Genomic DNA, 108,008 nt, shown 5'->3' with positions numbered 1-108,008 from the left:
CTACCGCTCGCCGGAAGATTAGCCTTTTGTCCGCGTGTCCGCTACTCGCGCCATGAACGAAAAGGAAGTCCTCTTGGTCGTGCTTGCGGGCATCGCAACGCTGATGGCGGTCATGGCCGTCGTCCTCGTCGCTACCAGTTGAATCGCTGAAAAAATCGAACGGTTCGAGAGGAGTTCGACCGGCTATTCGGCGTCGGTTGCGTCAACGTTCTCGCCACCGTCGGTTCTGGCCGCGTCCTCCTCGCTTCCAGAAGACTTGCTTCGTTCGTCCGGCGAGGATCGCGCGCCCTCGGCACGCTCACCGCCGTCGGCGATGGCCGTCTCCATGCGGCGCTCGTTCCACGCCCATTCGTTGGTGAACTGGTTGGTCTCCTTCAAGTCCCACGGGTCGTTGGTGTCGAGGGTGGGCGCTTCGTACCACGACTGGACGATGTTCCAGATCCAGATTATCTGACCGACCAGCAGGATGAACGCGCCGAGGGTCGCCAGCTGGTGGAAGACCGTTATCATCTCCTGGGGACCGACGCCGAAGGTGTAGGTCGCATACCGTCGCGGCATGCCGAGATAGCCGAGCAGCAACATCGCAAAGAAGGTGAGGTTCGTCCCGATCATCGACAGCCAGAAGTGCCACTTCGCGAGGCGTTGCTGGTACATCTTGCCGGTGAAGATGGGGAACCAGTAGTAGATGCCGGCGAACACCGCGAAGCCGATGAGACCCATGATGATGTAGTGGAAATGACCGACGATGTAGTAGGTGTCGTGCAGCACGAGGTCGATGGGGATGGCCGCGACGAACACGCCCGTGACGCCGCCGAAGATGAAGTTCGAGATAGCACCGATACAGAACAGCATCGGTGCAGTGAGGTTGAGGCTCCCGCCCCAGAGCGTGGTCGTCCAGTTGAACACCTTCACGGCGCTCGGAATGGCGATGGCCAGCGAGACGGCCATGAAGCTCGCGCGGATGCGGGGGTCGATACCCGTCGCGAACATGTGGTGTGCCCAGACGCCAAAGGAGAGGACGCCGATGGCCAGCGTCGAGTAGACGATGAACTTGAAGCCGAACAGCTTTCGTCCGGCGAACTTCGGGATGATCAGGCTCAACAGCCCCATCGGCGGTAACACGAGGATGTAGACCTCGGGGTGGCCGAAGAACCAAAAGAGGTGTTGCCAGAGTATCGGGCCGCCACCCTCCGCGAGGAAGAACGTCGTGCCGAGGTTGCGGTCGAACAGCAGCATGATGAGCGCGCTGCCCAACAGGGGAAAGGCGAAGAGAATCAGCCCCGACTGGGTGAGCATCGTCCAACTGAAGATGTCGAGGTTCGCCCAGTTGACGTCGCTACCGCGCTCGCTGAAGATGGTGGCGATGAAGTTTATCGCGCCCATCGTCGCCGAGATACCCGTGAGATGTAGCCCCAAGAGCATGAAATCGACGCCCAGCCCGGAGACCCCACCCTGCGTACCGGTGCCGACGCCGGCCGACAGTGGCGTGTACATCGTCCACGCGGTCTGTGCGGGCTGAATGTCGGTAAACGGCGTGACGAAGAAGCCGGCCCAGACCAACAGCGCCCCCGGCGGGAGCATCCAAAAGGCGATGGCGTTGATGCGTGGGAAGGCCATGTCGTCGGCGTCGATAAGCAGCGGGATGAAGTAGTTACCGAAGGCCGACAGTATCGGGGTGCCGAACAGGAACAGCATCGTGATACCGTGGCTGGTCATCAACGAATTGTAGAACTGCGCGCCGATGATGTCCTCGGCGGGCGCGAGGAGTTCGGTCCGCATCAGGATGACCATGATGCCACCGACGGCGAACGCGATGGTGGCATAGACGCCATAGAGGAGACCGATGTCCTTGTGGTCGACGGTCGTCAACCAGCGGATGAGGCCGCCGGGTTTCTCTTCGTGTGCGTAGTCGCTCTCCTCGCCAACGGCACCGCCACCGCCGGCAAGCGGCGTGTACGAGCGCCAGTCCTCGATGCGGCTGAGCCAGACGGCCACGCCCGCCAGGAACAGCCCCATCAACACTGTCAGGGCCAACTGGGCTTCTACCATGCATCGTGGTGGAACCCACAGGGTAAAGAATCCTTAGATTCCGGCCGCCCCCGGACGCCAATCGCAGGACGAAACCGGTCTTTGCGATACCGGTAGTGGCGTCAGTTCGTGGCGTTTTCGTCGGCGTCTGCGTCGCTGTTCCCCTCGTCTTCGACGTCGGTTTCGGCGTTAGGTTCCTCCCCGGAGGTCTCCGGATGGTCGTCGCTCGTCAGTTCGTCTTCGACGCCGCTTTCGAGCGTCGCGTCGCTCGCCGAGAGTTCGCCGGCGGCCGCCCCGCTCTCCTCGTCCCGCGCGACCGCCCGTCCGGAGACGAAGGTGACCAACGCGAGGACGACGAACGGGACGACCAACAACCCCATGCTGATGGCGGTCACGAACGGGTCGAACTCCCACGGGGTGACGAACAGGAAGACGAGGACGAAAAAGAGGATGATTCCGAGCGGAACGATGTTGACCGTGAGGTCGAGGAGGGTCTCGCGGTCGAACGTGCGCTCTGACATGAGCGGGAGTTTCGGCGGGCCGGATAAATAGGTTGTCGGTTCGCCACCCGGGTCCGACCGACCGTCAGATGGGTTCGCCCTCGGCGAAACGCCCGCCGGTGCCGATGACGACCGCGATGACGCCCGCGATGAGCAACTCGACGCCACGGGCGACGATGCCGTTCGGCTGGCCGATGACGCCCGCGACCGCGCCGAACGTGATGCTGTCGAGTTGAGTCACGGTGACGAGCATACCGAGCACACAGAGCACGACGCCGAGCCCCGCGAGTAGGGTCCACGGGCGCTCGGCGTAGCCCGATTCGAGGACGATGCCGGTGATGGCTCCCACGAACAGCAGGAGACCGCCGACGGCGACGGCGAACACGTTGAACAGCAGGCCAAGCTCCGAGAACACCAGTCCGAGCACGACGATGAGCGGCCACGGACTCGACCTCCGGTACTGGTCGCTCAACCCTGGCTGGTCGTCCATACCCACCTGTGGGCCGCGAACGTAACAAACCCATCGAAAGTCGACTCCGTCACGCCGGAGCGATTCGGGGGTGTCGGTCGGTGTAAGAGGGTTTTTAATCGTCGGTGTGCAACCGGCGCGTATGGGAACCGCCGACGACACGAGCGAAGGGGAGGGTCACCACCTCCCGGCGACCGAGGACTGGCCGCGCGGGTTCGGCGAGGCGAGCTGGTGGCCGTTCGTTACTGCCGGAGGTGCGGCCGGACTGTATCTCGGCGCGGCGCTCTTTTTCTTGGGGCGGGGCGACATCGAACTCGTGCCGCCGATGGCCGGACCGGCGGTGTTCGTCGCCAGCGCCGGTCTCTTCCTCGTTGGGCTGTTCGGCTGGCTCTATCACGCCTTCGTCGCCGACTTCTGGGCGCGCGGCACCGACGAACACAGCGCCGGCACGCTTCGGTTCGCCATGCTGCTGTTTCTGGGGACCGAAATCGCCACCTTCGGGGCTGGCTTCGTCTACTTCTTCTTCATTCGCGTGGGCACGTGGCCGCCCGGCGAGTTACCCCATCTCCTCAGTTCGTTGGTGCTCATCAACACGGCGCTGCTGGTTGCCAGCAGTTTCACCGTCCACTTCGCCGAAATCGCCCTGCGAAAAGGAAACCGCACGAGCTTTCTCGGACTGCTCGGGGTGACGCTCCTATTGGGTATCGTCTTCATCGGCGGACAGGTCTTCGAATACTACACCTTCATCGTCGAGGAGGGCTTTACGCTCACCGACGGTATCTTCGCCAGCGCCTTCTTCAGTCTCACCGGACTGCACGGCCTGCACGTCACGCTGGGCGCGATACTGTTGAGTATCGTCTTCGTGCGGGCGCTCGCGGGCCAGTACTCCGCCGAGCGCCATACCTCCGTGAGTACGGTCTCGATGTACTGGCACTTCGTCGACGTCGTGTGGCTGTTCCTCGTCGTCGTGCTGTACGTCGGTGGTGCGGCGGCCTGAAAGGAGCGTTCGCGGCGAGAGGGGTTAGATCTCGTTGAGCTTTCTGAGAATCTGCCCGCGGCGCTGCTCGTCCGCTCTGATGCCCTTTCGTTCCAAGACGTTGCGTTCGAGTTTGTCGAGTGCGACCCGGAAGGCGCTTTCGGCGCCGTAGCCCTCGCCGGTGCCGGCGACTTGGCCCTGATTCGTCCGGAGGCGGATCTGACACTGAATCAGCGGCGTCCCGCGGAGTTTCTCCTTGTGCTTGTGGAATCGCACGTGGGCGTGGTGGACCTGCATCTCCTGGTACTTGTCGGCGACCTGCGTGACCGACTCGCGGAGGTCCTCGCGGGTGATGGTATCGAGCAGGTCGATGTTGGTGATCTGGACGTCCATGTGGTCCTCCTCGGTGAAGGTGAGCGCCCGGAGCACGTCGGTCTTGGTGAGCACGCCGGCGATGGTGCGGTCGTCTTCGGGCGGCGTGACGACCAAGCCGTTGTAGTCGTTGTCGAGCATCCGCGCGACGGCCTCGTGGACGGATTCGTCGCGCGCGACGGTCTCCACGGGACTGCTCATCAGGTCGTAGATGGGGATGTCGAGCATCCTGTCGGTATCGCCCGAGCGGTCGCCCTCGGTCTGCTGGTCCATGTTCCGCGTCACGAAATCGACGAGGTCGTGGGTCGTGACCACCCCGGTGATGTAGCCCGCCTCGTTCTCGACGGGGAGCCGGGAGATGCCGTGTTCGCGCAGGAGGTTGATGGCTTGGCCAACCCGGTCGTCCTCGGCAATCGTGATGGCGTCGTCGGTGTATATCTGGGAGACCACCAGCGCGTCGAGGTTGTCGAGGACGGCCTCAAGGATGGCGTCGGCAGTGACGATACCCCAGAGGTCATCGCCCTCGAAGACCGGCGCGACCTTCGTGTTGCCCTCGATGAGCATGCGCGCGACCTCGCGGACGTCGGCGGTGCGTTCGACCTGTGGGGCGGCGGTCATCAGCGCGTTCGCCTTCGTCGAGTCCTCGACGTGTGATTGCATCAGCGAACGCTGGGTGATGACACCGGCGTACGCGCCGTCGTTCGTGACGATGAGTCCACGCGGGTTCTCCTCCTCGAAGGCCGCCCGGACCTTCCCGAGGCGCTGGTCGGCGCTCACTTCGGCGTGGTCAGTGGTTGCGATGTCGACAATGTTCATGCTCTCACCCTCGCCACTTCAACGGCGGGGCTAATCAACACTTTGCCCAACCCATCGCTCGCTCGACTGTTTCGGCAGTGAGACCACGGGTCGTTGCCCGGTAGTATTTGTCCGTCGCGTGCGTACAACGGGAGATGCTGCCGGACATCGGGGTGTTCGGGCCGTACACGTATCTCGTGACCGAGGTCGTCTTCGGGGCGGCCGCGCTCGCGCTGCTCGCCTACACTGGCTCGCTCAAGCGGGCCGCCCGAACGGTCGTCGTACTCTACCCGATTGCGTACGTCTGGGACTGGTACACCCTCCGGGTGGGGGTCTTCGAGATTCGACTCCGCACCGGCGTCGAGCTACTGGGGATTCCCATCGAGGAGCACATCTTCATGGTCGTCGTGCCGGCGCTCGTGGTCGGGATTCACGAACTCGTCAACGGCGTGCCGACAGTTGAGACCTCGGCCGTAAACGATGGAAAGCAATGAACCGACTCCGAGGACGGTAAGCGGACAACATGCCTACTGCCCCCCCCCCCTCCCACTTGAATCGCTCCGAGGCCGTGAACCAAAAACGCTTACCGGGAAAGGATATCGTTCCAATATTACTGACTGCGTAGGGTCCCAACACTATCGATGAGTACGTCAGCAGAGCCGTCAAGATCGAATCGAGGGATACCACCGGTATAGGTGTAGCTATCGGCACCCGTTCCGACTTCCCCTCTCGCTCTGTTACCCGAGATAGTATCGTTGGCGTTGATGTTGGCGCCATAAGCGGTCGTTTTTGTGAGATTCCCGTCGACGGTGAAATCGTAGTGTGCCGGCTCACCCGTGCCGCGAAACGTAATGACGTGATCGGGCCGCTGGCCGACACGAGCGGGTGCACCGTTGAGAAGGACCCGCATCACTCCACGAATATCGAATGCGTGAAGGGAACCGTCGAACGTGTAAGCGTCCGCTGCCGCGCCAACTTCCCCTCGACCGCGCTGGTTTTCGATCTCGTCAGCGGCATTGATGTTAGCGACGGGTCCAGTACTTTTTTCCAGATTGTCTTCGACGGCGAACGAATAGCTCGCACGCTCGCCCGTGCCTTGAATTTCGAGAAAATAGTCCGGACGACGGCCGACATGCGCTGCCTCGCCGTCAAGAAGCACGTTTGCCTCACCGTCGAGCTTGAACGCTAGCAGGTCGCCGTCGAACGTGTAGGCATCCGCCACCCTGCCGACTTCGCCGCTCGCCCCATTTTCCGAAATGGTGTCGTTGCTATTGATGTTCGCGCCACCGCCACTGGTTTTCTCAAGATTTCCATCAACGGCGAACGAATAGCCCGCTCGCTTGCCCGTACCTTGGATTTCAAGGAGGTGTTCGTTGGGGTCGGCACTCACAACACCCCCCATAGTGGTGACCGAGGCCGTAGCGGCGAGACCTGCTGCGCTTGTCCCCGCGAGGAACCGCCGCCGCGTAACGTTGACGGACGGTTGGGAGTCGTGATTTCCACCGAGTGAACGTTGCTGGGAGTCCGTCTCGTGAGCCGTGTTGTTGAAATTCATCAACAATAAGTATATCTACAGAAGGAGTAATAAGCTTTGTGTGTTTTTCACACTCAGACAGTATGTGTTATCTCCCCCCTCAATCACCCATCGATTGTATTTCTCCACTAATGACTCTCGACCGGCGAAGTCTCACCACCGACAGATACGTCGGATGAACTGACGGATTCGACGTTCTCAAAGATGCTCAACAGGTGACCATTGGTTGGAAGAAATAATCATTCCTTCGAGAGAGTCCAGTACTGACGCGTCGACGCTGTTCTCACCGAACTTCTCAACGCGCTCAGGAGGACTTCACCACCCCTTCACCGTTGACAGCGCGCTACTGGGAACCGGACACTGCCGGCTACTCTCAATGTACTACCCCCGAAGTAATCACAAGTTGGCAGACAATGAGAGATGGTAGCACTCAGCGCCCACCTCAGAATGTATCTTCCGGAGACGCGGCTCATCGGTGAAACTGCCAATAAGAGAGTGGGTTCGGGCGGATTTGAACCGCCGGCCTCCTCCATGTCAAGGAGGTGTCATAACCAGCCTAGACCACGAACCCTACCTGTATCTCCGATTCGGCTACGGGTACAATTGAAGGTTTCGGAACGCCCAGCGACCGGTGGATGAAGTCACCAGCGGTAGGTTTAAGTCGATGTACGGACTTGTGCATTACAACGCGAATCAGTACATCCTCACATGCAAGAGTACATCGAACAAGTGGCCGACGGCGAGGACCTCTCGCTATCGGCCGCGCGCACGGCGGCCACGGAAATCTTCGAGGGAGCGACCGAGGCACAAATGGGCGCGCTGCTCGCGGCGCTGCGGACGAAAGGCGAGACCGAGACCGAAATCGCCGGCTTCGCGCAGGGGATGCGCGCGGCCGCACGCACCATTGAGCCGGACTGCCGGCCGCTGGTCGATACCTGCGGCACAGGGGGAGACGCCCACGATACCATCAACGTCTCGACGGCGAGCGCGGTCGTCGCCGCCGGAGTAGGAATAAACGTCGCCAAGCACGGCAACTACTCGGTCTCCTCGTCTTCCGGTAGCGCGGACGTCCTCCGAGAACTCGGTGTGGACATCGACGCCGAACCCGCCGATGTCGAGCAGGCAATCGAACGGGAGGGAATCGGGTTCATGCTCGCGCCGGTCTTTCATCCCGCGATGAAGGCGGTCATCGGCCCGCGGAAGGAGCTCGGCGCGCGGACGATATTCAACGTTCTCGGACCCCTGACGAACCCGGCGGGTGCGGACGCCCAAGTCGTCGGCGTCTACGACCCCGAGCTCGTTCCTGTTCTCGCCCGTGCGCTCGCCCAGCTCGGCGTCGAGCGCGCGCTCGTGGTTCACGGCTCCGGCATGGACGAAATCTGTATCCACGGTGAGACGCGTGTTGCCGAAGTTCGGGGAAGCGACATCGAGGAGTACACGCTCACCCCCGAGAAGTTGGGTCTCGACGCGGCCCCCGTCGAAGCGGTCGCGGGCGGCACACCCACCGAGAACGCCGCCGACCTTTGGGACATCGTCGCCGGTGACATCACGGGCGCGAAACGCGACATCGTGCTCGCGAACGCCGGCGCGGCGGTGTACGTCGCTGGCGTCGCCGACACGCTGGAGGAAGGCGTCGAGCACGCCCGCGAGGCCATCGATTCCGGCCGTGCCGGCGAGAAGCTCGCCGCGCTGCGCACGGTCGAGGCGGTCGCGGGCGAGCACGCATGACGCGGACGAAACTCTGCGGGCTGACCAGCGAGCGCGACCTCGACGCCGCCATCGACGCCGACACGGACATGGTGGGGTTCGTCTCCGGGGTGCCAATCGAGACGCCGCGCGAACTCGCACCCGACCGCGCCGCCACACTCGTCGAGCGTGTTCCCGAATCGGTCACGAGCGTGCTCGTCACGATGCCCGCAACGCCCGCCGACGGGAAAACACTCGCCGAGCGAGTCGAGCCGGACGCGATACAGGTCCACGGCTGCTCGCCGGCCGACATCGCGGCGCTCGCCGAGCGCATCGCCATCCCGGTGATTGCAGCCGTCGATGCGGCCGATGGTGACCTCGAAGCGTACGCGGCCACAGCGGACGCGCTCGTGCTCGATTCGACCGACGAGCAGGGTGCGGGCGGCACCGGCGAGACACACGACTGGGCGCGCGCACGGGAGGTCGTCGCCGCCCTCGATACCCCTGTGCTGCTCGCCGGCGGTCTCACGCCCGACAACGTCGCGGGCGCGGTCGAGACGGTCGCGCCGTTCGGCGTGGACGTATCGAGCGGAATCGAGACAAGCGCGGGAACGAAAGACCACACGAAGATTCGACGATACGTCGCGCGTGCCCGCGGGGAGCCGGTGGAGGCATGAACGACGCCGCCCTGACGCCGAGTCGCGAGCGTTTCGTCGACCTTGCTGACGACCGGGATGGCCCGGCGGTCGTGCGCGCGGTGGCCCGGCTCGACATCGACAGCGAGCCACTGGCGGCGTACGCGACGCTCGCCGACGACGCCGACCACACCTTCCTCCTCGAAAGCGCCGAGAAGGTCGCCTCCAGCGACCCCGACGGGGCGTTCGCGCCCACCGAGGCGGACGGTCACGCGCGCTACTCCTTTATCGGCTACGGCCCGGCGGCGCTCGTCACAATTGGCCCGGACGAAACGGATATCGAATGTTTCGAAGAGCGGTATCGGGATGTCTTCGACAGCGGTACGGGCGATGTCCTCGACCGACTTCGCGGCGCGCTGCCCGACGTCGACCGCGTGAACTTCCCCGACACCGACCGCCAGCAACTCGATGGCGGTCTCGTTGGCTATCTGGCCTACGATTCGGTCTACGACCTGCATCTCGACGAGGTTGGTCTCGCCCGACCCGAATCGCCGGTGCCCGACGCGCAGTTCGTCCTGAACACGAAGACCGTGGCGTTCGACCACGCCGCCGGCACGGTCTCGCTGGTGTTCACGCCGCTCGTCCGTCCCGACGACGACGACCCCGCCGCCATCTACGACGCGATGGATGCCGAGACCACGCGCGTCCGCGAGTCGCTGTCGAACGCGGCGGTCGATATGGGTGGTTTCGAGCGCCACGAGGAGACGGCTGGCTCGCGCGAGACCTACGAGGAATCCGTACGCCGGGCCAAAGAGCACGTCCTCGATGGCGACAGCTATCAGGTGGTGCTCTCACGCGCCCGCGAACTCGTCGGCGAGGTCGACCCGCGCGGGCTGTACGCCGCGCTGCGGGACATCAATCCCTCGCCGTACATGTACCTGCTCGAATACGGCGAGCGCTCGGTGGTCGGTGCAAGCCCCGAAACGCTCGTTTCGGTTCGAGGGGATGAGGTCGTCTCGAACCCGCTCGCCGGCACCTGCCCCCGGGGAGCGAGTCCGGTCGAGGACCGCCGACTCGCTGGCGAACTGCTCGCCGACGAGAAGGAACGCGCCGAGCACACCATGCTCGTGGATTTGGCGCGCAACGACGTGCGCCGGGTGAGCCGGCCCGGTTCAGTACGAGTAGGAGAGTTCATGACCGTTCTGAAATATTCGCACGTTCAGCACATCGAATCCACGGTCACGGGGCGGTTGGCAGCCGACGACGATGCCTTCGATGCGGTGCGTGCGGCCTTCCCGATGGGGACGCTCTCGGGCGCGCCGAAGATCCGTGCGATGGAGCTAATCGACGACCTCGAAGCCTCCCCGAGAGGTCTGTACGGCGGCGGCGTCGGCTACTTCTCGTGGGACGGCGACGCCGACGTCGCCATCACGATTCGGACGGCGCTGGTCGAGCACGCACGACCCGATGGCGACGACCGCATCACGGTGCGAGCGGGTGCGGGCGTCGTCGCCGATTCCGACCCGGCGAGCGAGTACGACGAGACCGAGCGGAAGATGGACGGCGTGCTCGCCGCGCTCGAACGTATCGAGCGGCCATCGACGGTGCCGGAACCGCCCCAATGACCGCTACGCTGACTGAATCCGACGACCGCCCGCGCGTCCTGTTCGTCGACAACTTCGATTCGTTTACCTACAACCTCGTCGAGTACGTGAGCGAACACGCGACCACCGAAGTCGTCCGCAATACGGTCTCGCTCGACGACGTGCGCGCCGCCGATCCCGACGGCATCGTCATCAGTCCGGGTCCGGGCCATCCCGAAAACGACCGCGACGTGGGCGTCACGCTCGACGTGCTTCGAGAGGTGAGTCCCCACGTGCCGACGCTCGGTGTCTGTCTCGGACTGGAGGCCGCCGTCTCCGCGTATGGGGGAGCGGTCGGGCGCGCGCCGGAACCGGTCCACGGCAAGGCCGTCGCCATCGAGCACGACGGTCGTGGTGTCTTTGCCGGTCTCGACCAAGGGTTTCGGGCCGGGCGCTATCACTCGTTGGTCGCCACCGACGTGCCCGAGTGCTTCACCGTGAGCGCACGCACTGCCGACCTCGTGATGGGGGTTCGCCACCACGAGCACCCAATCGAATGCGTGCAGTTCCACCCCGAGAGCGTCCTTACTGGTGTCGGCCACGACGTGATTCGGAACTTCCTCGACACGCTCGATGGTGAGCGCGTCCCGAGCACGAATCAGTAGGGTTAACCCGACCAGCCACCCAGTCGGAACAACTCATGCGTTCGCGCTCACGTCAGCATCTCGGTATGTGGCTTCTGGTCCTCGCGGTCGTCATCGTCGTCGGGTCGCTCACGGTGAGCGCGGCCACCGCACCGAGCGCCGGCACGGCCGACAACGATTCGTCACGGGGTGCGACCATCGTCGGGATGCAGGCCGAAGGGGCGGTCACGCAGTTCAACGCGACCGGCGACGTCGTCTGGACCGAACGCGGCGAGAACGTCGACTACTTCGACGTGACGAAACTCGACAACGGCACGGTGCTCGCGGGGTTCATCGTCGAGGGTCAGCAGTCCTGTGGGGAGTACGAAGCACCTTGTTCGAGAACGGGCTACCGACTCATCGAACCGCAACCGGAGCCGCGCATCATCAACGAGTGGTCGTTCCCGGTGGCGACGAAATTAAATAGCGAAGTCCACGACGCGAACCTCCTGCCCTCCGGCGAGGTGCTCATGACCGACATGGACGCAGAGCGCGTGTTCACCGTCGCACCGAACGGGACGACCACGTGGCAGTGGAACGGCAGCGCGTTCTACGACGCGCCGCCGAACCCCAGCCAGACCGACTGGCTCCACATCAACGATGTCGATCCGATAGGGCAGGGTCGGTACATGGTCTCGGTCCGGAACGCCAACCAACTGCTGGTCATCGAACGCGGGCAGGGCGTCGTCGACGTCATCAACGAGGACACCAAGCGGGCGAATGATGCGAACTGCAAGGCGAACAACGGGCTTGCCGATTACAGCAACGACAGCGCGGGCGACGTGCGCTGTGGCGACCCATCGGTCATCGACCACCAGCACAACCCCCAGTATCTGGGTCCGGGCGCGATACTCGTCGCCGACAGCGAGAACGACCGCGTGGTCGAACTCCACGAGCGAAACGGGAGTTGGGAGGTCGCGTGGGGCGTCGATTCGGCCAATGGCGTCCGCTTCGACTGGCCGCGTGACGCCGACCGCCTCCCCAACGGCAATACGCTCATCACCGACAGCCGCAACAACCGCGTCGTCGAGGTCACGCCCACAGGCGAAACCGTCTGGAGCGTCGATACCGGCATCTGGCCGTATGACGCCGAGCGACTGCCCTACAACGAACTGCTCGGCGACGACCGGCTCCCGCAACTGAACGGCACCGGCGACGCACCCGGTGTGAGCGAGGACACGCTCCCGCTGCTCGGCCGAGTCCACGCCGGACTCTCCTATGTGGTGTCGCTGCCGGTCTGGTTCCAGCCATGGCACATCGGCACGGTCATCCTCGGCATCGTGTTCGCCCTCATCGGCGGCGTACTGGTCTGGAGCGGACGGCGGTAACGAACCCCCACGGCGAACGAGATACCCCTTCACACTTCGACTGGAGTCGGGCTTCCGTCGGTTGATTTTTCACGGCACTATCACTTCCACTCCGCTCTGGATACGTTTATGACCCTCCGGGAAGTAACTGAGAAAGCAGCCCACAGCCTGTGATAGCCGAGTAGTACCAACAGTATACTCAACCACACTTGCAAAAAATAAACTGAAGGCGGGTAATTTATCTGGGTGGCCATTGAACAGGGAGTTCGTCACCGAATGACCGATTTCACATCACACCGAACGGGGAGTATTGCCGGTCAACGCACGCACGTCGCGGGAGGCGGTCGATGAGCCGCGCGGACCGTGCGGCCGACGAGGTCGTCCTGCCAGTCAAACGCACCGACGGCGACACGCTCGAAGAGCGCCTGACCGCGAACGCCTACGAGAACATCCTGCCGGCGCGCTATCTGCGGAAGGATTCGGATGGGGAACTCGTCGAGACACAGGAGGACCTCTTCGAGCGCGTGGCGAGGAACGTCGCGCTCGCCGAGGCGGTCTTCGAGGCCGAACGCAACGACGTCGAAGTCACCGTCACGCCCGCACAGTTGAAGCCCGACCACCCGCGCCGTGACGACCTCGCGAGCGAGGTGTTCGGCAAGGGGACGACCGCCGACGACGCGGCCGAAACGACGCTCACTCGCTACAACGTCAACAAATTCGCCTACGAGACAGTGGTGCCCGAGCTGCCGGAGGACGTTCGGAACCACGTCGAGGCGACCGCCCAATCCTTTCAGGACTCGATGGGGGACCTCTCGTTCATCCCGAACTCGCCGACACTGATGAACGCGGGCGACGAACTCCAACAGTTGAGTGCGTGTTTCGTCGACTCACCGGCCGACGACATCGACGACATCCACGAAACGGCGAAAGAAGCCGCACAGGTCTTCCAGTCCGGCGGCGGGATGGGCTATGCGTTCTGGAAGCTCCGCCCGTACGGTGACGCCGTGGGTTCGACGGGCGGCATCGCCTCCGGTCCCATCACGTTCATGCGAACCTACGACCAGATGTGCGAGACCATCGCGCAGGGTGGCGCGCGCCGCGGGGCGCAGATGGGCGTGATGCGCATCTCCCACCCCGACGTGATACAGTTCATCCACGCGAAGAACAAGGACGTCTCGCTCGCGCACTCGCTGCGGCTCAACGACCCCGACGACTTCACCCACACCCAGTTCGTCGACGCGCTGGAGGAGGCACGGGAACTCATCGACGAGGAGGGCAAAGTCCCCGAACATCTCCGCAACGCCGTCGAGGGCCATCTCTCGAACTTCAACATCTCGGTCGGCGTCACCGACGACTTCATGGACGCCCTCGAAGACGACGGCGAGTTCACCTTCACCAATCCCCGGACCGAGGAGCCACACATCGCCACCGAGGAGACCAAGGAACTCTACGACTGCTACGGTCTCGGCGAGCACGTCGCAGTCGGCGAGGAGCTCTCGATTCCGGCCGCCGCGCTCTGGGAGCATATCGTCGACGGGGCCTACCAGAACGGCGAACCCGGCGTCATCTACCTCGAACGGGTGAACAAGGAACACTCCTTCGACGTCGAGGAGCACCCCGACCACGAGATTCTGGCGACCAATCCCTGCGGCGAGCAGCCACTCGAAGAGTACGAGGCCTGCAACCTCGGCCACATCAACCTCTCGACGCTTGCGGCGAGCGACGCGCCCGACTGGCGGGTCTGGTCCGACGAGCACGCCGACGAGTACGACAGTCAGGAAGCGGCGATGGACGCTTATCTGGATGAGGCAATCGACTTCGAAGCGTTCGACCGCCGCATCGAACTCGGCACTCGATTCCTCGAAAACGTCGTCACGATGTCGGACTTCCCAGTTGCGAAGATCGAGCAGAAGGTCCGCGAGATGCGCAAGATCGGGCTTGGAATCATGGGACTCGCCCAACTGTACATCCAGTTGGGCGTGCGCTACGGCTCAGAGGAAGGCAACGAGATCGCCCGCCAGCTGATGGAGCACATCAATCACGGCTCGAAGTCGGCCTCCCACGAACTCGCCGAGCAGCGCGGGAGCTTCGAGGACTGGGCGGACTCGAAATACGCCGACCCCACGGAGTACCGCGAGTGGTTCGAGGCCCAAACCGGCGAGTCGGCCGACGACTGGGCCGAGGGCTACCCGATTCGCAATCACAACACCACGACCATCGCCCCCACGGGAACGACCTCGATGGTCGGCAACACCACTGGAGGGTGTGAACCGATCTACAACGTCGCCTACTACAAGAACGTCTCCGACGACGTGCAGGGCGACGAGATGCTCGTTGAGTTCGACGACTACTTCCTCCGGGTGTTGGAGGCCAACGACATCGACGTCGAGGGCGTGAAGCAGGAAGCCCAAGACCAGATGGCGGAAAACGAATTCGATGGTGTCGAGGGGCTTTCAACTGTTCCGGACGCCATCGGCGAGCTGTTCGTCGTGACCTCGGACCTCTCTGGCATCGAACACGCGGGTGTGCAGGTGGCGTGTCAGGCCGGCGTCGATTCGGCCATTTCGAAGACCTGCAACTTCCCGAACAGCGCCACGGAAGAGGACATGGACGAGGTGTATCGCTACATCTACGACAACGGCGGCAAGGGTGTCACGGTCTACCGCGACGGCACGCGCTCGAAGCAGGTCCTCACCACTCGGGCGGACAACGCCGAATTCGCCGACGACGAGGAGGCCGCCGCGGTCATCGCCGAGCAGATCGAGGAGGTCTTCGGCGGGCTTGCCACGTTCCTCGACCACGAGGACGTGCGTGCGGCGCTCGATACCGACCTCGCGGGCGACGACGAGCCGGTCTATGCCGCAAAACAGCCCCGGCCGGACGTGCTGCACGGGATGACCCAGCGCATCGACACGGGGTATGGGAAGCTCTATGTGAATATCAACGAGGACGAACAGGGGAGACCGTTCGAGCTGTTCGCCAACATCGGTCATTCAGGAGGGTTCACGAACTCCTTCACCGAGGCACTCGCCAAAGTCATCTCGACGGCACTCCGCTCGGGCGTCGCCCCCAAGGAGATCGTCGACGAACTCGACGGCACCCGGAGTCCGAAGGTCGCCTGGGACAAGGGCGAGCAGATCCAGTCCATCCCGGACGCCATCGGCACCGCGATGCGGCGGTATCTCGACGGCGAAATCGAAAAAACCTATCCCCAACAGCGCAACCTCGCCGAGATCGCCGACGACGAAGGCACGGAACCGGAAGCCGACGGCGGCGTGGCGACCGAACCCGAGCCGGCCGGCGACGTGCAGGCGCTCATCGATAACGGCGAGAGTCCCGAATGTCCCTCCTGTGGGGCGTTCACGCTGTACTACTCCGAGGGCTGCAAGACGTGTGAGTCGTGCGGTTGGTCCGAGTGCTAGGCCACTAGATCCGGATTTCATCCGTTTATCGTCTTCGACACCCAGCCGGCGGCCCCGTTGGGATACGGACTCTGTTTGTTGTCCTTGGGCTGGAGGTCGCCGGTGCCGTCGACCGCGCGGACGACGACTTGGTGTTTGCCGTTCGGCGGTTCGTAGGTGTACTTCCACTGTTGCCATGCGTTCTGGGCCGACTTCGCCTCCTTTCGTCTGCTGGTGCCGGCCGGCAGAGGTTTCGTGAGCTTTGCCTCGTTCCACGTTTGTCCGCCATCGGTCGAGACCTCGACCCGCCTGATGCCACGCGCCCCGGCGTAGGTGTGACCGGCGACCTGTATTCTGCCGTTGTCGAGGTGGTTCACGGCGTGGAGTTTCGCCACCGTGTTCACGGGTCCGGTACCGTGCCAGCCGCGTTTCTCCCAGAACCCCTTCTGTGGTCCTTCGAGGACTTCGATCTCGTTCAGCCACTTGACGCTGATTTCGCCCCAGTGGCCACCGATGACCGCCCGCACCGGATTGCCGTGCTCCCGCGGGAGGGGACCGCCGTTTTTGCCGTAGGTGAGAAAGCCGTCCCGGAGGGTGGTGACCTCCATCTCCTCGTAGTAGTTGTCTACCGACCGGAGCATGACGAACTTTCCCTGCGGGTTGGCCTGTTCGAGCAGCCGTTGCATCGGCACACCCGTCCAGAGGTCGTTGTCCATCTTCTTCCCGTTGAGCGGGTCGCTGACACACCGAAGCGTGGCGAACCGGAACTCGCGTTGCATCGAGGTGATGTCGTCGTAACTCAACTCGATTTCGTTCTCGACGGCCCCCGTAATCGAGAGCGACCAGTCGGCGGCGTTGACCTGCGGGTTGATGTTCTGGATATCGACCTCGTAGAAGTCCTCGCCACTGACCAGCCCTTCGAGACCGTCGATGTCGAACGACCGCCGTTCGGCCTCGTTCAGGTACTGTTTGACGGTCGCAACGTTCGCGCCGTCGCCGGCGGTCGGGCCACTGTTGCCCCCGGGAACGTTGCCCGTGGCGTCGCCGGCAGCGCTCGTGTTGCCGCTCGTATCGGCCGATGCCGCGGATTGGGTCGAGGAGCTCCGCGTTCCGAGCAGATAGCCGATGACGCCGACGCCAACCGCACTGGCGAGGCTGCCGAGGACCTCCCGCCGTCCGCTCGATACCGATGTGTCCGTGTCCGTGGTATCGCCCGCTGCCACGGCGAGCACCGCGACGGCGACGACGAATGCGCTTGCGACTCCGGCCCCGAGTGCGGTCACCGGCGCACCCGTCAACAGGGCGGTGGCGAGCCAGACGAGCCCGCCAGCGAGACCGATAGGGGCGAACCTCCTGTCGAGCTGTCGGCCGGTGACGAGCGCCGCCAGAACGAGGCTTGCGAACAACACCGTTCCGAGCGTGATTGCGAGCAACAGGTTCGCGCGCTGGCCGAGGTGGTCGATACCGAACTGCTGGCCGATGTCGGTGAGCGTGACGATGGCAAACCGGAGGACGGCGTCCGGCATCGCCTGTGTGAGAAAGCCCGCAATCGGCGCGACGACGAACCCCTGCGTGTAGCCGGCGAGGGCGTACGACCCTGCTACGCCCGCAATACCGGCAAGGACGGCCGTCACGAGCGCCGGCGCGAACGAGTCGTTCGTGGAGGCGTGTCTCATGTCAGTAGAAGGGGCGACGAGCGGATGAAGCTTGGCCGGACTTCGACCCAATTTCGCCGTGTGGGCAAAGGTTCACCTGCGTGCCGGCGAAGACGGACTATGGACGAACGGGGACGGCCCTGCCCTCGCTGCGGGGCCGGCATGCAGCGCAGACACTGCAAGTACGTCTGCCCACGCCACGGCGTCGTCTATGACTGCTCGGACACGTTCTGGTGAACACGGCGCTCACGGAGGTACCCGTAGGCCGGGCCGGCGAGTGCGAGCACGGCGAGCGCGCCCGCCGCGAGCGCGAGCTCGACACCCGCACTCCCCAGTCCGGCGACGGTGAGCGTCGAGAGCGAACTGCCGGCGAGCACCGCCGCGACCGTCCACGGAACCTCACCGACGAGCGTCCCGAGGAAGTATTCCCGAACCCCGACTCCGGACAGCCCAGCGCCGACCGAGACCGGGTCCGCCGGCAGCGGCGCGAGCCGAGCGGCGGCCACGCCGCGACTTCCGCCGACGCGGGCGAAGAACCGCTCGCCGGCGTGACCGATACGCCCGAGCGCGCTCGCATCGCCTGCGTATCGACCGAGCGCGTACGGTGGCAGGCAGGTGAGGAGTACGCCGGCGAGCGCGAGCGGCACGCCGGGAAGTCCGTAGCCGTAGCCGACGACCGCAGAGCAGAGACTCATCGGCCACGCGACGAGCGGGCGAGCGAGATACAGCCCCGCGACAACCAGCGCGAACACGAACGGTTGCGAGCGGAGGTCGGCGATGCGGTCGAGCAGCGCGGCCGGCGAAACCGTGAGCGCGGCGAGCGCCACGGCTGTGATGACGACCGCGACCCCGACGAGACGTCGACGAGCGCGTGACACACCCGACCCTGTTGCGTGGGCGAGAAGCCGGTTTCGGTCCCGTTCCGCACGACGTTTAGGCGTCGGCGACCGACCGCTGGCGTGAGCAACGTCGTCGAACTCGGTGTCCAGTTGCTCGCAACCCTCGATGACGACGAACTCGACCTCGCCGACGCAGTGAATCGACTCGAAACCCTCACGAGCGACCCACACACTACGAGAACCATCCTCGATACGGCCGAAAAGCGCGGCATCATCGAGCGCGCCGACGGACGGGTTCGGGTTCGTTCCGGAGGTTTCGTCCGCTTCGAGCGCGACGTCATCGCGCGGGAGGGCGAGTTCACCTGTCGGCGCTGTGGCGCGTCGCTGACCACTGGGCATTTCATTCAGCTCGACGCCGGCGAACACGGCCCGTTCGGCTCCTCGTGTATCAAGAAGGTTATCGGTCGTCGTTGACTCGCCGCGTGCTGGCCTCCTCGACCAGTTGTTCGAGGAGTTCGGTCTGTCGTTCGAGGAGCTGAGTCTGTCGTTCGACGCGCTCGCTCAATGCGTCGACCTCGTCGGCCAGTTGCCTTTCGTCGATGTCCTCGCTCTCGTCGTGAGCGGTTGGTTCGTCCCCTGCGTGGTCGGACTCGGTCGCCTCGGGAATCAACGGGTCGGGCGAGTCGTCGGATGGGGAACGAGGCTGTGCCGGCTGCTCCGTAGATGGGTCGGCAGTACCACCGGCGTCGCGGTCGACGGTTTCGCGCGTCGAGCCATCGCCGATGGGGTCGGTGGCGACGGGTCGGGCCTCCGACTCGGCGGGAGCGGCGTCGGTCGTTCGCTCGGCTGTGCGGTCGGACAGTTGGTCGATGCTGGCGACGCCGTGGTATGCACAGAGCGCGCTTTCGAGGGTCTCATAGGCCTCGCGCCGGCCATCGCCGTCGAGTTCGATGTACCGCGGGCGTCCGTCGACGTCGATGCGGAGGTCCTCGTCGAAGCGGAGGTCGGTGACCCGCTCGAAGTCGTAGCTGTCGTGTTCGCGGTCCCAAACGGCCTCGCCGACGGAGGTGAGCAACTGTCTGTCGGTGACGATGAGCGTTCGCTCGCCGAAGCGGTAGCTCTCCTCGATTCGTTCCCCGTCGTCGATGAGTCCGGTGGTCCGGAGCACACCGGCGAGCACCGGCGGGAGGATGGTTTCGATGCGTTCACGCGGAGCCGAGAACGCCTCGACGCCGTGCTCGTACTCGAAGGCGAACGTCGCCTCGCGGCGGTCGGCCGAGACGTCGAAGCGGCCGACATCGTGGGGAAACTCCTCGATTGATTCGCTGCTGAACAGTCCCGCGGCGCGATAGACGAGCGTCTTCGGTGGCGTGATGTAGACCCGGTCGTCGCCGCCGACGTTCACGCTGGTCATCCGTCGCTCGTCGGCGAGGCGCTCGCGGACGATACCGGGAACGTCCATACGGCGACTGTGCTACCGACCGACAAAAGACTGCCGAAGCGAGATAGGAACGTTAATGGGCGCGAGTCCAGTACCGACTGATAGCCCGGGTGGCTTAGCTGGACATAGCGCCGCACTCATAGGGTTTCGAGAGCGGTTTTCCCCCGAGGCTGTCGCCTCGGACCTGGGATATGCGGAGATCGTGGGTTCGGAGCCCACCCCGGGCATTCTTACCGAGTAGTAGGTGCTCACATAAAAACGGGTAGCGCCAGCGCTGCGCAAGGGGTGGCTGCGTGATGCCCGCCCGCCTGCCGTTCGCCCGCTTCGAGACCCACGAGAGCGGGTACGAGCGCTGGCGTTCCTACGAGGACGGCCGCGAGGTCTACGTCTACGTTCACCGACTCGTCGGCGTCGCCGAACACGGCTTCGAGGCGATGATCGACAAGCACGCCCACCACGATATCTCGATTCCGTGGGCGAACTGGGGTAGCAATATCGAGCCGCGCGACCCGCCCGAGCACGGGAACTACCACCTGCGCGGGCAAGCAATGGAGGCACTCGACTGATGGCCGCCTCACGAGTGCCAGCGCTGGGTGGCTGCCGTGACTGTTTGACCGACCGGACGGTCCCGCTGCGAGACGGCACCGGTCGCGTGCAGTGTCCTGGCTGTGGTCGGACGTTCCGGCCAGGGGGCCAGCGATGAGCGACGGGAGCGAGGAGTCCGAACGGGCAGGTGTCGACTACGGCTTCCGCAAGCCGTGTTCGTGCGGCACGCTCTCGGCGTGCGTCTATCGGTGCGAGGAGTGCGAACAGGACCTCGCGAACAGCGAGCGAACCGTGCGGGTTTCGGTTACTGGAGGGACGGCATGAGTCTCGACGATATTACAGAGATCAACAGCGACAGCAGCGGCGATGGGAGCGACGAGAGTATCGACACCAGTGAGCTCCGCAAGCGGGTCGAGGACCTGGAGGTCGAAGTCTACGGCCACGACCGGACGACGGAGCTATCCGCTGGCGACCACGCCACGATCACCGTTAAGCGTGTGGTTGTCTTTTTGGAGAAACTGCGCTCGCACACGGACCCGGATGACATTCCTGGTGCGGCGACTGGAGAAATCCACGATGTCGCCGAAGCGCTCGGCCTAGACCACACGGTCTCGGAGCAAGCGCTCGAAAAGCTCCGGCGGCGTGGAGAGGTCTACGAAGCGCAGAGTGGGGTGGTGCGTGCCGTATGACGGGTGCTGGTCCAATCAAGTGCGGCGACGTCGAGCGCCGACGGCTCCTGGAGGAACTCGGCCGCGAGGACCGCGTCGAGTTCATCGGCGACGCTGCGGGGGCAGGGCGACAGGCCGAGGAAGGCGACCACCTCGAAGACGGACCGGACGGGAGCGAGAACACCGACCCGTACCGAGAGGCGTTCGCCGATGAGTGATGTGGTAGCCGCCCCGGAGGAGATGACGCGCGACGAGCTCGAAGCGTACGTTCGCGACCTCGAAAGCGACGTCGAGAACCTCAACGAGAGTACGTCAGCCATGCGCAACGAACTGGCGTTCATCAAGCGGACGCTCGTCGTGCTCACCGACGCCGAGATCGGTGGCGAGCACCACCCGCTCGAAGGGCTGCCAGAGGCCGGTGAGCAGACTCGTGGCGACATCGAGGACATCCAGACCGCCGTCGAGAGCCACGGCGAGACGCTCGCGACCATCGCCGACGTCGAGAGCGAGAAGAGCAGCGAGGGCGAGAAGATCGGAGCCATCGTCGCCTACGCCGATCAGGCCCGCGGTGGAATGGCGAAGGCGCTCGTCACGCCGAAGGAGATCGCCGGGGCGACTGGCTGCTCGAAGCGGTACGCCTACGACCTCGTCGACAAGATCGGCGGGGCTGACGAGGACGTGAGTGGCTTCGACGAAGGGCAGTACCCCTGGGCTGCCGTGCGAGAAGCGACGACCGTCCCGACGTCGACCGGTACCGAGCAGAAGCCGAAGGCGCTCAAGATAGACTTCGACCGAGTTCAACGGAACCCGGGCGCTTTGAACTGGTTCAACAACGGGAACGGGGGAGAAGGGGGCGAATGAACCCATCCAGCCGAGGAGGGAAACCACCTCCATTGAATTGAGATAAAGCTCGGTTGCGGTGTGGTGTGTAAGTATGTGTTGTGTAGCTGTGAGTAAAACCACTACTACACCACTACACACCCTCTGCAACCGCTTTCCGGCTGGTTCAATCGGGCCGATCCCGTTGTTGAACCAGTTCAAAACACATCGTCATGACACGAACCCCCGGAATAAAGTCCGAATCGCCGGACGGGGCGGCTTTCCTCGCCCTGTGCTGGGCTCTCGTGTCCGCATCGTCTGCCGAACAACTCCGAACAAACGAACCAGAACGAACCGACATGCCACGACTCAAACTCCGCAGTCCGACCGACAAACGCATCGACTACAACTTCCGATCTAGCGGCCCGATCCAGGACGTCGACGACGCCCACGAGGACGTCTCCGGCAACGAGGTCAAAGGTCATCTCTCGACTGGCGACGACGTCATCGAGTTCGCCGGCGTTCCGCTGGCCTTCCGCACCAACGACGCGGCGGCAGCGTGGGACCTCGACATCTTCCTCGATATGGGTAGCGGCGTCTTCACCGAGTTCATGCCAACGTACCTGAATGCGCCTACCATCACCGTACGCTCGTCGGGCGCGCACTATCTCCTCGGCGTCGCGGGGCCGGGGATGCTCCTCAAGGGAGCCACGGCCGACGACAAGGACGGTGTGCTCGACGGGCCGAACCGCCTCGTCGCGGGCAACGTTCGCAATAACGGCGAGGACTCATACCGGCTCTGGCCACCGCTCAACGTTTCGGGCATTGCTGACGGTCCTGCCAAGTTCAAGAACTCGGCGACCGACGCCGGCTGGCAGGACCTGTCGGTCGTCAAACCCAAGATGGAGTTCTGACGATGGGGGAACTCTCTGGCACCACGATCTCGGGAACCAACCTCGCTGCCGATGCGACGGCGCGCTCGAAGCCGCCGAAACCTGCTCCGAGCGACGGCGATGACATGACGCGCCACGGCGTCGCGTTCGACGAGAAACACAGCGTCGAGGAACAGTCCGACATCAAAGAGCGGACGGGTGTCCTCAATATCATCGAGAGCGACAGTTTGTTCCTCGGCGGCCGGACGCACGTCGAGGGTACGAATCGCTGGGGACTCGTCGGCAGCGGCGACACCACGATCCGCACGCCGAAACGCGGGTTTGCGATGCCGCTCACACTCCGCATCAGCCACGGTCTCGTCCTCGACGACCTCACTTTCGACCTCCGCGACGACCGCGAAACGGGGATGGGCGTGAACGCCGCCGCGGGTGATGCGCTCGAACTTCACAATCTGCGCTTCGTCGGCAAACAGACCGACGAGGAGCGCGCGCCGGGTTTCGAGGGCGGCACCGGCATGGAAAACCTACTCCCGCACGTCACGAGCGACGACGGCACCGGCCACGTCTCGAACCTCGAAATCACAGCCCACGGCGAGGTCCGTGACTATCCGACAGGGTGCATCCCGGTTTATATGGGGCCTTCCCATCGCGGGACACTCCATGTCGACGATCCGCATATCGAGACGAGCGCGATGCACACGTTCTATGCTTCGCGAACGCGCGGCGAGGTCCACGTCGACGGTGGGCTACTGAAAAACAACAGCAACACGAACATGCGCCTCTCCGGACGGTCGACTGTTAAGAACGCGAAGGTCGTTCTCGACGCGCCCCGCGACCGGTTCGTGGTGCCGGGTGAACACACGCGCTCCGGTGAGGATGAAGGCCAGTCAACCGAAGGGATTTGGTGGGAGAGAATGAAGTGGAACGGCTCGTCGGGTGGTCTCATCGAGAACGTCGATCTCGAAGTCACGTCCGAGGTGCCCGGTCAAGGTCTCATCCAGATCGACGGGTCGTGTGGCGAGGTCACGATCCGCGACTGCGATCTCTACAACACGACCGACGACTATCACAACATCATGGTTGACGAGGTCGGATCGAACGTCCGCGACATCGAGCCACCGGGTGCGGACTGGGTGCGTGTCGAAGGCTGCTCGCTGTCGGGCAGTGGCCGCCGGCCACTTGTGAAAGACCATCGTGGTACAGTGGAGGTCAGCTGATGGCGACTACCGAAGCACCCCGCGAACCGCCGACCGAGAGCATGCAGGGCGTCACTGACGAGGACGTCCTCCACCGCTCGCAGTCGGCGCATTATCATGCCCGAGCGCAGGCCATCCGCTTCCCCGGCGACCTCGGCGAGGAGCAACGCACGCGCGTGCAGGAACATTTCGATAGCGGTGGGTTCGAACCGGTGCCAGTCCAGGTGACCGCGCGCAACCGGCAGGGCGAGGCGCTCCGGGTGCGCTCGCAGTGGGACGGTGTCCAGCTGCATCTCGACGTCTGTCCGACGAGTGCTCCGGTACTCCCGTTCCGACCCGCGCTCGCAGCGACGGCCCGGTACTATCGCGAGCAACGCGCAAAGCTCGCTGCACTGCTCGTCGTCGCGCTCGTCGTGATCGGTGCGCTTTCACTCGGGCTCATGGGGGTACTATGAGCTTCGAACACCTCGGCCGCGCGATGGACGAACTCGCCGAACACGCCCTCGCGAGCATCGGCAGGACCATGCGCCAGCTCTCCCGCACGATGCAGCTGGCGTTCGCTCCGCATCCGACCGCCGAGGGCCGCCGTCTTGCCGAGGACCTCCACCGAGAGCGGTATGACCTCGTCGAGCGCAACAGCGTGTGCGTCGAGCGCGTCCCGGCTGAGACACACGACGGCGAGGCCGCGACTGTCCGCTATCATGACGGCAGCGAGTGGTCGGACGTCACGCGCTATGATCTCGCTGCCATCGAGCGCTCGCTGGAGGGGCTGTGATGTTCACCGACGAACAGGCCGCCCGCGAGTTCGCCTTCGACGTCGCCGATGCGCTCGCCGACGATCTCGACCGGTATCTCGTCCGGCCGTCGTTCGACGGTGCAAATCTCTACTTCGATTCCGACGAGGCCCGTGCCCGCGGTGCGCTCGACGGCCGGGGCTACCGCGTGCGAGAGGGAACTATCGACGAGGACGAAGCAGTCGGCGACTTCGAGCAGAAATTGGTGGTGCTACAGGGATGAGCATCCACTACCCCGACAAGGTCCGCGGCGTGCAGATAGCACTCCGCGATAACGGGCGCGCCATCCGAGAGGGCCGGTTCGGCGACGCGAAGCGCCACGCGCTCGCATCGTCATATCTGCTGGCCGACCTTCGCGACGAGCGAGGTCAGCGATGAGCGCCGACGCACGGACGCCGGACGAGTCGTTCGACAAGCTCATCGAGCGCCACGACTCGGCAGGGCCAGTCCTCACCGAGCACGCCGTCGACCAGTGGGTCGCCCGCATCTGCTGTAAGCAAGACGACGTCGCGCCGTGGGATCTGATGGATGCTTTCGAGCGCGCCGTCGAGATCGGTGCGCCGCGCAAGTCCGGCCGCGCTCGCCTGCATCCACCGACGCAGGCGGTGTTCATCTACACCCACGACTACAGTGGTGGCCCGCCGGTCATCATCACCGTGCTGTATGCGTGGCGGATGCGCCTCAACGACGACCACCTCAAACGTTGCGAGCGCTGCGGGCTGCGCTATCGCGACGACGGTGACGACGAGTGCGACTGGTGTGCCGGCGTCGTGATCGGAGGTCGGCCATGAGTCTCGACCCGACGCTCGCGAGAGCCATCGAGCGCGACCAGCAGCGAGAGCGCCCCGACTGGCACGACGGTACTTGTGAGCGCTGCGGCGAGGAACTCCTGGTGCTCGACGTCGACCATGCCGAGTTCGATGAGCTGTGTCTCTCGTGCTGCGATGACTGCGTCGAGGACGGTGATCTGACGGCGCTCGCGACTGGCGTCTGACCACGCACCCCAACCTATATATCTATTAAAGCATTTTCCTTAAAACGTCGTATGGCGCTCGCCACTCCGCGGCCCGGCTGATGCCTTTCTCGGTTGAGCGACGCGCCGCGATCGCCCGGCGGCTACACCATATTGATGGGTGGACATCCGAGCGGATAGCCGATTACTTCCGCGAGCAGGGGATCGCTGACATCAAGCCCCGGACAGTCCGTGGCTACTTCGACGCCGAGTCGGCCGAAGAGACGAAGCAGATTGTCCGCGAGAGCCACGCCGACGAGGACCTTCGGATCGCGCGCTCACTCCAGCGAAAGCATGACCGTTCCCGAATGGATGAGCGTCGCGCAACGAAAGATGAAGAGATCACGGCTTACCGACCGGCGACCACGGTCAACAGTTCTGGGCTGAAAAAGCAAGTGCCGGATTGGGAAGTTGTCAACCACCAAGACCACCGCGCGCCTGAGTGGGCTGAAGAGCGCGACACTGTCATCGAGTTCAAACCTCACCAGCGAATCACGATCCACCCGGGTGAGGAGTATTACGTCGCCGATCCGGCTGGCAACCCAACCTACGAGGAAGCCGTGGTCGGTGTCGATCGCGACGTTCCGGACCTTGCTGAGCGCCGCCGTCTTCGCGAGGACCAGCGGAGGAGTCTTGAGGGCAAGGCCACGCGCCTCGGAATCGACGACAACGAACTCGACGTCAATCTCGGCGGGTCCATCAACTTGGAGCACTCGGTCCCCGACGAGATCGTGACGGCGGTCGTCGGCGCGTCACACAATCGACTGGATAGCAACGCGGACGGACCGAGCAGCGAGGACAAGGATGACTCATGAATTTCATAGCACCGACAGGACAGCGTATGGATGAACCGACAGCAGATGGAGAACTACGTCGGCCTCTTGGCCGGTGTCGCTCTCGTCGGGATGCTCGTCGGGGCATGGTACCTCCAGCGCCCGATCACCGACCGAACGCTGGCGATCTTCGCCCTCTTGCTGTGGGCGACCCTCCAGATCGACATCTCGGCGGTGGTCCCGTTCCAGATCGTCACCAACGAGCGCGACGACGGGGAGGAGTGACATGATCGAGCTCCGCCCGACGGTCAAGGCACTCGGCGTGCTCGCTGGCTTCCTGCTCATCGCGTATGGCTTCGCCATCGCCGGCCTGCCGCGGTACGACACGGTCTCGAACAAGTACGCCAGCGCCATCTCCTCGGTCGGGCTCGTGCTCGTCCTGGTCGCGACGGGCGGCTTTTTCGCCGGCAGTCGGATCTCGCTCGCGCTCGAAGCGAGCGGCTACGCGGTCGGCGGCATCGGTGGGACGCTGGCGTTCCGACGCATCGCGAACAACCAACAGCGGTTCGAACAAGCATGAATCTCGACACAACGCAAAAAGACGACATCGTGGAAGCGGTCACAGGCATCGGCGGCGTATTCATCATCGGCGGCACGCTCCTGTCGGTCTACACCGGCACGCTCGGCGTGCCCGATGCGCTCGAAATCATCCTACCGATCCTCGGCGCGCTCGGGATCTACGAGAGCGGGCGGCGACGGGGGAAGAAATCGCCGCTGGTTAAGATGGCGCTCGAACAGGTCGACGCGCTCGGAGAGCAGCAGGGTATGCAGGACGCGAGCGAGAGCACATCCGCCAGCCAGGCAAGCCAGACCGACCCGCCTTCCGCCGACGAACAGAACTTTGCCAACAGCGTCACGCCGAGCGACAGCCAGACCGGAAGCACCTACGCGCAGGTCCGCGAGGCCATCGAGCGCGCGGATTATGGGACGCTCCGGCAGGTCGCCACGCTCGTCGACGGGGCGCAAGGCGCGGGCGAGGGCAACACCATCGACAAGATGCGCGAGGACCTCCGAGCGGCTGACCCTGCCGAGGTCGCGAGCGCCTTCGAGACAGTAACGAGCAACCGAACAGACGGGAGCGGATGAGCACCGCGCCCGCGCCCACCGACGACCTCGACGGCACGACCAGGACGGCGCTCTACCGCGCCACGTACGAGGATCTGCCGACGTTCGCCGACCTGATCTTCAGCCAGTCGTTCGGGCCCGACGACGAGCCGGGCGATGAGTTCACGCGCGGGTCGTGGGTACGCGAGCGGCTGGAGTTCCTCCAGTCAGGAAACAAGACGTGCGACATCGGCCCGCGGAACCACCTGAAAAGCACTGGCTTCTACATTCATGTGCTCTGGAAAATCTGGCGAGCCCGATTCAATGCGTTGCCAGACGTTGAATGGGCCGACGGGCCTGCCAGATTCGAGATGCACTACTTTTCATACAAGCAAAAGTCTGCTGGCTACCACATCGGCGAAGGCTCCGATAGCATCAAGAACCTCATTGAGCGCAACCCGTACTTCGATGGACTGGAGGACCTGAAACCGACGGCTGAGACCAAGGGGAAGTGGACGTGGGATGGCACCCACGAGATCACGCTCTCGCCACACGGGATGATGAGTCACGTTCGTGGGATTCACGCGGGCTACGTCTACGTCGACGACCCGTTCCAGGATCCCGAGAACGACCTCAATCCGACGAAGATCCTGAAGATCAACAACGTGTTCCGGGCCGGCGTCTCGTCGATCCCGAAAACCGAGCACGGCGAGGAACTCCACGTCACGACCACCCCACAGACCGAGGAGGACTTTACTTTCGACGAGTCGCTGCTGGAGGACTACGAGTACATGGTCCAGCCGGCCATCGAGGACCGTGCCACCGAGGACGTCCTCTGGCCGGAGTGGATGAGCTACGACGCGCTGATGAATCGCAAGCGCGAGATCGGCGAGAAACTGTTCAACCAGGAGTTCATGTGCTCGCCGAAGTCGAGCGAGGTCGCCTTTTTCAGCGACGAGGACCTCGGCCATCTGATCGCGCCGGAACTGCCGGACTGGGGCGCGGACCGCTCGCTCGCGACTGACGCGATGCCCACTGCGCTCCAGGACTGGCTCGCCTCGCCCGCCGTGACGGGTGTCGTCGGCGGCCACGACATCGGCAAGCGAAAGCACCCGGCCCACTGCGCGGTCTTCGCCGTCTGTCGACGCTGGTTTCCCGACGACGATGGCGTGCTCGTCGAGGAACCGGGCGGTCATCTCGTGCAGCTGCATCAGAAGTGGATGGACGGCTGGGCGTACACCCGGCAGGTCAGATACCTCCGCCGCGCCATCGATTTCTTCGGCGTGCGCACGCTCGCCTACGACGACACTCGGGGCGAGTTCGAGAGCCTCGAAGAGCAGGGCAAGCTCCCGCACGAGATGAAACCTGTCAGTCTCTCCGGCAACGCGAAAGACTCGATGGCGGGCGCTCTCGACGTGTTCGCGTCGGACGAGAGAATAGTTTTATTACCTGACGGCCGCCAGAAGAGACAACTGGGCGTCGTGACCAACGACCTCGACGCCGTCGAGACCAACGAGGGCCACGGCGAGCCGTTCACGTCCATCGGACTGGCGGCGTGGCAGGCCCAACGCGAACACTGGGGGTCGCGCGTCGGTTCACTGGAGATGTAACCAATGGATGACACAAACTCCGACGGGACTGCACACGTCCACAAACTCGACTTTGATAAAGACCTCTCCGAGCGCGGTGGCTGCATGCCGAGCTACGAGGGCGTGGACTTCAAATGCCCGAATTGTAACGCATACACCACCCTTTGGACCGCCATCAACTTCGGCGAGTGCATCGAGTGCGACATGGAGATGGCAGTCTACATCGGGTTCGGAGATGAAAACGATGGCAGATAATTCACCCATCAAGCGACTGCGCGACCGCGTGGCGAAGGGTCTCTGGAGCGGCGACGTCGTCGACGATCCGACGCACACCGACAGCGGTGTCGTTGGCTCGACCGGCTCGTCGGTCTATCACCGTAACCAAAACCAGTGGTCGCGGACGGAGGTCGGCATCTCGAAGGCCGATAACGGGATCCGTCGAGGTTCGGTTCCCGAGCATATCGAGAGTCCGATCAAGGGCCGGCCCCGGAGCTACAACCCGCTCTCGCTGCGGAAGCTCGCCAAGTCCGGTGAGGTCCAGATCAACATGAGCGCCATCCTCGGCGACCTCGAAAGCGTCCCCTGGTCGGTGGTCCCTGTCGACGAGGAGACCGACGTGCCGAGTAGCGTCCTCGACGATGCGGAGCGAGCGCTGGAGGATCCGAACCCGAACCCCGAATCGTTCAACGACATCAACTCGATGCTCGCTCGCGATCTCCTGGAGGTGGGCAACTGCGTGTCGGTCGTGAATCTCGAAGTCGACGGGCGGCGTGCCGAACCCATCCCGCTCGACCCGAACACGTTCACGGCGGACTGGGATTCTCACCGCATCCTCCAGCGGTTCTTCCAGTATCCGAGAGCGGAACAGCGCTGGGGCCAGCCCGAAGAGTTAGAGCGCGACGTCGTCATGTGGGGCGTCTTCCAGCCCACGCAGACGCGTGCGGGGATCTACGGCTACAGTCCTGTCGAGATGGTGGCTCGCTTCATCAACATCATGGGCGGGCTCGTCGACAAGGAGATCAACGAACTCGAAGAGGGGATGCCCTCCGGCCTGATCACGCTGATCGGCGACGAGTGGTCCGACCGTGATTATGACAAGTTCGAGACTTACTGGCAGGAAGAGGTCAAAGGCGAGCAGATCAAGCACCCCTACACTCGCGGCGAGGCGGATTTCGTCCCGTTCAACATGACATACAAGGAGCTACAGGTGCTCGACCGCCAGCAGTGGTACTCGAAGCTCGTCGCCGCTGCGTTCCGAACGCCAGTGAGCGAGACGGGGCTGGCTATCGGCGAGGAGATGACGCGGGCAACGGACGTCTCGATGCGCCAGAAGTACAAGCAGCGTGCGCTCGGATCGATCCTCCGGAATCTCGAAACGCTGTGGACGAACCAGTATCTCCAGCGCTGGTGGCACGAGGACATCCGCCTCAAGTTCGACCCTGGCCGAGACCTGATGGAGAAGAAGGAAATCGCCGAGACGAACAAGCTCCGGCTGGAGAACGGGACAGTGACGGTCAACGAGATTCGCGAAGAGCGCGGCGAGGACCCGGTCCCGTGGGGCGACGAGCCAGGCACGCCGGCGACGCGCGGCGGTAGTGGAAGCAGCGGAAACGGTGGTGTGCTCTCGCCGGAGGGCGAGAACCAGAACTCGCAGGGTCCGGGCGGCGAGGGCCTTCAGCAGAATCAGACACCGACACAGGACGGCGATACGGGTTTTAGCGACGGCGGCGACGGTCAGAGCGCCGCCGCATCGAAAGGCTACGACGTGGCCGACGGCTACTGGCTGCCGGGCGACGTCGACGTCGTCTCGATGAAGGCGCTCCGGAGCACCGACGACTATCGCCAATTCAGTTTCCAGCCCGGCGAGATCGAGGCGCTCCAGGAGGACGTCGAGCAGGTCTACGCCAACGCTATCGAGCGCGTCCTGAATCAGATCAAGGGCAACCAGCAGTTGCTCCGCCGACCGGCCAGTGACTCGCAGGGCAAATCGCCCGCGCAGGTGGGCGCACAGAAGAACATCCCGGCGATGATGCAGCTCATCAAAGAGGAGATCGGGATCGGTTTCGCCGAGGACGTCCGCGATGTCCTGGTCGAGCACAAGACCGAGAAGATCACCGAGGGCGAAGAGGACATTCTCACCGAGCTCCGGCAGGCTGGTCTCACCGTCGAGGACGTCGACCTCGATCAGGTGCGCGACCGCGTCGTCGAGCGTATCCAACGACGGGCGCTCCGCATCACGAAACCGATCAGCCAGCGCCTCGAGGACGACCTTCGCGAAGTGATCGAGATGGCGTGGACCGAGGGCCATCGCATCACGCGGGTCGAGGAGAACATCGAGGAACTGTCCAAGGACTGGCAGGGCTACGAGGCCGAGCGCCTCGCCCGCGACCAGCTGGGCAAAGCCGCGAAGGAGGGCCGCACCGAGTACGCCGAGGCGACTGGCGACGAAGTCGGTGGCTGGGCGCGAACGTGGATCGCCACGGGCGGGCGGTCGGGCGACGGGCGGACGCGCGACTCACACAAGCGGATGCACGGCGAGACTGTCGGCCCCGGCGAGTCGTGGCACGTGGACTATCGCCCGGACGGCGGGCCCGCATCGGTGAGCGAGAAGTTCCCTGGTGCGTCGGTGTGGGGCATCCAGTGCCGGTGTGACTTCTCGCTCTCGCCACAGACGACGGTCGCGAAGGTTCGGAAGTGGGCCGACGACCCGACCCGCCGGATGCAAGAGGTCGCCAACGAGCAGGACACGCCCATCGACGAGGTGCTGCTGGCTGCGGAACTCGGCGATGAGAGTCGAACACAGGCCCACAAGCGGCTGGGCGTTTCACGGCCGACGTACTACTCGTGGGTCAAGAAAGCAGGACTCGCGTAGTTAGTTTACTCTGTGGCATACTCTTATATTAGCCCACATACAACCTACTGGTGAGTATGACGGACGCATTCAAATGCGACGCCTGCGAGGAGTTCTTCGAGGGAATGGCAGCCTCCCGGTGGGAAATCCAGCCTCAACAGGCCCCACCGACAATATTGGAGTTCTGTGGCGAATGCAGCGAACAGATGGACGAACGGGTAGATCACGCACTGACTATGGTCGGTAACCAGCGACAATCAGGCTACTAAACTAAGCGAGAAATACGGGCAAATAGCACTCTGGCTAACTGCCGCTGGTCAGGAACATGATGTTCCGTGTGTTCTTGATGATGCTCCCGCTCGCCAGCGTGAAGAACGGGCTCATGAGGAACATGAGCAGGAAGTACGCGCTGCCGAGCATCCAGCCGACAGTCACGAACCACACGAGTCGAACCAGTCCGGTGATGAGTCCCATAGCTAACCCTACGCACGTTTGAGTGATAAAGCTACGTACTAATTCTTGGTAGCAAAGAGGGCGCGGATGGGCATCGGCGGGTCGGAGCGCCCGCAACGCCGTCGCGCCCGGCAGATACCGTCTCTCGGAAACTGTGTCGAACAGACGAACCATCGACGTATCGTCGACGGCACTCGACCGCGCTCTTTGACGCGGGTTTATCGCCTCGCTCTCCCTCTCCGAGCGGGGGAGGTGTGACGGGCCGTGTGGCCCGACTCGTGCTATGTCAGCCCACTCTAATAATGTAGTCTCGCGAGCCAACTACACACGCGCAGTCTTGTGATTTAACAAAATCTGTTAACCTCAGCGCGCTGATTACATTATAGGAACGGTAGGCCATCAGCCGGAGTAATGACAGGCCCGACGGCTGCCATTGGTGCCCCTATCGTCAGCAAGGACGCCGACGAGCAGGTCGTCACCGCGCCTGTCCTCGTGCCGGATCAGCCGGATCGAGAGCGCCACAAGTACCGTGCGGAAAACATCGCGAACGTTGCGCGGTCGTTTCTCCCGGACGGGAAGATCGACGCAATGCACGCCGGCGGCGACGTCGGCCACCCGACCGAGAGCTACGTCGCGCCGGACACGCTGCGCTTCGACGGTGCCGACCGGACCATCCCGGCTGGCACGTGGATGGTTTCGGCGAAGGTCACCGACGAGAGCGTCTGGCGTGACATCAAGGCTGGCGATCTGACGGGTGTCTCGGTGTTCGGGCCCGTGCGCGCGGTCTACGATAGTGACGGCGAGCAGCTGGACATCGAGGAGATCGCCCGCCCCGTCGGGCCCAGCACGGGAGCGGGAGCACAGCCAGAGCTCGCCAATAGTTTTGCGGACGGTGGGCCGTCGATGGAACTCCCGCCCGCGCCCGTCGGCGAGACGTGGACGGTCGAGTTCGCAGAGGCGACCCACGTCAGCATCGTCGACGACCCGGCGGTGCAGGCGGCGAGTTTTGTGGTCGCGAAGTCAGCGAGCGGCAGCGGTACCCAGGAACAACCAGTTATGGACGACGAATTTGAACAGCGGTTCGACACAATCGAAACGGCAGTAGAAAAGAGCGCCGAAGCGGCCGAATCGGCGGCCGAGTCGGCCGAAGAGGCACAGAGCGCGGCCGAAGAGGCTGTCGAGAACGCCGGCAGCGATGGCGGCGACGGTGGCGGCGACGGCGGCGGATCGGACGGTCTCGACGACGACCTCGAAACCCGCCTCGACGAGCTGGAGAGCAAGCTCGAGGACGTCGGCAGCGAAGGCGGCGACGGCGGCGACGGTGGGGAGGGCGGTAGCGACCCCGATTTCGACATCGAGGATTCGGACCTCGACGAGAGCACCATCGAAGCGCTCGCCGACGCGGGCGCTATCGACGAGGACACCGCCGAAGCGCTCGGCGCGCCGACGTCGGGTATCGAGAAGCGACTCGCGGCCATCGAGAAATCCCTCGAACAGCAGAACGGTCGGCAGGGCGCTGCCACGCAGCTCGACGCGCTCGGCGAGGACGGCGAAGAGAGCGACGGCGGTTTCGTCGGTGACGGCGACATGGCGGCTGCAGTCAAGCGTGCCGGAACCGCGGGCGGCGAAGGCGGTGAGGACGAATGAGTGATGCACTCATCGCCACGCCGAAGAGCAACACTGTCAACGCGCGCAAGGAGTTCTCGGCGGCGTTCGGCGACATCCCTGACGGCACCGTCATCTCGGACCCGCTCGGCGCGATCACTGGTGAAGAGGGCTACGACGCCCGGCCGGAGCTGGAGAAAGCGTATCAGAGCGAGTACCGCGCGCTCGATGAACTCATGCAGGACGGTGCGAGCCTCCGCGGGGCGATGGCCCAGGTCGCCGCGGCGAAGGGCCTCAACATCGCCGACTATCAGCTCCCGACCTACCCGCTGAACGACCTGACGTGGCTCGCCGACCGGAACACGCCGGCGTGGGACATGCTGCCGAAACTGGCTCGGAACAGCAACACCGTCGAGCAGGACTCGGTGACGGAGCTCTCCCAGCCATCGATCGGTGGCGAGCGCGACGTCCCGGACGACTCGGACCTCACCACGCAGCCGAAAACGCAGTCGATGACGTACTACCGGGTCACCGGCTCGGTGAGCGGTCCGATGAACCTCGCGTCGGCGGGCTTCCGCAACGCGATGGGCGTCGAGCAGCGGGCGAAGTCGACCGCGATGGCACACTTCGGCGAGAACCTCGTCCTGAACGGCGCACCCACCAACGGCACTACCGACGGCTCGATCAACGACGAGCGCGCCTACAAGGGGATGCGTACGCTCGCGACGGACAACGGGCGCGACCACGAACCCGACGCCGGCGCTGGCTCGACGATCACGCCGGAGATGGTCCGCGAGAACGTCCGCCGGACGGTCGAAGAGGGCGGCAACCTCGGAACGACGGTCTCGTTCGCGGACCTGAAGACCATCACTGACCTCAAGAACGCGCTCGACGACCACGACCCGGTCATGATCGAGGGTGGGCCGACGGGCACCATCAACCTCGGCGCGCAGTCGGTGATGATCGACGGCCATCGGCTGGTCCACTCGGACTACATGCCGAACACGGCGTACGATGCGTCGGCGAACCCCGACGGCCGCCAGCTGCTCACCGTCGACATGCGCTTCCACGCGGTCCACGACCTCGCGTCGACGATGATGGAGACCCTCGCGAAGACCGAGGACGCCGACCGCTTCTTCCTGAAGCGCTACAGCACGATGCTCCAGGACGCGGGCGCCCACGAGTACACGTCGCTGCTCACGGGGCTGGCCTAAGATGACGTTCAGCTACGAACCCGACGAACACGGCAACGGGTTCCTCGTACTCACCGAGAGCCGGACCAACGTCCGCACGAACATCGACGACCACGACATCAACGACCTTCGTCGGATTATCGAGCACTACGAGGAAGATAACGGGGAGGTCGAAGGCTGATGGCCGTCGACGGCGTCAAGGGCTATCTCCCGCCGGAGGGCCCGGCCCACGGCGTTCCGTATCGCTGGATTCCGGGCCAGGAGTCGCACAAGATCGGCAACGCGGTCGTCGACTCGCCGGAGAGTCTGATCCTTACGGCGAACCAGACCGCCCAGCGCAACTGCGAGCGCTCGAACCTCGAAGAGGTCACCGACGAGGCCGTCGAGCAAGCACTCGAAGCCGTCCTCGAAGGCGAGGACAGCGAGGTCGCCGACATCGTCGCCGACTATCGCGCCGGCAACGACGACGTCGCCGCGCCCCAGTCCGAGCGCCCGGACATCCCGAACGACGACGAGCTCGAAGCGATGGAGTACCGCGCCGACGACGACACGGTCGACCTGCAGGACCTCGCGCAGTCCTACGGTATCACCGCGAACCAGTCGGCCGATGAGCTGATCGCCGCGCTCGGCGAGGTCCGCGATCAGGAGGGCGAGTAGCATGGCGGCGGGGGAAGGCGCGGAACTCACGGAACGGCCGGCTCCAGCGGAGACGCGGTGTCCCGAGTGCGGATCCGAGCCGACAGAGGAGTCCAAACGCGACAGGCACCTCTCGAATCTCGGCTACCTCCATCAGGACGTCCGTCTGCGCTGTTCGGCCGACGACTGCGATGGGCTCTGGGTCGCCGGGATGCCCATCGGCGAGTTCGACCGGCCGGAGCTGGCCGCAGACATGCAGTGTGGTGCCTGCGAGAGCGACCTGCCGATGCTCGTCCACCGCGTGCGGATGCGCGGCGTCGGCGGCCACGACATCGGCCTCGACCTGAAGTGTCCGAACCCGGAGTGCTACCGCTTCGAGCAGGTCGGCCGCGACCTCGACAAGGAGGGCGTCGCGCTCGTCGGCTATCCGGAGATCACGGGCCAGACCGAGGGCGCTGATCCCTACGGCTGGCAGGAGGACGGCGACTGATGCCGGAGTTCGATGAGAAGGCGCGCGTGTCCGAGACCTCCGACGAGGACCCGCGCGAGAGCGGGGGGTCGGCGTAGTGCCGACGACCTCGTCGGGCGAGACGGTGTACGCTGACCCCGACGAGCTACAGCAGTACGTCCAAACCAGCCCGGAGAGCCTCGGCCTCTCGACGACGGCCGACGTCAACTCCGACGGCGTCTCGGACTGGCAGAACTTCCTCGAATCGCTCCAGACCAAAGCGAAGGGCCGCATCGACGACTACTGCCGGCGCGACTTCGAGGACCACCCGAACGACACGGTGGTTCTCGATGGCGGCGGCAAGGGCGTGCTCTATCTGCCGGATCCGATCCGCGACGTGTCGGAGGTCCGCATCGACGGCGACCACGTCGACGCCGACGACTACCACGCGAAACTCTCCGGCGCGCTCATCTACACGGCCGGCGCGAGCAGTCCGTCCCGCGGCCACTACGGCAACGAGGACGGCCCGTACACGCGCTCGCGCACGCGACGGGATGGTCGCTGGCCGGACGGCTACGGCAACGTCGCGGTCGACCTCACCCACGGCTACGAGCGCCCGCCCGAAGCGGTCCGCGAGGCCGAGATGAAACTCGTCGACCACACGCTCGTCGGGATGAGTCAGAAACGCGAGGGGATGGTCGTCCAAGCCGACTCCTACGAGATGGCAGTCAACATCCCCGTCGCGTGGAACTCCGAGGTCGCGGGGATGCTCAAGCCGCACCGCTCGGTGGAGGTGGGTAACTGATGCCGGGCGGCTCGGTCCGCGTCGATCTGGAGTTCGCCGACGAACTGCGCGAAGGCGCGGAGGAGTTCCACAACTTGGCCGAGGAGATGCCCGGCCACGCCCGCGCGATCAAGCGCGCCATCGGCGAGGACCTCGTCGGTGGCCTCAAGCGCGAGATCCCCACCAACACCGGCCGGGCGAAGGGAACGATTCGCGTCGTCGAGAGCGGTGGCGGCGGCACGCGCGTGGTCGCCGGCGGTCGGAACGGCGTCGACTACATCCTCCCGCTGCTGGAGGGGTCGGCACCGCACGCGCCCGGCTCGTCGGATCCGAGCGAGAACAAGGCGCTCGCTCGGTGGGCGCGCCGGAACAACTACCCCGGCGGGTTCGACAGCATCTACTGGAGTATCGCCCGCCACGGGACGGAAGCTCACGACTTCGTGAGCGAACCGTTGCGGGAGACTCAGTCCGACTCGGCGGACATCGCCGAGCAAGTGCTTCGCAATCGGGGGGCGTTCGACTGATGGCAAGCGACGTCAACCCGATGGAGCACCCGCCCGGCACCGGTCAGAGCGCGGAGCCGCTCGACTGGTCCGCGTGGTACGCCGAGACGCTCGACGCGCTCGTCGCGCAGATCGGAGCGGCCAGCATCCAGTGGGGCACCGATCCCGACGGCGAGCAGTACATCATCGAGGGTCAGCAGCGCCCGGCCGGCGTCGAGTATCCGCTCGCGATGATCCTGGAGTTCCGCAAGGTCCGCGACGACGCCGCATCGGACCGCGACGAGGAACTCTACGACATCAACGCGAACGTCTCGGTGTTCGACCGCGACGACCCGCGCGACTACGACTCGAACCTCCGGAAGACCGTCGGCCAGATGGGTGCGGTGCAGTCGGCGCTGTACGACGACCGGAGCCTCGGCGGGACGTGCGAGTATCTGTACGTCGAGGAGACGACGGCCTTCGAGTTAGAGACCGAGCGGACCGGCGAGACGGTCGGTAGCATCGATCTGCGCATCAAGAAGGAAGCGAAGCATCCGTACTAACAGGAGATAGACATATCCATGACATCCACAGTAGTCGAAGAAAACCAGCGCATCGTCGGTGACATCATCGTCATCGAGACCACGGACGACGCCACTGCGACCGCCCCGACGTGGACGGCCGTCGGTAGCACAACTGACTCGATAGAGCTCTCGCCGAACGCCGAGATGGGCGACGCTCGCGAACACGGCGAGTTCGTCCTGCAGAAGGATCCGGTGAGCGAGGCGTGGGAGATCGCGCTCTCGGCGAACATGCTCTCGGGGCCCGCACAACTGCAGGCGCTCGGTCTGCTGACCGACGACTTCCACGTGCGCGGGGCCTACGACCCCGGCCGGACGAGCAACGAGGCGTTCCGGATCACGGTGTACGCCGATCAGGCGGCCTACGACGCGGGCAACTTCAAGGCACAGATCGGGGCCAGCAACTACGTCGCCGCGCACGACGGCGGCGAGATCAACGTCGACGACTACTCGACGATCTCGGTCGTCTTCCACCTCCGCCAGCGTCCGGTCCGCATCGGTCTCGGCGGCACGCTCGGTAGCGGCGGAGGCGGTGGTGCCTGATGAGCGCCTCCGCTAACAGCGGCAGCGAGGGGCTACCCGAGCACTCCCAGGACCGCGAGTCGTGGGACGAACTCGGCAACCCCGAACAGCAGGACACGCTCGTCGAGGCGATGCAGGAGCGTGCGCTCGATGGCAGCGGCGATGCGGACGTCCCGGATTGGGACGACTACGACGAGCCGACGAAGTCCGAGACGCTCGCGGCCATCGAGCAGTCGCTCGAAGACACCTGGACCGTCGAGGCCTTCGAAGGGGTCGAGAACAAGCGTACGATCCCGGTCGAGGTCTACGAGCTCACCGGCGACCAGGAGGAAGAGATGAACGAGAAGGCCGAGGTGATCTCTCGGGTCAGCCAGCTCAGCGAGAGCGACGACATCGACGACGTCGACGACCTCCGCGAAGAGATGGGCGAGGACGCCGACGAGCTGTTCGAATCGCTCGAAGACGCCGAAACGTGGCTGTTCGAGTTCCTCGGCGAGATCTCCGAAGACCCCACTCTCAGCGCCGACTGGTGGCGTGATACCAGCAACTACCCGGCCGGGTTGCACAGCGAAGTGTTCTCGGAGATCTTCGTCCGCCACCAGGAACAGCAGCAAGCGGCCCAATCCTTTCGCGAGAAGCGACTTGGGGGCCGCTCTCGGTGAAACCTGCCGTGCGTACGGACGCTTCCCGCACGAACTCGCGGAACTCCCGCCGGCCGAACGACAGTTCGTGCTCGTGGAGTTCGGCGAGCGCCTCGACGAGCGCAGTGAACAGTCCGGTCAGCTACAGTCCAAACTAAACGGAATTTAAATACACAATGGCTGGTGGCGAGGTCCTCGCGAACATCATCCTCAGCGGTGACGAGAGCGCCGCCCGTGGATTCGAGGACGTCGGCGACGAGATGGAAGGCAGCGCCGCCAGCGCTGGTATCTTCTCGGCCGCCTTATCGCGCGTTGCCGACGGACTCTCCGATACGATCACACCGGCCCGGCTGTCGGCGTCGGCTATCGACGAGACGGGCGACGAGGCTCAGGAGGCCGGGATGCAAGCCGCCGGTGCATCCGGCGGTGCCGGCCTACTCTCGACGGCGCTACTCGGAATGGGCACCGCTGGAGCACTCGCCTCGTCGAGTCTGTCGGGCGTCGCCCTCAGCATCGGCGCCGTGACGCTCGCGCTCGCGCCTCTGCTACCGGCGCTCTCGCTCGCGGCAGGGGCGGTCGGGGGTCTCGCGATGGCATTCGGGGCGATCCTCGGCAGTGGCCTGCTCGCGTTCAACGAGCGCACGAAGGGTCTGAAAAAGACACTCGCCGATTTGCAGTCCGAACTGAAGCCGCTGATTGTTTCGTTCGGTTCACAATTCATCCCACTGATACGTGACGCGCTGAACGCAGTGGTCCCGTTCGTCAAATCGCTGCTCGACGCGACCGGCAATTTAACACCGTTCACGAACGCGCTGCGAGCGCTCGGCGGTGCGGCATTCACGATCATCCCGAAGGTGGTCTCGCTGTTCATGTCGGTCGCTCGAAAAGCGCTGCCGGCGATGACGAAACTCGGGAATTTCATCGCGACGAATCTCGTGCCAGCGCTGTCGGCGCTGTTTCAGGCCGGGCGAAACGCTGCCGGCCCGGTCGCACGTCTCGGGATGGCGCTGTTCGATCTGCTGGGGTCGCTCGCGCCAGTGGCCGGCCTGATCGGCCGTGTGGCGCTGCAGGCGTATGATCTCGCCACCGGCTTCGTCAAGGCGGGTGCGTCGCTGACGACCGGTCTCCTCTCAGGGATCGCGACGGCCGTTCGCACGCTCACGCGCTGGGGGCAGACGATCATGTCCGTCGCCGTGCCGGCAATCATGACGCTCTCGAAGGCGTGGCAGGGTCAGGGCGGCCGCATCCTCTCGGTCGCGATCGGCATGTTCCGGGCTATCGGCGAGCGGCTGCTCCCAACGTTCAGCCAGTTGGGCCGAACCGCTGGTGGCGTGATCGCGAAGATTGCGGCATTCTGGAACACGCACGGCTCGTCGATCCTGTCGATGATCCGGCTCGTCTCGCGGAATCTGTCGGAAGGACTTATCCAGGCGATGGCAATGGTTGCCTCGGCCGTCCAGGGGGATCTCCTGCAGGCCAAAACCGCATTTCATGATTTCAAGGCCGCTGTCCTGAACGTCTGGCGGTTGCTGTGGCCGCAGGTCAAACGCCTCGCCGTTGCTGGACTCACGGCAGCGTGGAACTGGGTCAAAGGGCCGGGCCTCTCGATGGCGAAAAGCGCCATCTCGGCACTCGCGTCGGGCGCTCTCGCAGCGCTCCAGTTCACCCGCGAACAGATCGTGCCCCGAATCAGGACCGGGCTCTCGATGGCATGGTCGTGGATCCGCGGCCCCGGCGTCTCACTCGCAAAGCAGGCGTTCGGCTTCTTAGCGACACAGGCGCTCGCAGCGCTCGAATTTGGCCGCGAGCAGATCATCCCCGCAGTCCGCACCGGCCTGTCGATGGCTTGGGACTGGGTGCGTGGTCCCGGTGTCTCGCTGGCGAAACAGGCGCTCGAGTTCCTGGCGACACAAGCACTCGCGGCGCTCGAGTTCACCCGCGAGCAGATCGTGCCGAAGATCAAGACTGGCCTCGGAATGGCGTGGACGTGGATCCGAGGGCCGGGCGTCAATCTCGCGACGTCGGCGCTTTCGTTCCTGGTCACGCAGCTGCTCGGTGCCTGGGAGTTCGTCCGTCAGGACGTCGTCCCGCCGATCAAGACCGGGCTGGGGATGGCATGGACGTGGTTGCGGAGTAACGGCGTCTCGCTCGCGAAGAGCGCCCTCTCCTTTTTGGTCACACAGGCGCTGACCGCGTGGGAGTTCGTCCGTCAAGACGTCGTTCCGCCGATCAAGAGCGGTCTCGGCAAGGCGTGGTCGTGGCTCAAAAACAACGGTGTCTCGCTCGCCAAAACGGCACTCGGTGCAGTTGTCGACGGCGCGCTCACCGTCTGGAAGTTCACCCGCCAGCAGATCGTTCCCCCAGTCAAGACCGCGCTCTCGAAGGCGTGGTCGTGGCTCAAAGGTAGCGGTGTCTCACTGGCAAAAGGAGCGTTCGGGGCGGTTGTCGACGGCGCACTCACAGCGTGGAAGTGGACGCGGCAGAACATCGTCCCGCCGGTCAAGAAGGGACTGGGCCGTGCATGGAAGTGGATCCGGAGCAGCGGTGTCTCGCTCGCGAAGGGTGCACTCTCGTTCCTCGCTACGCAGGCAGCGAACGGGCTGAATCAATTCAAGCAGGACATCCTTCCGAAGATCACGTCCGGCATCGACGGGGTCGTTCGCTGGATCAAAAACAAGGGTCTCTCGCTGTTCAAGGGCGGATTCAGAACCATCGGCCGGAACATCGGTCCGGCAGTGACGTTCATCATCGACACCGCTGTCGATCTCGTCAAGAACGGCATCCCGCGCATCCGGCGCTGGCTCGCAAATAACGGCGTCTCGATCATCAAGAAAGGGTTCAAGGCCATCGGCAGTGGGATCCGTTCACTCATCCTCGGGATGTTCGCCATCGCGGGGATCGTCGGGCAAGCCGTCGTCTCAACCATCAACGGCATCGGCGACTGGCTCTCCTCTGGCGGCGCGACGAAGCTCAAGAACTCCTTTATCGACATCGTGACAGGTATCGCGTCGTACCTGAAAAACGATGCTCTCGGCGACCTCGTCGGAGCAGTGGAGCTCATCATCGAAGGGATCTTCGCCGCCTTCGAGGGACTCTACCAGGGTCTTATTGGCGGCAGTCTCATCCCTGACCTGATCTCCGACATCACGAGTGCGTTCACCAGTTGGGACATCGTCGGCACGATCACGCGGATCCTCGATTCGGCATGGCAGGAGTTCACGAATTTCGCCACTGACTCGCTGAAAGAAGTCACGACGCTGGTCAGCGACATCACGACGGAGTTCAGCGTGTGGGGCATCGCATCCACAGTCTGGAGCACGCTCTCGTCGGCGGTGACGAAGTTCGTCAACTTCGCGGGTGATGCGCTCTCCGAGGCAACCGGCCTGATCTCCGACATCAACTCGAAGTTCAACGCCTGGTCGCTCGCTCAGGTCGCGTGGAACGTGCTCTCTTCGGTCGTGACTGAGTTCGGAAACTTCGCCGGCGACATCATCGGGGGCAGTGGGGCCGTCATCAACGGACTCATCTCCGACATCGACTCTTACATCCGCAACGACGCCAAATCCGACCTCGTCGGGGCCTTCGAAGCGGTCGGTCGTGGAATCGAGACGGCCTTCGGCAACGCTGCCGACTGGGCGATCTCGGCGTTCAACGACACGATGCCCGATAGCATCTCCGTGCCGCAGGTCACCATCGGCGGCGGTGGCGTCAATATCCCGAGTGTGACGGTCGCCGGCAAGACCATCGGCGGCGGGCGGCTCTCGATTCCGAGCGCGACCGTCGGCGGCCAGTCCTTCGACATCCCACAGCTGGCGGCCGGCGGGATCGCGACCGGCCCGACGCTCGCACAGATCGGGGAGGGCCGCGAGGACGAGGCGATCCTCCCACTATCGCGCCTCGAAGGGATGCTCGCGATGGGCTCCGGCGACAGCATCGACGAGCGCAAGCTCGGGCAGGCGATTGCCGAGCACATCGACCTCGCGCCGGAGGTCGCGCTTGAGTTGTTCCTCGACCGCTCGCGGATGACCGACTCGCTGCTCGATGAGATTGACGAACGCCAGACACGGCACTCGGGAGGGCGTAGCTGATGAATGTGCACGCTGACGCATGGCGCATCGGCGGCGTGCCGGTCTCGTGGATCGAGGGCAACCAGCCCGCGCCCGTCCGTGGCGAGAGCGGCACCTATGAACTCCGGCTCGTCGCCGACGGTCGCGGCGATCACGTCGCTCGTTATCAGGCGATCATGGACTGGCAGGTCCACGCCGGCGAGTTCGATATGTACGACACGATCTCAGGCCCACCGATGTTCCGCGAGCAGCACGAGCGCGAGCCGCTGCTCGTGGCGGTCGAACCAGCCAGCGACGACCCGACCGGCCGCGGCCTGTGGGGGCTCGTCGAGAACGTCGATGACTCGACCGAAGTCCCACAGCGCAAGTGTTTCGTCTCGGTGGACGTCCTCCACCTCGCACCGCTTGGCGACTACGCTGACAAACAGGCCGTCCGGCAGGCGCTCGAAGCCGACGGTCCCGCACCATAACCCAAGGAGAAACTAAGAATTTGGCACCAACAGTAACAGATTACGGCTGGGAGTATTTCATGGAACTCGCCGGCCCCGGAACCATCACGAAACCGACCACGCTCGTCGTTGGACTCCACCGCGACAGCGACGATAACATCGGCGACGACTCGGACATCGCGGCCATTCAGAGCGAACCCGACGGCTCGGACTATCAGCGCCAGACCCCCGACGCCACGTCGTGGGCCGTCGCATTCGTCAACGGACGCTTTCAGATGGTTCTCGACGGCATCCCGTTCCAGACTGGCGACGCCACGGTCTCGGCGGCGTCGTATTTCGTCGCTGCCGAGTTTCAGGCCAGCGGCGACTCTTCGGCCACGCTGCACTTGCTGCTGTCCGGGCCGCTCGAAGGGGCGATTGATCTCAGCGTACTCCAGAGTTACACGCTCAACAACGCCGGGCTATTCGACGGTGATGGCTGAATTATGGCGACCGAGACCGTTACTTCCGAGTGGCAGCAAATCACCGATGGGGATACCACGACCGTTGACATCCCCGAGGGACGCGACATCTCCGGCGGGCGCGTGCGCTGGCGTGGCGACACTGATCCTGCACACGACACCGAACGGACATACTCGAACTCGGCCGCCAAGAGCGGCGAGGGGTACGTCGATGTGCAGACGAACTTCCCGGACGTTTCCGGCGAGTTCGTTCGCTGTGTATACGACCTGAGCGCAACAGCAGGTGGCGAACCCGTGACCGTCTACGAGCAGATGGGCACCTCCACGAGTTTTACCGTCCCCGCAGGCGAGACGGAATATTATCGAGAGAGTACCACGACCGATCTTCGCGGTCGGGCGGAGGGGGCGTTTTCCGATTCACCGCCGTACAAATACATCGCTCTCGACCTCCGAACGGTCATCAGCGAGCGCGTCCCAGCGGTCGATACGCAAGACCCCTCTGTCTCGCTCTCGGGACAGGCCACGACCGGGCCGACCAGCATCGACGACGGCGATGTCACGGCGTGGGTGCCGCTCTCGGGGCTGGCAAACGGCTCGAACACGCTCACTCACTCCATCGAGGGGAGCAACGAGGCGGAGTTCCAGCTCGAATACAGCTATACGACGACCGAAGCGTCACCCGTCGCGGCAACGCTCGAACCGACGACCGCGGCGGGGACGGCGACCGCGATGGAAGCCGCCGCGCCGGTCGCTGCATCGCTCCGGCCGACAACCGCAACGGGCGAGCACGATGCCAGCGGCGGGTGGCGCGCAACGCTCGAAACGGCCGATGGCGATGAAACACACCTCGACGCCGACGAGCTCCTCAGTGTCGACATCAGCACCGAGCACACCGCAGCATGGGGCGGCACTATCGAGTGTCCGCCAATTATCGACCCCGATGACTACCGCGGCGGGCGCTTGCTGTTGCGCTACGGGGCGGTGCTCCAGCTTCGCTGCCCGACTATCACGAAACGCGAGCAGGCCGACGACGGCACGGTGACGATCTCCGCGCTCGGCCCCGCATCGTTGCTCAAGGATACGCCCGTCGACACCGAGTTTGCCGATGTGTTCGTTCACCGAGCGATTCGGGCGCTCCTGCTCTCTCACGGGAATGCCGGCCTCGCGAATATAGCAGTTCGCCCACCGCCGGACTCGCGTGTCGAGAGCGAGCGCGTGCAGTTCGCCGACTCGCGGAACGCCTTTGCGGACATCCTCGAACGGCGCTCGCGGTCGGCCAGCGGCCAGTATCAGAGCGAGAGCGGGGGCGAGGCACCGGACTGGCTGCCGACTGACCCGCTGACGTTCACCGAGAGCGGCGGGATCACGACGCTCCAGTCATGCGTGCCCTCGGAGGGCGAGGCGTTCGACCGCGCGGACAGCAGCACCGACACGAGCGACGTGGGAGCCAATGCGACCGCCTCCGGCGGGTCGGTGCTCTCGATCCACGGCAGCGCCACGTTCGTCGAATACGATTTCGGCTTCGACTACGAAATCCCCGAAGGGTCGTTCGCCATCGGGATTCGCGCGCAGTCGGTCGCCACGGACACGAACGCCACGGGCACGACGACGATTCGCGTGAGTGCGGGCGAGACGGAACTCTTCAGCTTCGAGGCGGGCGATCACGGCGACACGATGGGCTGGCAACAGCACATGACCGACTTCCAGCCCGGCACCGACGGCCACTCGCTCCGGCTCGAAGTTGCACAGTCAGGCGAGCGCGAGCTGGCGCTCGACTGTCTCGCGGTGTACGATAATCGGTATTCGTACACCTTCGGCGGCGGTGTGGACAGCGATGGTGCGCTTCCCGGCCCCGAACTCCATCCCGACGCTGCCGAAGTGATGTTTGCCGACGCGCCGGCCGGCATCGCACTCGACGAGGCGAGCGTTGCCGTGACGATGGACCAGCCGGGCGAGGCCGACCGCGCTGGCGTCGTGTTCACGAGCATCGACGAGTCCTCCAGCAGCGCCATCGCCGGCATCGAGGCGACACACACGGCCAGCACGGACGCCACGACCACCAATCTGCGGCCGACGGTCGCCATCTCGCGGTATAGCGACGGCAGGACCGAGACGCCCACGCAGGGCAACCAGCCGCAGGTGCTCGAATCCATCGAGACCACGGTGTCGGGCAACGCCGTGCCGATCATCGAATCCCGCTCGTTCGACGAGACCAGCGTGTTCGACGCCGTGCAGACGTTGTGTAACGACTACGGCTTCAACTGGGTAGTCGAACACGGCCGGCCGGGCGGCATCGACATCACAGTCTTCAAACGCGGCGACCCGGAGATGCGCCGGCCACTCCCCGACGATGCAGTGGTCCTCGACGCGAGCGAGAGCGCGGCGGCACAGGACTACAAAAACGCCGTGACCGTGGTCGGCGCGGAAGTCGACGGCGAGCGCGTCTCGTGGACCGAGGAGAATCGTCTCGAAATAGAGCAGTTCGGGCGCGAACCACTCCGCCTCGAAAACGACGAGTTGACGACGGTCAACGACTGCCGAAGCGTCGCGCGCTCGGAGCTGGCGAGTCGGCTGGATGAAGACGAGCGCGGCGGCAAGCTCTCGATCACCCCGTCGCTTATCCCACCGGGCTATCCCTATCGGATCGAGGCGTGGGAGGACACGGAGGTCGTCGGCTGGGGCGACTTCGCGTGGGGGCAACAGCCGTGGGGGTCGCCCGCGATCTACGCCACGCTCGAAACGTCCGGTCTGAGCGAGTCGGCGGGCAGTGCCGATTCGGAGTTGGACTTCGACGTGCGCTCGGACATCATTGCGGCGTTCGCAGGAGGACTCTAAGATGGGTACACTAATCGCAGGGGTGTACGTCCCTGACGACGGCGAGACGGGGTGGGCACTCGGCGAGAACAAGGTCAACGACTCGCTCGAACTGCTGGCGACCCGAACGCAGAACCTCTCGGCCGACGGCACGGCGCTCGATGGCGATGCGGCGAGCGTCGGGGGCAACGCGCCGTCGGACATCCTGCTCGACACATTCGGGTCGGTTGATCCGAACAACCTCAGTTTCGACCCCGTAACCGACGAGGAACAGACCACGCACACGAACGATACCGACGCCCACCACGAGCCGACGCCGAACACCCAAGCATTTGCGCTCGCCGCGGAGGGCACGACATCGCTCAACGGCAGCGAAGTGGTCGTCGTGGACACGGGCGTCGCGGTGGATGCGGGCTACTACATGCCCGTGCCGGGAGAGCTACCGGACAACATGGACATCGTGCTCTCGCTCGAAAAGGACACGGGCGGGACCGGAACCTTCCAAATCCACATCGAACAGAATACCACTGCGGTCACAACCGGCACCGTCGGCTGGCAGCTCATGGAGAGCACGCTCGGAGGGTCAGCGTGACGCTGCTCTCGGCGGGGATCACCGGAACATCCGCGCCCCCGACAGGGGCGACCCACTACTATCCCGGCAACGAAGCGTCGGGCACGACGGTCGCCGACAACGCAGGGAGCGCCGACTTGACCGTCAACGGCGCGACGTGGGTCCAAGACGGCCGCTTTCGGGGTGGGTATGGCCTATCGTTCGATGGCACCGATGACAACCTCACCGGATCATGGACACACTCCGGCCCGATCACGATGATCGTTCGGTGTGAGACGACGAACACGTCCGAGTTTCGTGATGTTTTGGGAACTGGTGCTGTGTACATCGTTGGCAATGGCGGCAGTGAGTGGCGTTTAACGACGATCAACTGCCGGGTCGATGACCCAAACGCACAAGGGACAGCGCGCACGTTAGTCGGGCGGCAACGCTATCCCAGCGGCGGGAATTACCAACTCGCCTTGGATGTGTACGACCAGAATGGTGCTCTTATCGGAAGCGATACACATAGTGAAAACGCGGATTACGGCAGCCCGGGCGGGGATTTCTATGTCGGATCGGGGGCCGGAGAGAAATGGTTTGCCGGATTGATCGACCCGAACATCACCATCGCCGATTCGTGGCTCTCGGACGCGGAGATCGGCACCATCCTCCAAAATTACTACTGATGTCTATCCACATGATTCGCGCGACGACCGCACGCTCGCCCACGCTCCGGCAGTGGGTCACGACGTGGCTCACGAACATGCAGGCATGGGCCGAGGCGGACAACCAACCACCAACCGACCGCGAGACCGACGACGGGGTACCGTACATGGCTGCCGACTGGCGGTTCGCGTGGGGAAGCAATAGCAAGGCAACGCTGCTGGGCAATCTCATCGGCTACGCGCGGCCGTATGCCGACTGGGGCGTCGTCGGCTGGCACGAGTGTTATCATGACACCCCACCGACGGGCAACCCCGAGGACCGCAACTGCACGTTTGAGTACGGCCTGCCGGACGGCTTCGGCGCATCGATTCAATCGGGCGTGTGGGGCGACCCGCCCGCCAGCATCGACCCTCGGAGTGATTCAGCGTGAGCAACTTTTACCACAGCAAATACGACTACCAGCTCGTACTGGGCGACAAACAGACCATCAGCGAGACGCTCGCGTTCCCCGACGGTTCGTCGCCGGACCTCTCCAACCGGAGCGTCGAGTTCGTGATGCGCCACGTGGCGAGCGGCGCGAAGGTCGTCGCGGCGGGCGCGACCATCGACGACGCGGCCAGCGGGAGCGTCTCGTTCACGCTCTCCAGCGGCCAGACTGGCCGTGCCGGACTCCACCGCGCCGAGTGGATCATCACGGGCGGCGATGACGACCCGACGACGCTGCCGGTCGAGGAGCCGGTATCGATCTACATCCGCGAGGACGTAGAGAACGACGGCGAGGCAGTCGCGCCGCTGCCGGACAGTCTCGACGGCCAGACGATCACGCCCGCGCAGGTCGGGACGGACGCCGAGCGCGCGGATGTCTACGGCGGGGTGGTACAGAGCCAAGAGCTATCTAACATCGCCACCCACGTTTGCCACGACTCGCAGGATTTGGCCGACGCACTCACCGCCGCCAGTAATGGTGAGTACGTCAAAGCCCATTTGGGAGATAAAACCTACACTCCTGCCGACCACATTACCCTCCCTGTAGACGTTTCTGCTGGCGGAATTGAACTACATGGCTACTATCCCGGACGCCCTAACTTCTCACCCGACGCTTACAAGCCACAACGAGGGACAGTCATCGATGCTGGCGGCAGCACACTACTCACGGGATCTGACTTCTCTGGTTTCAAGATGGAGAGTGTAACCGTCCACAATTGCACTCACGCCGTCGAGTTCGGCAGTTCGACGGAATTGGGGGTGGCGAATGCATCCATCAAAGACGTTATCATATCCAGCAATACGGACTATGCTCTCAAATTCTGGAACAGTCAAATAGACCGCCTCGATAACGTTCTCCAGTACAACGGTCCTGCGCTCATCCATAGTATTGGGACAGCCATATCAGCGGGTACTGACACCACCACAAGCGGATTCCAGCCAACTAACGGAACATGGATTGAACTCCATTCATCCTGCGATGGTTCGATGTCCCCTATCAAATTAGAAGCTCAGACGGATTCTACCTTCAACAACTTCGTGACGATGATTCGGCCGCAAGTCATTAGCGGGTCAGTGGCTAATACTGATGCGACTGCTGGAATCGAGCTCATTGGAGGTGGTGCGAACGACGCCGCTACTCAGAATCACACTATCATCGCCGCTGACATTGAAGGAGCATGGCAACACGCCGTTAGGACGAAAAACTACGTTTTTAACTGTGCCATCGGCATTGCAGGAACAACGGGAGAATGTGAGTGGGATGTGTATTTGGAATCAAACACTCGTAACTGTGATGTAACGAGCCAACGGCCCATTTCCGTTTATTCGGTCGCAACATCTAACTCAATCCCCAATCAGACCACGAATTTAGGAGGGAACTATTCGATGGGGCTTACACAGAACGATAGTGACCCCTCCCGCGCAACCCTCTACACGGGCGTCAATGCCTTTGCGTGGGAGTTGTACGATGACCGTGTGCGGTTCGGTGATGGGCAAGTTGTTCAAACAACCGAAGCGTTTCGCCAAAACCCGAAGGATTTGCAGGGGGTGACTGGCGGGAGAGGGCAGTTCCGTATGCACGACGGGAGTGGAACAGCCCCCCTCGGACTCGCCGTATGGGATGATACTAACTCTCAGTGGGTTAGTCAAGTGGATGGCACGACGTTTACATGACTATTTCTGGCACTTCAGGAACGTCTCGTTGGGCGATGTGGCCATCTCCTCGATAGAGAAACCAACATCAGTCAAGATACTGCGAAGCGCATCCTCAGAACCACCAAAGCTCTCCAAAGACTCACGATGGTCGGCAGTTCCATGATGGACTTCACAGTAGAGCAGACGGACGGATTGTAGCATATCCTGAGCGCCTTCAAGCACCAACTGTTCGGACCCTTCAACGTCTATCTTCATGATTGTAGGAGCAGGCACATCCCCCGACTGAACGAGTGTATCAGCTCGCACCGACTCGACTTCCGTAGTGGGGGTGTCGGACCCGACGCCGATGGTGACACTCCCCGACCCAGTGGGGTCAACCTCCGAGGCAGCAAACTCAACGGTTCCATCCCCATCCGAAAGCACAGTCTGATGGGTGTTCACGCCTCCGTTGTTCAACCGAATATTGGCCTCCAACCGCCCGATGTTCGGTGGGAACGGTTCAAAGGCGTGGACCTCGGCACCCCGCTCGGCGGCAAGACATGAGTAAATCCCCATGTTCGCACCCACGTCCCAAAACACGTCGTCGGGGCTGAGATTGGAGAGTAGGTCTGTGACGATTTCTGACTCCTCACGGGCGAAATGGAGGATGGAGTGGGCATCAGAGTCGGATTCGACGTTGAAGGTGGCCTCACAACCGTCGAATGAGAGTGTTTTCCTCCCCCGATGCAACCACAATCGTTTCTTGGCCGCTCTTTTGAGCATACTACACTATCGAATCGAACCGAATTAAAACTACTGCTGCTGACACATCGTGTGTCGGTATCGGTCACTGGCGCCACGATGCGGTAGCGTGAAAGAAAGGTCGCGAAAAACGAATCCGACGCTAACGGTTATGAATGTGCCGCAGCGCGCGGGCAGTATGCTCGCCAGTGAGCCGGACGTATTTCTGCGATGTCCTGATGTCGCTCCACCCCATCAGCGCCTGGAGATTCATCGGCTCAAGGCCCCTGCTCGCATGGTACGTTGCCGCTGTCGAGCGTAGGCAGTGCGGGTAGGTTGTCTCGGGATCGATGCCCTTCGCGTTCTCCGCCGCTTTGTTCACACGGCGGTTCACTGTCTTTCGGCTATACGGAAACTCATCGAAACGCTCGAAAAAGCGCTCGATGACGAGCTCGACGCGCGGCGAGAAGCCGTACGGGATCGGCCTCGAAGCGGCGTCCGTCTTCGGCATCCATCGCTCTTTCATCGCCGTTTCGAGACTGAGGTCGCTCCATTCGACCTTCTGTTTTGCTTGCTCCCTACAGTAGCCACAGTCACAATCGCGATAGTGCGGGATGTTGATCATCTGGCGATCCCAGTCGACCCACTTCTCGTGCATATGGCAGATCTCGCCGGCGCGCATCCCGAGCCGGCCGCCGAGTAGCAAGATGAACCGCGTTTCGAGTCGGTAGCGCTCGTCGAGCAGTGTCGCGCCCTCGAGGAGTAGCTGGAAGTCCCGCTCGCCGAGCGCGTCCTGATAGGTGTGCCGAACGCCCGGCCGGTCAGTCATCGCGACCTTCCTGGACGTCGTCGGTTTCGATAGCGATGCGTGCGCAGTCTGTTGTAGCGTACATGATGGAACGGAGAGCAGCAGTCAGTTAGCGGTCGGTGCGATCCCAGCAGCCGCGCCGGACGCGCCGCCGGACATCGCGCAGCGGACGCCGGTAGCGTTCCGTGCCGAGCGTCGGGTGGGTGCTCTCGATGCGGCAGTCCGCTCCGTGGGCGTGCTCGACGATCTCGACGACCTCCAGGACCGAGCGTCCTTCGCGAAAGCGGTCGCCCTCGCTGATCGGGCACGGCTCGGTCGGCGTGTCCTCAGAGACGGCCGCCATCACTCGGCCCACCCCGAGAGGTCGGTCGGGCGAGGTTCGCCCGCGACGATGATGTCGTCGCAGTCGGATTCGTCGTCGTTGGTCTGGGTTTCGGGCCACTCGCCGTCGGCATCGATGATCGGATCGCACTCGTCGGTCATCGTTCACTCCGCAGGGTGCGCTCTCGGTGCCAGCTAGTTGCCCACACAGCCCCAGCAGCCACGATAGCCATCAGGACCCACATCGTGAGGATGCCCGCAACAAGCATCATGCGCGCACCAGCTCCTCGACGACGGTCGCGCGGACGAGAACGGGATAGTGAGCCTGCTCTCGGACGTCTGAGACGATACCGACGTCGCCCTCGACGAGCTGGTCGGCGTCGTTCTCGGACGGCCGGGGCGCACAGACCGCACACCACAGTTCGCCAATACGCCAGACCTCGCCGTCGTGTTGGTTCGCGGCGACCGTGATCGGCTGGCCTTCGCGAAGCCGTGCGTGACAGTCATCGCAGACGATGGGCTGGTCCATCGGGAGTTCGACGCCTTCGACCGCGCGCTCGATGGCGAGTTTCGAGTCGGTCATTGCCCGCCATCCTCCATCGCGCACAAGATGCCACAATACCCGCTCTCAAACATCCCCCTTCGCCGTCGGTCGCGAGGGTCTTGCTCCTTGCCGCAGTTCGGACAGACGACTGTGTTCGCGAACTCGGTCATCGGCCACCCCGGTTATCCCACCCACACCAGCCACAGCGCTCGATGAGTGCGCCGAGTTCCCTGCCGCAGTCGGGGCAGCGCTGCGCGCGGTTTCTCATCGGCTCCCACCGCCGCGGACGGAGCACGGGATACACACCTCTTCGCCGATGTCGATGCTTCCCTGTAGGAGGCGGTCGCCGCACTCGCGGCAGGTCGCACGGCGCTCGTTGCCTCGGAAGTCCGTCGCGGTCTCGACACCGCCGTCGGTCATGGCGACCGGTGCGTCCGCGGGCGTGTCGCCGTTAACGAGGCGCTGCCAGACTACCCACTCGCCCGCCCCACTCGCATGAACACAGCCGGGACAGGGATACCCGCGCTCTCCCAACTGTGTCGGCCCCGCACACCCAGTCTCGCCGTGGATACAGCCCTGATCGCGAACTGCCGACAGAACGCGCGCAACGAGCTGCGTATTGCTCTCGGCAACGAAGGCGTGACGAACACAGGCTTTGATGACGTGTTTGCACACGTACTCGCCGCCGCGGTACTGGTGGTCCTTACACTGGCACGCGCCGCCCTCGACGTCGACCGTGTAGATCGCGTCGTCGTGGTGGACGTCGTACATCGCGGGTGCGACGACGTCGATGGCCATGTCCTGCGAGAGCGCCTTTTCGAGGCGTCCCGATTCGATACGTCGGTCGGTGCCGTTTTCAACGGCGGGAGTCGTAGTTGACATTGCTTCTGTCCCTTCAGAAGCAGGGTCGGTGTTCCAAGCACCGGCCCGGAATCGTTCTCCGAGCGTTCCTGCTTCCTGTTTAGACCGTAGAACCGGGTGACTATAAACCTATGCATCTATAGAACGATAGAACTATGGGCTGTGGGATGGTATAGGAGTATATGGCACCGGAGCCAAAAGCGGCCACAATGGCCGACCGAACCAGTATCAGCGTGACGAACGAACTCGCAGACGAACTCTACTCTCGAAAGGGACGGGGAGAGAGCTACGAGGATGTCATTTGGCGGCTGATAGAGGAGCAAGAAGATGGCGAGTGATGTCCCGCGAACAGCCACCGCTGAGTGGCATCATCTCCGTCAAACAATCATAACGCGCGACCAAGCACGGTGTGTGGAGTGTGGTGCCACTCCGAACAACAGTGCAGAACTCCACGTTCACCACAAGACACCAGTGAAAAAGGGCGGCAGTGACGACCCTGAAAACCTAACCACGCTCTGTCATGATTGCCACAAGAAAGAACATGTATGGTTGCCAGAGTGGACAGATGAAAACAACCTAACAGAGACAGACCGAGCGGTTCTCGACGTGCTTTCCGAAGGCGCGCGAACGAAGGGGTACATCACCGACGAGACAGGCTTACACCGGAACACCATTGCGAACCGGCTCGACGTACTCCGGGCTGGCGATGCGATTCGCCGCATCCACGAGAGTACCGCGCTGTACGAGCTACAGGAGGACCCCCGCGATGGCGAGTGATAGCTCTCCGGGAGCTACTGTGCAGGGGCCGCATTGTCCACGAGAGCAGCCGACGCTTATGGGATACGGCGGATACAGCGTGTGCTCGAACTGCTATAATGGCACTCTCGAAGCAGGGTTGCCATGCAACCACTGCGGATACCAGATACCAGCATACCGATGACCGACGCAACAGAGTCAGACGAGAACCGTCAGTTCGTTATCGACAGGCACGAGGTGATTCGGCATATCAAGTCGGGAAAGCTGTGGCACGTCACTGCCCGGCTGACTAATGTAGATCGTGATGAGTTGAGATATGAGATTCAGTGCGACACCCACACCGAACGCGACCTCATGTACGAGGAGGACGTTCTGAGCGAGTTCGAGCGCATCGGTGTGGTCGTGAAATCTCGGAAGCCCCGACATCGGCTCGATGGGAGGCTCTACGACGATGAGTGATGGTATAGACCCCGAAGGGATTGAACGGCCACCTGCCGACGAGCGTGTCCGGTGCATCGGGTGTGATTTGGAGCGGCTGTGGATGTATTACTCACCACCGCCAGATGACGTTGATGCGCTCGGGACCTGCCCCGACTGCGGGACCCACATCATCGGATTCGATGATGTGACTGATGACGACCGAGCCGAGTTGGATAGCTTTTTCCGCGAAATCAGTTGGTCGCAGTACCGATGAGGACTGCACAATCTGACGGACGAACCTACCAATGACATGGAACTGTCCCGACTGTGGCGAGGAGAACAGCGACGAGAGTATCTGGTGCGAGGAGTGCGGCACCGAACGCACCTGCCAGTTTTGCGGCGAGCCAGTGCGCGAGGGCGAACGCCAGCTCGCGAACGGCGAGGCGATGGCCGTCATCGAGTGTCCGTACGGCGACACCAAGCACCGGTTCCGGTCGGGCTGACTCCGCGCGCAAGGAGCAACGGCACTTCTCTTTTCGCGCCTTGTGTAACATCTGGCCTTCCAGAAAGGCCGATTGTGTACATAAGGCCCAGCGAGAGCACCCCACCGTTTCCGATGTTCTCAGGGCGACACTCACCCACAGCCGTCGCACCCACACCCACAGCGCCGCGAGGACTGGGCGGCCTCGATGCCGCGCAACGAGGACATCCGCAGCGCTTCCGTCACCGAGAGCGCCGGAAACTCCTCCATCAGCCACTCTTTGTGCTGGTCGGAGATTGAGACATGGCCGCCGTTCCCTTCTTTCGCTTCGGGACTGCTCATGGGATGGAGAGTAGCCGACACAGCGCCACGAACCTGACGGCATGACGAAACGACAGTACGCCAAAAAGACAAAATGGCGAGACGTAAACTCAATTGACTTGTCGCATGAGACGAAACGCTCGCGCGTCACAATGCGCCCCGACATCGACATCTCGCACACGCTCAACGGCCGCGTCAAAGACTACGGCGAAAAGCACGGGCTGACGGCCCAAGAAGCCTACGAGCGCGTCATCGAGGCGGGGCTGGCCGCTCTCGAAGCGAACGGGGGCGAAAATGGATCCGAATAGAGCCGAATCCAGCTAGAACGCGGGCCGTGCTGCCGCTACGGCCATTATCTTTATTGCGGGCCTGTATTCATAAGTCGTGGCACGAAATCACACGCGCGAAAGCGTTGAATCAGGCGAGAACTGGAAAAGTGGAAAGGACACGGCAGCAACTAATACAGCACCAGGAGAAGGCAACAGCATGGACGACGAAGCCGACGACATCGCTATCGAGGTTGATGAACAGACTGCCGAACGCGCTGCCGACCTCGCGTGGTCGTTCGGCGAAGCCTCAAACGAAGTGGTGAGGCAATGTCTCCGATATGGGTTGCGAAACTACGAACAGGCCCTTGGGCTAGACTGTGAGAATTAATTAGCCGTGGCGGATTCGGCGCTCGTATTTCCCTGTACTTCGCCACCCTGGCTCTCGATCCAATCCAGCGCCAGCTCTCGCAGGACTTCGCTGCGCGTCGCATCGCGCGGGAGGTCTCCTTCGACCTTTTTCTCGAAGATGAGGTCGTCGAGTTCGTCGAGATCCTCGTCGTTGATGCTGAATGTTGGCCGGGCCATATGACTAAGTTAGTCACGAGGCACTATAATACTTTGCCAGACGAGACGGGTAGTCGGAGATGGTCATATTCACCACCGCAATGACTAAGTGACTACCGGCCTACGATAGAGTATGCGCCGAATCAGCATCTCTGCCGATGAAGATTACGTCGATAGGGTCGATGATCGGCGGGAGAGTACCACGTCACGGGCGCAGTGGTTCCGCGGCGCTGGTCGGATGCGCCTCGTTACTGAGGAGAAAGCCGACGCCTTTGCCGAGGACCTGCCGGAGTGGTGGTGGGAAGAAGCGCTTGAGGAGTATCTCGACCGGCGGCGCGGCCAATCGCCGGAACCAGCCGAGGCGGATTGATGCCGTTCACAGGATCAAACGCGGGCATCGCCGCTCGCGGCCGGCCAGATCGTGCCGAGAGCGGATCATCGCCCACGGGAGACTGCACTATCAGTCCCATGAACCGATTAGCGACGAATGCCGATAGGCATACCGATTCGAGAGGTATCGTACGATGACGCGGTTCGAAACCCTGCTCGCGCTTGTGACCGGCTTGCTCGCCGGCTACATTACCGGCCAGCAGGTCGCGAACAAGGTCTGGACCGAGCACTGGGAGCAAGCCCGCCGAAAGCAGACGATGGGGCGGTTCCGATGACGGACCTCGGAGCTAACTACTGTCCGCGCTGCGGTGCCGAAGTCACGTCGGCGGCGGAGATTCGCGCGACCGACGGCGAACCACTCCCACCCGAGGCCATCGGCGTGTTCGAAGGGCGCGGCGACGCCGTCGACGCCCACGCCGAAATCGGCCAGCGTGGTGTCCGAGTCTACGTCCACCGGGACGGTGAGAGTGCATGAGCAGTGGCCTCGACGTTCCCGACGAGTTCGACGACTGGCCCTTCGAGGCGAAGGCGTTCGTCCTCGCCGAAGCGAACACGACCGCCGAGCTGCGCAAGGAGATCTGTGGGCTGGCCGGGCTGTCGTTCGACGGCATGGAGAGCGACAAAGCAGGCCAGTTCACCAAAGACGAAATGGCGACACTCGTCATGGCGCTCGGTGGCCCGGACGGTGATTCGCCATGACCGACGGGCTGTACGGTGCCGTCGGCGGTATCTACGAACAGCAGCGCGGCGACAGCATTCGGATTCGGACGCGCTACCACGGACAGACGGTCGTTGGAACGGGCGAGACGCGCTCGATGGCCGTCCACGACCTCGGCGAGCGGATGCAGCAGCTCGACGAGCAGGCGGCGGCGGATACCGACACCACCGATGACGACGCGCACGAGAAGTTGCGGGCAATCGCCAAAAGGGCCCACGGGCAAACAGCGGACGAGAGTGATTCCGTCGGGCGGACTGACGCCCTTGACGGCGCGAAAGAGACCGTTGGCGGGCGCGACGGCAGCCACGGCGAACCGGAGGACAACTTCGGCCGCATCGCTACGATGTGGTCGGCATATCTCGGCGACCGCGACGTGAAACCCCACGAGGTCGCCGACATGATGGTCGCGCTCAAACTCTGTCGCATCGCGTCAGGCCATCCCGACCATGACCACCACGTCGATATTTGCGGGTACGGGACGCTCGGCGCACATCTGGCCGGTCGCGAACAGGACGGTGATGGGCCGTGAGTCCGGCCCGCCGTTCGGTCGCCCCTGCGCCACTGTTCCGCGACCTCGCGCGCGAGGACATGAAAGAATCCCAGCAGTGCAAGGCCGGCACCTGTTCGAAGGGCATCGCCCTCCGCGTGCGCGTCGACGGCGAGATCCGAGCGCTCTGTCCCGAGCACGCCGGCGAGGTGTTCGGCGTCGACGCACGCGCCGCGAAGAACCTCGGCGGCAAGACGTGGGGGTCGGCATGACCGTCCTCGAACTGGTCGCCGTGGCCCTCGCGCTGTGGGTGTTCACACTCGCGGCGCTCGTCGTCGGCTGGCTGGCCATCGAGAGCACCGGCCGCTACGCCGAGGCGTTGATGGCCGGTAGGAAGTGCGGCACCTGCGGCATGGACGTGAGTGCGACCGACCGCGCGGTGTGCAACGACTGTGAGGTGCAGCGATGAGCCAGACCGTCGAGCGCGAGAGTGTCGCCGAGATCGCCGAGGTCGTCGACGAACATCGCGACGTGTTCGAGGCGGTCGCCGAGGGCAATGACGAGAGTGCGCGGATGGCCCAGAACATCCTCGATGCCGCGGAGGATGTGGATGTATAAAGAAAATACCGCTATACCGAACTCGTCAGTCGCCGGCCGCCTCGCGGAGGAACGGGTAGCGGTCGAAGAGGTCACCGAGTTCCGCGAGCGCATCAGCGCGGTCACCGGTCGCGTCGGCGGTGTCGCTTCGAACCGCCGCGTTCTGTTCGCGAACGGTTTCGAGTCCCGACTGGGACAGGGCCTGTCCGCACCACACGCAGGCCGGCTCGTCGCGCGGCGAGTTCCTCCCGCAGCGCGGGCACTCCAACGGCGCAATCGGGTCGGACTCGTCGGCCGAGACATCCAGTCCGTGCGCGCGGGCGATCTCCCGGTCGGACGCCTCACCGAAGACCGCCACGTAGCGCGCCGCGACCTTCGACCCGCGTGTCCACCCGTGATGGGCTTCGAGGTGGGCCTGCGAGACGCCCTCCGAAGCGAGGTGCGAGGCGCTCGATTTGCGGAAGTTCGTCGGCGTCACCGGTTTGTCGATGCCGGCGCGGTCGGCGAGCGCCTTCAACGCGTCGCGTACCCGGTTGTTCGAGATCGAGTCGGTGCTGTTGAGCCGCGTCCACAACGGCGCGTCGGAGCTGTCCGACGGATGGACGTCGAGCCACCGGTTGACGTGCGGGACCGACGGCACGAGGACGGGCGAGCGTCGGCCAGTCTTGCCGTTCAGCGTGACCTGAAGCCCGTAATCGTGGTCGGTGATGTTCCCGCGTTCGAGCGCGAACAGCTCACCGGCCCGCGGACCGAGGTCGAAGGCGATCATCGCGAGCGCTGCATCCCGGAAGTTCTGTGCGGCATCAACCATCGCAGAGACGTCGTCGAAGCGCAGCATCTCGGCGGGGTCCGGCGACGGGTCGTACGTCGACGGGTAGGTGGTCGGGATCCACGAGAGCGAGTCGGGCTTGCCCTCGCCGTCGGTCGCGTGTTCGCCGAACATCCGCAGCGCCATCCGATAGCCACGGTTCGTCTCGGGGTTGTCGTAGGTGCGGTTCACCCACGAAACGAGCTGTTCGGCGGCGTCCCGGTCGGCGAGAGCGTCGGCGAGCGTGTCGCCGTCGGAGACGACTTCGGCGACCTTCACCAGTCGCATGAGGTGGAACTTGTGCCGTTCGTCGGTGTACTTCGAGGGGCCGAGGACGTAGATGCGGTCGGAGAACTGGCGGAGGACATCGGCGTCGGCCTCACCGATGTCGTCGGATTCGTCGAGACGCTCGCGAAGGCGCTCGACGGCGTCGGCGGCATCTTGTGCCATACGCAGGAGTTTATCCGTGAGCACCTAAAGGTCGGGTATAGAACCCACCCCGGGCACTTCTGCGAACTCGTTTCGGTAGCCACAGCTGCTCTTGACGACTAATGTCGCATGAATATAGCAGCAATCGAATGTCGAGCAGCCGAAGATACAAATAATACAACCCACTACTCCACACTAATGAATTTTGAGGAAATACTCGAACGCGAACTCAATGAATCTGATAAAATAGAATACAAAGACAAGAGAGCGGACAACACGAGCATAGTGAAGGATTTGGTAGCGCTGGCGAATGACGATGGTGGGAAACTCTTGTATGGTGTGCAGGAAAGTAGCGGAGCGATTGAAGAAATTCAAAACATCGATAACTACTCACAGTTCGAGGAGAGCATCAGCCAGACAATTAGTTCGCAAGTCGATCCGGTACTTCCGATAGAGGTGAGAAAAGTCGAACACAATGAATCGGTTGTCGTTGGAATGAGTGTTGACCATCAGGGGCTGCTACACACATTCGATACAGGAAACAACAAGCCCTGCATTCCGATGCGAGTAGGCTCCACAACGGATTATCTTGGTGGCGCAACTCTGCGAGAATTCTACCGATCTCGATTCGAATCAGTGGACTCCGGGTTGGCTGGATGGCTGGACGAAATGAGAAAACAGGCACACCGAATCACATACAACTACGAAGAGAACGATTTCGTCGAAATATCAAAACGAGAGATGTTTGCCGATTGTGTGAATGAGGTAGCAAGAGAGCTGGAAACGCGATTAGAGAAACCTCACAGAGACGTTGATGATACCACTGCGCGCCTGATGAATGATTTTGTGAATTCCTGTGAAGAACTGCTAAGTAGTGGAATTACGGCTACAAAGCCGCCAGTACAGTCAAGAAGGGGAGGCATCATAACTGGTGGCGGCCATGTGAGTGATTACTCAGAGAACGAATTCCGAAACAAAGCAAAAGAAGTCGATGAAAAAGCAACTCGTCTCCAGAAACATATAAAAAAGCAATACTAGAATGTCAATTTATTGTGGGATCGAGCAACTGCACCGGATGCCGACTCGGCCGCTCCAACAACGAATCCAGCTGTTCGAGACAGGAGGTGCCGCTCGCGACCACCGTGCGGTCGCGCGCCTCCTTGGCCCGGAACTGGGCTTCGAGTTCGCTGCCGACGTCCATGCTCAACTCGTAGTATTCGCGCTTGTAGCCGAACGAGCCGGCCATCCCGCAGCATTCGGTCTCGGAGGTGAGCACGTCGTAGCCGCGGTCTTCGAGGACGGCCACGGTGTGGGCTTCGAGTCCGAGGGTCCGCTGCTGGCAGTGGCTGTGGTAGGCCACCCGCTCGTCGTCACCTGCCGGCAGTTTCTCGCCATCGGCCCCGTTTTCGAGGCAGCCATAGACGTATTCCATGAGTTCGTAGCTATTGGAATCGAGGCGTTCGGCCGACTGGTCGGGCAGGAACTTCTCGTACTCGCCGGCGAACATCGCGAGGTCCGAGGGTTCGATGACCACCACATCCCGGTCGGCGTCGATGTGCTCGGCGAGGTCGGCGTAGACGTCGTGGGCGTGGCCCTCGGCGGTCGCGAGCATCCCCTGTGAGAGCGGTGCGCGCCCACTCGATGCGACTGCGGGGATGCGCACTGCCACGTCGAGCGCTTCCAGCACGCGGACGGCGGCTTTCCCGCGCTCGACTTGGACGTGATTCGTGTAGGCGTCGGGATAGAGCACCGCCTCACGGTCGGCGTCAGCGGACGACACCCGCGACCCGCCGCGCGATTCGAACCACTTCCGGAGGGTTTCGCGCCGGAACTTCGGCAGGTCGCGCCGGCGGTCGATGCCGACGAAGCGCTCCATGAGTTTGCGCGCGGGTGCGGTCCCCGCAATCCAGTTCGATAGCGGTGCGGTGGCGCTTCCGACCTTCGCCAGGTCGGCGTAGTTGCCAAAGAATCGCTTCTGGAGGTCCATCCCACCCGGTTCCTCGTCGGGCGTCAGCCCCTCGACGAGGAAGTCGAACTCGGTGGCATCGTCGTGATTGATGCGGTCCCTGACGACCTCGTTTATCCACGGGATGTCGATCTTCACCGGACAGTTGTTCACACAGCGCGAACACCCAGTACAGAGGTCGTTGAACTCGGCAGCACTCTCTTGGCCGTGAACGCCAGCCTCCCAGCCGGTGGCGATGCCTCCCGAGTAGGTCTCGCCGCCGAAGGCGTGGCCGCCGACGTGCTGGAAGTTCGCACAGGAGTTCGCACACGCGCCACACCGGATGCAGTACAGCGTCTCCCGGAGTTGGTCGTCCTCGCGCATCGCCGTCCGGCCGTTGTCGAGCAACACGAGATGGAACTCGCGCTCGCCGTCGGATTCCGATAGTGGTGCGTCGGGCTCGTCGAACTCCAGCGTCGGCGTCTCGACGGGAGGAGACAGCATCGTGACGTACTGGGTGATCGGCTGACCGGTGGCCGAGCGCGCGATGAGTTCGACGAACGGCTGGAGGTCCGAGAGGGTAGGAATCAGTTTCTCCACCCCGGCAACGGCGACGTGCGTGTCGGGTGTGACAGCCGATTTGCGGGCGTTACCCTCGTTGGTGACGAGCGTGATGGTCCCGCTGTCGGCGACCACGAAGTTCGCGCCGGTCATTCCGACATCGGCATCCCGAATCCGCTCGCCGAGGTAATCGCGGGCGAACTCGGTGAGTTCCTCGGCGCTCTCCAGCGGCTCCTCTGGGTCGAAGTGCTCGTTGAACAGCTCGGCGATACCCTCGCGGGACTTGTGAATCGACGGGCCGACGATGTGTGAGGGACTCTCGTCTGCGACTTGCAGCACGAACTCGCCGAGGTCGGTCTCGAAGACCTCGACACCCGACCGTTCGAGCGAGTCGTTGACCTCGATCTCCTCGGTGGTCATCGACTTCGACTTCACGAGTGTCTCGGCATCGCCCGCTACCTCCTCGATATACCGGTTTGCGTCGGCCGCGTCGTCGGCGAGATAGACGTTCCCGCCGTTGGCTTCGACGCTCTCTTCGACTGTCTCGATGAGTTCGGGCAATCGCTCGATGGCGTCTTCCTTGATCTCCCGCACCGTCGTCCGGAGCTCCTCGTACTCGTCGAACTCCTCGATTGCCTCGTAGTGCTGTTCGTTGAAGTGGCTCGCGTTCCGATTGACGTTTTTGCCCTCGGTTTCGAGGAGATGGCGGATGTGCTCGGCCTTCTCGCGTCTGGTGTCGGCGCTCATCGTTCGAGCACGATGACGTGGACCTCGGCCGGTCCGTGAACGCCTTCGACCATCTCGCCCATGTCGGCGGTCGCGCTCGCACCGGTAGCGAACACGTAACTGTCCCGTCCGGCGGCGAACTCCTCGGAAAGCCACCCGAACGCCCCGTCCATTCCGGGTTGGAGGTCGCACTCGCGGAGGACGGCCACGTGGCGGTCGGGATAGAGGCTCACCGGCTCCGTGCCCGCCGCATCCGATTCGAGCGCGAGGGTTCCGTAGGAGGCGACACCCATCCCAGCCGGGGTAACGCCCGTCCGCGCCGATTCGAGGTCGCCCGGCGTCGGGTCAAGCATGACTTCCGTATCGTCGAGCGAAACGCCGTCGTATCCGAGTGGGGTTCCGACGGCCGGCTCGCGGAGTGCGTCCGCAAGCGCGTCGTGAAAACCATCGCTGCTCGTTTCCGTCACCCCGACGTCCAGCCCGTCGAGCGACGACTCGAACGCCGTGAGAACTTCACTCATCATCGGCAGTTCGGAAGTGATGCATATCGGTCTTTCGTGGTCGTTGCACTCCGCGGAACTCGATACCATTCTACACGATAATTGTCGTTAGTTATGTTTACTCATCTATACTGGCATTTATGTATCCGGGTTCCGGACTGCGGATGTCACTCATGGACATGCCATCGGGGGTTTTGAGCGGCGACTCGCACAGTATCGGGGGCGAATCGCCCCTCGGTCGGACGGTGGGCTGGGATGGCTAGCCTCGTCGAACTGCTGGTTGCGATTTCACCGCTCGTGGCCATCACCGTCCTGATGGTCGGTCTCTACTGGCCGGCGACGCGCGCGATGCCGGTCGCGTGGCTGGTCGCCATCGGGGCCGGCGTCTACTGGGGAATGAACGTCCAGTGGCTCGCCGCCGCGAGCATCGTCGGGTTCATCACCGCGACGAACATCCTCTGGATCGTCTTCGGAGCCATCCTGTTGCTCTACACCCTGCGCGAGTCCGGTGCGTTCGCAGTCATCAGCCAGGGGTTCGCCGCGGTCAGCGAGGACCGCCGCGTACAGGTCGTCTTGCTCGTGTTCCTCATGGGGTCGTTCATCGAGGGGGCCGCCGGATTCGGCACGCCCGCGGCTATCATCGGCCCACTACTGGTGGGGCTGGGCTTCCCGCCGATGGCCGCCGTGGTCGTCGCTCTGACTGGCAACCTCATGGCCATCACCTTCGGTGCGGTCGGTACGCCGCTCATCATCGGCATGATAGACATCTTCGGAAGCGTGAACCGCATCCAGTCACAGGTCACCGGCGAAGCGGGCTTTGCGAGCATCGCGGCGTGGGTCAACGAAATCGCCATGTGGGCTGCGACCTTCCACGTCATCGTTGGCGTCATGCTCCCGTTCGTCGGCGTGGCGATGATGACGCGCTTTTTCGGCGAGGAGCGCTCGATTCGACCCGCACTCGAAGTCCTCCCGCTCACGCTGTTCGCGTGGGCCGCCTTTTCCGTGCCGTACTGGCTGACCGCGACCTTTCTCGGCCCGGAGTTTCCCGCCCTCCTCGGGGCGATGGTCGGCCTGTTCGTGACTGTGGGCGCGCTCCGCGCTGGCTTTTTCCATCCCGACGAGAAGTGGGAGTTCGCTCCCCGGTCGGCGTGGCCGGACCACTGGGTCGGCGACATCGAACCCGGCGAATCGACCGACGAGAGTCCGACAGTCGCTGCCGACGGGGGAGCGGTTCGGTCGATGTCGCTGTCGCTGGCGTGGACACCCTACGTCGTCCTCGCGGTGTTGTTGGTCCTGACGCGCGCGTGGGACCCGCTGGCGAACGTCCTGACGAGCACGCTCGTTCTCGAATGGACGGACATTCTCGGGACGGGTCTCGGCGAGAGCATTCAGGTGCTCTACCTGCCGGGGGCGGTGTTCGTGTTCATCCACCTGCTGACCATCCCGTTGCACGGAATGAGTAGTCGAGAAGTGAAGGACGCATGGACCGAGACCGCCGAAAAGGTCGCTCCCGCGGTCGTGGCGCTGCTGTTTGCGGTCGCAACCGTCCAAATCATGCTCCAATCGGGCGAGGCAATCAGTGGTAGCAGTATGCTCATCGTGCTCTCGAACACGATGGCGGACGTCACCGGCGCGGCGTATCCGTTCCTCGCACCGCTGGTCGGCGCGCTCGGGGCGTTCCTCGCGGGGTCGAACACGGTGAGCGACATCCTCTTTGGCACCTTCCAGTACGGTGTTGCCAGCGAAATCGGCGCACCACACACCATTCTGTTGGGCGCACAGGCCGTCGGCGGCGCAATCGGCAACCTCATCGCCGTCCACAACGTCGTCGCCGCGCTCGCGGTCGTCGGTCTCGTCGGCGAGGAGGGTCGCGTCATCCGCCTCGAACTCATCCCGCTCGCGTACTACGCGGCCTTCTCGGGGCTGCTCGCCCTGCTGTTCAGCTACGTGCTGTTCCCCGGCGTGTTCTGAGCGGTACGCGTCCGACGGGTGTTTATCCTCCCCGGTCGAACCGTGCGCAACCGTGACATCCGACTTCGCAACGCTGCCGGCCGACGACCCCGCAGCAGGCGACGCGAACTACGACTATCGCGGCGGCGAGGTCACCCGTCCCGACCTCCTCGACGACCTCGAAACGCGCGTCGCCGGCGACGTTCGCTTCGACGAGTATTCGCGCAGTCTCTACGCGACCGACGCGAGCGCCTACGAGATGACGCCCATCGGCGTCGTGTTTCCGGAATCGACCGCCGACGTCGCCGCCGTCGTCGACTACTGTGCCGACGAAGGGATTGCGGTGCTCCCGCGCGGTGGCGGGACGAGCCTCGCCGGACAGGCCGTCAACGAGGCCGTCGTATTGGATTTCACCCGGAACATGGACGAGTTGCTCGACGTGGACCTCGCGGCGCGGACGGCCACCGCCCACCCGGGTATCTACCTCGGCGATATCGACGAGGCGCTCGAACCCCATGGGCTGAAGTTCGCCCCCGACCCGGCGTGGGGCGACAAGAGCGCACTGGGTGGGGCCATCGGCAACAACAGTACCGGAGCACACTCGCTCAAGTATGGAAAGACCGACGCCTACATCGAGTCCTGTGAGGTCGTGCTCGCCGACGGCACCGTGACGGAGTTCGGCGAGCTCACAGTCGAAGAGCTCCGCGAGCGCGCCGATTCGGATGGCGACCTCGAAGCCCGGATTCACGCTGCCGTCGCCCGCCTCATCGACGAGGAAGCTGAAGCAATCGAGGAAGCCTATCCCGATTTGAAGCGCAACGTCTCGGGCTACGACCTCGATATACTCGTCGAAGATTCCCACGAGGGAACGGTGAATCTCGGGCGATTGATGGCGGGAAGCGAGGGCACGCTCGCTATCGTCACCGAGGCGACCGTCTCGCTCGAACCCGTTCCCGAGACGAAGGCCATCGGACTACTGACCTACGACTCGCTGGGTGACGCGATGGAGGACGTCGAACCGATACTCGACCACGACCCCGCTGCTGTCGAGGTGATGGACTCCGTACTATTGGACCTCGCACGGGACACCAGCGAGTTCGCCGACGTGGTGGGGATGCTACCGGAGGAAACCGATTCGGTCCTTCTGGTGGAGTTCTACGCCGACTCGAACGAGGAGGGCAAACAGCGGGTCGCGGACCTCATCGCCGACCGCGTGGGCGGCGACTCAGTTGTCGCGCCGAGTGACGGCGCGCACGAACTGACGGAAAAACGACGGTACGCGAGCGCGGCGATGGAGGCCCACGACGCCGACACCCGCGCACAGTTCTGGAAGATGCGCAAATCCGGGCTACCCATTTTGCTCTCGCGCACCACAGACGAAAAACACATCTCCTTCATCGAGGACTGTGCCATCCCGGCCGCACACCTGCCGGAGTACGTCGCCGACTTTCAGGAGGTCCTCGACGAGCAGGGCACCTTTGCGAGTTTCTACGCCCACGCCGGTCCCGGCGTGCTCCACGTCCGACCGCTCATCAATACCAAAACTATCGAGGGTCGTGAACGAATGGATGCCATCGCCGACGCCGTGACGGATTTGGTGGTCGAATACGGCGGGTCGGTCTCTGGCGAGCACGGCGACGGCCACGCGCGCACAAAATGGAACCGGAAGCTCTACGGCGAGGGTCTCTGGAACGTCTTCCGCGAGTTGAAGAGCGCCTTCGACCCCGACTGGCTCCTCAACCCGGGACAGGTCTGTGGGCTACCCGACGGTGCCGACAGCGACGCGCCAAGCCCCACCGAGGACCTCCGCTTCGACGGTGATTACGAGTTCGATGCGGGCTTCGAGACCGACCTCCGCTGGGACAACGAGAACGGCTTCCAGGGGATGGCCGAACTCTGTCACGGCTGTGGCGGCTGTCGTGGCCATCAATCGACGACTGGCGGGACGATGTGTCCGACCTACCGTGCCGCCGAGGAGGAAATCCTCTCCACTCGTGGTCGGGCGAACCTGCTGCGTGACGCGATGAGCGGCGACCTCGGGGCGGCAACCGCCGCCAACCCGGAGCGGGCCGCACGGCCCCCGGAGGGCGATGCCGGCGACGGCGAAGCGGTCGACGTCGAGTTCATGAACGAGGTGATGGACCTCTGTATCGGCTGCAAGGGCTGTGCGAACGACTGCCCGAGCGAGGTCGACATGGCGAAGATGAAGGCCGAAGTCACGAACGAATATCACGAACGCCACGGCGCGAGCCTCCGGGACCGCCTGTTTGCGAACATCGACGAGCTCTCGGCGCTCGGGAGTCGGCTCGCACCGCTGTCGAACTGGGGGACGGAACTGCCGGGCGCGCGCACCGTGCTCGAACGGGCGGTCGGCATCGCCAAGGACAGGGCGCTGCCGACGTTCCACGCCGAGAGCTTCGAGGAGTGGTTCGAGGCGCGCGGCGGCGCGCAGGTGCCAGCCAGCGATGCCAGCAGAAAGGTCCTGCTCTTTCCGGACACCTACACGAACTACAACCATCCAGAGGCCGGCAAAGCTGCGGTGGCGGTGCTCGAAACCGCCGGCGTCCACGTCCGGCTTCCGCTCGGCGTCACGGACAGCGGCCGGCCGGCCTACTCGAAGGGGTTCCTCGGAACAGCCCGTGCGGCCGCCGAACAGAACGTCGCCGCGCTCGCGCCGCTGGTCCGCCGGAACTGGGACGTGGTCGTGGTCGAACCCTCCGATGCTGTAATGATGCAATCAGATTACCCCGACCTACTGCCGGCCGCCCAACGGGAGCCGACGGGGACCGTCGCCGCCGGTGAAACTGGCGAGCAGCCAGCCACGGACGGTGGGACGAACGATGTCGAGACTGTCGCCGGAAACACCTATGGCGTCTGTGAGTACGTCGACCGCTTCCGCCTCGACGAGGCGATGGCGCTCGATGAACCGGGCGAGTCGCTGACCTATCACGGTCATTGCCACCAGAAAGCCACGAAAAAGGACCACCACGCCGTTGGTGTGCTCCGGCGGGCGGGCTATGCGGTGGACGCGCTCGATTCGGGCTGTTGTGGCATGGCCGGTTCCTTCGGCTACGAAGCGGAGCATCTCTCGATGAGCCGCGCCATCGCCGACGTGCTCTACGAACAGGTCGACGAAAGTGACGGCGAGCGGGTGGTCGCGCCGGGAGCGTCCTGCCGGAGCCAACTCGGCGAACACGAGGGACGGGAGCCACCCCACCCAATCGAGAAGGTCGCCGACGCGCTCGCGGGCTGAGCGCGGTGTCGAGGGACCGATTCATATAGTAAAATACACAGTTTCCGGAACGTTTTTGGGACGTCGAGTTTCCTGTTGACTAGTACCATGCGGCAAATACTGCTACTCCGGTGTGCGAAACGACCGTTCACCAGCGGAGGGACGAATGACTGACGAGGAGGACGAACCGACGGTGGAGCCCGAAACCGATGGCGGCGTCGCCGACGGGGACGTCTACACCTCGGAAGCTGAGGGCAGGGAGTATCGTGATTCGGTCTATGAGCCGCTCGACGACGACTCGTTGAACGAGGCTCCGGCGACGAACGACTATCCCAAATCCGATGGGCAGGGTGGCTTCCGCATCGCCGACCTCCCGAAAGTCCCGAAGGTCTCCCATATCGTCGGCCCGAGCGCCATCATGCTCGGTGCGTCGCTCGGTAGCGGCGAGACGATGTTCTGGCCGACAATCGTCGCCGAGGGGAGCTGGGGGCTGTACTGGGCCTTCTGGGTCGGCGTCATCACCCAGTTCTTCATCAACACCGAACTCCAGCGGTGGGCGATTGCCACGGGCGAAAGCATCTTTCAGGGGTTCAACCGGCTCCATCGCATCTGGCCGCTGTTTTTCCTCGTGTTTGGCTTCTTCCAGATCGGCTGGCCGGGCTGGGCCGCGACCGGTTCGGAGGTGTTCGCGGCGTGGACCGGCATCGTCCCGCGGGCGGACTGGTATCTCATCGGCGTCGTCTCGATGGCCGTCATCTGGCTGTCCTATCAGGCCGGGCCGCTCGTCTACAACGTCATCGAGCGCGCCCAGATCGGGCTGATGCTGCTGGCGGTCGCCATCGCGGTCGTGCTCATGTTCACGCTCAACACGTTCGGCCAGTTCGCCAACCTCCCGGCCGGGGCGGTCAACTTCGGTGCGCTCCCGTCGGATGCGGACTTCGACATCGCCACCTTCCTCGGTGGGCTGGCCTATGCCGGTGCCGGCGGCTACACCAACCTCGCACAGGGCGTGTGGGCACGCGAGAAGGGGTATGGCATGGGGACATATCAAGGGAGAATTAAAAACCCGCTTCGTGGCTCCGGCGAGACGGAGAGCCAGGACGGCAGTTACACCTTCGAGCCCACTGACAAGAACATGAAGCGCTGGCGGGCGTGGTGGAAGGTCACCCAGCGCGAGCACTTCCTCACGTTCGTCGTCGGCGTGATGGTCGTCGCGACAATCGTGATGTCGATTTCGGCCCAGTATGCCGGCGGGGGCGAGTTCGGCGGCAGCGGCGTGACGATGTGGCTCGATACCATCATCCCCGCTCTCGGCGGCGGCATCAGCGCGTGGCTGCTCTATGCCCTGCTGTTCATCGCGCTGTTCAGCACCCAGTACGCCCAAATCGAGGTGTTCGTCCGCAACAGCTCCGATATCGTCTATCAGAAGATCGGTCGCCAGCGCGGCTGGGACATGAGCTACATCTTCCTCGGGCTGCTCACGGTGTTCACGCTTTGGGGGATGGCCATCATCGGCTTTCAGGTCGCCCAGCCGTGGATCATCCTCGTCATCGGCGCGGCGGCCGCGGGCGTGATGATGTGGCCGTACAACGCCTTGACCATCATCCTCAACACGACCCGAATGCCAGAACACACCCAACCCGGGTGGGCGAGAATCCTCGCCATGTGGTGGGCGACGGCCTTCTTCGGCTACTTCAGCATCCTGCTCATCGGTGAAACGCTCGTCACGCGCTTCGGTCTCGATGCCTTCGCCACGACCGTCGCCGTCATGGGCAGCGCCCCCGGTGGCTACGCGCTCTGGGTGTTCGCCCTCGCCGTCCAAATCTACACGATGTATCGCTCCGCGCGGGCGAAACGCGCCGCGAGCGGTACCGTCGAGGACGCAGAGGAGGCATCCGGGTTCCTCGCCTGACCCCGGGATTTTTCCCGCTCGTCGCGTAGGCACTGCATGACCCGAACCGAATCGAGCGGACTGGACCCACTCTTTCGACTGCTCGTCACCCATCGGTTGCTCGTGTACTTCGGCGGACTGTTCGTCATCGGGCTGCCGCTCCTGTTCAGGGCACTCGGTATCGGACTCTCGGGGACGGCGCGCACGGTGTTGGTCGTCGTGACGCTCGCGGTGATGGTGCTCACCTACCTCGGCGAGCGCCGCGTCGGATTCTCCGATTCCCGAACCGAAACGACACAGGACTACCCGTTGAAGATGCGCCTCGTGCTCGCACTCGCCCTTGTCGGAATCGCGGTCGGCATCTACGTCGCCCTCGAAGTCAACACGCTCGCGGGGCTGCTGTTCATCGCCGGCGCGTATTTCTTCGGCTACATGGGCTACCGCGGCGGACTCGACGAGGGCGAGGCATGACCGTCGACGAACTCGACGAGATGGACTTCGAGGGCCTCCCGAGTACCGATATCGAGGTTCACAGTCATGTGCACTTCGGGATGACCGGTTCGTTCCCGCTGCGCCTCGCCGAGCTGTTCTTCGCCGACGATGGGCTGCATATCGCCGAGTACGCCTACATCACGCCGCTGTTCGGTCTCGGAACGAGAAAACATCGCCGCGAGTCCAGCGGCATGCAGGCGATCTACGACCACCACGGTCTCGACGAGGTGCTCCTCCAGGCGGATTCGGTCACGTGGCTCGCCTACGAGACGGTCGAGCGGGTTCGCGTCCACGACGGTGGTCGACTCGGTCGGCCGAAACTCACCGTCTCGACCGACGAACGTTCGTACGCCTACCGCATCCACGGCGAGCAGACTGTGGACGAACTCGCGGCTGACATCGAGACGTGCGCCGACGAACACGGTTTCATCGTCGAGACGGTCGCTGGTGTAGGGTTTTCACCCGTCGAGAACGTCAGACGGTTTTTCTCCTGAGCGCTCTCGATACCGGATGGCGAGGTGGCCGAGCGCGGCACACACGACCCCGACGACGTACAGCACGACCAGCAGTCCGGTGAGAGCGGCCCGCACGGCGGGTGCGGCGTGGGTTCGTCGGCGGGCGAGCGCGCCACACCGACGGACCAGCCAGCGAACCACTTGCGTCGTCGTCGCCTCGGGATGGCGCGAGAGCGTGGCCGCGATTGGCGGGCTCACACTGTCGTAGGTCGCGACGAGCGCTCGGCCCGGCCCGGACCGCGCGAGCGCGTCGTCTCGGAACCCCCGAAGCGCGTCGAGTGCGGGACCGTCGCCGGCGGTCGCAGTAGTAATAAAGCACATCGAGTGGTGTTGGGTCACTTCGACGCGGCTGAGGTCGCCCTTGGCGTAGCGCGTCGTTGCCCCGTCGGGAAAGGACGGCTCCGGGGAAACGAAAAACGCCGCCGAGGAGTGTTTGAGGTAGACGTCGCCGTGGTCGTGGTGGTCGTTCGTCCGCGTACGGACGCTGACATGCTTCTTCCGGTCGTCACCCACCGCGGTCGGTCCCACATCGTCCGGCGAAACCGATTCGTCCGGCGTCGGTTCCGTATGACGTTCCTCGGCGGAGCCATCGACTCGGCAAGAATTCCCGTCGCTCATGGACTGGTTCTCTCGCGGACCGACAAATCGTTTCGGGCGCTGGTCGTCGCGTTCGCGGTGGTTCGGTCGCGGCTCCGCCCGTCGTGGCCGTTCGACGGTGCGGGCGGTCAGGGACGGGGCGGCGAGAACAGCCGTTTCTCGATTGGGCGACCACCCCACCGAACGAGATAGCCGTAGCCGGCCAGCGCGAGCGCGAGACCGGCCGCGAGCGGATAGACGCCGTCGATGGCGAGCTTTCCCGTCAACAGCACTGCCGACCCGAGGATGAGATACAGGAGTATCTCGGCGGAGGACAACATTGCAGACAATCGGGCGTACAGCCGTAAAACTGCGCCGCTTTCGACCGCACGCCGAATAGGGTCCGGCCCGGCCCGTGGCCTAGGTTTATTCCGCTCGCCGACCATCCATCGAGCCATGCCGACCGACTTCGATTTCGACGGCAATGTCATCCTCGTCACCGGTGCGAGCGGCGCGCTCGGCAGCGGTATCTGCGAGGCCTTCGAGGGCGCGGGTGCGACCGTCCACGCGACCGACCTCGTGACGCCCGACGACGAGAACTCGCTGCTCGACTCGTATTCCGCCTTCCACGAGGCCGACCTCACCGACGAAAGTGATGTCGAGCACGTCGTGGGCGAGGTCGTCGAGACTGAGGGTCGCCTCGACGCGCTCTGCAACATCGCGGGCACGTGGCAGGGCGGCCAGCCGATAGACGAGACCGATAGCGACGAGTTCGATATGGTGTTCGACGTCAACTTGAAGACCATGTTCCTCGCCTCGAAACACGCGATTCCCCACCTCCGCGAATCGGATGGGGCGGTCGTCTCGGTATCGGCGAAGTCCTCCTTGGAGGGCGGCGAGGGCGACGGACCCTATCGGGCGTCGAAAGCCGGCGTTCGACTGCTGACCGAGACCATCGCCGAGGAAAATCGGGGCGAGCTGCGTGCGAACGCCGTCATGCCGAAGACCATCGATACGCCCGCGAACCGTGAAATGCTGTCGAGCGACCCCGAGAACTGGCCGACGCCCGAAGAGATCGCCCCGGTTGTGTGCTTTCTCTGTAGCGACGCCGCCGGTGTCACGAGCGGGGCGGCCGTGCCGGTCTACGGCGAGGCCTGAGAGGGGAATCGGTCACAGGCGAGTGTTTCGCAAAGACTTTTACCGGGGGCGAAACCCCGTCAGTCATGGCAGAACGCGAAACGTGGACGACGAGGCTCGGATTCATCCTCGCGGCGGTCGGCAGTGCGGTGGGATTGGGCAACATCTGGCGCTTTCCGTTCGCCACCTCCGCGAACGGCGGGGCGGCGTTCGTCATCGTTACGTTGCTCGCCGTGTTGATCATCGGGATTCCGGCGCTGCTCGCGGAGTTCGTCATCGGGCGGCGGTCGAACACGGATGCCATCGGCGCATTCCGCAAGCTCGGGCGGCCGGGCTGGCGGTTCGTCGGCGCAATCGGCGTGTTCGCCTCCTTTTGGACGCTCTCGTACTACAGTGTCGTCGGCGGCTGGGTGATGCGGTACGTCCTCGGCACCGCCACCGGTAACGCGCTCGCCACACCGGAGACGTACTTCGGGAGCATCTCAGTGGGCGTGCCCTCCGTCGCGTCCCACGCCGTGTTCATGGCCGTCACCATCGTCATCGTCGCCTTCGGCATCGAGCGCGGCATCGAACTCGCAACGAAGTTCATGGTGCCGGCCATCGTCGTGTTGTTGGTCGGTCTCGCCGTCTTCGCGGCGACCCTGCCCGGTGCGGGCGACGGGTATGCCTTCCTACTCAACCCCGATTTCGGGTACATCATTGCAAACGCCGGTAGCGTCCTTCCCGCCGCCTTCGGACAGGCGCTGTTCTCGCTGTCGGTGGGCTTCAGTGTAATGATAACCTACGCCTCGTATCTCGGTGAAGACGACAGCCTGCCTATCGACGGACTCAGCATCGCGGTCACGAACTTCGCAATCGCCTTCATCGCCGGCCTCGTGGTGATTCCGCTGTTGGTCGTTCAGGGTCTCCAGCCCGGCGCGGGCGGCATCAGTGCGACGTTCGTCGCCATCCCGACGGCGCTCGCGGAACTGGGCGGCCTGCTCGGACAGGTCGTCGGTGTCGTCTTCTTCTTCGTCGTGCTCATCGCAGCGCTCTCCTCGGCGATCAGCCTGCTCGAAGCCGTCGTTGCCTACCTCGTGGATAGTTTCGGGTTCTCGCGCGTCCCGACCGCCGTCGGTCTCGGGGTCGTGATCTTCGTCGTCGGGATTCCCTCCGCGTGGAACACCGCATGGCTTGCGTGGTTCGACGGCATCGGGGTCGCGCTGCTGCTGCCGGTCACAGTACTATTCGTCGTGTTGTTCGTCGGCTGGGTGCTCGGCCGCGACGCCATCGACGAGTTCACGAAAGGCTCGGGGGCGGGATGGCTCGCATCGGTGTGGCTCTGGGGACTTCGCACCGTGGTTCTCCTCTTGGTCGTCATCATCGTCGCGCTCAACCTTCAGGACCTGTTCCTCACGCCCAGCGGTTCCTACATCATCCCCGGTCCGTTGCGCTGACGGCCATCCATCGGAAGGTCCTTTTCGGCGGCCCGACGACGACGGGTATGGCACGGTTTCGGGGGCAGGACCATGACTGACGATACCGACCCAATCGAGGACCTCCGCGAGCGAAAGCGCGCGGCCGAACTCGGCGGTGGCGAGGAGCGCATCGAATCCCAACACGAGAAGGGCAAACTGACCGCCCGCGAGCGCATCGACTACTTCCTCGACGACGGTACGTTCCACGAGTTCGACCAGCTCCGAACCCACCGGAGCACGAACTTCGACATGGACGAACGAAAAGTTCCGGGCGACGGCGTCGTCACGGGTTACGGCGACGTCGACGGCCGCACGGTGTTCGTCTTCGCCCACGACTTCACCGTCTTCGGCGGTTCGTTGGGCGAGGTGTTCGCCCAGAAGGTCTGCAAGGTGATGGACGAGGCGATGGAGGTCGGTGCACCCATCGTCGGTCTCAACGACTCCGCCGGTGCGCGCATTCAGGAGGGCATCGACTCGCTCGCGGGCTACGCCGAGGTCTTCCACCGCAACCAGCAGGCCAGCGGCGTCGTCCCGCAGATTTCGGCCATCATGGGTCCCTGTGCGGGTGGGGCGGTCTACTCGCCCGCCATCACCGACTTCATCTTCATGGTCGAGGACACCTCCCACATGTTCATCACCGGCCCGGACGTCATCGAGACCGTCACGGGCGAGGAGGTCTCCTTCGAGGAGTTGGGTGGTGCCTCGGCACACACGAGCGAGAGCGGCGTCGCACACTTCGCCGAGGCAGACGAGAAGGAGGCACTCGACGACATCCGGCGACTGCTCTCGTATCTCCCGCAAAACAACGTCGAGGACCCGCCGCGCGTCGAGCCGTGGGACGACCCCGAGCGCAGGGACGACCAGTTGAAAGAACTCGTGCCCGACGCGCCGCAGAAACCCTACGACATCACCGAGGTAATCGAGCGCATCGTCGACGAGAGTTCCTTCTTCTCGGTCGCGGATTCGTACGCCCGCAATCTCGTGACGGCGTTCGCGCGCCTCGACGGCCGGCCGGTCGGCGTGGTCGCCAACCAACCACGAGTGAACGCCGGCACGCTCGACATCGACGCCTCGCTCAAGGGGTCGCGGTTCGTCCGCTTCTGTGATGCGTTCAACATCCCGATTCTCACCTTCGTCGACGTTCCGGGGTTCATGCCCGGTACCGACCAGGAACAGGGAGGCATCATCAAACACGGCGCGAAGCTCCTGTATGCCTTCTCCGAGGCCACCGTCCCACTCCTCACGGTCATCACCCGCAAGGCCTACGGCGGGGCCTACGACGTGATGGCATCGAAACACATCGAGGCGGACGTGAACTACGCGTGGCCCACGGCCGAGATCGCCGTGATGGGTCCCCAAGGCGCGGTGAACGTCCTCTACGACGACGAGCTCGATGCGGCCGACGATACCGAGGTGCGCCGCGAGGAACTCATCTCCGAGTACCGCGACACCTTCGCCAACCCCTACACGGCTGCCGAGCGCGGGTTCGTCGACGACGTCATCGAACCGCAGGAGACGCGACCGCTGCTCATCGAGGACCTCGAAATGTTAGCGAGCAAGCGAACGGACACGCCCGAGCGCAAACACGGGAACATTCCGCTCTGATGGCGTCGGGCCAGCCCACAGCCGACGACCTCGCGGCGGCGATTCCCGACGACGCCGAAAGCGACGAGGCCGCCGCCATCGCCGCCGCACTGGGGAGCTATCTCGCCGACCGCGAGCACGCGGCCGCAGGCGAAATCGAGGAGCCGTCGTGGGACGGCGAACGCTGGCGCTTCGCCGGCCGGCTCGCGGCGCTCGGCCGGCGGTCCGTCCGCGTGCCGCTCGACGCGCCGACCGACCCATGGAGCGCCGCCGGCAGAACCGACCGGCTGTAACCGGTCCGGCACGCCGTCGAGTCGCATCCGCATAGTTTTATCACGCGAGTCCTCCAACGGTCGATAGGAATGTTCGAGAAGGTCCTCGTCGCCAACCGAGGGGAGATCGCCGTGCGCGTGATGCGCGCCTGTGAGGAACTCGGCGTCGACACCGTGGCCGTCTATTCGGAGGCCGACAAGAACGCCGGCCACGCTCGCTACGCCGACGAGGCATACAACGTCGGGCCGGCACGCGCCGCCGACTCGTATCTTGATGGGGAGGCAATCGTCGAAGCAGGCGAGAAGGCCGGCGCGGACGCCGTGCATCCGGGCTATGGCTTTCTGGCCGAAAACGCCGACTTCGCCGCCCGCGTCGAGGACAGCGAGATGGTCTGGGTCGGGCCATCGAGCGAGTCGATGGAACTGCTCGGCGAGAAGACGAGCGCGCGCAAGGAGATGGCCACCGCCGACGTGCCCACAGTGCCGGGTACCGACGACCCCGTCGAGTCGGCCGACGAGATTCGGGAGTTCGCCGAGGAAGCGGGTTACCCGGTCGCCATCAAGGCCGAAGGCGGCGGTGGCGGGCGCGGGCTGAAGGTCGTCGAGAACGAGGAAGAAATCGAAGACCAGTTCGAGAGTGCCCAGCGCGAGGGCGAGGCGTACTTCGACAACTCCTCGGTGTTCGTCGAGAAATACCTGGAATCCCCCAGACATATCGAAGTCCAGATCATCGCCGACCATCACGGCAACGTCCGGCACATCGGCGAGCGCGACTGTTCGCTCCAGCGCCGCCACCAGAAAGTCATCGAGGAAGGCCCCAGTCCGGCGCTCACGGACGACCTGCGCGCCGAAATCCAGGAGGCCGCCCGGCGCGGGGCCGACGCCGCCGACTACTACAACGCCGGCACCTTCGAGTTCCTCGTCGAGGACGCCGAGCGTAGCGATGACGGACTCCTCGGTGAGGGCAGTGACTTCTACTTCCTCGAAGTCAACACCCGGATTCAGGTCGAACACACAGTATCGGAGGAATTGACGGGCATCGACATCGTGAAACAGCAGATTCGGGTGGCTGCGGACGAGGAGCTGCCCTTCGCTCAGGACGACGTGGTGCTCGACGGCCACGCGATGGAGTTCCGCATCAACGCAGAGAACGCCGCGAACGAGTTTTCGCCCGCGACGGGCGAGTTGGAAACCTACGACCCGCCCGGCGGCATCGGGGTGCGCCTCGACGACGCGCTCCGGCAGGGCGATTCGATTGGTGGCGATTACGACTCGATGATAGCGAAGCTCATCGTCTGGGGGCAAGACCGCGAGGAGTGTCTCGCCCGGAGCCGGCGCGCGCTCGCGGAGTTCGGTATCGAGGGCATCACCACCGTGATTCCGTTCCATCGGCTGATGCTCGGAGACGAGGCGTTCGTCGCCGGCGAGCACACCACGAACTACCTCGACGAGGAACTCGATCCCGAGCGCATCGACGAGGCACAGGAGAAATGGGGACCGGCCGAAACCACGTCCGAAAGCGACGACGAGGAGGTTACCGAGCGCGATTTCGTCGTCGAGGTCAACGGCAAGCGCTTCGAGGTCAACTTAGAAGAGCGCGGCGCACCGCCGATTCCGGCGAGCGGTGGCGGTGGCGGCAACACCCAACAGCTCAATTCCGCCGGCCCGAGCGGTGGGGGCGACGGCGGCGGCAGCAGTGGGAGCACGAGCACCGCCGAGGGCGAGCAGGTCACCGCCGACATGCAGGGCACGATTCTGAACGTCAACGTTGACGAAGGCGACGAGGTCGCGGCGGGCGACGTACTCTGTGTGCTCGAAGCGATGAAGATGGAAAACGACGTGGTCGCCTCCCGCGGCGGCGAGGTCGTCGAGGTCACCGCGACCGAGGGCGAATCGGTCGATATGGGCGACGTGTTGGTCGTTCTCGACTGAACGTTGTTACTTTCGGTGGGTTCGCTCACTCGGTTCACTCGTTCGCTCAACCTCTCACAAAAACGTCCTCAGAAGTCGAAGACTTCTGATGTCGAGGCGAATCGGAGATTCGCCGACCATTGGAGAGCGAAGCTCTCCAAGAGGCTGCGTTAGAGCTCGCTCTAACGCACGTCCATGAAAAACCCCGCTCGCTCACTTCGTTCGCTCGCGTGAACCGCGCTCGCTCCGCTCGCGCGGACACCACCGCGGCGGTCAGTCCTCGACGCCGTTCTCTTGGGCGTCGACGACGGCGACGCCGGCGAGGTTCACGATGTCCTTGACCTCGTCGCCGCGCTGGAGGACATGGACCGGTTTGTCCATGCCCACCAGCATGGGACCGATGGCCGCCGCTCCGCCGAGACGCTGGAGCAGTTTGTAGCCGATGTTCCCCGCTTCGAGGTTCGGGAACACAAGCACGTTCGCCGGTTCCTCAAGCTCCGAAAATCCGTACGTTCCCTCCAGGATGTCCTCGACGACGGCGGTGTCGGCCTGCATCTCGCCGTCGACCGGGAACTCGGCGGTGGGGTCCTCGCGGAGTTTTTCGGCGGCCTCGCGGGGTTTGCGCGTGCCCTCGTTGTCGACGCTACCGAAGTCGGAGTACGACAGCAGGGCGGCGCGTGGCTCGACGTTGAACCGCCGGGCCAACTCGGCCGTGTGGCGGGCGGTCTCGGCGAGCACGTCCGCGTCGGGGTCCTGATTGACGGTCGCGTCCGCACAGAAGATGACGCGGTTTTTGAACGCCAGCAGGTAGACGCCAGCGGCGTAGTCGGCGTCGTCGGCGGTACCGACGATCTGGAGCGGCGGGCGCAGCGCCGAGGGATAGTCGTGCATCAGGCCGGTGAGCATGGCGTCGGCGTCGCCCATCTCGACCATCACGCTGCCGAGGTAGTTCTCCTCGCGGGCGAAGTCCGCGGCCTCCCGGCGCGTGATGCCCTTGCGCTTGCGGAGTTCGTGAATCCGGTCCTCGTACGGCTCCAGATTCGCTTCGTCGGGGTCGACGATCTCGGGGTCGAAATCCAGCCCCAGCGAGTCCATCGTCTCCCAGATGCGTTCGCGGTCGCCGATGAGGATGGGATGGGCAAGCCCCTGCTCGTCGATTTGGTGGGCGGCGCGGATCATCTTCTCGTCGTCGCCCTCGGCGAGCACCAGCCGCTTGGGGTCGGATTTCGCCTTGTTCAACACCACACGCATCATCTCGCGGGACTTGCCCAGCCGGGCTTCGAGTTCCTCGGTGTACTCGTCGATGTCGACCTCCGTGCGGGCGGCACCGCTGTCGACGGCTGCCTCGGCCACCGCGGGCGTCACCTCGAAGAGGACTCTGGGATCGACCGGCTTGGGAATGATGTACTCGGGGCCGTACTGGAGTGGCTGATCGCCGTAGGCTTTGACGACGGCATCGGGGACGTCTTTCCGGGCCAGTTTGGCGAGCGCGCGGGCGGCGGCGACCTTCATCTGTTCGTTGATCTCGCTGGCACGGACGTCGAGCGCGCCACGGAAGATGAACGGGAAGCCCAGCACGTTGTTGACCATGTTCGGGTAGTCCGACCGGCCGGTGGCCATGATCACCGTGTCGTCGCGTGCGTCTTTGGCATCGGGATAGGCGATTTCGGGGTCCGGGTTGGCCATCGCGAAGATGATGGGGTTGTCGGCCATCGAACGCACCATCGCTTCGCTGACGATGCCACCGACCGACAGCCCGACGAAGACGTCCGCGCCGTCCATCGCCTCGGCCAGACTTCCCTCGGGTACGTCGCGGGCGAACTCCGTCTTGAACTCGTTGACGTCGCCGTGCTCTGCGCGCTCGTCGGTGATGATGCCCGACGAGTCACACATCGTGATGTTCTCGCGTTTCGCACCGAGCGAGAGGTAGAACCTGGCGGTGGCGATGGCGCTCGCACCCGCCCCCGAGAAGACGATCTCCAACTCTTCGAGGTCCTTCCCGGCGATGTCGACGGCGTTCAGCAGGGCGGCCCCGCTGATGATGGCCGTGCCGTGCTGGTCGTCGTGAAAGACGGGAATCGACAGCGATTCCCGAAGCGCCCCCTCGATTTCGAAGCACTCGGGCGCTTTGATGTCCTCCAAGTTGATGCCGCCGAAGGTCGGCTCCATCGCCTCGACGGTTCGGATTATCTCTTGGGGGTCCTCCTCGTCGAGTTCGATATCGAAGACGTCGATGTCGGCGAAGCGTTTGAAGAGCACGCCCTTGCCCTCCATGACGGGTTTTGAGGCCTGTGCGCCGATGTCGCCGAGTCCGAGCACGGCCGAGCCGTTGGAGACGACGCCGACCATGTTGCCCTTGGCGGTGTAGGTGTAGGCGTCGTTCGGGTTCTCGTGGATTTCGTTGCAGGGTGCGGCCACTCCCGGAGAGTACGCCAACGAGAGGTCGCGCTGCGTGCTGGTCGGTTTGGTCGTCGAGATTTCGATCTTGCCGGGTGGTTCCTCGCGGTGGTATTCGAGCGAGTCCTCGTCCAGTCCCATGACACCCCTCTCGGCTGATGGGATAAAAAACCAACCGAAACCGATATTCGACGAACGACGAATTCGGGTTACGGACCGACGTCGTGGCGGACGAGCGTCTCGCCATCGACGTCGATCTCCCGGGTCGGCCACCCGCCGGTCGCCGTCAGCGTCTCGAATCCCTCGTCGACCAAGACCGTATCCTCGCTTTTCGCGCCCTGTATCGTCGGGTTCCATGCGTACGCCATCGGCACGTCGAGGGCTGCGGTGCTTCCCGGCGTCGCCTTCCACTCCCGGCCTGCGAAGCCCGTCGCCCCGCCCTGATGGTGGTTTTCCCATTCGCTGGGATAGCCAACTGCTGCGTAGGCGTCCTGTATCTCCCGAAAGACGTCGGCGGCGGTTCCCTCGCCGGCGAGTCGTTTCGTCGCCACGAGCGCGGTCGCCTCGACGTGCATGGCTGCCTCGTGGCGGACTTCGAGCCAGTCGGGCGGGTCGAGGGCGACCGTCCGCGTCGCGCTCGCGTGGAGTCCATCGCGCTGTGCGGTGACCGACACCAACGCATAGCCGCCGATGTCGGCGTCGGTCGGGGGGAAGTGTCGATACGCCGGCGCGCGCTCCTCACCACCGACGAGGAGCACGGGAACATCGATGCCGCGGGCGGACAGCCGCCTTTGAAGGCGTGCGGCGACCGCCCGCTCGGAATCGGATTTTTGAATGGTTCGACAGACGTCTTCGAGTACCGTCGCGGTCTCGCTGCCGAGTTCCCGGTAGCGTTCGATATCGGCATCGGTGAGCGGCGTTCGAAGCTGGGTGGCCGGAACGCGCTCGGTCCCGGGAACGTCGAAATCGGCGGTGAGCGGAGTATCCGAGCGTTCGGCGACGGCCTCGGCCAGCGTCTGCTCGTGCCACGGAAACGACTCGACGGGGACGCCGTCGAGTTCCTCCTCGGCGAACCGCGGAGCCTCGATATTGCTGGTGAGTACTCGCAGGGAGCCGTCGTAGCCGGCCGCCGCCACACCCACCGCCGCCTCGCGGTCGACGACGTTGCTCGCGCCGGTGAGCCACGCGAAGTTCGCCGGGCGGGCGAACCAGACCGCCTCACGGTCCGTTTCGGCGAGATAGCTATCGAGGCGAGCGACCTTTTCGGGGTCGACATCCATAGGCATCCATCGGGCGAGCGGTCCAAAACGGTCCCGACCGCGACGAGTCGAACAGACGTAAGTACCACCGCCTCCAACCGTCGGTGATGGTTCGATTCCGCCACCTCGCCGCCGCCACCACCGGGATGACGTTCGCGCTCATCCTTCTCGGTGTGTACACCGCCGCCGCGGGCGCGGGCCTGTCCTGCGGGGCAAACTGGCCGCTGTGCAACGGCGGCGTCTTCGGGCTGTTTCCGGCGAACTGGCCGAGCTTCATCGAGTGGTTCCACAGGTTAGTGGCGATGATTACGGGCTTCATGATTCTCGGGACGACCTACGCCGCGTGGCGCGGCGGGAGGAGCCGCCGGACGCGTCTCGCCAGTGCCGTGGCGCTGGTCGTCCTCCCAGTGCAGATACTGCTCGGCGGGGCCACCGTCACCCTCTACACGGCGCTCGTCCAGGTCACCCACCACGCCGCCGCGCTCGTCATCTTCGCCGCGCTCGTGGCGACCACCGTCTGGGCCTACGAATCACCCGACGAGGGTCACGCGAGCACCGATACCGCGACCGCGACGACCGCCGACTGACACCCACTTTTTACAGGAGGTCTCCTTGCGCCTACGGGTGTCGTCAGAAATCGAATATTTCTGACTGCCAATCAGAACGCTTCGCGTTCTGATGACGCTCGGTCGAACCCCCTGCAAAACCTGTTCTGCTGAGCGAAGTGAGGTCGTTCGAAACGGCGATAGCGAGGCGGCGGAGCCGCCTCGAACCGTTGGCGCGGCTCCGCCGCGCCAAGAAGCCGTTTCGTGATGACGACAATCTTCGATTTTCGAACCACAGAGCTTGGAAGGCGAGCGAAGCGAGTCTTCCAGTGGACTGAAAACTCCCGCTCACTCGCTCCGCTCGTTCGCGGCGAACCGCGCTCACTGCGTTCGCACGGATGCTGCACTTTCCGCGCGACTACCGCGCCGGTCGCCGAAACCCCGCGCCGCCACGCAAACCGGCCGAGATTGACGAAAGATTGAAATACTCATTCTACACACCGGTCGTATAGCTCCGAACAGTTCGACGACGCGGCGTGGATATCTGAAAGCAACCGGCGCGAGTGTGGTAGGACTGTCGCTCGCCGGTTGTGTTGGCGGCGGTGGCGGCAGCGGAAGTAGTGGCGGTAACGGAAGTGGTGGAAACGGTAGTGGAGGCGGCGGAAGCGGTGGCGGCGATGGCTCGGGCAGTGGTGGCGGCCAGACCATCGTCATCGGTTCGGACATCCCCTACAAACCGTTCGAGTACCGCACGAACGAGGACGAACTCGTCGGGTTCGACGTCGGTATCGCGGATGCGGTCTTCGGCGAGCAGTTGGGCATGACCCCGAATTTCAAGCCGACCGCCTTCGACACCATCATCCCGTCGCTCAACAACGGCAACTTCAGGGTCATCATGAGCGCGATGACCATCAACGACAAGCGTGCACAGCAGGTCGATTTCTCCGACCCGTACTTCACGGCCTATCAGACCGTGGTCGTGCTCGCAAACAGCGACATCTCCTCGAAGCAGGATTTGAAGGGCAAAACCGTCGGCGTCCAGAAGGGAACGACCGGCGAGGCCGCCGCCGAGGAGTTGAAAAAGGAGTTCAATGGGGATTTGACGATTCAGTCGTACGACCAGATTCCCGGCGCGTTCAGCGCGCTCACCAACAATCAGGTCGCGGCGGTGCTCAACGACAACACCGTCAACGCCCAGTTCGTCGGTGAGAACTCCGAGACGGTGCGCTTTCTCGAAGGCAAGGGCGCGGCCGCCGAGCAGGGAAAGCAGGCACCACCGTATCTCACCCTCACCGTCGAGGAGTACGGTATCGCCTTCCGCAAAAACGACGACAAGCTCAAAAAGCGGGTGAACGATGCGCTCGCAACCATCCGTGAGAACGGAACATACGACGAAATCTATAACGAGTACTTCGAGAGTTCGAGCGGGACTACCCAAAGCTAACGTCACTGGTTGTCAACATACACCATGGCCGAATCATACTCGGATTCGACGGCGGGCGAGTCGACAGGCAGCCGGCTGTTCGACGACCGAACGCTGAAGTGGGTCGGCGTCGCCGTCGCGGGGGCGTTCACGCTCGCCATCGCGGCGTTTCTCGCCTACATCGTCGTCGTGCAGGTCGATTTCTCCTTGCTCGTCGAGGTCATCTACCCACAGTTCACCGACGCCTTTCTGACCGTGCTTCGCATCGTGGTCATCAGTAGTGTCCTGTCGGTCGTCGCGGGCGTCGTCGTCGGTCTCGGGCGCGTCTCACAGACACGCTTCACACGTTCGATTGCCCGTGGGTACATCGAGTTCTTCCGTGGTACTCCCCTGTTGTTTCAGCTGATGGTCGTGTTCTTGGGTGTGCCGACGTTCTGGCCGCCCGGCGAGTTCCCGATACAGAACTTCGCGGTTCCGGCGGCCATCATCGGTCTGACGCTGAATCACGCCGCCTATATCGGCGAGGCCATCCGCGGCGGTATCGAGTCCGTTCCGGATGGGCAGATGGAGGCCGCCCGCTCGCTCGGACTTTCCTATATCCAGTCGATGCGCGAGGTCATCCTGCCACAGGCGTGGCGCAACGCACTCGCGGCCATCGGCAACGACCAGGTTATCCTCGTCAAGGACACCTCACTCCTTACTGTAATCGCGGTCCCGGAACTCATCAGCGCCTTCCGCAACGTCAATAGCAACACCTTCGATGCGTGGACACCGATTCTCATCGTCGCGATTGCCTACCTGCTCATCACGATTCCGCTCGGGCGACTCGTCAGCTATCTCGAACGGCGCGCCGACCCGGCGGGAGGGAGTTCGTGAGCGTCGCTCCGATACTCGAATTCGATGGCGTGAACAAGTACTTCGGCGACGCACACGTGCTTCGGGATGTTGACCTCGACGTCGAAAACGGCGAAGTGTGCGTGGTCATCGGTCCGAGCGGCAGCGGGAAATCCACGCTGCTGCGGTGTGCCAACAGGCTAGAGGAGATTCAATCCGGCGAGGTCAGACTGGAAGGCGAGTCCATCTCGGACCCGACGGCGGATATCAACCACCTTCGCCAGCAGATCGGCATGGTCTTCCAGAGCTTCAACCTCTTTCCGCACAAGACGGCTCTCGAAAACATCACACTTGGACCAATGAAAGTGCGTGGACTCTCGAAAGACGAGGCACGCGAGCGCGCCGAAGGCCTCCTCGATAGCGTTGGTCTCTCGACACAGGCGGAGTCCTATCCGAACCAGCTCTCGGGTGGGCAACAACAGCGCGTCGCCATCGCCCGCGCGCTGGCGATGGAACCGGAAGTAATGCTGTTCGACGAGGTGACGAGCGCGCTCGACCCCGAACTGGTGGGGGAGGTTCTCGATGTGATGGGCACGCTCGCCGCGGAGGGCATGACGATGATGGTCGTCACCCACCAGATGGGCTTCGCCCGCGAGGTGGGCGACAGAGTAGTGTTGATGTCAGAGGGAAGAATCGTCGAGACGGCCCAACCGGAGCGGTTCTTCTCGAATCCCGACACTGACCGCGCCCAGCAGTTCCTCTCGAAGATCCTGTGATTTCATTTAGGAGAAGTCGCCGAGTCCGGACTGCGAATCGTCCGCATCCTCGGCACTACCTGCCTCTTCGTCCTCGCCCTCGGCCTCGGATTCGGCCGACTGGCTGCCCGAACCGTCGCCCGCCTCGTCGTCCGGGGTCGTGCGCGTCGCTCCTTCGAATGCGCCGTCGGAGCCTTCGACAGCGGCCTCCTCGCCGAGTCGGGCGGCGTCCTCGACGATTGACTGGACCTTGTTGGTGTCCTCGCCACTCCCAGTAATGAACGCGACGTGTTCGGCGTCGAGGTCGTAGCGAGCGGCCATCGCCACCGTGAGGTCCCGATTCGTGCAGTGGTGGGTCATCGTCGAGAGGAGGGGCATGATTTCTCGGCGCGCGCTCGCCATGCTCGTTCCACTACTCGCGGCGATTTTTCGGGCGATGTAATCGCGCTTGTCGCGGGTGGCCCGCGAGCGCCCGAGTTTCGACCAGTAGCTCGGCGGGCCGTACCGGGTCCACCCCCCTTTGGATTCACGGCGGGAAGCGGCGACGCCGGCGGTCATCGCATCGCCCGCGTACCGCCAGTAGGTGTAGTTCTGGGTCGCCCGCACTCGCCCGAGCCAGCGGTCGGCGTTCGCCAGATTGTCGTAGGCGTCGGCGAGTTCCGCTCCTCGATAGTCTTTGGGCACGTTGTCCTCGATCCAGTTGATGAGGTCGTCGGGCGTCTCGTCGACGTCGTAGGACATCCGGAGTGCACCCTCGGCGTCCTCCTCCTTGATGAGCGCGTCCAGAAAGTCGAAGATTCCGGTGGTGCGGTCGCGGTCGCTCGTCACTACGTCGTCGATGAGTTTCTCGGCATTCTCGGCGAGCGCCTGCAGGTCGTTGACCGCGCCCCGCAAATCGCCGCTGTTGGTCTCGGCAATCGATTCGAGCGCGCTATCCTCGTATTCGACGCCTTCGCGCCGGCAGATGTCGCGGAGCACGGGGAGAATCGAACGCGCGGAGATGTCGCGGAACTCGATGGTCTCGCAGGCGTTTCGGAGGCTGTTCGACATCTCGTAGAACTCGTTGGCGATGAGGACCATCGGCTGGCCGGCCTCCTTCACCAGCCCCGTGATGGCCCGCGAGCCGCCCCGGTCGACGTTGCCGTGGAGGTTGTCGGCCTCGTCCATGACGACGAGCCGCCGGCCCGCGCTGCCGCCGGTGAGCGTGCCCGACTTCGCCGCCTCGCCCGCGACGCGTTCGACGACGGCCTTCGTGCGCTGGTTCGAGGCGTTGAGTTCGATGGTCGGCCAGCCCATGTCAGAAGCGAGCGCGTGGGCCGCCGAGGTCTTGCCGACGCCGGGCGACCCGTGGAGGATGACCGCCTCCCGATGGGACTCCCACGTCTCGGCCCACTCGCGGAGTGCGTCGCGGGCCTTGTTGTTACCACGGACCTCCGAGAGCGTCGATGGACGATACTTCTCGGTCCAATCCATTGGCATCGCTATGGGTGAGTCGCGTTTAGTGATTCCGGAGCACGGACGAACGTTTTTGACGGCTCCACGAGTTTCCTGCGTATGTTCCCCGAGCGCATCGAAACCGACAGGTTAGTTCTCGAACGGCTCTGCCACGAGACGCTCGACGTCTTCGAGTTCTATCGTGTCTGCTCGGACGCCGACGGCGAGGAGGACATGGCCGCGGTCACGCGCTACATGCCGTGGGACCCCCACGAGACGGTCAACGAGTCGAAGGAGTTCATCGACCGCTGCGAAAAACAGTGGGACGAAGGTGAGGCCGCGACCTATGCCATTCGTCCGCGCGATGGCGAGGACGGCGCTGGCACGTTCGCCGGTGCTGGCGGGCTGCATCTCGACTGGGAGCGCCGAACCGCTCGGTTGGGCATGTGGCTCCGCAAGCGCTTCTGGGGTCGTGGCTACTCCGGCGAGCGTGCGGCAGCGTTGATGGAAGTCGCCTTCGAGCGGCTCGACCTCGACGTCGTCGCGGTCACCCATCACGCCGAGAACGACAAGTCCCAGCGCGCCATCGAAAAATACGTCGACACCCACGGTGGGCGCTGTGAGGGCCGGCTCAGAAACTGGGTTCCCTACGGCGAGGGGGTCGCCGACGAGTACCGCTACACCATCACGCACGAGGAGTACCGCGCAGCCACGGCATAAAACGCCGCTCGCATCCGCCGGAAGCTACTTTCACGCTGGCTGCGAGGAGGTGACGATGACGGAAGGGAGGTCTCGGCTGGTCGCACGGCTCCCGTTCAGGGCGGGCGCGCTCGCCGGAGCCGCGGCGTACCTGCTCGGCTATCTCCTCACCTCCCTCCTGACGGTCTCGCGCGTTCGGTCGGAGCTGTCCCGAATGAACGTTGATGCGACGCTCTCGCTGTTTGGAGGGAGCGGTGTCGCCCCGTGGAAAGTAACGGGGTGGTTTTTCTACGGCGCACACTTCGTCGACGTCTCGGTCACGAGCAGCGCGATGGACCTCTCGACGGACGTGCTCGACGTGAGCGCGGGCGACTGGCGCACGCTGCTCTTTTTCGTTCCCCCACTGCTTCTGCTTGCCGCCGGCCTGTTCGCCGCCCACCGTGCCGGCGCGAGGCGGGTTTCGGTCGCCGCCGCGGCCGGTCTCACAGTCATTCCGGGTTATTTCGCGCTCGCGTTCGTCGGGGCCTTTCTCACGCAGATCAGCGTGGTCATCGCGGCGGTCGGCCCGGAACTCACGCGCGCGCTCGCGGCGGGGTTCGCCTACCCGCTCGTCTTCGGCCCGCTCGGTGGCGTGCTCGCCATCGTGGCTCAGAGGTCGCGGGCACGCAACTCGCCCCACGGCTCGAAGCCGTGACGGGCGTAGAGTCCACCGGCGGGACCGTTCTCGGTATCGACGTCGAGCATGAGACGCTCAAGCGGGAGGTCCTGCCCGCGGACACAGTCGTAAGCCGCCTCCATGAGGTCGTCGGCGAGACCGCTCGCCCGCCGTGAGTCACGCACGTAGAGTTCGTTCAGTACGGCAGAGTCCCAAATCATCGCCAGTTCCTCGGGCAACACGAAGACGTAGCCCGCGAGGCCGGTCCCGTCATCGGCGACGGTGACACAGTCGGGGTCGCGCTCGATACACCACGCGACCCAATCGAGATAGCGCTCGCGGTACTGTTCGGTGAGTTTCTCGCCGTAGCTCTCTGACTTCTCTTCGTCGCCCAGCGCCCCGAGCTCGCGCTCGAAACGCTCCTTCAGCCCCCACAGCGCCGCCGCATCCCGCTCGGGGTCGTACGCTCTCGTCTCCATAGCTGGGGTTTGCAGACCGCGTGGTTAGGTGTTCCGTCAGCACCACAACGGCTATGCGGAGCCTGTTCGATGGACGGACATGTCCCGAATAAAACTCTTCTTCAGGTTCGTTCTAGCGCTGGTCGCGTTCGTCGTGCTTTTGATTCCGTTTTCGGCGCTGTTTACCCCGCCGGACCCGTTTACCCAACTCATCTTCCTCGGTGCTGCCACGCTTGTCGCTATCCCGGTTGTAGTCGTCTTCGTTCGACGGTCGTACTCGCTCGAACGCCTCTACGGATACTTGCTCGCGGTGAACGTTCTCATCGTTCCCGTGGGCCTCGTTATCGGTGGTATCGGAATCGTCGTTCGAATACTCGTCGGCCGGGTGGCACCGCTCGATTTGCTTGGGGCATCGCCATCGTCGCCATCGCGTACGCACTCGCCTTCCATCTCGTCTATCGCGGCGGCTACACCCGGCTGAAAGCCCGCTTCGCTTAGCGCTCTTCGTACAGCCGCACCGCGAGGACGAAGACGCTCGTGAAAATCAGGAGCAGTTGCCAGCCCGACTGGGCGACCGGGAAGATTCGCTCGACGCTCTCCGGTTCCGTTCCTCTGGTGGGGTCGATACCGCTGCCGATGCGGTACTGTCCCGTGGTCCCGCGTGCGGTCTCGCTGCCCTCGCCGAGTTCGACGAACGTCTGGACGAGGCCACGAGTGTTCGAGAAGAGGAGTTTCCCCGAGAGTTCGTAGAACTGATTGTAAATCGGGTAGAAGAGGTTCACCCCGCCACCGACGAGATCGAGACCGATGGCCGCGAAGGCGATGGCGGCAATCGAGACCCACGCGACGCGCACACCGCGGGCGTGCCAGCGCTCGCGGACGAACGAGCGTTCGCGGATGCGGGTATCGTAGGAGAGCACGCTGGCGATGGCCAGCGGAAAGAGGAGGGTATGGAGCACCGAACGGTGGCCGCCCGGAATCACGAAGCCGGCGAAGGCGTCGAGGTCCGGGACGATAGTGGCCGCGAGCACGACCGCCACCGCCCGTCCGTCGAAGTGGTCGCCGAGCAGCCCCGCCGCGAGCAGTCCCGCGAGCGCACAGTGGACGACCGTCGATGGCACAGGCCGGCTTCGGCACAGTCGTGAATAGTCCTTGCGCCGATGGGCAAGTTTTTGCCCGGAACGAGCGAGAGAGAGCCATGACCGAGCGCGCGCGGCGGGACCTCGCCGGGAAGATCGCCGGCGACGTGGTGTTGAGCGACGACCCCGGCGCGACCATCCGGAAATGGCGAACCGACTTCGATATCGCCCAGACCAGACTCGCCGACGAACTCGACGTCTCGGCATCGGTGGTGTCGGATTACGAGAGCGGTCGACGGCGGAGTCCGGGCATCGCGGTCGTCAGGCGGGTCATCGAGGCGCTGCTCGACATCGACGAGGCGCGCGGCGGCGACCACCTCCGCCAGTACGCCCGTGTGCTCTCGGCGGGTTTCGAGGGCGACATCGTCCGCGACCTCCGGGAGTATCCGACCGCGCTCGACATCGGAGAGTTCTACGACGCCATCGGCGCGACCGAGGTCGTCGCGGGCACACAGACGAGCGTCGCCGGCCACACCGTCATCAACTCCATCGAGGCCATCACGCGCCTGTCCTCCGAGGAGTTCTATCGCCTCTACGGCCAGAGCACGAATCGTGCGCTCGTCTTCACGGGAGTAACCCACGGCGAGGGCGCGCTGGTCGCGCTGCGGGTGGTGACGCCGACGCCGAGCGCGGTCGTGCTGCACGGACTCGACAGTGATGACCTCTGGGAGCACGCGCCGACGCTCGCCCGCGCCGACGGCTTCTCGCTGGCGGTCGTCAAGGGTGACCTAGAGACGATGCTGGAGACGATGGGCGACCTTCCATAGCAACCGACGCCAGCGGTTCCGACGTTTATTGTCGAGCCGCGACGAGACGATGGTGGATGACCTCCGAGAAAGCGAAGATGCTGAACGGCGAGCCGTACGACCCCAGCGACCCGGAACTCGTGGCCGAGCGAGAGCGTGCGCGAGCGCTCACCCGGCGGTACAATGAGGCGGATGGCGACGAGCGTCGGGACGACCTGCTCCGGGAACTGCTCGGTTCGGCGGGCGAGAAACTCCACATCGAGCCACCGATTCGATGCGATTACGGTTTCAATATCCACGTCGGCGAGAACTTTTATGCGAACTTCGACTGTGTTATCCTCGATGTCTGCCGCGTCGATATCGGCCACGACTGTCTGCTGGGACCCGGCGTTCACATCTATACCGCGACACACCCGCTTGCGGCGACCCGGCGGCGTTCGGGGGTCGAATACGGCAAGCCGGTCGCCATCGGGGATGACGTCTGGCTCGGTGGTCGTGCGGTCATCAATCCCGGCGTCACGGTCGGCGACGGCGCAGTCGTGGCGTCGGGCGCGGTCGTCACCGAGGACGTTCCGGCCGGCGTCGTGGTGCAGGGAAACCCGGCGACGGTCGTGCGAGAACTGGAGTGAATCACGAACCGTTCGAGGGCGCTACTCGACGTACCGGTAGGTCCGCTCGTCCATCGGGCCGGGTCCATCGCGGACGAACTCCTCGCTAGGTGTGGTGAACGCATCGATATCGGCCTCCTTGTCGTGGTTGTGGACGTCGTGGATTTCCTCGTACTCCTCGAACGTGATGTCGCGTCGCTCGGTCAGCTGTTCGTCGATATCGAGTGCGTCGATTTCGTCAGTCCAGTTCTCCTGAACGGTTTCGGCGTGGATTTCGGCCTGTGCGCCGCTTCCATACGAACCGACGAGCAACTGCTTGCCGGCCATATCGATGTCCTCCTCACGGGCGCGCCGGAGCGCACTCGCGCGGGCGACGTGGACCGAACCGGTGTACCAGTTGCCGACGTGGCGGGCGATGTCGAGCGTCGGCTCGATGGCGCGGTCGTACCATTCACCGTATGCGTCGGTTTCCTTCAGCGCGTCCATGTATTCCCGCACCGCGTCGTGGTATTGGGATTCGTCGTCGAACTCCTCGATGCGGGGCTGGCGACCGATGTCCGTGGCGACGGTCTCCTCGATGTCGGTATCCCGAATCATGTGGCGGTAGCCGAACAGCGCGGCCTTCCGCACCATCCCCGGGAACGGCGTGTGGAACGGGATGTACTCGAACTGGTCGGGATGGGTCTGGCCGGCGACGCTCTCGTAGTCGGCCAGCGCTTCACGCATCCGGGCGAGATAGACCTGTACCGAGCGCTTGCCGTCCACGCTCGGGAACTGCTGGTTCGGCTTGAGGAAGTCCGTCTCGTCGGCGCTGCCGAAGCCCTGTTCGAGGCTCATCTCCACGAGGTCAGGGTCCTCGGCGATGAGCATCGCCACCGCGCCCGCACCCTGCGTGGCCTCGCCGGCGTCGCCGCGCGCGTAGAGGGCCGTGTCGGTCGCAATCACGAGCGCCGCCCGCCCCCGGTGGCGACCGGCACGAATCCAGTTGTAGGCGTCGTCCAGACTTTGGGTGCCCGAGATGCACGCGAACTTGCGCTCGCCCTTGTTCGCGTGATGGAAATCGTCCTCGAAGACTTCTTCGAGACAGCCCGCGATGTACGTCGAGACGGGTTTGGCGTTGTCGAAGGCACTCTCGGTGGCGACGTCGATGCGACCGATGTCCTCGGGCGTCAGCCCCTTGCGCTCCATCAGCTTGTGGGCGGCGTTCGCGCCCATCGTCACGATGTCCTCCTCGACATCGGGGAACGAACTCGCGTGCAATCCGAGTCCCTTCGTGTACTTTCCGGGGTCTTCGTCCATCGCGGGCGCGAACGTCTCCGCGAGGTCGAGCCTGAGCTTTCCGGCGTGGACCGCGACCGCATCGATACCGACGCTGTTCATGAACTGCGTATGCGCCGACGAGCTATATGATTCCGTCGACTCTGAAATCGTCGATTGTCGAAATCAGTGGGACGGGTCAGTCGGCGTTCGTCTCGTCGTCGGCTGCCGTGGGCATCGTCAGCCGGCCGATGTGGTTGCCGAAGAGCCACTCTGACCAGCCGAGTTCGAGCATCTGGCAGTCGCGGTCCCGGATGCGCCGGTCGCGGGTGGCTGTAGTTCAGGACCGCGACGAACACGACGCCGCCGACGGTGTTGCCGAGGGTCACCGGCGTGTCGGAATCTCCGGTGCCGGCTACCGTGTCCGACCGGCGCATTCAACGCCCCTCGGTCGATGAGTCCGAGTCATAATATGGCGCAATTGGTCACCAGTGTTCCCAAACAGCGGACTTGCTACCGATTGGGTTGCGGGCAGTGTGGGTCACCCGGATGAACGAACATCAGTGAGCTATCCCCAACCATAAATCGAAATGCGCGATACAAAAATATCCGTGCGCGATAGAGTCGTTTCGTCGATGTATCGGAAGGAATCGAGAAACTGCCCGTTGGTCACCGAAACGAGAGCGTTCATACTTCTGTCGGACGAATCCGACGACTGTTGGCAGAAAACGGTCGAGGGCTGGTCGAGTGAACAGTTCTCCTCAGGCGGACAGTCTCACTCGCGTGCCGGCGTGTACGCCTCGTTGTGTGCTACACAGTCGTGCAGCCCGTTCTGCTCGAAGCGTTTGATGTGCCCGCCAACGACGTAGAGCGTCCCGTCGATGACTCCCGATGTGGCCCCGCCGCGGAGATGGGTCGGCTCCGGGAGGTCGGTCTCGAAACCGTCCTCGACGGGGTCGTAGCGGTGGGCAATCGGTTTGTACCGCTCGACGGTCGACTCGCCCTCCCAGAACATGCCGTGGGTGAGGTAGGCCCGTCCGCCGATGACCGGGTTCGAGTGGGTGGCGTAGGTCCCCGACCGCGGCAGCGACTGTGCACGCTCGAACTCGCCCGCGTCGAGGTCGTATCTGAAGTTCGAGTCGGTCGGTCCGGTCGTGCCCGACAGGCCGCCGATGGCGTGGAGATACTGGGTGTCGTCGACCGAAAACAACGCCACCGTCGGCCAGCGCTTGGCCGCGGGCATCCGTGCGAGGTCCGCGTCGGCCACCTGCTCCGCCGCGGGGTCGAACGTCCAGAGTCGACGCTCGTCGTAGGTTCCCGGAACGTCCCCGTCGGAGCCGTGGTCGGTCGCCGTCGCGGCGTCGTGGTCGCCGGTGCCGCCGCCGAGGCAGTAGATCAGTCCGTCCTTCGGGTTGTAGACTCCACCCATCACCCAGTTCGGGTACGGACAGCGAACGTCGAGTTCGGTCCAGCCCTCGCCGGGTCGATAGCGAAAGACCGCGTCCGACGGCGAATCGCCTTCATAGGGTCCATCGGTCGGTGCGCCGCCGAAGCTATACAGCGCGTCGTCGGTCGCGACGCCACAGGGACCCCACAGTCTCCGGGGGAGGTCGGGCAGGCGCTCCCACGCACCTCTCGTTCCCGCCGTCGGGTCGTACGCGAAGGTCCGCGCGACCGCTGCCAGCCCGACGCCGGTCTCGATGCCGCCGAAGAAATGGAGTCTCCCCTCAAGGACGCCCCCGCCGGCGTCGCTACCGACGACCGGCAGCGGAGTCTGCTCGGTCCAGCCGGTCGCAGTAGCCGCTCCCGTGGCGGTCGTCGGGTCGGGAGTTCGGGTCGTCGACGTGGATTCAGGGGGTCGGGTCGTCGTGCGGGTCGCTCCGAACGTCGGCGTTGCGGTCGGTTCGGGCGTTTTCGTGGCCGCCGCGGGCGCGGTCGTGGGTATCGACTGTTCCTGCGTCGTCGTCCGCGGCGTTCGCTCGCCGTTCGGGGTCGTATCGGACGTCTTCGAATCGGTTGCCGAACCGTCCGTCTCACGACCGAACAGACAGCCGGCAGTTGCGGCGAGCGTGCCGACGCCGAGCGCACGCAGCGCCGCTCGTCGGGAGCGATGGCGCGGTCGGTCGTCCACGCTCAGGCCGCGTCCTCGTCCTCTTCGATGAGTTCGGGGTCGCTCAGGGCGCTTTCGAGGCTTCCGAGACCGTTTATCCACTCGGCGACGGGACCGTAGCCGACGTCCTCGACGAGGGTCGGGTCGAGCGTCGCGCCGTCAACGATACGAGTGCCCGCGCGCGCGCAGTGGTCGAGTGCATCGTCGAAATTCTCGTCGGCTTCGGCGGCGCTCGCGGCGTCGAGATGGTGTTCAATGTCCTCCCCGTCGGGACCTTCGACGACGTACAGTTCGGCCGTATAGAAGACACAGACCAGCGATGTCTGGACGCCGTCGACCAGCAGCAGCGTCTCCTCGTCCTCGATGTCGACGTCGGCGAGCACGATGTCGCGCGCATCCGCGAGTTCCTTGAGCGCCATCTCTTCGTTGAGTTCCTCGTCGTCGTAGGCGGCGATGATCTTCGTGACGGCGATGGCGGCGTCCTCCTGGAGGTTCCAGAGCAGGCGGGCAGCGTCCTCGTCGTCGGGGTCGAGGTCGGTCTCGCGGAGGCGGTCGAGCCAGTTCTGCCAGCGCTCCTCGGTGTAGAACTCGTCGGGGGGTGCGCTCATACCGCTTCGAGCGCTTTGCTGTTGATAGGCCTTTTCGTTACCCGAGCGTCTCGATACCGTACACCTGTCGTGGCGTCTCGACATGGGCGTTTCGCACGGCGTCGTCGAATCCCTCTTCACGCAGCCACCGCACCCGCCGCGGCACCGTCTTCGACCCCAGCACGGCCCCCGGCCGCTCGGGGTCGTCGATGAAATCGGTCTCCATCAGGAAGGAGTCGCCGGCCTCCGCTGCTTTCCGCAACCTCTCCTTTTCGCTCATCACGCTCGGCATCGGCCCGGCGAGTCGCCCGCCCGCGTAGTGCTTGACCACCCGGTGAGCCGGGAGACCGCGCTCGTCGGCCCACTCGGTGATGTCGGTGAGGTCCTCGCTCGCCTCGGTGTGAAGCTGGACGGCGCAGTCGTTGTCGGCCCCGAGCGCGAGCGCGTGGCGCAGGACCCGATTCGATTCCTCCCAGACGGCATCGGAGACCTCGTAATGTGGACGGCCGGATTTCAGCGCGAGCCCATCCGAGGGAACGTACTCGGCGGCGACGTCGAGACCGGCTCGCATCAACTCGCCGGCTGCTGAGGGAGTGAATCCACGTTCGGTGAGCTGGCTGATGAGTCCCGGATGCACACCCAGAACGGGCCACGCCCGGCCATCCAGCACCTCGCTCGCCTCCTCGACGACGTCGATGGTGGTCTCGAAGACCGCCCGAAAGTCCTCAGGCTCGTCGACGTCGATACCGAGCGTCCAGGAGGGCTTGTTGACCACGAGCAGGTGCGTCCCGCCAGCGCGCGCGAAGTCCTTCACGGCCTCGATGCCCTGCCCATGCTCGGGGTCGAGATGGAGATGGTTGTCGAGCACTGGGGTGTCGAAGTCCATATCCACGCTACGGGCGTGCCGACCCAAATCGGTTGCTCATTCGAGCGTCACGGCGTCGTGGGCCGCGTTGCGCAGCGCGTCCGAGCGCCCGTGTGCGCCGGGCGCGATGGCGAACGTCTCGATACCACGGCGAGCGGCGTGTTCGAGCACCGGCTTGAAATCGGTATCGCGCGAGGCGATCACCAGAAGGTCGAAATCGTCGATGGCGGCGGTCGCATCGACCGCGAGTTTCACGTCGACGTCGCCGCTGGTGATGCAGACCTCGAACCCGCGGGCCTCGGCGGCCTGAATCAGCCCCGGCGTGGCGTGCTCGTCGAGATACAATCGGGCGACATCGAGGCGACCACGCTCGGCAGCGAGCGTGCGAACGTCGTCGAGGTCGACGTCGAACTCGTTTCTGAGGACGTTCGGGCCGTCGACGAACAGGCCGACCGTCGGCTCGTCGGCCTTCGACACCGCCTCACGAAGCCGCTCGCGCATGCACCGACGTTTCGGCGGACGGACAAAGCCATGCCGATGTCCGGCCGAGAACCCCAAAAAGATATCGTCGGATGGAGTTTATCATATATTGCATGGTTTATTTAGCAAGATTTAAGATGATAGAAGATGCCGGTGTGGAGGTAGCATGGTTGAGAAACCCACACTCGACCGGCGAACGGTACTGAAAGCACTCGGTGCGGGAACGCTGTTTTCCGGGGTCGCGTCGGCGGCTCCCGGCCGCCAGCCCGGACCGAAGAAGGACGAAATCCTCGTCGGGGTGTCGGCGTCGGTCGACGACATGGAACGGACGGTCAGGCAGGCCGTTCCCGGCAACGCACGCATCGTCCACAGAAACGAGACGCTTAGTTATGTGGCGGTGAAGTTCCCGAGTCAGGCTCCCGACCACGCGAAGGGGAACTTCATCGACGCGATAACGAAAAAGGACGAGGTGAAATACGCCGAGCCGAACGCGACCCATCGGGCACTCGCCACACCGAGCGACCCGCGCTTCGGTGACCAATACGCACCCCAACAGGTCAACGCGCCGGCGGCGTGGGACACCACGCTCGGCGATGCCGGTGTCACGGTCGCCGTCATCGACACCGGGGTGCAGTACGACCACCCCGACTTGGCAGGGAACTTCGGCTCCGCGACGGGCAGGGACTTCGCCGACGGCGACGGCGACCCGTATCCCGACGTGCCCGCAGACGAGTACCACGGGACCCACGTCGCCGGCATCGTCGCCTCGGGCACCGACAACGGAACCGGCGTCGCGGGCATGGGGAACTCCACCCTCCTCTCGGGGCGCGCGCTCGACGAGGGTGGCTCGGGGTCGACCGCCGACATCGCCGATGCCATCGAGTGGGCCACGGACCACGGTGCGGCGGTCATCAACATGTCGCTCGGCGGCGGTGGCTACACGAACACGATGAAAAGCGCCGTCTCGTACGCCCAGTCAAACGGCTCGCTGGTCGTCGCGGCGGCGGGCAACAACGGCTCCGGGACCGTGTCGTATCCGGCGGCGTACAACGAGTGTCTCGCGGTCTCGGCGCTCGATGCGAACGAAGACCTCGCCTCGTACTCGCAGTACGGCAGCGAGATCGAACTCGCCGCGCCCGGTTCGAACGTGCTCTCGACGACGACCGAAACTCGTGGGAGCTACGAGCGACTCTCGGGCACCTCGATGGCGACGCCCGCCGTCTCGGGCGTCGCGGGGCTGACGCTCGCTCGGTGGGACCTCACCAACAGCGAACTCCGGAGCCACCTGAAGAACACGGCGGTCGATGTCGGACTGTCCGCCGACGAGCAGGGGTCGGGCCGGGTCGATGCCGCCAATGCGGTCTCGACCGACCCCGGTAGCGGTGGCGGGGGCGGCGGAGGCGGCGGTGGCGGTGGGGACTCGACGAGCGCGTCGGTCGATGGCTCGCTGTCGAGTTCGTACGACTCGAAGTGCTGGTCGTACGGCTTCGAGTACGATTCACCCTCACAGGTCGTCGTCGAGATCGATGGTCCACGAGACGCTGATTTCGACCTCTATGTGAACGACGGCACCGGCTCGTGTCCGACGACGGGCAGTTACGACTACCGCTCGTGGACGCCCGACAGTCAGGAGTCCATCACCATCGACGAGCCGGAGACATCGAGTGCGCTACACGTGCTCGTGGATTCGTATTCGGGAAGCGGGAGTTACACACTGACGATTACCGAAACCGCGTAATCGTCCAGTACCGTTTCGCGACCCGTCACTGGCAGGGCGGGGACTGAAGTTCCCGAAGAGCGAACGGCCAGTATGAGCGAGGACGACCCCCACGAGCGCGACGTCACGCTCGCAAAGGAAAAGGACGAGGAGAGCCAGGAGACCGACGACGCCGAGCAGGCCCGCGAGGAAGAAGCGGAGCAAGCTCGCGAGGAGGCCGCCGAAGGAGAGGTCGAGAACGAATCCGAAAAGCGCGAGACCGCCGCCCGCGAGGCCGAAAACCCCGACAACCACCGCGACGAGTCCCCACACAGCAGCTGAGTGCGCGCGGAACGATACCACGGGTGAACGATTTTCACATCAAGAGCGCCCGGACGACGAGCAGCGGCGCGAGTCCGAGCAGCGTGAGACCGAGGACGACCGTCAGCCGGTCGGCATCGACGCGGTGGGCGACGCGCCAGCCGCCGACCGCGCCGACGAGATAGCTCCCGCCGACGACGAACACGAGCGGGGCGACGATTGCGCCCTGAACGAAATACGAGGCCATCGTCGCCGCCGAGATGAACACGACGGCGACCTGCGTGGCGGCGAGTGCGGGGACCAGCCCGACACCGACGAGAACGAGTGCGGGCGGGACTAGCGCGGCACCGCCGATGCCGAACAGCCCGCCGGCGACGCCGACGCCGAGACCGATGGCGGCGAAGCCGACGAGACCGCGCGTGGCGTTCGAGTCGAGGTGGACAGTCGGCTCGACGCCGTAGCGCTCGGTGCAGACGATGACGAGTCCCGTGACGGCGAGCAGGACACCGAGCAGTATCCCGAACAGCCGCCGTGAGACGAGCGCGTTGAGCGCGACGCCGATGCGCGTGCCGACGACGCCGCCGATACCGACGGCGACCGCGAGCGACCAATCCATATCGTCCGAGCGGGCATAAATGAGAGCGCCGAGCGCCGACCCACCGACGAAGGTCGCGCTCGCCGTGCCGGCGACCTGTGCAGCCGAAAGCCCCGTTCCGACGTAGAGCGCCGCCAAGACGAAAATCCCACCCGGTCCCACGGCGGTGACGACGACCCCACCGACGAACGAGACGAGCGCGAGCACGACCAAGACGCCGGGGTCCATGGCATCACCGTGAGCGACGGCGGGAAAACCCTCGCCATTCACCGCCAGCGGTGCGGGCGGCTTACTCCGTCGTGGAGACGGCTTCGAGTACCTCCGCGTGGGCCGTGTCGTTCGAGGCCACGAGTTCGGGGCTGTCGTGACGCCACCGCTCGCCGGCGAGGTCCGTCACGCGGCCGCCGGCGCGGCGAATCATGTGCGCGCCCGCGACCGTATCCCACGGACTCATCCGCGTGGTGGCGACCGCAGCGTCGAGCGACCCGCCGGCGACCGCCGCGAGCGTCGCCTGCGCACAGCCAAATCGACGGATGTCGCCGAAGCGCTCGGCGAGCGCGCCCACGGTGGTGCCGTAGTCCCCGCCGAGAAGAATCGGCGCGACCGCGAACGTCTCGGGGTCCTCGCGCGCGCTCACGCGAACCGGGTCGCCGTTGAGCGTCGTCTCCTCGCCCACGAGATACGTGTCGCCGAGTGCGGGCAGGACCGTGGCCGCGGCGACCGGTTCGCCGTCCTCGACGGCGGCGACGCTCGTCCCCCAGATGCGCAGTCCGCGGACGAAGTTGCTCGTCCCGTCGATTGGGTCGATTATCCACGCCGGTCCCGCCTCGGGCACCCGTTTTCGAATATCCGCTCGCGGGTCGCCCTGCTCCCCGCTCGTGCGTCCGGCGGAGTCGTGCTCCGCCTGCTCTTCACCGACGATGGCGTCGTCGGGAAACGCCTCACGGATGCACGCGACCGTGCGGCGTTGGGCGGCGCGGTCGGCGTCGGTGACGAGGTCGGTCTTGCCGGATTTGGTCTCGACCGAGAGGTCGCCACGGAACGATTCGAGCGCGACGCTCGCGCCGATGCCGGCTGCTCGTGCCGCGCGGTCGGCCCGCGTGTCCGTCATGGCAAACACGACGACGCCGGCGAACAAAAGTCGGTCGCCGGAAGCAAACCATTAGACCCCGCGGCGTGAGGTTCCGGTATGGCGCTTCGCACACCACCACTGGGCGCGGCCCACGAGGCCCGCGACGCGAGCATAACCGAGTTCGGCGGCTGGGAGATGCCCGTCGAGTTCGACTCGATTCGCACCGAACACGAGAGCGTCCGCGAGACAGTGGGGAAGTTCGACGTCTCGCACATGGGCGAAATCACCGTCTCGGGACCCGATGCCGAGGGACTGATGAATCGACTGACGACCAACGACGTGAGTGCGCTCGCTCGGGGGAGGGCACAGTACGCGGCCATCACCGATTCCGAAGGGACGATGCTCGACGACACGGTGTTGTACCGGCTTCCCGAGGGCCGTGATGAGGAGTTCCTGTTCGTCCCGAACGCGGGCAACGACACCGCGATGGCCGAGCGCTGGGAGAGCCACCGCGAGGAGTGGGACCTCGATGCCGAAATCGAAAACCGCACCGAGGAGTACGCGATGCTGGCCGTACAGGGACCCGAGGCCGCCGCGCTCGTCGACGGAGTGACCGACGACGACCCCACCGAACTCGGGCGGTTTTCGGCGACCGACGCGACCATCGCCGGGACGGATTGCCTGCTCGCGCGCACGGGCTACACCGGCGAGGACGGCTTCGAGGTCGTCTGTCCGTGGGGGAGTGCAAAAGCGGTCTGGGAGGCCTTCGACTGCCAGCCCTGTGGACTCGGCGCGCGCGATACGCTCCGCATCGAGGCGGGTCTCCTGCTCGCCGGACAGGACTTCCACAGTGAAGAGAACCCTCGCACCCCCTACGAGGCGGGCATCGGCTTCGCGGTCGATATCGATACCGAGTTCGTCGGGCGGGACGCACTCGCCGAAGTCGCCGAATCGGGACCCGACGAACGACTCGCGGGCTTCGAACTCGACGAGCGCGCGGTGGCCCGACACGGCTACGAAATCCGGGATGGCGACGGGGAAGCACTCGGCACGGTGACCAGCGGGACGATGGCTCCCACACTCGGCGTGCCAGTCGGGTTGGGCTACGTGCCCGCCGCGTACGCCGAACCGGGAACCGAGGTCGCGGTCGTCGTCCGCGGCGAGGCGAAAGATGCACATATCAGGGCGCTCCCCTTCTACGAACGATGAGCTTCGACGTTCCCGACGACCGCCGGTACATGGAGAGCCACGAGTGGGCCAGCGCGGATGGCGATACCGCACGAGTGGGGATTTCCGATTTCGCACAGGACGAACTCGGCGACATCGTCTTCGTCGAGTTCCCCGACGAAGGCGAGGAGGTCGCCCATGACGAGCAGTTCGGCGTCGTCGAGTCCATCAAGGCAGTGTCGGACCTCTACTCGCCGGTGTCCGGCACCGTGACCGCGACCAACGACGAACTGCTCGACGCGCCCGAACTGCTCAACGACGACCCCTACGGCGAGGGGTGGCTCGTCGAGGTCGACCTCGCCGACGAGGACGGTCTCGACGAGCTACTGAGCGCAGACGACTACCGCGACCAGATCGAGTAGTCGTTCCCGAGACCGACGGTCTGATATGGGCCGCGTCCGGACCGTCCGATAGCAGATGCCCACACACAGCACGGGAGGACGGCGATGAGCGGAAGCGACCGGGGAAGTCCGTTCGCGCCACATACCGCATCCGAGACGACGGCGATGCTGGAGGCGGTCGGGGTCGACAGCGAAGAAGCGCTGTTCGACATCCCCGAGGAGATTCGCTTCGACGAGGAGTTCGGCATCGAGCCACGGGGCGAGCGCGAAATCAGGCGCGAGGTTCAGCTCCACCTCGACCGCGACGACGACCTCACGGCGTTTCTGGGGCGAGGCCACTACGACCACTACGTGCCCTCGATGGTCGACCACCTCGCCGACCGCTCGGAGTTCCTCTCCTCGTACACCCAGTACCAGCCCGAAGTCGCACAGGGATTCCTCCAAGCACTCTTCGAGTATCAGTCGCTGCTGGTCGAACTCACGGGACTGGAGATAGCGAACTGTTCGATGTACGACGCCGCGAGCGCGCTCGGCGAGGCCGCGACGCTCGCGCTGCGGGCGCGGTCGGTCGATGGAACCCGGATTCTGGTGCCCGAACTGCTCGCCGAGGGCCGGCGCGCGGTGCTCGAAAACTACCTCGCCGGCACCGATGCCGTGGTGGAGAGCTACCCGATGGACGACGGCAACGCCGACCGGGAGGTGCTCGCCGAAACGCTCGACGAGGAGTGTGCGATGGTCTATGCCGAGAATCCCACAGTCAGGGGGACCATCGAGGAGGGGCTGAGTGAGGTCGGCGACCTCGCCGACGAGAACGGCGCGCTGTTCTGTCTCGGCTCGGACCTCGTGGCGCTCTCGCTGCTCGAAGAGCCGGCGAGCATCGGGGCCGACGTGGTGGTCGGCGACGCGGCGCTTGGTCTCGGTGCGAGCGGCGGGTTGGGTCTCGGGCTGTTCGCAACACGGGAGAAGTTCCTCCGGCAGGTGCCGGGGCGGCTGGTCGGTGCGGGCGAGGACAGTAGCGAGCGGCGGGCGTACACGCTCACGCTTCAGACCAGAGAGCAGCACATCCGCCGCGAGCGTGCGACGTCCAATATCTGCACGAATCAGGCATGGGTCGCGCTCAGAGCCGCGATGCACGCCGCGTGGCTCGGTCCCGACGGGTTGGTGAACCTCGCCGGTGACTGTGTGACGAACGCGCGCGACCTCGCCGGACAGTTGGATGCCATCGACGGCATCGACGCGCCGGCCCACGACCGCCACCACTTCCGGGAGTTCGCCGTCCGGACCGACCGAGCGGCAACGGAAGTCAGGGCAGACCTCGAAGACGAGGGGTTCGCGGTCCACGCAATCGACGACCACCTCGTACAGGTCTGTGTCACCGAGACGAACGCCGAACAGGTCGAAGAACTCGCCGAAGCTTTCGAGGTGATTGCATGATTCACGGTCGGACGCGGAGCGTCCTCCCTGTCTTCGAGCGGGCATCACCCGCTCGAACGGTCCGTGGAACTCCACCAGAGTTCCACGCTACTTCACGCTCGCCACGGAGGTGGCTCGCGTGAAATACGACCAAGCCCGGTGGACGCGCGAGGACGGCGACGGAGACACCTACGAACCGCTGCTCACCGAGAAGCGCTCGCGCGAGGTCGCAGTCGACGAGTCGCCGCTGCCCGACAATCTTACGCGTGAGTCTGTCGAGCTGCCGAACCTCTCGGAGTCGGAACTCGCCCGTCACTACACTCGGTTGTCACAGATGAACTACGGCGTGGAGAGCGGGCCGTTCCCGCTCGGGAGCTGTACGATGAAGTACAACCCGAAATTCACCGAGGACGTGGCGGCACTGCCGGGAGCCGCGACCCACCCCGCGCGCTCGGCGGCGAGCACGCAGGGGACGCTCGAACTCCGCCATCACCTCCAGTCGTATCTCGCGCGCATCGGCGGGATGGACAGTGTAACGCTCCAGCCGCCCGCTGGGGCCGCCGGCGAGTTCACCGGAATTTTGGTCGCGAAGGCCTATCACGAAGAGCACGGCAACGACCGAAGCGAAATCATCGTCCCCGAGAGCGCCCACGGTACCAATTTCGCCAGCGCGGCGCTCGCGGGCTACGAGGTCGTCGAACTGCCGAGCGCCGAGGACGGCCGCGTCGATGTCGAGGCGCTCAAGGCGGCGGTGAGCGACGATACGGCGGCGTTGATGCTCACTAATCCCAACACCCTCGGGCTGTTCGAGCGCGACATCGAGGAGATCGCCGACATCGTCCACGACGCTGGTGGATTGCTCTACTACGACGGCGCAAACCTCAACGCGCTCTTGGGCCGTGCGCGGCCGGGCGATATGGGCTTCGACGTGATGCACTACAACGTCCACAAGACGTTTGCAACGCCCCACGGCGGTGGCGGACCGGGTGCCGGACCGGTCGGCGTCGTCGAGGAGCTCGCGCCCTACCTTCCGACGCCACAGGTCAGGGAATCCGATGGCGAGTACGAGCGCGTCGAGCCGGAACGCTCGATTGGGAAAGTACATGAGTTCGACGGCAACTGGCTCGTGCTGCTCAAGACCTACGCCTACATCGCTCGGCTCGGCGATGCTGGACTTTCTGATGCGAGCGCGAAGGCCGTGCTGAACGCGAACTACCTCGCCAGTCGGATCGACTACGAGATTCCGTTTTCCCCGTTTCACCACGAGTTCGTCGCCAGTGCCGAGCGCGATGCGGCCGATGTCGCCAAGCGGATGCTCGATTACGGCGTCCATCCGCCGACGACGAAGTGGCCCGAAATCGTGGATGAAGCACTGATGACCGAGCCCACAGAATCGGAGACCCGCGCGTCGCTCGACCAACTCGCGCGGGCGTTCGACCGGGCGGCCGCCGATAGCGACGAAGCGCTCGAAACCGCGCCCGAGCGGACCGCGGCGGGCCGCATCGACCAGGCGGACGCCGCCCGGAACCCGCGACTGTCGTGGCAGGCGCTCGACAGGGAGTGATTCCCAACACGGGCGCTACTCCCTCGTGTTGCTAAGGTTTAGTAGACTACGGTCGAAGGTTGATACATGACCGTCGTCAGCGTCTCGATGCCCGAGGAGTTACTGAATCGAATCGACGACTTCGCCGACGACCACGGCTACACCGGGCGCAGCGAGGTGATTCGTGACGCCGCGCGCGACCTCCTCGGCGAGTTCGAGGACGCCCGGCTGGAGGACCGCGAACTCATGGGCGTCGTCACGGTGTTGTTCAACTACGAGACCACGAGCGTCGAGGAGCGGCTGATGCACATTCGACACGAACACGAAGAGCTCGTCGCCGCGAACTTCCACAGTCACGTCGGCAATCGCTACTGCATGGAACTGTTCATCCTCGATGGCTCGCTGGAGGCGATTTCGGCGTTCGTCGGCCAGATTCGCGCGACGAAGAACACCCTCAGCGTGGACTATTCGGTGATGCCGGTCGACGACTTCGCCGGTCCGCTCGCCGACAGCGGTTGAACTGCGGCGTGTTCGTGAGAAGTACCGGTTAGTGTCGGTACCGGCTAGATAGTTTTATGTGCTCGTGTCACAGTAGTACACAGTATGCCAGCATGTCCGCTCTGTGACGAGGCCGTCTCCGAGGAACGGCCGCGCCACCGCGTCACCCTCGAAATCGAGGACACGACGCGCTCGACGAAGCAGTTCATGGGCGACGAAGCCGAAGTCAAACGCTACTGCATCGACCGGCAGGTCTGTCCCGACTGTTGGGACGACCTGCGCACGAACCTCTCGTAACGACTCCCTTTTCACCCGGTCGAGAACGATACGCAACTAGCCGCGCGAGCGATGTGAACGGTCCAGCCCGTCCGAAACGAGCAGTCTGTCGGTAGTTGGTAACAACGCAAATACGCCACCCCTTCAAAGCCCTTTCCATGACTGCTAACCCCTATCATACACCGTTCTGAAAAATACAGTTATATTAAAACTCTCCTCACTGAAATAAGTTTTTTATTATTCTTGTAGGATACATTCGAAAATATTCATATCGGGGGCGCACGGAGGTGTAGTTGTCATGTCCGATGACCAACTCCGGACGTACCTGCACCGCCACCCGAAAACGCTGGCCGCGCTGTTCAGCCTGACTGTGCTGCTGTCACAGATGGGGTCTGTGGCGGCCAATAATGTCGGATGGAATGGTCCGTAAGTTATAGCTCATCGATATCGAGCTGATTGCTCCAGCGAAGCTTCGTTTGAAATTTGACTGGTGCATTTTCAAGCGATAAAAATCCCTTGAGTTCGCTCTTAGATATTGTAAACGAATCTATCAGTCCGGGCGATAAGTATCCTTCTTGATTGTCACCTATTTTTGGGATGATTATGGAACCCATACCATTGCCACTCGCGTGGTAAGAGTTATATCTGACATCAAATGAGGTACCTGTATCCTTGATTTCGCATATATTCGGGTGTGAATGGGGAGCCTGCGCAATCGCCAATCCGCCGTCGCCCACCACCAGATATTCATCACCCATGATGCTCTCGTCGCGGGCGATGTCGAGCGCGGCGCGCAGTGGGAACCCGGCGTTGAGCAGGCGCGCGAGTGCCTGACCCATCTTGATACCCTCGCTGTTCAGGATATCGGAGAGGGTGACGATACCGCCGATGGCCCCGGCCTCGATCAGCGCCATCCCCTGCCGATAGGACTGGCAGGCGTTCAGGAGAAAGGCGTCCACTCCCACCGAATCGAGTTGCCGGGCATCGAGGCGACCGTCGGCACACGCGAACCCCTCGCTGTCGACGTGGCCGATGTAGTGCAGGAAATCCGTTCGCTCTCCGAGCACGTCCGCGAACTCCGCGGTCGTGAGGTCACGCTCGACGGTGATGTCAAAGGGCAGGTCCGCCCGCTCGCCATACATCTCCTCGACGGCACGCTCGTCGTCCATCGCCCTGTCGTTACAGACCACCGTAATCTCGATGTCGCCCTCGGCGGGCGCACGCTCCAAGCGATTGTGGTAGGCCGAAAGCGACGCCTTACTCGCACCCAACGGCGTTCCCGCCCCCACCCACGTCTGCTCTAGTGAATCGGCCGGCTCGGGCCGCACGAACGGCTCCTCGATGTCGATATCGCCCGGACCGTCCACGAACCCACCGTTGTCGGCCCTGGCAATCGGGGGTTCCCCGTTCCCATCGGCTATCGAAGTCGCCCCCGAACCGGTCGCCGGATTCACCGACCGAACGACGGCGAGGTCGGCGACGACGAACGGCAGGCTCTCGACGCTCGCCGGCGTGGCCGCGACGTGGGCCGTGAGCTTCCACGTCGGGACCTGCTCGGCTATCGTCGCGTACGGTATCGACAGGTACGCTTCCAGTTGCTCGGCCAACGGCCGCTCGTACAGCGCCGCGAAGTCCAACCCCAGCTCGTCCTCCAGCACCCGCCGCTCGTGTAGCTCGACCGGATACAGCCCCTCGGTCCGAGTAAGACAGTCGAGAAAGAACACCTGCTTCAGCGTGCGGGCGACCGTCTCCTCGAAGCCCTCCGAGCGCTCCAGTTCGTACTCGAACCCGCGCTCGGTCCGAAGAAGTGGTCGCTCACCCGGTTCGACGGTCGCCCCCAGATAGTACGAAAGCGGCGCGACCGCGTAGACCGCGCCGTACTCCCG

128 protein-coding genes, 2 tRNA genes and 1 pseudogene are annotated in these 108,008 nt (G+C 64.1%); 95 read left to right on the top strand and 36 right to left on the bottom strand.

What is annotated here, in order from left to right; all coding sequences use genetic code 11:
* Positions 1-183: 183 nt before the first annotated feature.
* From ACQUQO_RS00655 to ACQUQO_RS00645, 3 genes are all read right to left on the bottom strand, one after another.
* Entirely contained in the window at positions 184-2,016 is a 1,833-nt protein-coding gene (locus ACQUQO_RS00655) for a cbb3-type cytochrome c oxidase subunit I (RefSeq protein ID WP_435076205.1), read from the bottom strand.
* A 134-nt stretch (positions 2,017-2,150) separates the two neighbouring features.
* Positions 2,151-2,549, bottom strand: a complete 399-nt coding sequence (locus ACQUQO_RS00650; RefSeq protein WP_435076004.1) for a DUF6684 family protein — start codon at positions 2,547-2,549, stop codon at positions 2,151-2,153.
* 64 nt (positions 2,550-2,613) lie between these two features.
* The gene (locus ACQUQO_RS00645) at positions 2,614-3,018 is read right to left on the bottom strand and encodes a DUF7541 family protein (protein ID WP_435076003.1); all 405 of its coding nucleotides are present in this window, start codon (positions 3,016-3,018) and stop codon (positions 2,614-2,616) included.
* A 121-nt stretch (positions 3,019-3,139) separates the two neighbouring features.
* On the opposite strand from ACQUQO_RS00645, the gene ACQUQO_RS00640 reads away from it, so the two are divergent.
* The gene (locus ACQUQO_RS00640) at positions 3,140-3,994 is read left to right on the top strand and encodes a cytochrome c oxidase subunit 3 (RefSeq protein ID WP_435076002.1); all 855 of its coding nucleotides are present in this window, start codon (positions 3,140-3,142) and stop codon (positions 3,992-3,994) included.
* A 24-nt stretch (positions 3,995-4,018) separates the two neighbouring features.
* Here ACQUQO_RS00640 and ACQUQO_RS00635 read toward each other — a convergent pair whose 3' ends face one another.
* Positions 4,019-5,161 carry a CBS domain-containing protein gene (locus ACQUQO_RS00635; protein WP_435076001.1) on the bottom strand — a complete coding sequence of 381 codons (1,143 nt, stop codon included), beginning with the start codon at positions 5,159-5,161 and terminating at the stop codon, positions 4,019-4,021.
* Positions 5,162-5,295: 134 nt separating this feature from the next.
* Between ACQUQO_RS00635 and ACQUQO_RS00630 the strand changes: the two genes are divergently transcribed.
* Positions 5,296-5,634 carry a lycopene cyclase domain-containing protein gene (locus ACQUQO_RS00630; RefSeq protein WP_435076000.1) on the top strand — a complete coding sequence of 113 codons (339 nt, stop codon included), beginning with the start codon at positions 5,296-5,298 and terminating at the stop codon, positions 5,632-5,634.
* A 116-nt stretch (positions 5,635-5,750) separates the two neighbouring features.
* On the opposite strand, the gene ACQUQO_RS00625 is transcribed toward ACQUQO_RS00630, so the two are convergent.
* Together ACQUQO_RS00625 and ACQUQO_RS00620 are read right to left on the bottom strand one after the other, a co-directional pair.
* Positions 5,751-6,695, bottom strand: coding sequence for a pre-peptidase (locus ACQUQO_RS00625; protein ID WP_435075999.1), 945 nt, complete (start codon positions 6,693-6,695; stop codon positions 5,751-5,753).
* 475 nt (positions 6,696-7,170) lie between these two features.
* Positions 7,171-7,245: transfer RNA gene (locus tag ACQUQO_RS00620), tRNA-Val, on the bottom strand.
* A 137-nt stretch (positions 7,246-7,382) separates the two neighbouring features.
* Here ACQUQO_RS00620 and trpD point away from each other — a divergent pair.
* The 6 genes from trpD to ACQUQO_RS00590 all read left to right on the top strand — a co-directional run bounded on the left by trpD (position 7,383) and on the right by ACQUQO_RS00590 (position 15,990).
* Positions 7,383-8,402: an anthranilate phosphoribosyltransferase gene (gene trpD / locus ACQUQO_RS00615; RefSeq protein WP_435075998.1), complete on the top strand. Its 1,020-nt coding sequence runs from the start codon at positions 7,383-7,385 to the stop codon at positions 8,400-8,402.
* Positions 8,399-9,037: a phosphoribosylanthranilate isomerase gene (locus ACQUQO_RS00610; protein WP_435075997.1), complete on the top strand. Its 639-nt coding sequence runs from the start codon at positions 8,399-8,401 to the stop codon at positions 9,035-9,037. Before trpD ends, ACQUQO_RS00610 begins: the two co-directional genes overlap by 4 nt.
* On the top strand, positions 9,034-10,620 hold the full coding sequence (gene trpE / locus ACQUQO_RS00605; RefSeq protein WP_435075996.1) for an anthranilate synthase component I: 1,587 nt from the start codon (positions 9,034-9,036) through the stop codon (positions 10,618-10,620). Before ACQUQO_RS00610 ends, trpE begins: the two co-directional genes overlap by 4 nt.
* The gene (gene trpG, locus ACQUQO_RS00600; RefSeq protein ID WP_435075995.1) at positions 10,617-11,243 is read left to right on the top strand and encodes an anthranilate synthase component II; all 627 of its coding nucleotides are present in this window, start codon (positions 10,617-10,619) and stop codon (positions 11,241-11,243) included. Before trpE ends, trpG begins: the two co-directional genes overlap by 4 nt.
* 35 nt (positions 11,244-11,278) lie before the next feature.
* Entirely contained in the window at positions 11,279-12,589 is a 1,311-nt protein-coding gene (locus tag ACQUQO_RS00595; RefSeq protein ID WP_435075994.1) for a hypothetical protein, read from the top strand.
* A gap of 326 nt (positions 12,590-12,915) precedes the next feature.
* On the top strand, positions 12,916-15,990 hold the full coding sequence (locus ACQUQO_RS00590; RefSeq protein ID WP_435075993.1) for an adenosylcobalamin-dependent ribonucleoside-diphosphate reductase: 3,075 nt from the start codon (positions 12,916-12,918) through the stop codon (positions 15,988-15,990).
* A 17-nt stretch (positions 15,991-16,007) separates the two neighbouring features.
* Here the strand turns inward: ACQUQO_RS00590 and ACQUQO_RS00585 are convergent, their stop codons facing one another.
* Positions 16,008-17,645: a molybdopterin-dependent oxidoreductase gene (locus ACQUQO_RS00585; RefSeq protein WP_435075992.1), complete on the bottom strand. Its 1,638-nt coding sequence runs from the start codon at positions 17,643-17,645 to the stop codon at positions 16,008-16,010.
* Positions 17,646-17,744: 99 nt separating this feature from the next.
* Between ACQUQO_RS00585 and ACQUQO_RS00580 the strand changes: the two genes are divergently transcribed.
* A complete protein-coding gene (locus ACQUQO_RS00580) occupies positions 17,745-17,861 on the top strand; it encodes an HVO_2523 family zinc finger protein (protein WP_435075991.1) in 117 nt (38 codons plus the stop codon).
* On the opposite strand, the gene ACQUQO_RS00575 is transcribed toward ACQUQO_RS00580, so the two are convergent.
* On the bottom strand, positions 17,834-18,502 hold the full coding sequence (locus ACQUQO_RS00575) for a TVP38/TMEM64 family protein (protein WP_435075990.1): 669 nt from the start codon (positions 18,500-18,502) through the stop codon (positions 17,834-17,836). The two genes, ACQUQO_RS00580 and ACQUQO_RS00575, sit on opposite strands and share 28 nt — an antisense overlap.
* Before the next feature lie 81 nt (positions 18,503-18,583).
* Between ACQUQO_RS00575 and ACQUQO_RS00570 the strand changes: the two genes are divergently transcribed.
* Positions 18,584-18,937: a DUF5830 family protein gene (locus ACQUQO_RS00570; RefSeq protein ID WP_435075989.1), complete on the top strand. Its 354-nt coding sequence runs from the start codon at positions 18,584-18,586 to the stop codon at positions 18,935-18,937.
* Here ACQUQO_RS00570 and ACQUQO_RS00565 read toward each other — a convergent pair.
* Complete coding sequence (locus ACQUQO_RS00565; RefSeq protein ID WP_435075988.1) at positions 18,921-19,925, bottom strand: DUF7115 domain-containing protein; 1,005 nt, start codon at positions 19,923-19,925, stop codon at positions 18,921-18,923. The two genes, ACQUQO_RS00570 and ACQUQO_RS00565, sit on opposite strands and share 17 nt — an antisense overlap.
* Before the next feature lie 83 nt (positions 19,926-20,008).
* Here ACQUQO_RS00565 and ACQUQO_RS00560 point away from each other — a divergent pair.
* The 22 genes from ACQUQO_RS00560 to ACQUQO_RS00455 all read left to right on the top strand — a co-directional run bounded on the left by ACQUQO_RS00560 (position 20,009) and on the right by ACQUQO_RS00455 (position 32,418).
* Positions 20,009-20,131: transfer RNA gene (locus tag ACQUQO_RS00560), tRNA-Met, on the top strand.
* A gap of 69 nt (positions 20,132-20,200) precedes the next feature.
* Positions 20,201-20,470 (top strand): hypothetical protein, encoded by a 270-nt coding sequence (locus ACQUQO_RS00555; protein ID WP_435075987.1) that lies wholly within the window; start codon positions 20,201-20,203, stop codon positions 20,468-20,470.
* A gap of 133 nt (positions 20,471-20,603) precedes the next feature.
* Positions 20,604-20,774 (top strand): hypothetical protein, encoded by a 171-nt coding sequence (locus ACQUQO_RS00550; RefSeq protein ID WP_435075986.1) that lies wholly within the window; start codon positions 20,604-20,606, stop codon positions 20,772-20,774.
* Positions 20,771-21,139: a hypothetical protein gene (locus ACQUQO_RS00545; protein ID WP_435075985.1), complete on the top strand. Its 369-nt coding sequence runs from the start codon at positions 20,771-20,773 to the stop codon at positions 21,137-21,139. The genes ACQUQO_RS00550 and ACQUQO_RS00545 overlap by 4 nt, the downstream gene beginning before the upstream one ends.
* A complete protein-coding gene (locus ACQUQO_RS00540; RefSeq protein ID WP_435075984.1) occupies positions 21,136-21,336 on the top strand; it encodes a hypothetical protein in 201 nt (66 codons plus the stop codon). Before ACQUQO_RS00545 ends, ACQUQO_RS00540 begins: the two co-directional genes overlap by 4 nt.
* Positions 21,329-21,979 (top strand): hypothetical protein, encoded by a 651-nt coding sequence (locus ACQUQO_RS00535; RefSeq protein ID WP_435075983.1) that lies wholly within the window; start codon positions 21,329-21,331, stop codon positions 21,977-21,979. Before ACQUQO_RS00540 ends, ACQUQO_RS00535 begins: the two co-directional genes overlap by 8 nt.
* A gap of 317 nt (positions 21,980-22,296) precedes the next feature.
* Positions 22,297-22,851 (top strand): hypothetical protein, encoded by a 555-nt coding sequence (locus ACQUQO_RS00530; RefSeq protein WP_435075982.1) that lies wholly within the window; start codon positions 22,297-22,299, stop codon positions 22,849-22,851.
* Between the two features lie 2 nt (positions 22,852-22,853).
* The gene (locus tag ACQUQO_RS00525) at positions 22,854-24,047 is read left to right on the top strand and encodes a hypothetical protein (protein ID WP_435075981.1); all 1,194 of its coding nucleotides are present in this window, start codon (positions 22,854-22,856) and stop codon (positions 24,045-24,047) included.
* On the top strand, positions 24,047-24,481 hold the full coding sequence (locus tag ACQUQO_RS00520; RefSeq protein ID WP_435075980.1) for a hypothetical protein: 435 nt from the start codon (positions 24,047-24,049) through the stop codon (positions 24,479-24,481). Before ACQUQO_RS00525 ends, ACQUQO_RS00520 begins: the two co-directional genes overlap by 1 nt.
* On the top strand, positions 24,478-24,801 hold the full coding sequence (locus tag ACQUQO_RS00515) for a hypothetical protein (RefSeq protein WP_435075979.1): 324 nt from the start codon (positions 24,478-24,480) through the stop codon (positions 24,799-24,801). Before ACQUQO_RS00520 ends, ACQUQO_RS00515 begins: the two co-directional genes overlap by 4 nt.
* Positions 24,801-25,043 (top strand): hypothetical protein, encoded by a 243-nt coding sequence (locus tag ACQUQO_RS00510; protein WP_435075978.1) that lies wholly within the window; start codon positions 24,801-24,803, stop codon positions 25,041-25,043. Before ACQUQO_RS00515 ends, ACQUQO_RS00510 begins: the two co-directional genes overlap by 1 nt.
* The gene (locus tag ACQUQO_RS00505) at positions 25,040-25,198 is read left to right on the top strand and encodes a hypothetical protein (RefSeq protein ID WP_435075977.1); all 159 of its coding nucleotides are present in this window, start codon (positions 25,040-25,042) and stop codon (positions 25,196-25,198) included. The genes ACQUQO_RS00510 and ACQUQO_RS00505 overlap by 4 nt, the downstream gene beginning before the upstream one ends.
* Entirely contained in the window at positions 25,195-25,611 is a 417-nt protein-coding gene (locus tag ACQUQO_RS00500; protein ID WP_435075976.1) for a hypothetical protein, read from the top strand. Before ACQUQO_RS00505 ends, ACQUQO_RS00500 begins: the two co-directional genes overlap by 4 nt.
* Positions 25,608-25,814 carry a hypothetical protein gene (locus tag ACQUQO_RS00495; RefSeq protein WP_435075975.1) on the top strand — a complete coding sequence of 69 codons (207 nt, stop codon included), beginning with the start codon at positions 25,608-25,610 and terminating at the stop codon, positions 25,812-25,814. The genes ACQUQO_RS00500 and ACQUQO_RS00495 overlap by 4 nt, the downstream gene beginning before the upstream one ends.
* An 80-nt stretch (positions 25,815-25,894) precedes the next feature.
* The gene (locus ACQUQO_RS00490; protein ID WP_435075974.1) at positions 25,895-26,647 is read left to right on the top strand and encodes a hypothetical protein; all 753 of its coding nucleotides are present in this window, start codon (positions 25,895-25,897) and stop codon (positions 26,645-26,647) included.
* A 30-nt stretch (positions 26,648-26,677) separates the two neighbouring features.
* Positions 26,678-26,890 (top strand): hypothetical protein, encoded by a 213-nt coding sequence (locus ACQUQO_RS00485; protein WP_435075973.1) that lies wholly within the window; start codon positions 26,678-26,680, stop codon positions 26,888-26,890.
* 1 nt (position 26,891) lies between these two features.
* Complete coding sequence (locus ACQUQO_RS00480) at positions 26,892-27,185, top strand: hypothetical protein (protein WP_435075972.1); 294 nt, start codon at positions 26,892-26,894, stop codon at positions 27,183-27,185.
* The gene (locus tag ACQUQO_RS00475) at positions 27,182-27,751 is read left to right on the top strand and encodes a hypothetical protein (protein ID WP_435075971.1); all 570 of its coding nucleotides are present in this window, start codon (positions 27,182-27,184) and stop codon (positions 27,749-27,751) included. Before ACQUQO_RS00480 ends, ACQUQO_RS00475 begins: the two co-directional genes overlap by 4 nt.
* Complete coding sequence (locus tag ACQUQO_RS00470) at positions 27,748-29,319, top strand: hypothetical protein (protein WP_435075970.1); 1,572 nt, start codon at positions 27,748-27,750, stop codon at positions 29,317-29,319. The genes ACQUQO_RS00475 and ACQUQO_RS00470 overlap by 4 nt, the downstream gene beginning before the upstream one ends.
* Before the next feature lie 3 nt (positions 29,320-29,322).
* Positions 29,323-29,553 (top strand): hypothetical protein, encoded by a 231-nt coding sequence (locus ACQUQO_RS00465; RefSeq protein ID WP_435075969.1) that lies wholly within the window; start codon positions 29,323-29,325, stop codon positions 29,551-29,553.
* A complete protein-coding gene (locus tag ACQUQO_RS00460; protein ID WP_435075968.1) occupies positions 29,543-32,170 on the top strand; it encodes a phage portal protein in 2,628 nt (875 codons plus the stop codon). The genes ACQUQO_RS00465 and ACQUQO_RS00460 overlap by 11 nt, the downstream gene beginning before the upstream one ends.
* Before the next feature lie 56 nt (positions 32,171-32,226).
* Positions 32,227-32,418 (top strand): hypothetical protein, encoded by a 192-nt coding sequence (locus tag ACQUQO_RS00455; RefSeq protein WP_435075967.1) that lies wholly within the window; start codon positions 32,227-32,229, stop codon positions 32,416-32,418.
* Between the two features lie 34 nt (positions 32,419-32,452).
* Here ACQUQO_RS00455 and ACQUQO_RS00450 read toward each other — a convergent pair whose 3' ends face one another.
* A complete protein-coding gene (locus ACQUQO_RS00450) occupies positions 32,453-32,623 on the bottom strand; it encodes a hypothetical protein (protein WP_435075966.1) in 171 nt (56 codons plus the stop codon).
* 390 nt (positions 32,624-33,013) lie between these two features.
* Between ACQUQO_RS00450 and ACQUQO_RS00445 the strand changes: the two genes are divergently transcribed.
* From ACQUQO_RS00445 to ACQUQO_RS00360, 18 genes are all read left to right on the top strand, one after another.
* The gene (locus ACQUQO_RS00445; RefSeq protein ID WP_435075965.1) at positions 33,014-34,249 is read left to right on the top strand and encodes an XkdF-like putative serine protease domain-containing protein; all 1,236 of its coding nucleotides are present in this window, start codon (positions 33,014-33,016) and stop codon (positions 34,247-34,249) included.
* Positions 34,246-35,421, top strand: a complete 1,176-nt coding sequence (locus tag ACQUQO_RS00440; protein WP_435075964.1) for an SU10 major capsid protein — start codon at positions 34,246-34,248, stop codon at positions 35,419-35,421. Before ACQUQO_RS00445 ends, ACQUQO_RS00440 begins: the two co-directional genes overlap by 4 nt.
* Before the next feature lies 1 nt (position 35,422).
* Positions 35,423-35,581 (top strand): hypothetical protein, encoded by a 159-nt coding sequence (locus tag ACQUQO_RS00435; RefSeq protein WP_435075963.1) that lies wholly within the window; start codon positions 35,423-35,425, stop codon positions 35,579-35,581.
* Positions 35,581-36,057, top strand: a complete 477-nt coding sequence (locus ACQUQO_RS00430; RefSeq protein WP_435075962.1) for a hypothetical protein — start codon at positions 35,581-35,583, stop codon at positions 36,055-36,057. The genes ACQUQO_RS00435 and ACQUQO_RS00430 overlap by 1 nt, the downstream gene beginning before the upstream one ends.
* A 1-nt stretch (position 36,058) precedes the next feature.
* Positions 36,059-36,526, top strand: a complete 468-nt coding sequence (locus tag ACQUQO_RS00425) for a hypothetical protein (RefSeq protein WP_435075961.1) — start codon at positions 36,059-36,061, stop codon at positions 36,524-36,526.
* A gap of 76 nt (positions 36,527-36,602) precedes the next feature.
* Positions 36,603-37,289: a hypothetical protein gene (locus tag ACQUQO_RS00420; protein ID WP_435075960.1), complete on the top strand. Its 687-nt coding sequence runs from the start codon at positions 36,603-36,605 to the stop codon at positions 37,287-37,289.
* Positions 37,289-37,792, top strand: a complete 504-nt coding sequence (locus tag ACQUQO_RS00415) for a hypothetical protein (protein WP_435075959.1) — start codon at positions 37,289-37,291, stop codon at positions 37,790-37,792. Before ACQUQO_RS00420 ends, ACQUQO_RS00415 begins: the two co-directional genes overlap by 1 nt.
* Positions 37,792-38,313 carry a hypothetical protein gene (locus ACQUQO_RS00410; RefSeq protein WP_435075958.1) on the top strand — a complete coding sequence of 174 codons (522 nt, stop codon included), beginning with the start codon at positions 37,792-37,794 and terminating at the stop codon, positions 38,311-38,313. The genes ACQUQO_RS00415 and ACQUQO_RS00410 overlap by 1 nt, the downstream gene beginning before the upstream one ends.
* 18 nt (positions 38,314-38,331) lie before the next feature.
* Positions 38,332-38,874, top strand: coding sequence for a hypothetical protein (locus ACQUQO_RS00405; protein ID WP_435075957.1), 543 nt, complete (start codon positions 38,332-38,334; stop codon positions 38,872-38,874).
* Positions 38,874-39,515 carry a hypothetical protein gene (locus ACQUQO_RS00400; protein WP_435075956.1) on the top strand — a complete coding sequence of 214 codons (642 nt, stop codon included), beginning with the start codon at positions 38,874-38,876 and terminating at the stop codon, positions 39,513-39,515. The genes ACQUQO_RS00405 and ACQUQO_RS00400 overlap by 1 nt, the downstream gene beginning before the upstream one ends.
* 155 nt (positions 39,516-39,670) lie before the next feature.
* Positions 39,671-43,582, top strand: coding sequence for a hypothetical protein (locus ACQUQO_RS00395; protein ID WP_435075955.1), 3,912 nt, complete (start codon positions 39,671-39,673; stop codon positions 43,580-43,582).
* On the top strand, positions 43,582-44,031 hold the full coding sequence (locus tag ACQUQO_RS00390) for a hypothetical protein (protein ID WP_435075954.1): 450 nt from the start codon (positions 43,582-43,584) through the stop codon (positions 44,029-44,031). Before ACQUQO_RS00395 ends, ACQUQO_RS00390 begins: the two co-directional genes overlap by 1 nt.
* Positions 44,032-44,051: 20 nt before the next feature.
* A complete protein-coding gene (locus ACQUQO_RS00385; RefSeq protein ID WP_435075953.1) occupies positions 44,052-44,492 on the top strand; it encodes a hypothetical protein in 441 nt (146 codons plus the stop codon).
* A 3-nt stretch (positions 44,493-44,495) separates the two neighbouring features.
* A complete protein-coding gene (locus tag ACQUQO_RS00380; RefSeq protein ID WP_435075952.1) occupies positions 44,496-47,306 on the top strand; it encodes a hypothetical protein in 2,811 nt (936 codons plus the stop codon).
* Position 47,307: 1 nt separating this feature from the next.
* Positions 47,308-47,877, top strand: coding sequence for a hypothetical protein (locus tag ACQUQO_RS00375; RefSeq protein ID WP_435075951.1), 570 nt, complete (start codon positions 47,308-47,310; stop codon positions 47,875-47,877).
* A complete protein-coding gene (locus tag ACQUQO_RS00370; RefSeq protein ID WP_435075950.1) occupies positions 47,874-48,524 on the top strand; it encodes a hypothetical protein in 651 nt (216 codons plus the stop codon). Before ACQUQO_RS00375 ends, ACQUQO_RS00370 begins: the two co-directional genes overlap by 4 nt.
* Positions 48,524-48,934 carry a hypothetical protein gene (locus ACQUQO_RS00365; RefSeq protein ID WP_435075949.1) on the top strand — a complete coding sequence of 137 codons (411 nt, stop codon included), beginning with the start codon at positions 48,524-48,526 and terminating at the stop codon, positions 48,932-48,934. Before ACQUQO_RS00370 ends, ACQUQO_RS00365 begins: the two co-directional genes overlap by 1 nt.
* The gene (locus ACQUQO_RS00360; protein ID WP_435075948.1) at positions 48,931-50,664 is read left to right on the top strand and encodes a hypothetical protein; all 1,734 of its coding nucleotides are present in this window, start codon (positions 48,931-48,933) and stop codon (positions 50,662-50,664) included. The genes ACQUQO_RS00365 and ACQUQO_RS00360 overlap by 4 nt, the downstream gene beginning before the upstream one ends.
* On the opposite strand, the gene ACQUQO_RS00355 is transcribed toward ACQUQO_RS00360, so the two are convergent.
* The 6 genes from ACQUQO_RS00355 to ACQUQO_RS00330 all read right to left on the bottom strand — a co-directional run bounded on the left by ACQUQO_RS00355 (position 50,665) and on the right by ACQUQO_RS00330 (position 53,921).
* The gene (locus tag ACQUQO_RS00355; RefSeq protein WP_435075947.1) at positions 50,665-51,408 is read right to left on the bottom strand and encodes an FkbM family methyltransferase; all 744 of its coding nucleotides are present in this window, start codon (positions 51,406-51,408) and stop codon (positions 50,665-50,667) included.
* Between the two features lie 121 nt (positions 51,409-51,529).
* The gene (locus tag ACQUQO_RS00350) at positions 51,530-52,195 is read right to left on the bottom strand and encodes a tyrosine-type recombinase/integrase (protein WP_435075946.1); all 666 of its coding nucleotides are present in this window, start codon (positions 52,193-52,195) and stop codon (positions 51,530-51,532) included.
* An 88-nt stretch (positions 52,196-52,283) separates the two neighbouring features.
* The gene (locus ACQUQO_RS00345) at positions 52,284-52,517 is read right to left on the bottom strand and encodes a hypothetical protein (protein ID WP_435075945.1); all 234 of its coding nucleotides are present in this window, start codon (positions 52,515-52,517) and stop codon (positions 52,284-52,286) included.
* Positions 52,517-52,657 (bottom strand): hypothetical protein, encoded by a 141-nt coding sequence (locus ACQUQO_RS00340; RefSeq protein ID WP_435075944.1) that lies wholly within the window; start codon positions 52,655-52,657, stop codon positions 52,517-52,519. Before ACQUQO_RS00340 ends, ACQUQO_RS00345 begins: the two co-directional genes overlap by 1 nt.
* Before the next feature lie 106 nt (positions 52,658-52,763).
* Entirely contained in the window at positions 52,764-53,078 is a 315-nt protein-coding gene (locus ACQUQO_RS00335; protein ID WP_435075943.1) for a hypothetical protein, read from the bottom strand.
* A 225-nt stretch (positions 53,079-53,303) separates the two neighbouring features.
* Positions 53,304-53,921, bottom strand: coding sequence for a hypothetical protein (locus ACQUQO_RS00330; protein ID WP_435075942.1), 618 nt, complete (start codon positions 53,919-53,921; stop codon positions 53,304-53,306).
* 188 nt (positions 53,922-54,109) lie between these two features.
* Here ACQUQO_RS00330 and ACQUQO_RS00325 point away from each other — a divergent pair, with 188 nt between their 5' ends.
* The 6 genes and pseudogenes from ACQUQO_RS00325 to ACQUQO_RS00300 all read left to right on the top strand — a co-directional run bounded on the left by ACQUQO_RS00325 (position 54,110) and on the right by ACQUQO_RS00300 (position 55,579).
* Positions 54,110-54,238 (top strand): antitoxin VapB family protein, encoded by a 129-nt coding sequence (locus ACQUQO_RS00325; protein WP_435075941.1) that lies wholly within the window; start codon positions 54,110-54,112, stop codon positions 54,236-54,238.
* Positions 54,228-54,431 (top strand): annotated as a pseudogene (locus ACQUQO_RS00320) (HNH endonuclease); the annotation flags it as partial. The gene ACQUQO_RS00325 and the pseudogene ACQUQO_RS00320, both read left to right, overlap by 11 nt.
* 75 nt (positions 54,432-54,506) lie before the next feature.
* Positions 54,507-54,677, top strand: coding sequence for a hypothetical protein (locus ACQUQO_RS00315; protein ID WP_435076204.1), 171 nt, complete (start codon positions 54,507-54,509; stop codon positions 54,675-54,677).
* Positions 54,678-54,836: 159 nt separating this feature from the next.
* On the top strand, positions 54,837-55,115 hold the full coding sequence (locus tag ACQUQO_RS00310; protein ID WP_435075940.1) for a hypothetical protein: 279 nt from the start codon (positions 54,837-54,839) through the stop codon (positions 55,113-55,115).
* Positions 55,108-55,350, top strand: a complete 243-nt coding sequence (locus ACQUQO_RS00305) for a hypothetical protein (RefSeq protein ID WP_435075939.1) — start codon at positions 55,108-55,110, stop codon at positions 55,348-55,350. Before ACQUQO_RS00310 ends, ACQUQO_RS00305 begins: the two co-directional genes overlap by 8 nt.
* A 31-nt stretch (positions 55,351-55,381) precedes the next feature.
* Complete coding sequence (locus tag ACQUQO_RS00300) at positions 55,382-55,579, top strand: double zinc ribbon domain-containing protein (RefSeq protein WP_435075938.1); 198 nt, start codon at positions 55,382-55,384, stop codon at positions 55,577-55,579.
* 131 nt (positions 55,580-55,710) lie between these two features.
* Here ACQUQO_RS00300 and ACQUQO_RS00295 read toward each other — a convergent pair whose 3' ends face one another.
* The gene (locus tag ACQUQO_RS00295) at positions 55,711-55,899 is read right to left on the bottom strand and encodes a hypothetical protein (RefSeq protein WP_435075937.1); all 189 of its coding nucleotides are present in this window, start codon (positions 55,897-55,899) and stop codon (positions 55,711-55,713) included.
* 131 nt (positions 55,900-56,030) lie between these two features.
* On the opposite strand from ACQUQO_RS00295, the gene ACQUQO_RS00290 reads away from it, so the two are divergent.
* Positions 56,031-56,186: a hypothetical protein gene (locus ACQUQO_RS00290; RefSeq protein WP_435075936.1), complete on the top strand. Its 156-nt coding sequence runs from the start codon at positions 56,031-56,033 to the stop codon at positions 56,184-56,186.
* Positions 56,187-56,364: 178 nt separating this feature from the next.
* Positions 56,365-56,535, top strand: coding sequence for a hypothetical protein (locus tag ACQUQO_RS00285; RefSeq protein WP_435075935.1), 171 nt, complete (start codon positions 56,365-56,367; stop codon positions 56,533-56,535).
* Here the strand turns inward: ACQUQO_RS00285 and ACQUQO_RS00280 are convergent.
* Entirely contained in the window at positions 56,532-56,732 is a 201-nt protein-coding gene (locus tag ACQUQO_RS00280) for a CopG family ribbon-helix-helix protein (RefSeq protein WP_435075934.1), read from the bottom strand. The two genes, ACQUQO_RS00285 and ACQUQO_RS00280, sit on opposite strands and share 4 nt — an antisense overlap.
* A 112-nt stretch (positions 56,733-56,844) precedes the next feature.
* Here ACQUQO_RS00280 and ACQUQO_RS00275 point away from each other — a divergent pair, with 112 nt between their 5' ends.
* The 8 genes from ACQUQO_RS00275 to ACQUQO_RS00240 all read left to right on the top strand — a co-directional run bounded on the left by ACQUQO_RS00275 (position 56,845) and on the right by ACQUQO_RS00240 (position 58,924).
* Entirely contained in the window at positions 56,845-57,081 is a 237-nt protein-coding gene (locus ACQUQO_RS00275) for a hypothetical protein (protein ID WP_435075933.1), read from the top strand.
* 154 nt (positions 57,082-57,235) lie between these two features.
* Positions 57,236-57,376, top strand: coding sequence for a hypothetical protein (locus tag ACQUQO_RS00270; protein WP_435075932.1), 141 nt, complete (start codon positions 57,236-57,238; stop codon positions 57,374-57,376).
* Entirely contained in the window at positions 57,373-57,576 is a 204-nt protein-coding gene (locus ACQUQO_RS00265) for a hypothetical protein (RefSeq protein WP_435075931.1), read from the top strand. Before ACQUQO_RS00270 ends, ACQUQO_RS00265 begins: the two co-directional genes overlap by 4 nt.
* Entirely contained in the window at positions 57,573-57,800 is a 228-nt protein-coding gene (locus tag ACQUQO_RS00260) for a hypothetical protein (protein ID WP_435075930.1), read from the top strand. The genes ACQUQO_RS00265 and ACQUQO_RS00260 overlap by 4 nt, the downstream gene beginning before the upstream one ends.
* Positions 57,797-58,348 carry a DUF6378 domain-containing protein gene (locus ACQUQO_RS00255; protein WP_435075929.1) on the top strand — a complete coding sequence of 184 codons (552 nt, stop codon included), beginning with the start codon at positions 57,797-57,799 and terminating at the stop codon, positions 58,346-58,348. Before ACQUQO_RS00260 ends, ACQUQO_RS00255 begins: the two co-directional genes overlap by 4 nt.
* Entirely contained in the window at positions 58,345-58,578 is a 234-nt protein-coding gene (locus ACQUQO_RS00250) for a hypothetical protein (protein WP_435075928.1), read from the top strand. Before ACQUQO_RS00255 ends, ACQUQO_RS00250 begins: the two co-directional genes overlap by 4 nt.
* Positions 58,575-58,775: a hypothetical protein gene (locus ACQUQO_RS00245; protein WP_435075927.1), complete on the top strand. Its 201-nt coding sequence runs from the start codon at positions 58,575-58,577 to the stop codon at positions 58,773-58,775. Before ACQUQO_RS00250 ends, ACQUQO_RS00245 begins: the two co-directional genes overlap by 4 nt.
* Positions 58,772-58,924 carry a hypothetical protein gene (locus ACQUQO_RS00240; protein ID WP_435075926.1) on the top strand — a complete coding sequence of 51 codons (153 nt, stop codon included), beginning with the start codon at positions 58,772-58,774 and terminating at the stop codon, positions 58,922-58,924. Before ACQUQO_RS00245 ends, ACQUQO_RS00240 begins: the two co-directional genes overlap by 4 nt.
* Positions 58,925-58,949: 25 nt before the next feature.
* Here ACQUQO_RS00240 and ACQUQO_RS00235 read toward each other — a convergent pair whose 3' ends face one another.
* A complete protein-coding gene (locus ACQUQO_RS00235) occupies positions 58,950-60,161 on the bottom strand; it encodes a tyrosine-type recombinase/integrase (RefSeq protein ID WP_435075925.1) in 1,212 nt (403 codons plus the stop codon).
* A 177-nt stretch (positions 60,162-60,338) separates the two neighbouring features.
* Here ACQUQO_RS00235 and ACQUQO_RS00230 point away from each other — a divergent pair, with 177 nt between their 5' ends.
* A complete protein-coding gene (locus ACQUQO_RS00230) occupies positions 60,339-61,178 on the top strand; it encodes an AlbA family DNA-binding domain-containing protein (RefSeq protein WP_435075924.1) in 840 nt (279 codons plus the stop codon).
* Between the two features lie 4 nt (positions 61,179-61,182).
* Here ACQUQO_RS00230 and ACQUQO_RS00225 read toward each other — a convergent pair whose 3' ends face one another.
* Together ACQUQO_RS00225 and ACQUQO_RS00220 are read right to left on the bottom strand one after the other, a co-directional pair.
* Positions 61,183-63,393 carry an LUD domain-containing protein gene (locus ACQUQO_RS00225; RefSeq protein WP_435075923.1) on the bottom strand — a complete coding sequence of 737 codons (2,211 nt, stop codon included), beginning with the start codon at positions 63,391-63,393 and terminating at the stop codon, positions 61,183-61,185.
* Positions 63,390-63,893, bottom strand: a complete 504-nt coding sequence (locus ACQUQO_RS00220; protein WP_435075922.1) for an LUD domain-containing protein — start codon at positions 63,891-63,893, stop codon at positions 63,390-63,392. The genes ACQUQO_RS00225 and ACQUQO_RS00220 overlap by 4 nt, the downstream gene beginning before the upstream one ends.
* A gap of 234 nt (positions 63,894-64,127) precedes the next feature.
* On the opposite strand from ACQUQO_RS00220, the gene ACQUQO_RS00215 reads away from it, so the two are divergent.
* The 5 genes from ACQUQO_RS00215 (at position 64,128) to ACQUQO_RS00195 (ending at position 71,931) form a co-directional block, all read left to right on the top strand.
* Positions 64,128-65,843, top strand: coding sequence for an L-lactate permease (locus ACQUQO_RS00215; protein ID WP_435075921.1), 1,716 nt, complete (start codon positions 64,128-64,130; stop codon positions 65,841-65,843).
* 52 nt (positions 65,844-65,895) lie between these two features.
* On the top strand, positions 65,896-69,075 hold the full coding sequence (locus ACQUQO_RS00210) for an FAD-binding and (Fe-S)-binding domain-containing protein (RefSeq protein ID WP_435075920.1): 3,180 nt from the start codon (positions 65,896-65,898) through the stop codon (positions 69,073-69,075).
* A gap of 145 nt (positions 69,076-69,220) precedes the next feature.
* Positions 69,221-70,966, top strand: coding sequence for an Nramp family divalent metal transporter (locus tag ACQUQO_RS00205; RefSeq protein WP_435075919.1), 1,746 nt, complete (start codon positions 69,221-69,223; stop codon positions 70,964-70,966).
* A 36-nt stretch (positions 70,967-71,002) separates the two neighbouring features.
* Positions 71,003-71,416, top strand: a complete 414-nt coding sequence (locus ACQUQO_RS00200; RefSeq protein WP_435075918.1) for a hypothetical protein — start codon at positions 71,003-71,005, stop codon at positions 71,414-71,416.
* Positions 71,413-71,931, top strand: a complete 519-nt coding sequence (locus ACQUQO_RS00195) for a hypothetical protein (protein ID WP_435075917.1) — start codon at positions 71,413-71,415, stop codon at positions 71,929-71,931. Before ACQUQO_RS00200 ends, ACQUQO_RS00195 begins: the two co-directional genes overlap by 4 nt.
* Here ACQUQO_RS00195 and ACQUQO_RS00190 read toward each other — a convergent pair.
* Together ACQUQO_RS00190 and ACQUQO_RS00185 are read right to left on the bottom strand one after the other, a co-directional pair.
* A complete protein-coding gene (locus ACQUQO_RS00190; protein WP_435075916.1) occupies positions 71,896-72,570 on the bottom strand; it encodes a CFI-box-CTERM domain-containing protein in 675 nt (224 codons plus the stop codon). The two genes, ACQUQO_RS00195 and ACQUQO_RS00190, sit on opposite strands and share 36 nt — an antisense overlap.
* 107 nt (positions 72,571-72,677) lie before the next feature.
* Positions 72,678-72,869, bottom strand: coding sequence for a hypothetical protein (locus ACQUQO_RS00185; protein WP_435075915.1), 192 nt, complete (start codon positions 72,867-72,869; stop codon positions 72,678-72,680).
* 115 nt (positions 72,870-72,984) lie between these two features.
* On the opposite strand from ACQUQO_RS00185, the gene ACQUQO_RS00180 reads away from it, so the two are divergent.
* The 5 genes from ACQUQO_RS00180 (at position 72,985) to ACQUQO_RS00160 (ending at position 78,910) form a co-directional block, all read left to right on the top strand.
* Positions 72,985-73,686 carry an SDR family oxidoreductase gene (locus ACQUQO_RS00180; RefSeq protein ID WP_435075914.1) on the top strand — a complete coding sequence of 234 codons (702 nt, stop codon included), beginning with the start codon at positions 72,985-72,987 and terminating at the stop codon, positions 73,684-73,686.
* 65 nt (positions 73,687-73,751) lie between these two features.
* On the top strand, positions 73,752-75,101 hold the full coding sequence (locus tag ACQUQO_RS00175) for a sodium-dependent transporter (protein ID WP_435075913.1): 1,350 nt from the start codon (positions 73,752-73,754) through the stop codon (positions 75,099-75,101).
* Positions 75,102-75,173: 72 nt separating this feature from the next.
* Positions 75,174-76,727: an acyl-CoA carboxylase subunit beta gene (locus ACQUQO_RS00170; protein ID WP_435075912.1), complete on the top strand. Its 1,554-nt coding sequence runs from the start codon at positions 75,174-75,176 to the stop codon at positions 76,725-76,727.
* Positions 76,727-76,999 (top strand): acc operon protein, encoded by a 273-nt coding sequence (locus ACQUQO_RS00165; RefSeq protein WP_435075911.1) that lies wholly within the window; start codon positions 76,727-76,729, stop codon positions 76,997-76,999. The genes ACQUQO_RS00170 and ACQUQO_RS00165 overlap by 1 nt, the downstream gene beginning before the upstream one ends.
* A gap of 69 nt (positions 77,000-77,068) precedes the next feature.
* Positions 77,069-78,910 (top strand): acetyl-CoA carboxylase biotin carboxylase subunit, encoded by a 1,842-nt coding sequence (locus tag ACQUQO_RS00160; protein ID WP_435075910.1) that lies wholly within the window; start codon positions 77,069-77,071, stop codon positions 78,908-78,910.
* A gap of 252 nt (positions 78,911-79,162) precedes the next feature.
* On the opposite strand, the gene ACQUQO_RS00155 is transcribed toward ACQUQO_RS00160, so the two are convergent.
* Both ACQUQO_RS00155 and ACQUQO_RS00150 read right to left on the bottom strand, forming a co-directional pair.
* Positions 79,163-81,427 (bottom strand): NADP-dependent malic enzyme, encoded by a 2,265-nt coding sequence (locus tag ACQUQO_RS00155; protein WP_435075909.1) that lies wholly within the window; start codon positions 81,425-81,427, stop codon positions 79,163-79,165.
* A gap of 68 nt (positions 81,428-81,495) precedes the next feature.
* Entirely contained in the window at positions 81,496-82,566 is a 1,071-nt protein-coding gene (locus ACQUQO_RS00150) for a M24 family metallopeptidase (protein WP_435075908.1), read from the bottom strand.
* A gap of 86 nt (positions 82,567-82,652) precedes the next feature.
* Here ACQUQO_RS00150 and ACQUQO_RS00145 point away from each other — a divergent pair, with 86 nt between their 5' ends.
* The 4 genes from ACQUQO_RS00145 (at position 82,653) to ACQUQO_RS00130 (ending at position 86,123) form a co-directional block, all read left to right on the top strand.
* Positions 82,653-83,132 carry a COX15/CtaA family protein gene (locus tag ACQUQO_RS00145; protein ID WP_435075907.1) on the top strand — a complete coding sequence of 160 codons (480 nt, stop codon included), beginning with the start codon at positions 82,653-82,655 and terminating at the stop codon, positions 83,130-83,132.
* 664 nt (positions 83,133-83,796) lie between these two features.
* Positions 83,797-84,534, top strand: coding sequence for a basic amino acid ABC transporter substrate-binding protein (locus ACQUQO_RS00140; RefSeq protein ID WP_435076203.1), 738 nt, complete (start codon positions 83,797-83,799; stop codon positions 84,532-84,534).
* 24 nt (positions 84,535-84,558) lie between these two features.
* Complete coding sequence (locus ACQUQO_RS00135; protein WP_435075906.1) at positions 84,559-85,389, top strand: amino acid ABC transporter permease; 831 nt, start codon at positions 84,559-84,561, stop codon at positions 85,387-85,389.
* Positions 85,386-86,123, top strand: a complete 738-nt coding sequence (locus ACQUQO_RS00130; protein WP_435075905.1) for an amino acid ABC transporter ATP-binding protein — start codon at positions 85,386-85,388, stop codon at positions 86,121-86,123. Before ACQUQO_RS00135 ends, ACQUQO_RS00130 begins: the two co-directional genes overlap by 4 nt.
* Positions 86,124-86,129: 6 nt before the next feature.
* On the opposite strand, the gene ACQUQO_RS00125 is transcribed toward ACQUQO_RS00130, so the two are convergent.
* Entirely contained in the window at positions 86,130-87,575 is a 1,446-nt protein-coding gene (locus ACQUQO_RS00125; protein WP_435075904.1) for a replication factor C large subunit, read from the bottom strand.
* An 81-nt stretch (positions 87,576-87,656) separates the two neighbouring features.
* Between ACQUQO_RS00125 and ACQUQO_RS00120 the strand changes: the two genes are divergently transcribed.
* A complete protein-coding gene (locus ACQUQO_RS00120; RefSeq protein ID WP_435075903.1) occupies positions 87,657-88,256 on the top strand; it encodes a GNAT family N-acetyltransferase in 600 nt (199 codons plus the stop codon).
* 55 nt (positions 88,257-88,311) lie between these two features.
* Positions 88,312-88,929, top strand: a complete 618-nt coding sequence (locus ACQUQO_RS00115; protein WP_435075902.1) for a hypothetical protein — start codon at positions 88,312-88,314, stop codon at positions 88,927-88,929.
* Here ACQUQO_RS00115 and ACQUQO_RS00110 read toward each other — a convergent pair.
* Entirely contained in the window at positions 88,884-89,369 is a 486-nt protein-coding gene (locus ACQUQO_RS00110) for a GNAT family N-acetyltransferase (RefSeq protein ID WP_435075901.1), read from the bottom strand. The two genes, ACQUQO_RS00115 and ACQUQO_RS00110, sit on opposite strands and share 46 nt — an antisense overlap.
* A 79-nt stretch (positions 89,370-89,448) precedes the next feature.
* Between ACQUQO_RS00110 and ACQUQO_RS00105 the strand changes: the two genes are divergently transcribed.
* Complete coding sequence (locus ACQUQO_RS00105; RefSeq protein ID WP_435075900.1) at positions 89,449-89,829, top strand: hypothetical protein; 381 nt, start codon at positions 89,449-89,451, stop codon at positions 89,827-89,829.
* A gap of 13 nt (positions 89,830-89,842) precedes the next feature.
* Here the strand turns inward: ACQUQO_RS00105 and ACQUQO_RS00100 are convergent, their stop codons facing one another.
* Positions 89,843-90,469 carry a metal-dependent hydrolase gene (locus ACQUQO_RS00100; RefSeq protein WP_435075899.1) on the bottom strand — a complete coding sequence of 209 codons (627 nt, stop codon included), beginning with the start codon at positions 90,467-90,469 and terminating at the stop codon, positions 89,843-89,845.
* A gap of 77 nt (positions 90,470-90,546) precedes the next feature.
* On the opposite strand from ACQUQO_RS00100, the gene ACQUQO_RS00095 reads away from it, so the two are divergent.
* A complete protein-coding gene (locus ACQUQO_RS00095; RefSeq protein ID WP_435075898.1) occupies positions 90,547-91,254 on the top strand; it encodes a helix-turn-helix domain-containing protein in 708 nt (235 codons plus the stop codon).
* A 56-nt stretch (positions 91,255-91,310) separates the two neighbouring features.
* Positions 91,311-91,862: a sugar O-acetyltransferase gene (locus tag ACQUQO_RS00090; protein WP_435075897.1), complete on the top strand. Its 552-nt coding sequence runs from the start codon at positions 91,311-91,313 to the stop codon at positions 91,860-91,862.
* A gap of 21 nt (positions 91,863-91,883) precedes the next feature.
* On the opposite strand, the gene hmgB is transcribed toward ACQUQO_RS00090, so the two are convergent.
* The 5 genes from hmgB to ACQUQO_RS00065 form a co-directional block, all read right to left on the bottom strand.
* Positions 91,884-93,221: a hydroxymethylglutaryl-CoA synthase gene (gene hmgB, locus ACQUQO_RS00085; RefSeq protein WP_435075896.1), complete on the bottom strand. Its 1,338-nt coding sequence runs from the start codon at positions 93,219-93,221 to the stop codon at positions 91,884-91,886.
* Between the two features lie 652 nt (positions 93,222-93,873).
* Positions 93,874-95,229, bottom strand: coding sequence for a Kelch repeat-containing protein (locus ACQUQO_RS00080; RefSeq protein WP_435075895.1), 1,356 nt, complete (start codon positions 95,227-95,229; stop codon positions 93,874-93,876).
* Positions 95,230-95,231: 2 nt separating this feature from the next.
* Entirely contained in the window at positions 95,232-95,816 is a 585-nt protein-coding gene (locus tag ACQUQO_RS00075; protein WP_435075894.1) for a DUF2150 family protein, read from the bottom strand.
* Between the two features lie 37 nt (positions 95,817-95,853).
* The gene (locus ACQUQO_RS00070; protein ID WP_435075893.1) at positions 95,854-96,681 is read right to left on the bottom strand and encodes a TatD family hydrolase; all 828 of its coding nucleotides are present in this window, start codon (positions 96,679-96,681) and stop codon (positions 95,854-95,856) included.
* A gap of 36 nt (positions 96,682-96,717) precedes the next feature.
* A complete protein-coding gene (locus ACQUQO_RS00065; protein ID WP_435075892.1) occupies positions 96,718-97,161 on the bottom strand; it encodes an NYN domain-containing protein in 444 nt (147 codons plus the stop codon).
* A 145-nt stretch (positions 97,162-97,306) separates the two neighbouring features.
* Here ACQUQO_RS00065 and ACQUQO_RS00060 point away from each other — a divergent pair, with 145 nt between their 5' ends.
* Both ACQUQO_RS00060 and ACQUQO_RS00055 read left to right on the top strand, forming a co-directional pair.
* Positions 97,307-98,878: a S8 family serine peptidase gene (locus tag ACQUQO_RS00060; protein ID WP_435075891.1), complete on the top strand. Its 1,572-nt coding sequence runs from the start codon at positions 97,307-97,309 to the stop codon at positions 98,876-98,878.
* A 72-nt stretch (positions 98,879-98,950) separates the two neighbouring features.
* Positions 98,951-99,178: a hypothetical protein gene (locus ACQUQO_RS00055; protein ID WP_435075890.1), complete on the top strand. Its 228-nt coding sequence runs from the start codon at positions 98,951-98,953 to the stop codon at positions 99,176-99,178.
* A gap of 34 nt (positions 99,179-99,212) precedes the next feature.
* Here the strand turns inward: ACQUQO_RS00055 and ACQUQO_RS00050 are convergent, their stop codons facing one another.
* Together ACQUQO_RS00050 and ACQUQO_RS00045 are read right to left on the bottom strand one after the other, a co-directional pair.
* Positions 99,213-99,980 carry a TSUP family transporter gene (locus tag ACQUQO_RS00050; protein WP_435075889.1) on the bottom strand — a complete coding sequence of 256 codons (768 nt, stop codon included), beginning with the start codon at positions 99,978-99,980 and terminating at the stop codon, positions 99,213-99,215.
* Positions 99,981-100,041: 61 nt separating this feature from the next.
* Complete coding sequence (locus ACQUQO_RS00045) at positions 100,042-100,863, bottom strand: inositol monophosphatase family protein (RefSeq protein WP_435075888.1); 822 nt, start codon at positions 100,861-100,863, stop codon at positions 100,042-100,044.
* 78 nt (positions 100,864-100,941) lie between these two features.
* On the opposite strand from ACQUQO_RS00045, the gene gcvT reads away from it, so the two are divergent.
* The 7 genes from gcvT to ACQUQO_RS00010 all read left to right on the top strand — a co-directional run bounded on the left by gcvT (position 100,942) and on the right by ACQUQO_RS00010 (position 106,552).
* Positions 100,942-102,033, top strand: coding sequence for a glycine cleavage system aminomethyltransferase GcvT (gene gcvT / locus ACQUQO_RS00040; protein WP_435075887.1), 1,092 nt, complete (start codon positions 100,942-100,944; stop codon positions 102,031-102,033).
* A complete protein-coding gene (gene gcvH / locus ACQUQO_RS00035) occupies positions 102,030-102,413 on the top strand; it encodes a glycine cleavage system protein GcvH (protein ID WP_435075886.1) in 384 nt (127 codons plus the stop codon). Before gcvT ends, gcvH begins: the two co-directional genes overlap by 4 nt.
* Positions 102,414-102,497: 84 nt before the next feature.
* Positions 102,498-103,826, top strand: a complete 1,329-nt coding sequence (gene gcvPA, locus ACQUQO_RS00030) for an aminomethyl-transferring glycine dehydrogenase subunit GcvPA (protein WP_435075885.1) — start codon at positions 102,498-102,500, stop codon at positions 103,824-103,826.
* A 118-nt stretch (positions 103,827-103,944) separates the two neighbouring features.
* Entirely contained in the window at positions 103,945-105,369 is a 1,425-nt protein-coding gene (gene gcvPB, locus ACQUQO_RS00025) for an aminomethyl-transferring glycine dehydrogenase subunit GcvPB (protein ID WP_435076202.1), read from the top strand.
* A 66-nt stretch (positions 105,370-105,435) separates the two neighbouring features.
* Entirely contained in the window at positions 105,436-105,867 is a 432-nt protein-coding gene (nikR, locus tag ACQUQO_RS00020) for a nickel-responsive transcriptional regulator NikR (RefSeq protein ID WP_435075884.1), read from the top strand.
* Positions 105,868-105,951: 84 nt separating this feature from the next.
* Positions 105,952-106,143, top strand: a complete 192-nt coding sequence (locus ACQUQO_RS00015; protein WP_435075883.1) for a hypothetical protein — start codon at positions 105,952-105,954, stop codon at positions 106,141-106,143.
* A gap of 277 nt (positions 106,144-106,420) precedes the next feature.
* The gene (locus tag ACQUQO_RS00010; RefSeq protein WP_435075882.1) at positions 106,421-106,552 is read left to right on the top strand and encodes a DUF7503 family protein; all 132 of its coding nucleotides are present in this window, start codon (positions 106,421-106,423) and stop codon (positions 106,550-106,552) included.
* A 1-nt stretch (position 106,553) separates the two neighbouring features.
* Here the strand turns inward: ACQUQO_RS00010 and ACQUQO_RS00005 are convergent.
* Positions 106,554-108,008: hypothetical protein (locus ACQUQO_RS00005; RefSeq protein ID WP_435075881.1), on the bottom strand; the 1,455-nt coding region annotated here is incomplete at its 5' end.

The organism is Halococcus sp. AFM35, from assembly GCF_051195015.1.
Taxonomy (GTDB): domain Archaea; phylum Halobacteriota; class Halobacteria; order Halobacteriales; family Halococcaceae; genus Halococcus.
Note: the sequence above shows the minus strand (reverse complement) of the source record. Positions and strands in the feature narration are given on the sequence as shown.

Excerpts from the sequence above, each read along its gene's own strand:
- ACQUQO_RS00520 (WP_435075980.1), top strand. The coding sequence starts at position 24,047 with ATGGCGACTACCGAAGCACCCCGCGAACCGCCGACCGAGAGCATGCAG.
- ACQUQO_RS00305 (WP_435075939.1), top strand. The coding sequence starts at position 55,108 with ATGAGTGATGGTATAGACCCCGAAGGGATTGAACGGCCACCTGCCGAC.
- ACQUQO_RS00435 (WP_435075963.1), top strand. The coding sequence starts at position 35,423 with ATGACGTTCAGCTACGAACCCGACGAACACGGCAACGGGTTCCTCGTA.
- ACQUQO_RS00265 (WP_435075931.1), top strand. The coding sequence starts at position 57,373 with ATGACGGACCTCGGAGCTAACTACTGTCCGCGCTGCGGTGCCGAAGTC.
- ACQUQO_RS00490 (WP_435075974.1), top strand. The coding sequence starts at position 25,895 with ATGCCTTTCTCGGTTGAGCGACGCGCCGCGATCGCCCGGCGGCTACAC.
- ACQUQO_RS00460 (WP_435075968.1), top strand. The coding sequence starts at position 29,543 with ATGGCAGATAATTCACCCATCAAGCGACTGCGCGACCGCGTGGCGAAG.
- ACQUQO_RS00650 (WP_435076004.1), bottom strand. The coding sequence starts at position 2,549 with ATGTCAGAGCGCACGTTCGACCGCGAGACCCTCCTCGACCTCACGGTC.
- ACQUQO_RS00310 (WP_435075940.1), top strand. The coding sequence starts at position 54,837 with ATGACCGACGCAACAGAGTCAGACGAGAACCGTCAGTTCGTTATCGAC.
- ACQUQO_RS00645 (WP_435076003.1), bottom strand. The coding sequence starts at position 3,018 with ATGGACGACCAGCCAGGGTTGAGCGACCAGTACCGGAGGTCGAGTCCG.
- ACQUQO_RS00335 (WP_435075943.1), bottom strand. The coding sequence starts at position 53,078 with ATGACCGACTCGAAACTCGCCATCGAGCGCGCGGTCGAAGGCGTCGAA.
- ACQUQO_RS00545 (WP_435075985.1), top strand. The coding sequence starts at position 20,771 with ATGAGTCTCGACGATATTACAGAGATCAACAGCGACAGCAGCGGCGAT.
- ACQUQO_RS00350 (WP_435075946.1), bottom strand. The coding sequence starts at position 52,195 with ATGACTGACCGGCCGGGCGTTCGGCACACCTATCAGGACGCGCTCGGC.
- ACQUQO_RS00610 (WP_435075997.1), top strand. The coding sequence starts at position 8,399 with ATGACGCGGACGAAACTCTGCGGGCTGACCAGCGAGCGCGACCTCGAC.
- ACQUQO_RS00530 (WP_435075982.1), top strand. The coding sequence starts at position 22,297 with ATGCCACGACTCAAACTCCGCAGTCCGACCGACAAACGCATCGACTAC.
- gcvT (WP_435075887.1), top strand. The coding sequence starts at position 100,942 with ATGGCGCTTCGCACACCACCACTGGGCGCGGCCCACGAGGCCCGCGAC.
- ACQUQO_RS00430 (WP_435075962.1), top strand. The coding sequence starts at position 35,581 with ATGGCCGTCGACGGCGTCAAGGGCTATCTCCCGCCGGAGGGCCCGGCC.
- ACQUQO_RS00425 (WP_435075961.1), top strand. The coding sequence starts at position 36,059 with ATGGCGGCGGGGGAAGGCGCGGAACTCACGGAACGGCCGGCTCCAGCG.
- ACQUQO_RS00655 (WP_435076205.1), bottom strand. The coding sequence starts at position 2,016 with ATGGGGCTGTTCCTGGCGGGCGTGGCCGTCTGGCTCAGCCGCATCGAG.
- ACQUQO_RS00625 (WP_435075999.1), bottom strand. The coding sequence starts at position 6,695 with ATGAATTTCAACAACACGGCTCACGAGACGGACTCCCAGCAACGTTCA.
- ACQUQO_RS00595 (WP_435075994.1), top strand. The coding sequence starts at position 11,279 with ATGCGTTCGCGCTCACGTCAGCATCTCGGTATGTGGCTTCTGGTCCTC.
- ACQUQO_RS00120 (WP_435075903.1), top strand. The coding sequence starts at position 87,657 with ATGTTCCCCGAGCGCATCGAAACCGACAGGTTAGTTCTCGAACGGCTC.
- ACQUQO_RS00110 (WP_435075901.1), bottom strand. The coding sequence starts at position 89,369 with ATGGAGACGAGAGCGTACGACCCCGAGCGGGATGCGGCGGCGCTGTGG.
- trpG (WP_435075995.1), top strand. The coding sequence starts at position 10,617 with ATGACCGCTACGCTGACTGAATCCGACGACCGCCCGCGCGTCCTGTTC.
- ACQUQO_RS00475 (WP_435075971.1), top strand. The coding sequence starts at position 27,182 with ATGAATCTCGACACAACGCAAAAAGACGACATCGTGGAAGCGGTCACA.
- ACQUQO_RS00445 (WP_435075965.1), top strand. The coding sequence starts at position 33,014 with ATGACAGGCCCGACGGCTGCCATTGGTGCCCCTATCGTCAGCAAGGAC.
- ACQUQO_RS00190 (WP_435075916.1), bottom strand. The coding sequence starts at position 72,570 with ATGAGCGACGGGAATTCTTGCCGAGTCGATGGCTCCGCCGAGGAACGT.
- ACQUQO_RS00495 (WP_435075975.1), top strand. The coding sequence starts at position 25,608 with ATGAGTCTCGACCCGACGCTCGCGAGAGCCATCGAGCGCGACCAGCAG.
- ACQUQO_RS00065 (WP_435075892.1), bottom strand. The coding sequence starts at position 97,161 with ATGCGCGAGCGGCTTCGTGAGGCGGTGTCGAAGGCCGACGAGCCGACG.
- ACQUQO_RS00325 (WP_435075941.1), top strand. The coding sequence starts at position 54,110 with ATGGCCGACCGAACCAGTATCAGCGTGACGAACGAACTCGCAGACGAA.
- ACQUQO_RS00045 (WP_435075888.1), bottom strand. The coding sequence starts at position 100,863 with ATGACGGACACGCGGGCCGACCGCGCGGCACGAGCAGCCGGCATCGGC.
- ACQUQO_RS00230 (WP_435075924.1), top strand. The coding sequence starts at position 60,339 with ATGAATTTTGAGGAAATACTCGAACGCGAACTCAATGAATCTGATAAA.
- ACQUQO_RS00450 (WP_435075966.1), bottom strand. The coding sequence starts at position 32,623 with ATGGGACTCATCACCGGACTGGTTCGACTCGTGTGGTTCGTGACTGTC.
- ACQUQO_RS00355 (WP_435075947.1), bottom strand. The coding sequence starts at position 51,408 with ATGCTCAAAAGAGCGGCCAAGAAACGATTGTGGTTGCATCGGGGGAGG.
- ACQUQO_RS00400 (WP_435075956.1), top strand. The coding sequence starts at position 38,874 with ATGAGCGCCTCCGCTAACAGCGGCAGCGAGGGGCTACCCGAGCACTCC.
- ACQUQO_RS00270 (WP_435075932.1), top strand. The coding sequence starts at position 57,236 with ATGACGCGGTTCGAAACCCTGCTCGCGCTTGTGACCGGCTTGCTCGCC.
- ACQUQO_RS00410 (WP_435075958.1), top strand. The coding sequence starts at position 37,792 with ATGGCAAGCGACGTCAACCCGATGGAGCACCCGCCCGGCACCGGTCAG.
- ACQUQO_RS00055 (WP_435075890.1), top strand. The coding sequence starts at position 98,951 with ATGAGCGAGGACGACCCCCACGAGCGCGACGTCACGCTCGCAAAGGAA.
- ACQUQO_RS00510 (WP_435075978.1), top strand. The coding sequence starts at position 24,801 with ATGTTCACCGACGAACAGGCCGCCCGCGAGTTCGCCTTCGACGTCGCC.
- ACQUQO_RS00115 (WP_435075902.1), top strand. The coding sequence starts at position 88,312 with ATGACGGAAGGGAGGTCTCGGCTGGTCGCACGGCTCCCGTTCAGGGCG.
- ACQUQO_RS00390 (WP_435075954.1), top strand. The coding sequence starts at position 43,582 with ATGAATGTGCACGCTGACGCATGGCGCATCGGCGGCGTGCCGGTCTCG.
- ACQUQO_RS00635 (WP_435076001.1), bottom strand. The coding sequence starts at position 5,161 with ATGAACATTGTCGACATCGCAACCACTGACCACGCCGAAGTGAGCGCC.
- ACQUQO_RS00500 (WP_435075976.1), top strand. The coding sequence starts at position 25,195 with ATGAGCGCCGACGCACGGACGCCGGACGAGTCGTTCGACAAGCTCATC.
- ACQUQO_RS00015 (WP_435075883.1), top strand. The coding sequence starts at position 105,952 with ATGCCAGCATGTCCGCTCTGTGACGAGGCCGTCTCCGAGGAACGGCCG.
- ACQUQO_RS00135 (WP_435075906.1), top strand. The coding sequence starts at position 84,559 with ATGGCCGAATCATACTCGGATTCGACGGCGGGCGAGTCGACAGGCAGC.
- ACQUQO_RS00180 (WP_435075914.1), top strand. The coding sequence starts at position 72,985 with ATGCCGACCGACTTCGATTTCGACGGCAATGTCATCCTCGTCACCGGT.
- ACQUQO_RS00280 (WP_435075934.1), bottom strand. The coding sequence starts at position 56,732 with ATGGCCCGGCCAACATTCAGCATCAACGACGAGGATCTCGACGAACTC.
- ACQUQO_RS00010 (WP_435075882.1), top strand. The coding sequence starts at position 106,421 with ATGTCCGATGACCAACTCCGGACGTACCTGCACCGCCACCCGAAAACG.
- ACQUQO_RS00200 (WP_435075918.1), top strand. The coding sequence starts at position 71,003 with ATGACCCGAACCGAATCGAGCGGACTGGACCCACTCTTTCGACTGCTC.
- ACQUQO_RS00165 (WP_435075911.1), top strand. The coding sequence starts at position 76,727 with ATGGCGTCGGGCCAGCCCACAGCCGACGACCTCGCGGCGGCGATTCCC.
- ACQUQO_RS00580 (WP_435075991.1), top strand. The coding sequence starts at position 17,745 with ATGGACGAACGGGGACGGCCCTGCCCTCGCTGCGGGGCCGGCATGCAG.
- trpE (WP_435075996.1), top strand. The coding sequence starts at position 9,034 with ATGAACGACGCCGCCCTGACGCCGAGTCGCGAGCGTTTCGTCGACCTT.
- ACQUQO_RS00565 (WP_435075988.1), bottom strand. The coding sequence starts at position 19,925 with ATGGACGTTCCCGGTATCGTCCGCGAGCGCCTCGCCGACGAGCGACGG.
- ACQUQO_RS00285 (WP_435075935.1), top strand. The coding sequence starts at position 56,365 with ATGGACGACGAAGCCGACGACATCGCTATCGAGGTTGATGAACAGACT.
- ACQUQO_RS00245 (WP_435075927.1), top strand. The coding sequence starts at position 58,575 with ATGACCGTCCTCGAACTGGTCGCCGTGGCCCTCGCGCTGTGGGTGTTC.
- ACQUQO_RS00240 (WP_435075926.1), top strand. The coding sequence starts at position 58,772 with ATGAGCCAGACCGTCGAGCGCGAGAGTGTCGCCGAGATCGCCGAGGTC.
- ACQUQO_RS00470 (WP_435075970.1), top strand. The coding sequence starts at position 27,748 with ATGAGCACCGCGCCCGCGCCCACCGACGACCTCGACGGCACGACCAGG.
- ACQUQO_RS00345 (WP_435075945.1), bottom strand. The coding sequence starts at position 52,517 with ATGGCGGCCGTCTCTGAGGACACGCCGACCGAGCCGTGCCCGATCAGC.
- ACQUQO_RS00175 (WP_435075913.1), top strand. The coding sequence starts at position 73,752 with ATGGCAGAACGCGAAACGTGGACGACGAGGCTCGGATTCATCCTCGCG.
- trpD (WP_435075998.1), top strand. The coding sequence starts at position 7,383 with ATGCAAGAGTACATCGAACAAGTGGCCGACGGCGAGGACCTCTCGCTA.
- ACQUQO_RS00220 (WP_435075922.1), bottom strand. The coding sequence starts at position 63,893 with ATGAGTGAAGTTCTCACGGCGTTCGAGTCGTCGCTCGACGGGCTGGAC.
- ACQUQO_RS00365 (WP_435075949.1), top strand. The coding sequence starts at position 48,524 with ATGTCTATCCACATGATTCGCGCGACGACCGCACGCTCGCCCACGCTC.
- ACQUQO_RS00480 (WP_435075972.1), top strand. The coding sequence starts at position 26,892 with ATGATCGAGCTCCGCCCGACGGTCAAGGCACTCGGCGTGCTCGCTGGC.
- ACQUQO_RS00260 (WP_435075930.1), top strand. The coding sequence starts at position 57,573 with ATGAGCAGTGGCCTCGACGTTCCCGACGAGTTCGACGACTGGCCCTTC.
- ACQUQO_RS00090 (WP_435075897.1), top strand. The coding sequence starts at position 91,311 with ATGACCTCCGAGAAAGCGAAGATGCTGAACGGCGAGCCGTACGACCCC.
- ACQUQO_RS00145 (WP_435075907.1), top strand. The coding sequence starts at position 82,653 with ATGGTTCGATTCCGCCACCTCGCCGCCGCCACCACCGGGATGACGTTC.
- ACQUQO_RS00155 (WP_435075909.1), bottom strand. The coding sequence starts at position 81,427 with ATGGGACTGGACGAGGACTCGCTCGAATACCACCGCGAGGAACCACCC.
- ACQUQO_RS00215 (WP_435075921.1), top strand. The coding sequence starts at position 64,128 with ATGGCTAGCCTCGTCGAACTGCTGGTTGCGATTTCACCGCTCGTGGCC.
- ACQUQO_RS00295 (WP_435075937.1), bottom strand. The coding sequence starts at position 55,899 with ATGAGCAGTCCCGAAGCGAAAGAAGGGAACGGCGGCCATGTCTCAATC.
- ACQUQO_RS00485 (WP_435075973.1), top strand. The coding sequence starts at position 26,678 with ATGAACCGACAGCAGATGGAGAACTACGTCGGCCTCTTGGCCGGTGTC.
- ACQUQO_RS00235 (WP_435075925.1), bottom strand. The coding sequence starts at position 60,161 with ATGGCACAAGATGCCGCCGACGCCGTCGAGCGCCTTCGCGAGCGTCTC.
- ACQUQO_RS00405 (WP_435075957.1), top strand. The coding sequence starts at position 38,332 with ATGACATCCACAGTAGTCGAAGAAAACCAGCGCATCGTCGGTGACATC.
- ACQUQO_RS00150 (WP_435075908.1), bottom strand. The coding sequence starts at position 82,566 with ATGGATGTCGACCCCGAAAAGGTCGCTCGCCTCGATAGCTATCTCGCC.
- ACQUQO_RS00095 (WP_435075898.1), top strand. The coding sequence starts at position 90,547 with ATGACCGAGCGCGCGCGGCGGGACCTCGCCGGGAAGATCGCCGGCGAC.
- ACQUQO_RS00415 (WP_435075959.1), top strand. The coding sequence starts at position 37,289 with ATGCCGGGCGGCTCGGTCCGCGTCGATCTGGAGTTCGCCGACGAACTG.
- ACQUQO_RS00070 (WP_435075893.1), bottom strand. The coding sequence starts at position 96,681 with ATGGACTTCGACACCCCAGTGCTCGACAACCATCTCCATCTCGACCCC.
- nikR (WP_435075884.1), top strand. The coding sequence starts at position 105,436 with ATGACCGTCGTCAGCGTCTCGATGCCCGAGGAGTTACTGAATCGAATC.
- ACQUQO_RS00225 (WP_435075923.1), bottom strand. The coding sequence starts at position 63,393 with ATGAGCGCCGACACCAGACGCGAGAAGGCCGAGCACATCCGCCATCTC.
- ACQUQO_RS00060 (WP_435075891.1), top strand. The coding sequence starts at position 97,307 with ATGGTTGAGAAACCCACACTCGACCGGCGAACGGTACTGAAAGCACTC.
- ACQUQO_RS00105 (WP_435075900.1), top strand. The coding sequence starts at position 89,449 with ATGTCCCGAATAAAACTCTTCTTCAGGTTCGTTCTAGCGCTGGTCGCG.
- ACQUQO_RS00205 (WP_435075919.1), top strand. The coding sequence starts at position 69,221 with ATGACTGACGAGGAGGACGAACCGACGGTGGAGCCCGAAACCGATGGC.
- ACQUQO_RS00585 (WP_435075992.1), bottom strand. The coding sequence starts at position 17,645 with ATGAGACACGCCTCCACGAACGACTCGTTCGCGCCGGCGCTCGTGACG.
- ACQUQO_RS00380 (WP_435075952.1), top strand. The coding sequence starts at position 44,496 with ATGGCGACCGAGACCGTTACTTCCGAGTGGCAGCAAATCACCGATGGG.
- gcvH (WP_435075886.1), top strand. The coding sequence starts at position 102,030 with ATGAGCTTCGACGTTCCCGACGACCGCCGGTACATGGAGAGCCACGAG.
- ACQUQO_RS00540 (WP_435075984.1), top strand. The coding sequence starts at position 21,136 with ATGACGGGTGCTGGTCCAATCAAGTGCGGCGACGTCGAGCGCCGACGG.
- ACQUQO_RS00515 (WP_435075979.1), top strand. The coding sequence starts at position 24,478 with ATGAGCTTCGAACACCTCGGCCGCGCGATGGACGAACTCGCCGAACAC.
- ACQUQO_RS00640 (WP_435076002.1), top strand. The coding sequence starts at position 3,140 with ATGGGAACCGCCGACGACACGAGCGAAGGGGAGGGTCACCACCTCCCG.
- ACQUQO_RS00185 (WP_435075915.1), bottom strand. The coding sequence starts at position 72,869 with ATGTTGTCCTCCGCCGAGATACTCCTGTATCTCATCCTCGGGTCGGCA.
- ACQUQO_RS00525 (WP_435075981.1), top strand. The coding sequence starts at position 22,854 with ATGGGGGAACTCTCTGGCACCACGATCTCGGGAACCAACCTCGCTGCC.
- ACQUQO_RS00075 (WP_435075894.1), bottom strand. The coding sequence starts at position 95,816 with ATGAGCGCACCCCCCGACGAGTTCTACACCGAGGAGCGCTGGCAGAAC.
- ACQUQO_RS00300 (WP_435075938.1), top strand. The coding sequence starts at position 55,382 with ATGACATGGAACTGTCCCGACTGTGGCGAGGAGAACAGCGACGAGAGT.
- ACQUQO_RS00550 (WP_435075986.1), top strand. The coding sequence starts at position 20,604 with ATGAGCGACGGGAGCGAGGAGTCCGAACGGGCAGGTGTCGACTACGGC.
- ACQUQO_RS00330 (WP_435075942.1), bottom strand. The coding sequence starts at position 53,921 with ATGTCAACTACGACTCCCGCCGTTGAAAACGGCACCGACCGACGTATC.
- ACQUQO_RS00555 (WP_435075987.1), top strand. The coding sequence starts at position 20,201 with ATGCCCGCCCGCCTGCCGTTCGCCCGCTTCGAGACCCACGAGAGCGGG.
- ACQUQO_RS00170 (WP_435075912.1), top strand. The coding sequence starts at position 75,174 with ATGACTGACGATACCGACCCAATCGAGGACCTCCGCGAGCGAAAGCGC.
- ACQUQO_RS00125 (WP_435075904.1), bottom strand. The coding sequence starts at position 87,575 with ATGGATTGGACCGAGAAGTATCGTCCATCGACGCTCTCGGAGGTCCGT.
- ACQUQO_RS00535 (WP_435075983.1), top strand. The coding sequence starts at position 21,329 with ATGAGTGATGTGGTAGCCGCCCCGGAGGAGATGACGCGCGACGAGCTC.
- ACQUQO_RS00195 (WP_435075917.1), top strand. The coding sequence starts at position 71,413 with ATGACCGTCGACGAACTCGACGAGATGGACTTCGAGGGCCTCCCGAGT.
- ACQUQO_RS00395 (WP_435075955.1), top strand. The coding sequence starts at position 39,671 with ATGGCTGGTGGCGAGGTCCTCGCGAACATCATCCTCAGCGGTGACGAG.
- ACQUQO_RS00505 (WP_435075977.1), top strand. The coding sequence starts at position 25,040 with ATGAGCATCCACTACCCCGACAAGGTCCGCGGCGTGCAGATAGCACTC.
- ACQUQO_RS00255 (WP_435075929.1), top strand. The coding sequence starts at position 57,797 with ATGACCGACGGGCTGTACGGTGCCGTCGGCGGTATCTACGAACAGCAG.
- ACQUQO_RS00590 (WP_435075993.1), top strand. The coding sequence starts at position 12,916 with ATGAGCCGCGCGGACCGTGCGGCCGACGAGGTCGTCCTGCCAGTCAAA.
- ACQUQO_RS00275 (WP_435075933.1), top strand. The coding sequence starts at position 56,845 with ATGCGCCGAATCAGCATCTCTGCCGATGAAGATTACGTCGATAGGGTC.
- ACQUQO_RS00630 (WP_435076000.1), top strand. The coding sequence starts at position 5,296 with ATGCTGCCGGACATCGGGGTGTTCGGGCCGTACACGTATCTCGTGACC.
- ACQUQO_RS00375 (WP_435075951.1), top strand. The coding sequence starts at position 47,308 with ATGGGTACACTAATCGCAGGGGTGTACGTCCCTGACGACGGCGAGACG.
- hmgB (WP_435075896.1), bottom strand. The coding sequence starts at position 93,221 with ATGAACAGCGTCGGTATCGATGCGGTCGCGGTCCACGCCGGAAAGCTC.
- ACQUQO_RS00340 (WP_435075944.1), bottom strand. The coding sequence starts at position 52,657 with ATGACCGACGAGTGCGATCCGATCATCGATGCCGACGGCGAGTGGCCC.
- ACQUQO_RS00465 (WP_435075969.1), top strand. The coding sequence starts at position 29,323 with ATGGATGACACAAACTCCGACGGGACTGCACACGTCCACAAACTCGAC.
- ACQUQO_RS00440 (WP_435075964.1), top strand. The coding sequence starts at position 34,246 with ATGAGTGATGCACTCATCGCCACGCCGAAGAGCAACACTGTCAACGCG.
- gcvPA (WP_435075885.1), top strand. The coding sequence starts at position 102,498 with ATGAGCGGAAGCGACCGGGGAAGTCCGTTCGCGCCACATACCGCATCC.
- ACQUQO_RS00050 (WP_435075889.1), bottom strand. The coding sequence starts at position 99,980 with ATGGACCCCGGCGTCTTGGTCGTGCTCGCGCTCGTCTCGTTCGTCGGT.
- ACQUQO_RS00455 (WP_435075967.1), top strand. The coding sequence starts at position 32,227 with ATGACGGACGCATTCAAATGCGACGCCTGCGAGGAGTTCTTCGAGGGA.
- ACQUQO_RS00290 (WP_435075936.1), top strand. The coding sequence starts at position 56,031 with ATGCGCCCCGACATCGACATCTCGCACACGCTCAACGGCCGCGTCAAA.
- ACQUQO_RS00160 (WP_435075910.1), top strand. The coding sequence starts at position 77,069 with ATGTTCGAGAAGGTCCTCGTCGCCAACCGAGGGGAGATCGCCGTGCGC.